This window comes from Nonlabens sp. SY33080 (genome assembly GCF_011784885.1).
GTDB lineage: Bacteria > Bacteroidota > Bacteroidia > Flavobacteriales > Flavobacteriaceae > Nonlabens > Nonlabens tegetincola.
The window spans coordinates 2595213-2710555 of the sequence record NZ_CP050461.1 but is presented as its reverse complement, the minus strand read 5'-3'; the positions used below and the strand labels follow the sequence as shown (position 1 = coordinate 2710555).

The window sequence follows — 115343 nt, the reverse complement described above, 5'->3', positions numbered from 1 at the left end:
CACTAGTATTCTCGGTGTACCAGTCTGCTAGCATTGTCATATACTCAATACCTGATTTAACTGTGCTTGCTTTTAATTCACCTTTCATAACATAACTAGCAAAAATGTTACCCATGGTGCTATCTTCCCATCCAGGTACCACGATAGGTAAATTAGCTTGTGCCGCAGCATACATCCAGCTATTTTTCAAATCGATTTCATAATACTCTTCTAGAACACCAGATAACAACATTTTGTACATGAATTCATGTGGGAAATAACGTTCGCCTGCATCCTCTGCTTCTTTCCACAATTTGTAGATATGCTTTTGTAACCGTCTGAATGCCTCTTCTTCAGGAATGCAGGTATCGGTAACGCGATTAAGGCCTTTTTCTAGTAAATCCCATTCATCTTGCGGTGTTAGGTCTCTATAATTAGGAACTCTTTTATAATGACTGTGCGCTACAAGATTCATGATATCTTCTTCTAGGTTTGCACCTGTACAAGAAATTATATGAACTTTATCTTGCCTGATCATTTCAGCAAAAATTTTACCTAATTCGGCAGTACTCATAGCTCCTGCTAGTGATACCAACATTTTGTTGCCTGCTGCCAGTTGATCTTCATAACCTTTTGCAGCATCAACTAGTGCAGCTGCGTTAAAATGCAAGTAATAGTTTTCTATGAATTGAGAAATAGCTCCTTTAGTATTCATCGTCGTCAATTTTTTCAGATTTTACATTGTTTTTTTCCGCTTTCGCGAAAGCGTAATCACCATCATGGTCTTGCTCATCGCTAGCAAATTTGTAGCTCAACATTTTGTAATAAAGTTTTGCCGCAGCAAATGCCGATGCTTTGTAATCGCCAGTTGCACACAGTTCTACTATATCAAATCCTACCACATTACGCTCCTCAAAAACACGTCGTAAAAACTCTAGAGTCTCGTACCACTGAAGTCCTCCAGGTTCTGGAGTTCCAGTCGCTGGTAAAATAGATGGATCAAATGCGTCTAAATCAAACGTGATATACACATCATCTGTAAGTGCATCTATAGCGCTATCCATCCAATAATCATCGGTAATCATTTCATGTGCAAAATATACTTGGTCTTTATTCATTACAGTAGTTTCTGCAACATCCATACTGCGTATTCCTACTTGAACCAAGTTCATATTTTCATTTGCTTCATACATAGCGCAAGCATGATTGTATGGCGACCCCATATATTCTTTTCTCAAATCGGCATGAGCGTCCAATTGTAATACACTTAAATCTTGATACTGCTCATTCATAGCACGCATGGCGCCTATAGAAATGCTGTGTTCACCACCAAATAAGGTAACAAATTTGTTACGGTTTACGTGACCTTTGACTGCATTGTAAACTGCATTTACCATAGCATCTGGACTTGAATTTTCATCAATAGTTGGTGCTAGATAAATACCTTGTTTGTAAACTTCAGTATTTGTTTCAATATCGTACAACTCCATATTTTCTGAGGCTTCTAGAAAAGCATCAGGACCTTTATCGGCTCCTTTTCCCCAGGTACTTGTACCATCGTAAGGAACTGGAATTAATACTGTTTTTGCGTTATTCAGGTTTCCAAATTCATCTGGAATTCCTGCATAAGTCGATGAAAGTTTCATTTTTATGAAAGGATTAAATAGAGTAATTGATTGTTTCAGGCAACTCGACATCCTCTTCACTTGTTACTGTAAGTGGTGACTCACTGTAACCTAAAAGAGACAAAAGCTGCTCTGATTTTTGTTGTTCAGAAAAAAGTGAAGTAGTTAAATTGCCTTCTTCATCTCTATCTATAAGAATATGTTTAGGTTGTGGTATCAAGCAGTGTTGTAAACCACCAAAACCACCAATGGTTTCTTGATAAGCACCTGTATTAAAAAATCCTAGGAACAACGGTCTATCCTTATTGTATTTAGGCAAATAAATAGCATTCATGTGTTGTTCACTGTTGTAATAGTCATCACTATCACAAGTAAGACCACCTAGTAATACGCGCTCATACTCATTATTCCACCCGTTAAGAGGTAACATAATGAATCGCTTATTTATGGCCCAAGTATCTGGTAATGTTGTGATAAACGAACTGTTGATCATGTTCCATTTTTCACGATCATTTTGTTGTTTTTGATACAGCACTTGGAAAATAGCACCACCACTTTCTCCCACGGTATAGCTTCCAAACTCAGTAAAAATATTAGGCTCATCTACTCCTGCCTGAACACAATACTGTTTTATTTGACCTACAATCTCATGAATCATATAGGCATAGTCGTATTCAAAGGCAAGTGAGTTTTTAATAGGAAATCCACCACCTATATTCAGACTGTCTAATTCTGGACATATTTTTTTGAGCTGTACATAAACATTCAAACATTTATTGAGCTCGTTCCAGTAGTAAGCAGTATCTCTAATTCCTGTATTAATGAAAAAGTGTAACATTTTGAGTGATACTTTTTCATCGTTTTGTATTTGTTTTTTGTAGAAAGGAACAATATCCTTATACCCAATCCCTAGTCTTGAAGTATAGAACTCAAACTTAGGTTCTTCTTCACTAGCAATGCGTATTCCTACATTAAACGGACGGTTAATTGCACCACGCAGTAACCCTAATTCTTCATAATTATCAATGACACTTATTGAGTTATCATGTCCTTGATTAACTAATTGTGCAATGTTGTCAATGTACTGGTCACGTTTAAAACCATTACTCACTATGTAAGTATCTGGTTTTATTTTTCCGCTTTTTTTAAGCTGTTGAACTATGTCCAAATCAAAAGCACTTGAAGTTTCAATATGAATATTATTCTTCAAAGCTTCATCTAGCACATGTTTAAAGTGCGAGCTTTTTGTACAATAACAATAATGGTATTCTCCTTTATAATCATGTGCTTTTATTGCATCCTGAAACCATCCTTGCGCCGCTTTTATATTTTGCGATATTTTAGGTAAGTAGGTAAATTTTAAAGGCGATCCATAATCAGCTACTAATTGTTTAAGGTCAATGCCGTGAAATTGTAGCCAATTGTTTTTTAATTCAAATTCCTCTTGAGGAAAATAGAAGGTTTGATCAATAAGATCAATATACTTGTTCTTCATTATATAAAGCTATATGTTGATTCTTAGTTAGCTTAAAGCTACTAATTATTAAAGTTTAAAAAATGAAGAGAAGGTTGATTAACAATTAAATAAGAGTTAATTCTACCTGTTAGATAAGATTGAATTTCAGAAGTCAGCCATAAAATTCGGTTCTCTATACCTAGAGCAGCTGTGAGGATAGACTTCTTTATGTCCTCCAGCCCGAATCTGAAAACAATTTTCATTTTAAAAGGCGATGCGCAGTTTAAAAAAAATGATTGCTGCTCATCATGGGGTCAAATGTATTCAAAAGTTTAAATAAAAAAACTTTTTTTTATTTTTTTTACATACTGAATATCAATACATTATGCTTAAAATAAAAAATCCGCAGAGATTATTTCTGCGGATTTTGATCTAAATTATGCTAGAATTATTCTTTATCCAACATTAAGTAATCTAATTTAATCTCGTTAAACTTATTATTGAACTGCTTAATATCTGATTGGAGTACCTTGTCAAACTCCTGAAGCTGTAATTCAATCGCACTAGTTAACTCATTTTTTACTTGAATCGCTTGATCAGTAGGTGCAAAATCACTCATTCCTGTTAGGCTATTTAAATGAGCCAACTTATTCGTCAAACGAATCGGAAAGTTTAATGGATCCTGACCACTGCGGTTTTGGGTTTGATACAGCGCTTTTTCTACCTCATTGAATTTCTTTTGCATTTGAGTGGCCATTTCCACCATTTCTTTCACTTCTTCTCTCTCATTCTCCTTATAAAGGTTTTTAAATGAAGTAAGTTTCTTATTAAACTCTCGTATATTTTTAATACTCTTATGCGCTTTGTCAACCGTTGCGTTTACCTCGGTTATGAAATCAAACTGTTTTTGCATGTCTGCCACAGTTGCCTCACTATTTGGTGGTGCTATAATGGTAATAGGTTGACTTAACTTCTCATCATTAATCTCTAATTCTACCTTATAATTACCAGGAACAGCTTTTGGCCCAGAAAGGTTTGCCCACCATAGAATCATACCTTTTAGCTGTTCAGCATCGTCGTATTGAGTATTCCAATTAAATAGATTTGCACCGGTTTTTGCCTTGAGCGGACTTTTTTTATCATAAGTAGCATACTTTTTAATCAATTTATTTTTATCGTCATAAAAACTAAGTGCCACACTGTCCTTCTCATTTAATTTCGGTAAATAAAAGTGAACTTGAACACCTGCTGGATGGTTTGTCCCTGCAGTTAAAGATCCTGGCCTACCATTTCCTGCCATCCTGTAGGCAGTTTTTGGTTTGAAAAGAATGTTTTCATTCTGCTTTCGCGAAAGCGTGTGCTGCACTCCTTGTCTAACTAAATCTAAATCATCGTGAATCCACAAACTTCTTCCCTGAGTTGCGATGATTAGGTTACTATTCTTCACAGCAAGATCTGTTACTGGAACTATAGGGAGATTAAGTTGAAAACTCTCCCAATTTTTACCATCGTTGAAGGAGATGTACAATCCAGTCTCGGTTCCTGCGTATAACATACCTTGAGTTTTGTCATCTTCACGGATAACACGGGTAAAATGCTCGTCTGGTATACCGGTGGTTATTTTTTTCCAGGTTTTCCCGTAATCGTCTGTTTTAAATAGGTACGGTTCAAAGTCTCCAAGTTTGTATCGTGTTGCTGCCACGTAGCATGTGGCTGCGTCGTAACGACTAGGTTCAATACTATTTATTTGAGCCCATTCTGGAAGTCCCTTAGGAGTTATATTTTGCCAGTTTTTCCCACCATCACGAGTAAGGTGTACTAGTCCATCATCACTTCCTACCCATAACTCACCAGCTTTCACAGGAGATTCGGCAGCGGCAAAAATGGTACAATAGTATTCTACACCTGTATTATCTTTTGTAATAGGTCCACCACTAGGACCTAATTTTGTAGGGTCATTACGTGTAAGATCTTTGCTTAGTAGTTCCCAACTTTGACCTTCGTCAGTAGTTACGTGAACGTGATTTGAGAACGCGTATAATTTATTAGGTTCATGTTTTGAAAACATAATAGGGAAGTTCCATTGAAAACGGTATTTCATTCCTTCTGCACCATGACCCATTGGATTATCTGGCCAAACGTTTACCGCACGTACCGATTTAGTTTGATGATTTACCCTAGTAAGATAACCACCATAGCTACCACCATAAACGATATCGTTATTTTTAGGATCCACTGCAATGTGAGCACTTTCTCCACCAGCAGTTCCTTCCCAGTCTTTATCTGTTATACTACGACCAGTAGTTCTATGAGGGATTCTAATAGTTCCATTATCTTGTTGTGCCACATAAATTCGATAAGGAAAGCTATCATCTGTGGTTACTCTATAATATTGAGCAGTAGGTTGATTGTGATAGGTACTCCAAGTTTGACCACCATCGTAGGTTACTTGTGCGCCACCGTCATCGGCCATGATCATTCTATTTGAATCCTCTGGTGCAATCCATAAATCGTGATGATCACCATGAGGCGCTCTGGCACTTTCAAAGGTTTTACCGCCATCAACGCTTTTATGGTAGCTTACATTAACTACATAAAGTTTATCCACGTCTTCAGTATCGGCATAAATACGCGTGTAATACCAAGCTCTTTGTCTTAAACTACGGTCACTATTGGTGCGTCGCCATGTAAGGCCAGCGTCATTACTACGGTAAACACCACCTTTGTCTTTATGTTCAACTATGGCATATAACCTGTCACTACTTACTGGTGATACGGTAATACCCATTATTCCTAAAGTACCTTGAGGGAAACCTTCATTGGAAGAGATTTCCTTCCATGTTTCACCGTAATCTGTACTTTTCCATAAAGCACTGCCATCACCACCACTGCTTAAACTATAAGGTGTGCGTTGAAGTCTCCAAGTACTGGCATACAAAACACGTGGATTGTTAGGGTCTATAATTAAATCAACAGCTCCTGCCATATCATTGGCATAAAGTTTTTTACTCCATGTTTTACCACCATCGGTAGATTTATAGACGCCGCGATCTGTTGTGGGTTTGTAAATATTACCTAGTACAGCTGCGTAAACAATATTGTGGTCATTGGGATCGATAGCGATACGAGGTACGTGTCTACTATTAGGTAATCCTGCAGACTTCCATGTTTTACCTGCATCTTCACTTTTATACACACCATATCCGCTAGATACATTTCCTCTCACTGTTTTTTCTCCACCACCAACATAGATTACATTATGATCACTTGGCGCAACGCTTACAGCACCAATAGATCCTCCAAAAAATCCATCAGAGATATTCTTCCAGGTTCTACCACCATCTTGTGTTTTCCACACTCCACCACCGGTGCTTCCGAAATAAAACAAATTAGGTTTACCTGGAACACCCGTAACAGCGGCACTACGGCCACCTCTAAACGGACCTAATAGTCTAAAGTTTTGAGATTCGTAAAGTTTTTGGGATTCTGGTGGTTCTGGTAGTTGTTGTGAATTTGTTTTGGCGCAAGCTAAAACAACCAATAAAATCAAGAGTAATTTTAAACATTTCATGCATTCAAATTTTCCTTAAATATAAGTCTAAGAGCACAAAATTTAAGTATCGGGAATTATTGATAACATATAAGGAAATAACCACATTTCTAAAGGTCTTTTCTCATCGGATATTTGTACCAACAAAACAAACAAGTACAATTAAATAGATACAATATGGCAACTTTTAATGTCCCAACAAGAGATCAAGTTAACAATACAAATCAAGGAATTTTTGACAACCTTGAGAAACAATTAGGGTTTGTACCTAATCTATACGCGACCTATGCGCTTTCCAATAATGCATTGAGTAATTATTTGAATTTCTCAAGCGCCAAAACTTCTTTAAATAATAAAGAAAAAGAAATCGTAAACCTTGCGGTAAGCCAGGTAAATGAATGTCAATATTGCTTGAGCGCTCATACTGCGATAGGAAAAATGAATGGATTTACTGACGAGGAGATCCTAGAGTTCCGATCAGGAAAATCTAGTAATAATGAGAGTTACAACGCTCTTGCAGCGCTGGCCAAAAATATTACTGAGAATAGAGGTCGCGCAGATAATGATAAAATAGAGGCTTTTTTTGACGCTGGATATTCGCAAGAAAATCTAGTAGATACTATCGTTTTAATAGGTGATAAAACCATTTCAAATTACCTACACAATACTACACAAGTGCCGGTAGATTTTCCAGAAGCACAAGCTTTGGAAGCTGCTACTGTATAAAGTGTATTTTTTTCATAGTTAGTTGGTTGATTGAAAACAGGCAGATTCATAAAGAACTGCCTGTTTTTGTTTTAAAGATTGTATTTTTAATAAACCAATATTTCAACATGAAAAACCTAGCCATATTTACACTTTTAATCTTGATAACGAGCTGCAATAGTACTAAAACTGCTCTTGAAAAAAGTAATTCAAAAACTGAAGATACAAGTGTAGAGAAAACCCAAATTCTTCAAAACTCTTATGCCTTTCTTATAACTGCCAAGGCAACTGATAAGGATTATGGATATTCACCTGACAAGCCTGCCATGGTAGGTGGCGTTAATTCTAACGAAGGTCCAACTAATGAACGACGCTTTCTAAATGCACTAGCTGGTCCTAATGGAGAAGAGCTTGAATATTACAGAGCTGGAAGCTGTTGCCCTATGAAATCAAAAAATGGTTTTAAAGGTGTCGCTTTATTAGATAAGTACCGCGTTTATTACAAAGGAAGTAAAGACACTCTAGATTTGTATATCAATATGTATGACAGTCGCCAGTTATATATTCCTAGTGGTTTAACAGCTAGAAAGTTCTAGTGACCCTTGCGATACTGCAAGGGTGATATTCCTACATGTTTTTTAAAAAACTTAGAGAAATGACTAGCCTCGTTGTATCCTAATTCAAAAGCTATTTCCTCGGCGCTATGTTGAGAATTTCTCAACAAGCGTTTTGCTTCTACAACAATGCGCTCGTTTATAATCTGTAAGGGCGATTTTAAATTGTTTTTTTTGAACAAATTGGATAAGGTTTTGGGTGATTTGTACAACATGGCTGCATAATCACTTACTTGATGGTTTTCCTTAAAATGTTGCTCTACTAAAATGTTATACTGTCTAAATAAATCAAGCTGTTTAATGGATAGTTCCTCAGACAAACCATTTTCTTTGAGTAATCGAGTGCTGGTAATCAACATTCTTTTAAGCAACGTTCTTAACATTTCACCTTGAATACGATCCTTAGTCTCAAACTCTTCTTGAAAAAGTAAAAGCATAGCCTCAAAACTACGAGATTGTTTATCTGACAATGAGATTACCGGCGCGGTAGATGAGCCATAAAACAACAGCCCATTACAACTTACTTCTTCATCATTATGTTGAATACAATAAAACTCACGATTAAACACAAAGGCAATTAAACCTTGATTGTTCTTTGGAACCTCAACTATATTATTTGGCGTACAAAACAGTACTTGATTTTGTTTGAGCAATAAGTCATACCCATCAACCATCATTTCTTGCTCTCCTTTATTACACCATATAATTTTATACATACCATCTTCCTTTAGCAAGTTTAAGGAAGGACCACATTGAAAGTTGGTAATGGTAAATTTACCTTCGGCCTTGATGTTATGATAATCCAATTTCATAGGGTAAAAATAGGAAAAATCTACTTTAATTCTTTTTGATATGTTTTTTAACGGAACCTATTCCACCAGCATCAATAACTTTAAATCCCTTAGACTTAAGTTTTGCAGTAGCCATAGTACTACGACCACCCATTTTACAATATGCGATTATGGGTTTTTCCTTATCCAATTTATCCAATTGACTCTCTAAAGAAGACAATGGTATGTTTAATGATCCAGGGATATTATTACCATTAAATTCTGATGATGTGCGCACATCAAGAAGCAATGCATCCTGATTAAGGTATTCCTGTATTCTTTGTTTCTTTTTATTTTTAAATAGTCCGAACATATTTATTTACTAATTTTTAAAGTCCTAAATGTAGCTTTTATACCTTAGTCGTATGGAATACATAAACTATATACTTATAGGTTTAGGTCTTGGAATACTTATTGTTCAATTCTTTAAGCAAGAAGAAAAAGCCGCCAAAAAAGCTACGATAAAAGCTAGAGCAGCACGTAGAACTCGCCTAAAAAAACAACACGACTTAATAAAATCCCTTGCTGCTAAACATACAGAACAACCTTCAGTTAAAAACGAAGCTATACATTCTATTACCGATTACTCCCTTAAAAGTATAGAATTTTCTCTCCATGATCTTACTAAGCTTATCACAAATCTACAGGACCATTACAAGAAAACTTCCAGTAAAACGACTTTTAAAACCAGTTTTCCTACTCAGTTAAATCAGCAGTTAGAACCTATACATTTCTGGAAATTATTAATACTAAAAAACGAAGCGCTGCACAACGCAGTTCAACACTCGGCAGCGACTTACATTACAAACATTGTTTCTATAGAAAACAAAGAACTTGTGATAATTACGCATGACACTGGTGTAGGCTTTACTAAAAAAGAACTCTTCTATTCCGATGGCCTAAAATTGCTCCATCAGTTAGTTGATGAATTGAACGGTATTACCACATTAACGAGCACACTTGGCAATGGAACTATTGTGCGTACTTCATTCCCACTTATAACTTTTTTAAGTAAGTAACTCATTAATCTCATCTATCAACAACCATTGATCAGGAAATTCTTTTTCCACTTGATTCAAGATACCTGTAAGCTCATTGATTTGACTATCGTCTAGGACAGTGTTATTTGTTTTTACGCTTTCGCGAAAGCGTCGTACCTTTTTATACCATCCATGAACAACAAGTTGTTTTTCAGTGTAAACAGGTTTCACAGTTTTTGTATCACTCTCGTGGTACACCAGGTCAAAACTGTGATAATCGGCCGGACCAGCATAGGCGCTAACTATTTCCTTTCCAACTGCTAAATGCAGCATACCATCTTGAGGTGTAAAAAGCACCTCATCCTTGTAAGTAACCCTGCAGTCCACGAATTGAATAAGCATAAGTTTACCATTCAAATTACGCATACCAGTTACATTTAAACCTTCTACATGAATACCACTTTCATAGGTAAACTCTATACGTTCATTGTCATAAAAATTATAAGCTTGTAAGTCACGAGGTCCCATATCCTCAATGGCTAGCGAAATGCCTTTTAGTTTTCCTAGCGGACTCAAAAAGCCTTTTTTATGCGTAGAAATTCCATGCCCGATAAGTTCCTTCTCCCTATATGCTAGTGCAGATTCACCTGTTGTCTCAAAAAATACAACCTCATTGTCCTCATTAGTAATCATACGAGTAAATACTCCTGATACTTGTAATCCGGTGCTCAATTCTATAGTTCCTAAACTCTTAGAATCTATTAATTTACGTAAGCCTCGATGACCACCTTTACGTACAGCCATAGTATTGGCAAACTCTTCAAGAACCTCGCTCAATCGGGCAAAATCTGGTGTAACATATAAATGTGGTTGTTTGCGAGTTATATCAAAGTCTTGATAAGCGGCATCAATAGAATAGGGTCTTTTTTCCACTTCTGGCTCCAGACAACTTTTACTCTCACCTATACTAGAAAGCAATCCTGCTCCATAAATCTTAGGATCGTCTAGAGTTCCTACTAATCCGTATTCTACAGTCCACCAGTGCAAGTTGCGAATGAGAGACATCTCGCTAGGTTCCACCTTTTTGTTTTGTAAACGTTCCACTTCTTCCTCGGCAATGGAGATTTGTTGATCTAGTTGTGCATCGTGAACAGCCGTGCGTGTTTCTTTAAGTATGGAAAGCTGCCTAACAGCCTCGTACATTTGATGATCGTGTGCACTTGAAATTGCTTTACTACCTATTTCTCCAAATCGTCTTAAATATTCCGCATAGTCTGGGCTGGCAATTATAGGAGCATGTCCTGCAGCCTCGTGGATAATATCTGGAGCAGGCGTGTATTCAATATTTTCCAGTTTTCTTATATCGGCAGCAATTACCAATATTTTATAGGCTTGAAATTCCATGAAGGCAGCTGGTGGAATAAATCCATCAACCGCAACTGCTGCCCAGCCTATTTCCTTTAAAATACGATTCATTCCATACATAGAAGGAATCTCTTCAATAGAAATACCTGTTTTTTCCAATCCTTTTAAGTACGATCCATGAGCGACTTTACTTAAAAACTCAACATTACGTTGCATGACATGACGCCACACCGCTTGATCTTGCGCTGTGTACAATTCATAGTTTTGTGGTTTTATGAATTGTTTTAAATGAGGTGGTAAACGGTCAATTAAAGGATTAGATTCTATGTTTTGTAGCATGTCTGCGTATTTACACGCAAATCTAAAGTCTAATTATCACATGGATGGTATAAACTTTTGTGAATAATTTGTTTTAGAGGTATACTTGCAATCCCATGACCCAGCGTAAATCTCAAATTCTAACTACTGCAGCACGACTTTTTAAAGAACGTGGATATTCTGCCGTTACCATGCGAGATCTAGCTGCGGCGCTAGATATGAAGGCTGCAAGCTTATATAATCATATATCTGGTAAACAAGAAATACTTACGATTTTAATTCTTGAGGTTGCTCACGAATTTACCAATGGAATGAAGCAAGTTGAAAGTCAGGATAGCACTGCCTTTGTAAAGGCTCAAAATCTTATCGCCTTACATATAAAAATTGCTTTATCACTTACTGATTCACTAGCTGTACTTAATAACGACTGGATGCATTTAGAAGGTGTTTCCTATGAAGAATATATACGATTGCGTAAGAATTATGAGGCCGATTTTAAACAAATCATACTAGAAGGAATCGATAAAGGCGAGTTCAAAAACATGAGTGTTGAAACTATCTTATTCAATCTTTTGAGCACACTAAGATCCATCTATTTATGGATTCCAAAGAAATCTCCCAGTGAGATTGAAACTCTTAAAGTAGAACTGCCAGATTTACTTTTACTTGGACTTAAAAAATAAGTCCTTTTAAACTTTCTACAATTTTAAGGGTCTCATGATCGTTAAACATTAAAACCATTTATTATGAGAAAATTATTGATTTTACCTTTCATGACAGTATTACTTTCAATAGGCACCTCATGTTCTAGTGATGAAGAAAACACAAACCAATCTGATACAGAACTAGCAAAGGAAAGCGCAGCTATTGAAGTAGCAGAATCGTTTGATTTTGACCTAGTTCTAGATGTTGAGGATCTTAATTTTTCAAGAGATTTTACAGAAGAGGATAGCATTTCTAAAAATGGTTGTGTGGTTGTTACCACTCAAACTACAAACGGTGGTTTTCCTAAAACGTATACACTAGATTTTGGGACTGGCTGCACATCTCCTAGAGGTATTACCCGAACCGGGATAATCGAAATTACTTTAACTGACATGTTACGTAATCCAGGAGCAGTAGCAACTGTAGAAAGACGCAATTACACTATAAATGGAAGAGGTTTATCTGGTCTAGTAACTTATACAAATACGTCAACATCTACCAGTATTCAATGGAATAGAAATGTTTCAAATGGAAGTTTTACTAGTCTAAACGGATCGGTATTTAACTTTAATAGCGACGTTGACACTCGACTCATTCAAGGAGCTGGAACATTAATAAGAACTGATGATGTAGTGGAATTATATATGGGTAATAGAACGGTAAGTAGACCAAATGGTTCTAGTCTAACAATTACCATCTCACAACCTTTACTAAAACCTTATACCTGTGCAAATATCACTGAAGGTGTTCTTGATTTTAATGGCACAGTTCTACAAGGAAGCTTGGATTATGGCTCTGGTGCTTGTGACAATCAAGCAGTGTATACAACAGTAAATGGTAATACTATCAATATTACTTTATAAGATTTTTAAACAAAAAAGAAGAAAAGCCTTTTCATTTTACGAAAAGGCTTTTTTTATTGAATCCATTGATACAATTCCTTTGGAGATAAATACTCAAAAGAACGTTTGATAACATTGAATTGTTCATCAAATAGTACAATTACAGGCGCTACAAAAGGTTTGTCTTTTCGACTTCCTAATAATTCGGCGAGCTCATGAGTCGGGTTTCTAGATTTTTTAAGGTTTTTATTGATAAATTGATCATTGCCTATTTGGATAGTATCAGCTGTTTCAGCGTTTAATTTAATGGTATAATAATCCTTTTTTAATTTCTCTATTACCTGCTGATCTTTAAATGCAGATTGCTCCATTTTTTTACAATACACACACCAATCCGTATAAAAATAAAGGATTGTTCTTTTACGCTTTCGCGAAAGCGAGTCCTCAACATTCTCAATTGTGGTCCATTCTATTGAATTGCCTTGTGCGTTTATTGGAAATACCACAAAGGCCACAATAACAAAAACGAGTGTAGTATACAGTTTCATAATCAATGTATTTTACCAATTTTGATTCCTAAAAATACAGTTCTAGGAGCCATAGGTCCATAAACATAATCTGAATCTCTGGTAGCGCCCGTATCAAAATCGTCTTGAAAACTATCAAACATATTGCGCACACCACCAGAAATGGTAATCATAAAATCATCACTGTAATCAAAATGAGTTTCAACTTTGAGATTCATGTCAAAAAAAGGAATAGATCGATTTATTTGAAGAAATCCGCTGTCACTTATTACTCTAGGAACATTCATGCGACCTGTATAGGTACTGGTAAGATCGACATTAAACTTTTCTGACGGTAACCAGGTAGCATTTAAAAACCCATACCAATTAGGATTACGTACAAACTCATCTATAAAGATATCAGACTCTCCTAAAGTACCATCGCTTTCAAATAGTAATTGTTCATCATCATACCTAGATTCTTGATAAGTAGCGCCAATTTGAAACCTCCAATCGGACGATGGCGAAACACCTATTTCAATATTACTACCAAAGACAGTTGCACCAGAACCATTGCGTACCTCTTCTAATATAGAACCATTATTCAAGGTAGCACCTGTGCTCACTTGAGTAAATGGATCCTGAATAGTTGTATAAAATCCTTCTACCAGAAAATCTAATTGAAGTAAGTTTTTTGAGAGAGAGTAATTTAAAGAACTGGTAAAAGCATTAGAGTATTCTGTTTTTAAATCTTCAGATAAGATAACAAAGAGCTGTTCTCCTCCTACACTAGATATATGTAAATCTTCATTAAACGCTTGTGGAGCTCTAAAACCGTGAGCATAACCTGCTCGTAATTTAATTTGTTTTGTCAGGTCATAACTCATAGTTAATCTGGGAGAAATAGCTGTTTGATCAATTGATACCTCTCGCAAAACTGTCCCTACTGAATATTTCCCATCCACGTTTACATGGTCTAATCTTGCTCCTAATAAAGCAGTAACTTTTTCGGTAGGTTTCCACTCGTATTGTGAATAAAACCCAATAGTATTTACCTGTTGATCAATAGAACGATTATAACCAGGAATTTCATCTTCTGTATTGGTTGTTACGTATTCCAATCCTGTAGTAATTACATCTCTTGTGAACGATTTAGTATGTTGAACTCCTGTTACCCAAGCCAAATCCTTAGTAGTACCAAATGCATTATTGGCAATTAAACTATCCTGCCTAGTTCTTGATCCTCCTAAACCACCGTAATAGCTGTCTCGATTTGTATAAGATGTACTTGTATAAGCTTGTAGCTTGTGAGAGTAATCGGTGCTTTCCCATTCATAATCGGCATCACCTATGAATGTATCGTGTTGAAGCTCTTCCGTGATATCGGTAAATTGAGGTGCAAGATCCAGTCGGTTACCACCACGTCTATATTCCTTTATTGCATTTAAATTCAATGAGATTCTACTGCGCTCATGAGGTTTTAAGAAAGCTTTTGCCCCAACCGTAGTGTTATCAATTTCTACTATTTCAGTAAAGCCATCATCATTAGCATCATAGGCATCGCGATTGCGGTATGAGCCGTATAAGGTAACTCCAGTCTGTAAATCATCAGCTACAATAGATGAATTGAAATTTAAATTTCTATCTAATGCGTCTCCTTTTATGCTTGATATGGTACTACCTATTTCCCAAGTATTTAAAACAGGATCTTTAGTGATTACGTTTACCGTACCTGCAATAGCATTTGACCCATATAGAGCACTACCACCACTGCGCACCACTTCAATACGCTCAATGGTATTAACGGGTATTTGCTCTAGACCATAAACGCCCAATAGAGAAGTGAATACTGGTCTACTATTCAAAAGAATCTGAGTATAGGCTCCTTGTAATCCATTTAATCTTACTTGAGTAAATCCACAATTTTGACAATTATTTTCTACTCTTACTCCAGGAGCGTAACCTAATCCGTCGGCCAGTGTAGTTGATTGGGTTGCATTGAGCAATCTTGTACGTATGGAAGATATTACCACCGGTGCTTTTTTACGTTCTACTCGATTACGAGTAGCACTAACTACAACTTGGTCTAATCCTAAAGCATCTTTTACCAATGTGAATTCAAACGAGTTTTCTTCTTGAGATACATCAATGGTTTGGGTTGAATTGCGGTATCCGGATGCCGAAATATAAAGAGTATACTCACCTTTCTCATCTAAGGTTATAGAAAATTCACCATCAATATTAGTGAATGCTCGTGTGTTTGTTTCTTTAACTACAACAGTAGCCAGAACTACAGGATCTTTATCACTTAAAACTTTACCTTTTATTGTTAAAGAAGGTGATTGAGCGAGTGAAATAATAGGGATTACAAAAGCCATTACTTTACACAATTCTAATTTACGAAGCATCAAAATTTATTTTTAGACAAAACTAAATAATTAATTAGCTGCAAAAAAATAATATTAAATAATTTAAAAAACCTCTAACTTTTTTTAAGAGTTAGAGGTTTTTTAAATACAGTAAGTATTTATGTTATACTATGTGTTTTTTAATGTGAGCTGTGACCAAATAATCAGACCAAATGACCGCTTGTTCAATTTTATCAAATGCTTGAAAAGGAACTTTTGAAAATTTTTTTTCAATCTTAATATTTTGAATAGTAATAGGTGAGTATGCAACTACACCAATACCCAAAAGATTGGGAATCTCGGGAAAATGGTGATAGACGAGTGGATTTACGCTATACGAGTTAATCCTATTACTCAAATAAACCATCGGATTTGATCCGTAGGTTTTTTCTATGAACATTTTCAAATAACGAAGATGACCTTCGCCAACTACAATCCCTTCCGCTATTTGGGTGATTAAAAAATTTTTAAAAACAAATACTTCTGCATAACCGAAATCTTTATACGTAATTCTATCCATAGCAGAAATTTTGACCAAAGTTAAATTTTATAACCATGCAAAATTCCAAACATTATGATAATAGTAGTTAATTTTCTGTTTATCAGTAATTTCGGTATTTAAAACAAATTAACCAGAATATTCACCATTAATGAGGAAGCCTAGCTCGTAAAAGGCCATAAACGTAAGTGCCTATTAATGCACCACTAATTACGATTAAAATAGAAGGAAAACCAGCACCTATCAAAACATACATAGGTCCAGGGCATGCACCTGCAAGCGCCCAACCTAATCCAAAAAGAATTCCGCCAACTAAATACCTAGGAAAGCTAGGTTTTTTTTGATTTAATTGCATATCTCGTCCACCTAAGGCTTTGATATTTTTACGCTTAATTAATTGTATTCCTACTACTCCTAGAATAAGAGCACTTCCAATAATTCCGTACATATGAAAACTATCGAAACGAAACATTTCATAAATCCTAAACCAAGAAGCGGCCTCAGACTTATACATTACTAAACCAAAAAATACTCCTATGGCTAAATAAGCTGTATACTTTTTCATATTAGAATATTAAGGGGAAGAAAACGTGAATCATTATTAATCCACCTATAAAAAAACCTATGACAGCTATGAGAGATGGTAACTGTAAGTTGCTCAATCCAGATATAGCATGTCCCGATGTACAGCCACCTGCGTATCGCGCTCCAAATCCAACAAGAAAACCACCAACTAGCAATATTGCGATTGTTGTGAAGTCGTTTAAGCTTTCACTTGCAAACAACTCTTCTGGCAAATAACTTTCACCAGCACTTAGAAAATGATACTCACTTTTAAGCTCTTCCACAGTATTTTTTGAGATAGAAACACTGTTATCACCATTATTTGTCATAAAGGTGGATCCTAGGAATCCTCCAATTATCGCACCTAGCACAATCATTAAGTTCCATCGCTCTTCTTTCCAATCAAAATCAAAAAAATCTGATGTCTTACCAGCTCCGAAAGCAGCACATTTCGTTCTTAAATTTGCCGAGATTCCAAATTGCTTACCTAAAAACAATAATAAAAACATTACAAGCGCAATCAATGGCCCTGCAACATACCACGGCCACGGTTCATAAATCCAATGCATCAATAATAAATTTTTATGCAAATATCACGCTTTAGCGAAAGCGTAACAGTAACAAAAGTTACAGTATTACATAAATCTCTATTTTTTATCTAGATCCTTTTGGTGTTTTGTTTCACGTCTTGCTCTTTCAGCCTTTAAAGCCTCCTTGATTTTTGGATCAAAGTGAACACCATCAGCATGCATATCGGCTGGAGTTCTGTTAACCATAGGAACTCTATTTTTTTCTTTATCTGCCATAATTTCAATTTTCAATAAAGATACTTATTTTGTTTAATCTTTATTTTAATTTATTAAACATTTAATAGTTAATAGTTTCGTTTTAAAAAGGCATTAGCACGAGTTTAGGAATGATTTTAGAATTGTCCAGCTACAAGATTCTATTTTTATTTTATGAAAAAACCTATTCCACAACAACAAGCTCCAGAACTATCATTTCCTTTACTAGGAGAGAAAGTATGGGATCTTAAAAAAGCAGATAGTGAAAATTTTACACTTGTAATATTTTATAGAGGACTGCATTGTCCATTATGTAAAAAATACTTGGAACAACTCAATGAACTCTTATCTGAGTTTAAGGATAAAGGTGTTCAGGCAGTGGCTGTAAGTATGGATGATGAAAAAAGAGCTAGACTTTCTAAACAAAAATGGGACATCGACAGAGTATCTCTAGGATATAATTTATCGGAAGAGTCGGCTAGAAATTGGGGACTTTATTTGAGCAAAGGAATTAAAGAAGGTGAACCTGATCTATTTAGTGAACCTGGATTGTTCCTTGTTGATAGTCATAACGATATCTACTACGCTGCGATTAATAGTAATCCATGGGGTAGACCTCATTTACCATCTATGTTAAAAGCTATAGACTTTATACTAGATAAAGAGTATCCTGCACGAGGCGAAATGATGTAAATTTGTGAAATGCAATATACAGAATCTACCTACTTCTTTGACTATGAAAATTCTGTAATACAGGACATTCTCAAAGAATTTAGTCATCTGGAATCTAAACAGGAATTAATAGAGAAATTATATATTAAAGTAAGAGATGGTTGGCGCTATCTTCCCTTTAATATAGGTTTGACTGCTGAACATTTTAAAGCTAGCAATATTGCTCAAAAAAAAGATGGTCATTGCATTGACAAAGCCATTTTATATATAGCATGTCTACGTGCCTTTAATATACCTGCAAGATTGCATCTTGCTAAAGTTTCTAATCACATAGCTACTGAACGTCTAGAAAAGGTAATTGGAACTAATGAGCTAGCTCCTCATGGTCTGGTAGATGTGTATTTTAATAATCAATGGGTAAAGTGCTCACCAGCCTTCAACAAGGAGTTGTGCGACATTTATCAAGTAAACGTTCTAGAATTTGATGGTACCCAAGATTCTGTTTTACAGGAATACAATAATGAAAATGCAAAATTCATGTCGTACCTTGAAGATTACGGCCACTTTGAAGACGTTCCTCTAGAATTTATTAAAAACACTTTTAAATCTAATTATCCTGATTTTTATGAAAAATATAAAGATCAAGATCATATAGTCATCTAAATTAAGTCATTGTTTTAAAGCGACCTTAGAACATAATATATGTTCTAAGGTCGTTTGCATTATCGATACTATTAATTAACTAAGATTTATCTCATCATAAACTAAGAAGAATAATTAGTTTGAACTTTTAAGATATGTTACTTAATACCTTTGTTATAGAGTAAACAAAAATGAAGTTCATATTAAAAATATTAAAAAAGGTGCTTTTAGGTCTAGGTATTGTTATCGGAGTGATTTTCCTCATAAGTGTAATATTCTTATACACTAGTCCACAATTTGGAGGCAAGGCTAGTGATGAAAAAAAACAGTCTTATACAAAATCCGACAACTATACTGACGGTAAGTTTAAGAATGCAGGAAACATCTCAACAGAAATGAGCTTTAAAGACATGATGAAGGCTACTGCTGGTATGTTTAAAAAAATCCCCAATGCCAGACCTAACCACTCACTTCATGTTCAAAAAATTGACTCTGTATCCATTGAAAATTATAAGGGTGAAGCAAGGATCATATGGTTCGGTCATTCTACTTTTTTAGTTCAGATCAATGAAAAAAACATTCTGATAGACCCTATGTTGAGTGATGTTCCTGCACCTCATCCATGGTTAGGTTCAAAACGTTTTAATGAGGAACCTCCGATTACCATAGAACAACTTCCAAAAATAGATGTGGTTCTATTATCCCATGATCATTATGACCATTTGGATTATGATTCCATTATAAAATTAAAAGACAAAGTAGAAGTCTTTTATACTCCTCTAGGATTAGGAAATCATTTATTAGCTTGGGGAATTGATGATGAAAAAATCACTGAATTAGATTGGTGGGAAAACACGCAATTTTATGGTTTAACCTTTACTAGCACACCTGCTCAACATTTCTCTGGTCGAGGTTTGAGCGACCGAGATCAAACATTATGGTGCTCGTGGATCATTAAATCTTCAACTGAACAGCTATTTTTTAGCGGTGATAGTGGTTATGGTGCTCATTTTAAAGAAATAGGTGAAAAATACGGCCCGTTTGATTTTGCGATGATTGAATGTGGTCAATACAATGAATTGTGGTCAGAAATACACATGTTTCCTGAGGAAACTGCCCAAGCGGCAATTGATCTCAAAACAAAATCTATGATGCCTATTCACTGGGGTGCATTCAAACTAGCGCAGCATTCTTGGACTGATCCAATTGAGCGTGTAGAGAAGAAAGCTACCGAACTTAGTGTTCCTATGGTAATCCCACAAATAGGAGAACCTGTGCTTATCTCAAAACCGATAGCTGCTAGTAATGATTGGTGGAAATAATAATAATTTGAAAACCGTGAGGACACTTAAAACGATAAAAGCAAATTTTCAATTTAGTGATGAACCAATCTTTTAATTCTTACAATTAGAAGATTCTAGTACTATATAAAAAGAAAAAACGCAGGTTTTGAACCTGCGTTTCTCTATTTATAATCATTGCTTTTAAGCATTACTTAGTGAGTAAATCCACTACACTACGAGCTACTAATCCTGCTGATGCTGGATTTTGTCCTGTAACAACACGTTGATCTACACTTACTTTTTCTTGCCACATATCGGCTTTATCAATTTTGGCTCCTTTTTCCTTTAATTCATCCTCTAGTAAAAATGGAACAACCTCAGTAAGTTCAACATTTGCTTCTTCTTCGTTTGTAAATACGCTTAATGTTTTACCATCTACTAAATAGCTACCATCTGATAATTTGATATTGATCAATCCCGAAGGACCGTGACATACAGCACTTACAATTCCATCATTCTCATAAATCTCACTAGCTATATTTGCTAACTCCTGATTATTAGGGAAATCCCACATCGTTCCATGACCACCAGCGTAGTAAATTACTTGGTATTGACTCGCTTCAACTTGAGATGGCTTTAAGGTTGATTTCAATTTTGCTTGAAAACCCTCATCTTCCCAATATTTCTTATTAATCTCATCATCAAGATCAAAACCATCAACTGGTGGCAAACCACCTTCTGGACTTACAAATGTGATGTCATAACCTGCTTCTTTAAACACTTCATAAGCATGAGTAACTTCACTTAAATAATATCCTGTAGTTTTCCCAGTGTCTCCTAGCTCTTTATGACTAGACAAAATCATTAAAATTTTTGGTGTATCCATTGTTTTTTCTTTTTTATTGATAACTGTTAAAAGTGAAAAAATCACTAAAGCAGTTACCGCTGTTATTGTTTTCATATTGTAACTTTTTTTTAAATCCTTAATGGGTTAAAGAGGTACAAAGTTCCAATAGTTTACCCAAGTTTGCGAGGACTGAACTCACCATTTTAAAGTGCTTTTCCTCACAGTTAATTTGTGACCTATGTCACATGCTAATTTTTATTATTGCATAAAGCTAGTTATACCAAAAGATTAATGATGTTAAGAAAGTCTTGTAATGATTGCGCTTTCGTGAAAGCGTCCTTAATAAAACCCTAATCAAACTAAAAGGAATATTAAGATTAATCGTTTTGTTCGAGGGATTTCCTAATGTGTTCACCATCCCAGTGCTTGTCGTAGGTTACTATACCACGTTTAAAATCACGTTCTAGAAGTTTTTCTTGCTGTTCCAGTTCTTGCCTAGCCTTAAAAATATAGTTTTCATCTCGCTTAGGTTCCTTGGCTAATCGTTTCAAACTTTCAACGTCGTAGGTAATAAAATTTTGCACTTGTCGATTTAAGGTATATTTCCTAAAACCTAATTTATGTAAGGCATCACTGGCAAGAGAAAGGGAAGTATCCAAGGTTTCTCTGTATATATTTTCAATACCCAGATTAAGTAATTCATAGGCCTCATAACGATTTTTGGCTCTTACGAGCAGTTCAACATGAGGATATTTTTCTTTAACTAATAATGCAACTTCCTTATTCACCGCAGGATTATCAATCGCGCAGATTAACATTTTTGCTTGAGCTATCCCAGCAGATTCTAGAAGATCTTGCCTAGTAGCGTCGCCATAGTATACCTCAAAGCCCATTTTCCTCAAAAAATCAACACGGTTAGAATCTATGTCTAGTATGGTAGCCTCAACTCCATGAGATCTCATAAATCGCCCAACGGTACTTCCAAAATGTCCAAAGCCTACCAAAATTACCTTTTGAGATTTAGCGATATGATCCATAGGTCGTTTAATGGATTCTTTGGTACCAACTTTAGGTAAAATCACTCGTTCATTAATTAAACTGAGTATAGGTGTGAGGGACATAGAAAGTGCTGTAATCACTAGCATAACATCCATTTGCTCTGGTGCAAGAATTTCTAATTGAAAAGCAAATGAAAGTAAAACGAATGCAAATTCACCTACTTGTGCAAGGCTCAAAGTTAAGAGTAGTTTTTGATCAAGTTTAAGTTTAAAAACTCGGCCCGTGATGTATAAAACAGCGGCTTTTAAAGTTATAATAAGTACTAGTAAACCACCTATTGTAAAAGGACTTTCTGCTATTACAATAAAATTTATGGAAGCACCTACTGCCATAAAAAACAAACCCAAAAGTAAATTTTTAAAAGGCTCTAGTGTACTTTCTAACTCATGTTTAAATTCACTTGTTGAGAGCACTACTCCACCTAAAAATGCTCCTAATGCAGGACTTAAACCTACAAACTCCATTAAATACGAAATAGAAAATACGATTAAGAAAGCTGCTGCGATAAGTAATTCACGCACACCGGTTTTTGAAACCTTTCGAAGTATTGGTACGATTAAATATCTTCCTACTAGCACAATTACCACTACAGAGGCAAGAATAACTAATGTTTGCAACCCTATAGGTAAATTTTCAATTAAGGTTGCTTCATGCCCATTTGAGCTTACATTTGATGGATCTTGAGAAGACAATAAGGGCAAGGCTCCTAACATCACTATCACGATGATATCCTGAAAAAGCAATATTGAAAAGGAACTTATCCCAAAGGTGGTTTCCATTAACCCCTTTTCCTTAATGGTTTGCAAGGCTATTGCAGTGGAAGACAAAGACACTGCCATGGCTATTACGAGTGCTACTTGCCATTCATATCCTAATATTGTAAAAAGTAAGTAAGTCAATACTAGCGTCGCCGTAACTTGTATTCCTCCCATACCTAGTATAGACTTACGCATGTTCCAAAAGCTCTTGGGTTCAATCTCTAGACCTATAAGAAACAGCATTACCACAACTCCAAATTCTGCAAAATGAAGAATATCATCTCCTTCTTCACCTATTAAACCTAAGACATAAGGTCCGATAATGACTCCTGCGATTAAATAACCTATCACAGAACTTAATCCTAGTCTTTTAGCGATAGAAACACAAATTAAGGCTCCTGCTAGAAATACAATTGCTTCAAAAAGTAATGTTCCCGTCATGAATTTGGGTTTTTAATCAATTCAAGATCGTTTAAAAAGAAGCAATTAGAGAATCCAGTAGCATCAAAATCACCTTTGAGTAAATCAATGAGATTTTCATATTGATTTGCATAATCTAGTAATTGCTCTTCGGATAATTTATGAGTTCCCATTACCGCAAATGGTGGTAAATAATGCATTCCGCACAAATTTGCAGTTTGTTCAAAGGGTCTTAAAAACTCATTGATAGTATAACTGTTATACCCTTGTGAACAATATACCTCTCGAGAGCCGCCAGTGGTTATAACATTAAATACAGTTTTACCTTGCAACATGTTACCTTCAGGACCGTAAGCCCAATTAAACTCTAACACCATGTCCATCCATTGTTTTAAAATTGCTGGACTACTGTACCAGTACAATGGATGGTGCCAGATTATGATATCGTGTTCTTCTAATAATTTCTGTTCCTTTCTTACATTGATATGAAAATCTGGATAGGTTTCATACAGGTCGTGCAATGTAATATGACTTTTAGAGAATAATCGATCGATTAAAGTAGCATTGGCTCTTGAATCTTCAAATCTAGGATGAGCAAATAAGACTAATGTTTTTTTCATTTTTAAATTTAATCAAACCACAGATGTAAATGGCGATGTGTAACTTATACCTTCAATCTGCTTAATGTTTCTCTACTTACACCTAGGTATGAAGCAAGAAGTTTTTTTGGAACTCGTTGAATCAAATGCGGCATTTCGTCAATTAATCGTTCATAACGCTGTTCAACCGTTTGGGTAAGATGAGAAAGTACTCTTTGTTGCAAATGAACAAAACCGTAATTTAATTTTACCCTGAAAAAGTTGGCCATAGCAGGTACTTCCTTACATATCAATTCTCGACTCTCAAAACTTAGACTTAAAAACTGTGTGTCCTCTAAACAATCTAAAAATAGAGTTGCAGGCATTTGATATTGATAAGCATGATAATCACTTATCCAGTAGTTTTCTGAAGCAAACTGTAGGATGTGTTCCTTACCGCTTTCATCTAGGGAATAAGTCCTTAAAAGCCCCTTTAAAATCCAAAATTCATGATCTACAACTTGACCTGTTTGTATCACGAATTGATGTTTTTTCAAACTTCTATACTCAAAATGAGATGCTACAAACTGCCATTCACTATCAGTTAAACTTACTATTTCTTCAATATGTTTTCGCAAAGGTGATAGATCGTGAGTCATACTACGAAAATAATTAAAAGGAGGACTCCAAGTAACCTTTTAATTTGTTAATGATTTAAGTACTCTTAGTAATAATAAGTTATTTAAATATATCTGGTCTATGATTCCACATTGCAATGTATTGTCCTGTGCTCATTTTTCTTGCGATAAATTTTGCTTGTGTAGCAATTTCTCCTTGAAAAAGTTCGTCTACCGACTCAATCCACAGTTGTAGCCAAATACCAAAATGTATGGGCTCGATTTTATAAGATTCCGCTTTATCAACTTTAATGTGATGGGATACTGGACTGCCCTTGTATTTTGCCTTTTTGAATAAATTCGATTCCCAAAAATCAGTCAACTTACTAATATGTAATTGTCATTCATGATCTTTAATATGTTTTGAAAAAATAGGTGCAAGGACCTCGTTTTTTCTCACCTTGGAATAAAACAAATGAACGAGATTTGCCACATCCTGCCTGTTCTCTATAGCATTAAGACCACTTATGAATCAATACATCGAGTTACTGAACAGGAACACCTCGAGTTGTAAATGACAATCCTTGAGACCCATAAGTAGATATCATCACAGCCTCAAACAGCGGTGGATTATCTGTATTTTTCATTGCCCATTCAAACAGAAAATTAGCACCAGATCCTCCTTCATAATCCTTTTCACGTATGATAATTTCTAGAGTTTCCATAGGATTTACCACTATAGGATCCTTAACATACGATCTTACTATTTCACCTGTGGTGTTATAATAATCTGCTTGCGTTATATATAGAGGTTCTGTAGGTGATATATTTCTTATACTCGCTGTTGCAGTAAGGTCAAAGGCACGTTCATCATGCACGTGATAGATGTGCGAGTATACTGGCAGGTATGTTTTTGCTTTCGCGAAAGCGGAAAAATCCTCAACATCTGCTTTCTTCGTTTCCCAACTAGGCTGCCTGCTTGGATACTTGGCTGTTTCTTTTTCAAAACAACCTAACATCATAAAAACACCGATAAGTAAGATGATCTTTTTCATAACAGTAAAGTTAAGTGTCCCATGGTTAAGAAGCATCATAATACTTCTTTTTCAACCAAAAAGAAACTCTTACTAATAAAATTAATGCTGGAACTTCTACCAGTGGACCAATTACTCCTGCAAATGCTTGTCCAGAGTTAAGTCCAAATACCGCTATAGCGACTGCGATTGCCAGTTCAAAATTATTTCCTGCTGCGGTAAATGCCACCGATGCCGTTTTATCATATTCTGCACCCATCGCACGGGTAAAGAAAAATCCAATGATGAACATTAAGGTAAAGTAAATCATTAAAGGGACTGCTATTATAATCACATCCATAGGGATTTCAACAATAAGCTCACCTTTTAATGAAAACATGATTATTATAGTAAACAACAGCGCTATCAAGGTTAATGGAGATATAGTTGGAATAAATGTTTGAGTATACCATTGTTCTCCTTTTATTCGAATTAAAATAAATCGACTTAGAATACCCATTAAAAAAGGTATTCCTAGATAAATAGCAACGCTTTCTGCAATAGTACTTATGGAAATATCTACTATCGCTCCTTCAAATCCAAAGTATGGTGGAAAAATGGTGATAAACAACCAAGCATAAAAACTATAACCGAAAACCTGAAAGATGCTATTGAGAGCAACTAAACCGGCACCGTATTCACTACTTCCTTCAGCAAGATCGTTCCATACAAGAACCATGGCTATACAGCGAGCTAGTCCTATCAAAATGAGTCCAACCATGTACTCTGGATAATCTTGCAGAAATAAAATTGCTAGTATGAACATAAGAACAGGACCTATCACCCAATTAAGAATCAATGAGGTGGATAGTATTTTTACGTTCTTAAAAACTTTGGGAAGTAATGAGTAATTCACCTTGGCTAGCGGTGGATACATCATCAATATCAAACCAATAGCAATAGGAATATTGGTACTTCCACTACTAAATGAATTTACAATATCCGGAAAAGAAGGTATAAAATAACCTAACCCTACTCCTATTGCCATGGCAATAAAAATCCAAAGCGTTAAATTCCTATCAAGAAAGTTTAATTTTTTTGAAGACATTTCTCTACTGTTTTATACAACACTTTTTTAGAGTGCTCATTCTTTGTAATTACAAAGACTATTTTTGGGCTTGTTGAAATACATAAAGCATTTCTGTTGCGATTTGATGGCTGCGTTCTAAATAAACATCTTGCTGTTGTGGTGTGCCATCAGATATTTTAGGATCTAGAAAGGTGATCGGAATTCTTTTAATCGCTCCTGCAATGAAAGGACAGGTTTCATTTGCAGAATCACAAGTCATCACCGCAGCAAATTCTCCTTGTGGATTAAAATTATTATTCAGCACCTTGGAAAATCCTATGATAGGATGTTCATTTTCACCATATTTTATGGAGTAAACTGGATTATCGGTTTCAGATAATTTTTCTATTTGAAATCCTTGTGATTCTAGGGTTTGAGCAACTACAGGAAAGAGTGCAGTAGCCTCAGTACCGGCAGAATAGGTTGTGACTTTATTGAAACCTAAGTACGATGCAGCAGCTTGAGCCCAAATTTGAGATAGGTGACTACGTCTAGAGTTATGAGTACAAATAAAGTTAATTCTTACATCCTTATCTGCTTGTAGTCGGTCTTTGATAAAATCAATTAAAGGTTGTAGTGTTTCTTTGCGTTGCTCATCTATAGAGTTTACTTGAATATTTTTCAAGTAATCAGAAATTTCTGTAAATACCATGACTAGTTTTTATTGTTTAACAACAACCGCTGCCTGGCGCACAGGTAGTGGTAGCAGTAAGTTGAGAGAGAGACTTCTTTTCTTTTTTGACTGGAATGCCACAATTATCCTTGGCAAGACAATCCGTCTGTTTAGAGGTAAGTAAAAAATGACTGCCGTTAAACTCCAAACCAAATTTCCCTATAGTATCTCCTTGATATTCTACCTCGATTTCTAGATCTTCTATTCCTAATATTTTTTCAGAAAGTGTAATTATATCTAGGAGCTTTTCTGGATGCAACCTGTGATCATAATCATTTGCACTCCAAAGCTGGAAGTTAACAACCTCTTCATTACGCACGGTACCGCCGCAGTCAATAAAGTTTTTGGTCACTTTACCTACTTCAGTTACATGAAAATGATTGGGTACAAGATCACCATTAGGTAATTCAAAGGCTATAACATCTAGTTCTTCAAGATGTTTTTTGATAGTGGATAGTTTCATAATTATAATATTGCGATATTACGATAAATAGACATAAATTTTTTTAACAACAAGATGAGTTTTCTGCTACATCTTGATTAAGGAATTGAAACATGATATTCTTCATGGATTGCCAGTTCTCAACATTTATACAATAGCAAACACTTGTACCTTCAACCGTACCTTGAATCAAACCCAATTGCTTAAGTTCCTTTAGATGTTGTGAAATGGTAGGCTGTGCTAGACCTATTTCATTCACTAAATCTCCACAAACACAAGTATTAGTTTTATACAAGTGTTGTAGGATAGCTACACGAGCTGGATGGGAGAACGCTTTCGCGAAAGCGGAAATCGCATTTTGCTCATCGGTAAATATTTCAGTTTTAGCTAAACCCATATCCTTATTGTTACATTGCAATATTACGATAATAGAATCTAAACCACCAAACCTTAAGAGATAATTTTCATTGCCTTAAGAAACTTTTAAACCTTACCAACTAATAATCAAAGGCATAAGTTAAAATTTAATGGTGCATTTTAAGACCATTTGTCGTCTTAAACAGGACAAAAATTTAACATCTTATAGGTTTAACATCCTGTTATAGCTGTATCTAACGAGTGCCTTAAATGTTAAAGATCATGTTACAAAAGCGATTTTGTGAGTTTTAAGATTAGGAGTTCTTTGTGAGCAGTAAGCTACTAATGCCTGTAATTTTAAAAGAAAACGAAAGAAAAAGTAAAGATTATGGCAATATTAGAAGGCGTTGACAAACAATATATAAACGGTCAATGGACAGAAGGAAGCAGCGAAACAATTATAGAGGACAAGAATCCTTTTAATCAAGAAAAACTACTATCCATTAAAGGAGCTTCTCAAGAAGATGTAGATAAAGCTTATAAAACGGCAGAGAAAGCGGCAGAGTCATGGGGAAAAGAGTTGCCCCAAAAACGTGCAGAAATAGTAAACAACTTTCATGATGCTATTGTTGACAATAAGGAAGAACTTATAGAGTGGTTAATTAAAGAGGCAGGTAGTTCAAGAGTTAAAGCAGAAGCAGAAATCCAGATAAGCTTAGGTATCATTAAGGAAGCTGCTTCATTTCCTAGCCGTATGCATGGATACATCACTAATTCTAGAGTACCTCACAAGGAAAACAGAGTTTACCGCAGACCATTGGGCGTGATGGGAATTATTAGTCCTTGGAACTTTCCACTCAATTTATCTATACGTTCAGTGGTGACTGCAATAGCTTTAGGAAATACAGTAGTATTGAAACCAGCATCACAAACTCCCATTACAGGAGCTCTTGCTATAGCCAAATTATTTGAAATTGCCGGTTTACCTAAAGGTGTTTGTAATGCCGTTGTAGGTAAAGGATCAGATATTGGCGATTACTTTGTAGAACACGAGATTCCAAAACTTATTTCCTTTACAGGTTCTACTCCAGTAGGTAGAAACATAGGAAAACTAGCCGGACAAAAATTAAAACGCATGGCGCTTGAATTAGGTGGTAACAATGTATTTGTTGCTATGGAGGACGCTGATGTAGATCAAGCAGTAAAAGCAGCTTTATATGGTAAATTCATGCACCAAGGACAAATTTGTATGTCCATCAACAGAATTGTTGTGCATGAAAGTATAGCCGATGAGTTTGTCGAGAAATTTGTCGAAGGAACTAAAAAATTAAAAGTTGGTAATCCTCAAGATAAGGAAGTTACCATAGGACCTTTGATTGATTCCAAACAAGTGGAACGTATAAATGAAGATCTTCAAAAGAGTATTGATGCAGGTGCCAAGGTTGTTCTAGAAGGTAAAAGCGATGGTGCTCTCATGCATCCAACTGTCCTAGACCACGTAACCGATGATATGCCTATTGCTGCCAATGAAATTTTTGGTCCAGTAGCTCCTATCATTAGATTTAAGTCTAACGATGAAGCACTAACTATTGCAAATAGTCAAGACTTTGGTTTAAGTGGAGCTGTACATACTAAGGATGTCGAAAAAGGACTTCAATTTGCGAGTAAAGTAATTACTGGTATGATTCATATTAATGATCAAACTGTAAATGATGAATCTAATGTCCCTTTTGGAGGTGAAAAAGGATCCGGGATTGGAAGGTTTAATGGAGATTTTATCATTGAAGAGTTCACCAGAGTTCAATGGATATCAGTACAGCACGAGCCTAGGGATTATACACCGTTTGCATAACTGATCAAAACATACATTTAAAATTTTAAATCAAAAACAAAAAACAAAATGGATTTACAAGGAAAAACAGCAATAATTACCGGAGCTTCTAGTGGTATAGGTGAAGCAACCGCAAAAAAACTAGCAGAACAAGGAGTTAATGTCGTACTATGTGCACGACGTACTGAAAAACTAGAGGAATTAAAAGATGAAATCACTCAATCAGGAGGAAATGCACTGGTAGTAACTGCCGATGTTACTAATAAGGAAGATTGGAATACTGTGATTGAGAATACTCAAGAGCATTTTAATTCGATAGATATTTTGTTCAATAATGCAGGATTAATGCCATTATCCTATGTAGAAAAATTAAAGACTGATGAATGGGAAAAAATGGTCGACGTAAACCTTAAGGGAGTTCTTAACGGAGTCGCAGCAACTTTACCTATCATGCAGGAACAGAAAAGCGGACACATTATTAATGTTTCATCCAGCGCAGGTCGTAAATACTTCCCAGGTGGTGCGGTTTATTGTGCTACCAAAGCGGCTGTTACCATGTTTTCAGAAGGATTACGACAAGAAATTGCTCCAGAATATGGGATTAATGTAACTCTCATTGAACCAGGTTTTGTAAGTACCGAATTACAAGATACGATTACTGATGAGGACATTAAGGACCAATTAGGCAATATGAGTGATATGACACCATTACAAGCTAATGATATTGCCCAGGCAGTTGCTTATGCCGCTGCTACACCAGATCACGTTAATGTGAACGATGTTTATATTTACCCTACTCAACAAAAACAGTAATGAAGTAGAATCTTAATAAACTCGTTATGAACCTTAACGGTTTGTAACGAGTTTTTTTTATCTTATTTTTTTTTGATAAGGAATTTTAAAATTTCGCTTTCGCGAAAGCGAAATACTTCAAGCTTACTTAACTCTTAGAACTCTAATTTCAGGAGATAACGAGATAAGATTATGAATCAGCTTTTTTGGGCAACAGCATAGTCACCCCAATCTGCAATTGATTGAACAAGAGGTATTAAAGTTTTACCAAATTCCGTTAAAGTATATTCTACTTTTAAAGGTGGTTTTGTGGTAAATACCTTACGACTTACAATTCCATCCTCTTCAAGTGCTTTAAGCTGAAGGCTTAATGTACGCTCAGTAACTTGTGGCATCATCTTACGCAACTCACTATACCTCAACGTATTATTCATTAAATGATAAAGAATGACCGTCTTCCACTTTCCTCCTATTACACCCATTGTTAAACTAGCACAACAAGGATATTCCTTACCATTGAATGTTAATTTTTTAGGCTGCTCATTTGTCATTTTGTTACTATCTAAATTGACCGTTATTGCAAAGGTATAAAACTATATTTAGTTTTGTGACTATAAAAAGTATAGTTAATTAAAAACACTATGAAAACCATTCTAATTACCGGTAGCACAGATGGAATAGGAAAATTAGCCGCCATTGATTTGGCTAAGGACGGACATACCATTTTTATTCATGGCCGTAATCGTGAAAAGGTTAGTAAAGTTGTAGAGGAAATTACAAAATTAACGACGAGCAAAACTATTTATGGTTTTACTTGCAATTTTTCTCAATTACAAAGTATTGACGACTTTGTTAATCAGATAGCTTCAAAAACAATCAAGTTAGATGTTTTGATTAATAATGCAGGTGTTTACAATTCACCTGTAGCAACTACTAATAATGGAATCGATATTAGAATCGCTGTTAATTATCTAGCTCCCTATTTATTAACTACTAAACTATTGCCCTTGCTTGAGAAATCCGATTCTGCTAGGGTTATAAATTTAAGTTCTGCTGCACAATCTAGTATTTCACCTGAATTTTTTCTAGGAAAGGAAACGGTTTCGGAAAGCGGTGCCTATGCACAAAGCAAATTAGCTCTTACGATGTGGAGTTTCCAGCTTGCCAAAGAACAACCTGAACTTAATGTAATCGCTGTAAATCTAGGTTCCTTATTAAATACTAAGATGGTTAAAGAAGCTTTTGGTAATCACTGGTCCGATGCCAGTAAAGGAGCTGACATATTAACTCAGCTTGCAACATCAAAACGTTTCAATGAATCATCAGGATCCTATTTTGATAACGATAAAGGTGATTTTTCCCATGCTCATGACGACGCTTATAACCACGAAAAATTAAACCAACTACACAATCTTACCCAAAAACTTTTAAAAAATAAATTATGATAAAAAGAACAATGATATTCGCAGCTTGTGCCCTGATTCTTATGGGATGCAATACCCAAAATAAAGAAGAAAAAGTAACGAGCACTACTAATAATCAAAATACTGAAGTTGTTTTGAGTTCGCAGGTAAACTGGAGTCCTTTAAATGCTGCTCGAGGTGATGCTAGTCCACAAGCTGGTGATTTATGGGGAAATCGCAAGGAAAATCAAGCCTCAGGATTCCTGGTTAAATTTAAAGAAGGGTTTTCATCACCACCTCACATTCATAATATAACCTATCGAGGAATTGTGATCAAAGGTTCCTTACATAATGATGACCCTAATGCCAAAAGCATGTGGATGCCACAAGGATCCTTTTGGACACAACCAGCTGGTGAAGGTCACATTACAGCAGCAAACGCTAGTGAAAACATGGCTTATGTAGAAATTGATAGTGGACCATACTTAGTTAAGCCAGAAGATCAAGCCTTTGAAAATGAAGAAAAACCAATAAACATTCATAAATCGAACCTAGTATGGATAGAAGCTTCTGATCTTCAATGGACCAATCTGAATACAAACGATAAATCAAGGAATAAACCAGAAATAGCCTTTCTATGGGGACAATCTAATAGTAACGATTCTAGCGGTGCTTTGATAAAGCTTCCTAGCGGTTTTTCTGGAACCTTTGAGGCTAGCGGCAAAGAGTTTAGAGCTATCGTGATAGGTGGAAAATTAACTTATAAAGCTAGTAAATCAAAAGAACTGGATCCTGGTAGTTACTTTGGTTCAACAGATAATGCCTCACATGTAATTATGAATGAATCTATTGAACCCGTCATTTTGTATATAAAATCAACAGGAGCCTATCAACTATTATCTGAATGATATTTTAATGTAAGCAAATAATTTAATCACAAAAAAGCAACAGGTTGAATTTAGCAATACAAAAAAAGCTACCTTGATCTCAAGGCAGCTTTAGAAAAATTGAAAAACGAATACTATCTAACAATCAGTTTTGCAGCAGTGATTTGTTCATTTATAACAGCTTTGACGATATACATCCCAGACGGTAAAGTAGAAACGTCAATTATATTATTTTCTACTTGCACATTTATTTGTTTACCACTGAAATCGTAAAGCTTTACATCATGCACGTCATCCGAACTAGAGAATGTTACATGATCATTAGCTGGATTAGGGTATAACTTCAATTCAAACACATTAGTTTCATCACTTAATCCTAATGTTGAGTTATATTCATAAGCCCCTAAATCTATGGTAGTACTAACTACGCGATCATTTCCTGACAAATCTGAATTACCAAATAAAGCGACATCGTAGTAAGCGTTATCTCCCTGATCAATAATAAAAGTAGAGGCAGATGTAGGTTTGTAATCCGTACTTAAATTTAGGTTGTCTGTTGCTGGATCTAAGGTTGTTACGTTTGTTGTATTAAAAGTTCCAGTGGTTCCAGCGTTTGATGATACTTTTGCAATAGAATTTCTAATAAATACATCGTATGTAGCAGTCGCTCCATTAGAGATATCTCTAGTTGCTACTGTACCATTTATGGTATTCTGCCAGAAAATAGAGTTATTGATATTAAGATTTACGTCTCTATTACCTGAGGCCGTAATAGAATTACCATAAGTATTGTTGTAGTCGTTATTAATAAACGTGCTGTTATTAATCACAACATCTAGAGTATTACCATTGTTAAAACCTTCACGGTTAATATTAAGTGCTGCAAGATTGACATCATTATCGGCTACTAGAACATTTGCCCAACGTGTGAAAATGTAACGATTGGTATTATCAGATTGAATAAATACTAACCCCATGTCAACTATGGTATTATTGATAAACTGAGTATTTTCAATAAGTAATCCTTGATTAAACTTTCTTATTTTTAGCAAATAACCATTTGAATAGTTGTTTCTAAATACCGCGTTTTTAATTTTTAAGTTATTAGAGTTCAGATTATTCGGTATAAATATTACGCCATTCTCTTCCACACCACCTGATTGTGAGGTGTCGTAAATGTTCTCAAATATAATTCCATCAAAAGTGACATTACTGGTTCTTAATTCAAACAATCGTTCTGCATTATCGCTTTTGTTTGATGAGAAATCACCTGCGATATCATCACCATTTATATCACCAGTAAAAATGGTTGCATTTGTAGTGTGAATGGCTGTTAAGTCTCTATCTGCTAAAGTTGTTTCAGTACCTGCAAAGCCACCAATGATATCCACCTCGTTTGTACTAATTGCAATTGGAGTATTTTTATCTGCTAGAGTATACGTTCCTCGTGCCACCCAAACCGCATCATTTAAACTGGTAAGAGCTAAAGCGTCTGTTACACTTGTAAAAGCATCTGCCCATGAGCTACCATCGTTAGCTCCAGTTGCATTAGCATTCACATAATAAACTACTGGTATACAGTTCTCACTATAACTTGTCTGACCATCCTTAGTCCAGCCTTGTGTAAATTGACCACTATTTGCAGGTGGTGAATATCCAGCATCTACCTGGATACACGTTAAACTTGGATTATTATATGCTTTCATAAATAGAAAATTGCTATTATTTCCATTTGAAATCAACAAAGTATCTAATGAACTGTTATCATAACAAAACAATTCATTGATACTTGTATTTAAACGAATATCTAAACTTGTTAAGTTATTGAAACCAACGTGCAAACGTGTTAAAGATAAATTGTTACTCACGTCAATAGTGGTTAAACTATTGTTAGGCACATCTAAACGTGTCAAATTAGTAAAAGCTTCAATTCCTGTTAAGTCTGCAATACCTATACCGTTCATAATTAACTCTGTAGTAGCTTGAGCTTCTGCCATCGTTATTTCAGTATCTCCATTTATATTGATATTGTTATCACTTACTAAAAAGTTTTTAAGATTAGCATCAGGAATATTTACTACTTGATTAAGAGCAACACAATCATCGCTATAAATTGCAGTGGCACCTTTTGTCCAACCTTGACTGAAATTTCCAACATCGTTAGGTGGTGTAAAATTAGGATCTATTTGAATACAGGATAAACTATTTCCATAGGCTTTCATATAAGTAAAGTTGCTGTTATTACCGTTAGCAATATTTAATTGATCCAACACACCATTATTATGACATTGAATATCATTAATCAATGTATTTACACTGATATTTAAAGTTGTAATTTGATTATTACTACAGTGTAAACGCGTTAATGCCAGGTTATTAGAAACATCTATAGTGGTTAAATTGTTATTATAACAATCTAATCTATTAATGTTTACAAAAGCCTCTATACCCGTTAAGTCTGAAATTGACAACCCATTTACTAATATGGCACCAGTAAAAGCTGTGGCCTCTGCCACAGATATTTCGGAATTACCATCAGTATTAATAGCTGCAGAGTTAACTAAGTAATTTTTAAAATTTGCGTCAGGAATATTGACATTTTGAGCGTTTAAATAGGTCGTTGTTAAAAACGCACCAATAAGTAGTACAAGTAATTGTTTTTTCATTTTGCAGGATTGATTTATTAATACTGCAAATGAACAAGGTAAAAACAGCTAGTTCATCTCTACTTTTCTGTAACCATTTAGTTTTTTTCTAAACGGTTCCTACAAAAAGGTTTCTTGTATCGCTGTTAAAAACTGGTCTCTTTTTGAACGAGAAATAGGTATTTGTTTTTTATCATCCATGACTATGTAATCCCCATCATGCTTGACAAGTTCACTGATGTGCTTTAAATTTATCATATAGGACCTATGACATTTAAAAAACAATTTATTGCCTTCTAATTGTTCAACAAAATGCTTTAATGGCTTACAAATAACATTACGTTTACCATTAATCATATACACATTAGTATACATGCCATCTGCCTCTAAATAGATGATATCGTTATGAGAGGTAAAAAGATACCCTCGTGGGATTTCCATTACAATTTTATCCATTGACAACTGTTGAACAGACTGTCTTAGACGTTCTATTTGCTCACTTATTTGTTGTGAGGATTGTTGTTGTTTCGCTTTCGCGAAAGCGGACTTCAATTCATCAACAGCTATAGGTTTTAATAAATAATCTATCGCATTCATACGAAAGGCATCAACGGCATACTGGTTATAAGCAGTAACAAAAATGATTTGAAAGACTATTTCATCATCTTTGAAATAATTCATGATTTCCAGACCAGTCTCGCCTGGCATTTCTATATCTAGAAAAACAATATCTGGCTTCAATTCTTTTATAGCTGTCACTCCATCTTTAAGATTTGAGGCCTCGGCAACGACATGGAGCTCATTGATATGATCTCGTATTAACGTAGTCAATAAATGCCTAGCACGTTTTTCGTCGTCAATTATTATAGCTTGCATATAATCTAATTTAAAGGTAAAGTAATGGTCACTCTAGTACCTGAAGCTTGTCCGTCATTTACTAAATCCTCAATTACAATATCTACCGGTTTATTAAATTGCTCCTTGTAAAGTAAGGCTCTTTCGTTATTTACAGCGGTAGAAAACGATGTATGTGATCTTCCCCTATTCCTATTAAGCAATGCAGACTGTTGCCTGCCTATACCATTGTCTTCAATTTTGATGCTTAAGATTTTCTCATTTTTAATAACGCCGCAGTCGATCATTAACTTACGATTACTAGGTTTATGCATAAGACCATGTTTCAAAGCGTTTTCTACATAAGGTTGAACCAGTAATGATGGAATCATTATATGCTCAATATTTAAAGTATCATCTATTTTAATAGAATAATCAAGCTCATCGTCAAATCGCATTTTCTCTAATTCTAAATAGAGTTTGAGCGCAGCTATCTCCTGTCCTAAAGTAATTTCATCTTGCTGACTATAATCTAGGTACTTTCTTATAAGCCTACTAAATTTAACAAGATAATCACTGGCTAGTTCCCGTTCATTAGAAACAATAAAATCTTGGATGGAATTGAGTGAGTTAAAAACAAAATGCGGATTCATTTGAGACCTAATGTTCTCAAGCTTGAGACTTGCCATTTTCTTCTCCAGCAACAATCGATCAATCTCTATTTTACGTTGTTTATTTTTTCTCTTTTGTAATTGTTTCAAGATAAAAAAGGTAGCTCCAGCGATCCCTACAGCAATTAAAAAATAAAACCACGGTGTTTGCCAGAAGGGTGGTTCAATGGAAAACGTCACCGGACCAGCATATTTATAAATATCTGATTTACAGTTTTTTCCCCTCAACTTAAAGGTGTAGGTTCCCGGTGAAAGGCTTGCAAAATCAACCTGAGTGTTTCCTACGGGAATGGATATCCATTGTTTGTTGCTTTCAACGAGTTGGTATTCATAGGCTACATACTCTCTAGATTGAAAACCGTTTGAATTGAAGGCAATGGAAATATTATTCCTATCGTGCTTTAGATTGTAGTTTTCCTTTAACACAAGCGATAAACTATTGATTTTTACATCTGTAATTTCGATAGGTGCAGTTTTGAGCGCTTGTGTAAACGCATACTTAGGAATGCGGTATAAAGCTTGAATAGAAGTAGAAATTATTAGATCATCATATAGTAGGTACTCGTTTATAAGTTCATTCATCCCCATCTGACCATTAAATTCTTGCACAGAATCATCGGTGAGATCATAGCGAGTTATGACTCCTTCATTGAGCATCCATAGATGTTGCTGATCTGATCTCAGCTTAGTTAATGAGGTTGAAGTTTGATTTTTATTTTTTGAAAGATTTAGATTTACGCTTTCGCGAAAGCGTAATCCATCATCTATTATCACACTTTTCAAAACTTTATTATCCTTAATGCCTACCCAGATCTCATCATCAATCTTGCTTAAGGAAGTAGCAAATACGGATTCATTACCATATTTAATTTCCCTCAATGTTGAAGAGGCTAGGTTATATAAATACAATCCATCTACAAATGATATCAAAAGCTTGTTCTCATCTATGACTAAAGCATCTTTCACACGATTTTTTCTGATGAGAATTGCATTTTCTTTAATTAAGCTGGAATCATAGAGTAAGGCCTCTTTGAAGTTTCCATAAAACAGAAACTGATCATTCAAACGCTCAATGCTTTTTGCAGAGTTGAACACAGATTTTAAAGGGGTAAGCTTAAAGGTGTCGAGATCCAGTTTGTAGGATAAATTACTTGAAATACTGATGAGCAGGGTATGCTCAGTAGTGTCGTGATACAAGAAGCTTATGTTGTTCTTATCATTGAGATCTAATTTATATTTTAATGAAAGGTCGGTATTATATAAATAAAGTGTACCAACATCAGTTCCCAAAGCGAAATGATCATCGCCTACTTTTGTAACCGCAGTAATTTTTTGTTTACCTTCAGGTAAGGATTTTCGTGTAACTTCTTTGTTCGGGATTACAAAAATTCCATTGTCTAAGGTGGTCGCCCATTGATTTTTGTTGAAATCTGTAATTACTTCTGAAATTGATTGGGACTCGAGCAATTGATCAAAAATTTCTAAAGTTTGTCCATTCTTTTTGCAGACCCAAATACCATCACTGGTACAAAGCCATAATTCATTGTGATGACCTGTTATGTTGTATATATTTAATTTCTGAATGGTTTCAGGAATTGATATTTCTTTTAAAGGCTGATCCTTATCTATAGTATAAAGTTTGTTGCCACCTTTCAATTTGTAGGTCAGGAAAATGCTGTTATTAGCTTCAAATAAAGATGGAGCAACGACATCTTCACGATTAAATTCATCGACCACCGTAGACTCATTATTTGACTCTATAATAATTTTATGTATTTGGTCGGTAGAATCATCTATGGGTATATCTAAATGCCATATTTCCTCTCCTCTTGAGGTCGTAGTAAGTACTCTGTCCTTGCGTTGCAGGGTTTTCTCTTTAGAGCTTTTAGAAATGTGATAAATCCCACCAGATCGATTATAGATTATTACATTGTCCTCATCTACGCTGAAGGGGACTAACTGACCGTTTACTATGTCATGTGCATCATGAAAAAGCGTCATTTGTTCATTTTCAACATAGAAAAATTGGCCGTATATATTGTTGAACCACAAACGTCCCTTGTGATCCAGGGTCAGATTAAACACTGCATCACCATGTTGGTCTGGATGTGTATATAGAATAAACTGCTTGCCGTTATATTTATACAAGCCACTGTCTGCAGCTAGCCATATATTAAAATGATCATCTTCAATAATATCGTAAAAAGTAGCATCGGGTAATTGATCATTTCTAGAGAAGTGATGATATACTTCCTGTTGTCCAAAGATTAGATTACTGGACAACGCTATAATAAAATAAAGTAAGTTGTATATCTTCAAAATATAGAATCGATAATTTACAAATCTAAAGAATACCTATATGTTGCGAAGCCTTTTTTGCTAAACAAAGCGACTTTATTTCTAAATAGAAAAAGCGTCTGTTTCCAGACGCTTTATCAACTTAACCAACCTAAATTATAAACTATTTCAAAGTAGATGGACATACATAATTAGTTGTCGATACTCCTGCTTCTTTAATAGCTTTATAGCCGCCTTGAATATCGATTAGATTATGAATTCCTCTACTCTTTAAAATGGATGCAGCTATCATGCTGCGGTATCCACCTGCACAATGGATATAAAATGTTTTATCATCAGGAAATTCTGATAAATAATTATTTAATTCACTTAGAGGTGTGTGTTGTGCATCAATTACATGTTCACTTTGATATTCACCTGGTTTCCTTACATCAAAAATTTCAGGTTTATCATTTTCAAGCTTAGCTTTAAATTGAGATGCAGGTATGGAACTTACTGTATCGTATTCTTTGCTAGCCTTTTTCCACGCAGCAAAACTTCCTTTTAAATATCCAATTGTGTTATCAAAACCTACTCGAGATAGTCTTGTTATTGCTTCTTCAATTCGTTCTTCATCGGCGATTAAAAGTATAGGTTGATGCACATCTTTTACAAGGTCTCCTACCCATGGAGCAAAACTACCATCAAGCCCTATGAATATTGATCCTGGAACGTGCCCAACAGCAAATTCACTTTGATGTCGAACATCGAGCATTAAAGCACCTGTTTCATTTGCAGCAGCTTCAAATTCATCTGGGGTGAGCGCAGTTTCACCTTGAGCTATTACTTCTTCTATATTTTTATAACCTTCTTTATTCATTTTTACATTAAGGGGAAAATAAGCTGGTGGTGGTAACAATCCATCAGTCACCTCTTTAATAAATTCCTCTTTGGTCATATCTGATCTCAAAGCATAATTAACTGCTTTTTGATTACCTAGTGAGTCTACAGTTTCCTTCATCATATTTTTACCACAAGCACTTCCTGCGCCATGAGCAGGATAAACTATGACATCATCGGCTAGTGGCATGATCTTGTTACGCAAACTTTCATATAAGGTTCCAGCAAGTTCCTCTTGTGTCATATTTGCTGCCTTTTGTGCTAGATCTGGTCTTCCGACATCTCCTAGAAACAAGGTATCACCAGTAAAAATCGCATGATCTTTTCCATTTTTATCTCTTAGAAGAAAGGTCGTGCTTTCCATAGTGTGTCCTGGAGTATGCAACACGACAAAAGTTATTTCTCCTAAAGAAAACTCCTGATTGTCTTGGGCGATAATCGCCTCAAAATCTGGATTGGCATTTGGGCCATAAACGATAGGAGCACCTGTTTTTTGAGAAAGTGTAACATGACCACTCACAAAATCGGCATGGAAATGAGTTTCAAAAATATATTTTATTGTTGCTCCATCCTTTTTTGCACGATCTATATAGGGTTGAACCTCTCGTAATGGATCAATAATAGCTACCTCACCATTACTTTCAATATAATAGGCTCCTTGCGCTAGACATCCGGTATAAATCTGTTCTATTTTCATAATCCTTTTTTTGCTTAAATTATAATACACTAATTCCAGTTTGTTGAAAGAGCACGCTTTCGCGAAAGCGGAATTATTTCTTATTTGATTTAAAATTAAATAAGCATCTCATCATTTACGGTAACATTTATTACATAGACACCTCTTTATAAATAATATATATTCCCATGATTAGAACAAACCACCCAAAAGCTGTTTTTAATCGTTTACCATCAATGAATTTATTGAGCCAGATCCCAATAAATATTCCAACTACGGAAACTGAAGTAAAGCTGAGTAAGAATAACCAATCGATGTCTAGGTTTTGAACATCTCCTATAAAACCAATCAGAGACTTTATAGCAATAATTAATAATGAGGTAGCTACCGCTTTTTTCATAGGCAATCTGGCCAGTAATACCAAAGCTGGAATAATTAGAAATCCACCACCAGCGCCTACAACTCCTGTAAGTACTCCAACAATAGATCCTTCTAACACAATTAAAGGATAGTTATAAGAAACCTCTTTATCGTCGTGATGTTCATTGCGCTTGTTACGTATCATTGAAATTGAAGCGACCAGCATTATTATGGCAAAAAACAGCATTATCGCAAGATTTTTAGAAACGATAAATGTTCCCACACTAAATAACTGTACGGGAATAGCTGGTATTAAATAAGCTCGTGTAAGGTAGACCGCAATAAATGCAGGTATAGCAAATATTATCGCTGTTTTAAAATCTACCATTCCTTTAAAAATGTTTCTTACAGCACCTACTAGGGCAGTGGTACCTACGACAAATAATGAATAGGCCGTTGCAACAACAGGATTAAGAGATAATGCATATACTAAAATGGGAACGGTAAGAATGGAGCCACCACCACCAATAAGTCCTAAAACCAGACCAATTAATAATGCGCCTACATAGCCTAAAACATCCATTAACTCCATAATGTATTGATTTTGAAATCAAAAGTAAAATGGGTAATCAGGTATTTATGTAACCCTTGTTACAGGAGTAAGAATTAATTAAAATTTAGTTTTCTTTTTTACAGCATTTCAATAAAGCTGCGATGAAGTTTTATCTGTGAATTATTCTCCATTTTTTTAAGTAATCTAGAGATAACAACACGACTGGTGTGTAAATCGGCCGCGATTTCTTTATGAGTAATATGGATATGTTTACTATTGAGTATTTTAACCTTGTCTAATAAATAGTTTTCTAATCGCTCATCCATATTGTTAAAGGCAATGTTATCGATACTTTCTAGCATCTCCATTAACCTTTCATGGTAACTATTCATAACAAAGTTGCGCCAGGTTCTATAGTTGCGAGACCATTCTTCCATTTTACCTACTGGAATCATAAGTAGTTTTACAGAAGTCTCGGTAACTGCATGTATTTCACTTTTGGTGGTTCCTAAACAACAAGTCATTGTCATTGCACAAGTGTCACCACGTTCAAGGTGATAAAGCAATAATTCATCACCTTCTTCATCTGGTCTTAATATTTTTATGCTACCATCTAGTAATAATGGCATGGACTTGATGTATTGCCCAGGTTTAATGAGGTCTTCACCTGCATCAACCTCCATAAAGGTAGCTACTTGATTAATCTCTTCAATTAAAGCAAGTTCAAACTGAGAACCATAATGTTTATTAAGTTCTTGAATCATTTTTTACCTGTTTGGCAATCTGTCGATCATACTTAAAGAAAAAATGAGCCCAGATAGATTTTGAAACAGCTCCTATATATGGGAATAAAAGAACTAACCCTACAAGTATCGCAATAAAGGCAATTAATGGACTAGATCCATAACCAGCTAACCACAATAAAACGTAAATAGCCACTGCTATCGCAACCCCAACTGCATAGGAAACATACATGGAACCGTAATAAAAACTAGGCTCGATGGAATATTTAAGATTACATTTTGGACAATGTTCTCGTACCTTATTATAATTTGAAATTTTATAGGGATTTGACTCTAAAAATTCACCTTGCCTACAACGTGGACATTTTAAGAATAACAGACTGTATATGGCAGATTTTTTCAATTGGATCAGATTTTAAACAAATATAAGATGTGGTCACTTTTGCTTATGTAACTCTTGTTACAATTTTAATAATTATACTTCATTTAAGTGAGTTTAAACAAGAAAGCTATTCTTACAAATTGAGGAATTAGTAATAAATAATAATCCTTGTTAGGATCTTGTTATAGTCTTCTTTAGCCTGACTACGATAGGATTACTAACATCAAAACAGCACTATACTGTAAATAAGTCACTTATAATGATTACCGCATTATCTTTTATTTAAACCTTGAATTACTCGAGGTTACTCCATAAAAAACACGCCTATTAGACGCGGTTATTGGAGTATTGTGAACTTGACAGGAGAAAATCCAGACTTTTAAATCAAGACGTAGTACCTATAAATACCTTTTGAATAGGATTGCTGCTCATCCTAATAAAACTCCGGGTTGAAAATAGAAAAAGATGAAAAGAAATTTTGAGTAAACTCGACTTCTTTTCACCTTTTTTGGTTTATTCGTGACCACGGTAGGATTATCGCGAAGCCACGCTATATGCGGATTTTGTTAGGCATTACTCAATATTCAGTTTTCTCAACTGACCGAATACCTACCATTTTGAAAGAACTTGTTTAATTGAAATTAGCATTTCAAGACTATATAAAGATAACTCTTTTCTGATTTCAAACCTACTCAAATGGCTATAAATACTATGAAACTTGAAGTAAATATTCTTTGATGGTTTCCTCTTTAATTCCGCTGTACTCAGCGAATTCTTCTACGGTTACGAACTGGTAGGACTGCTTGCCGAAGTGCTTTCTAATGTCCTGCAAAAGCTTACGGCCATAGCGTTCACTTCTGCCGGTAAGGCAGTGAACGTCTTTGGGGAATATGGTGGCTCTTACAATCTTCATTTTAATACACTATCCATACTTAATCCATACGGCATCAATACTTGAACGATACACTTAAAACGGCAAAAATCGTGCTAGGTGGCAGATGCGGTTCTAGGAATTCTGACAGTTCTACAAATCTAGTTTGATTTGCTGAGTAATCATAAAATTTTCTAAAAATGGCTAGACAAACTGGTATTATCAAGCTAAAAGGAACTCTTGGCGACATTTCCTTTTACAAAAGCTCTGATGGACATCTTGCGCGCACCAAAGGTGGCGTGGATGCCAATCGTATCGCTAATGACCCAGCGTTTCAAAGAACGCGAGAAAACGGCTCTGAATTTGGACGTGCTGGAAAGGGCGGAAAGGTTATTCGCAACGCTATTCGTGTGCTTCTGCAGAATGCAAAAGACAAGCGTGTGGTAAGTCGATTAACAAAGGCTCTGGTGGCGGTTACCAAAACCGACACGGTCAATGAGCGTGGTCTTAGAACCATTGAAGATGGTGATATGAACACGTTGCAAGGCTTTGAGTTCAACCTCAACGGTAAATTGGCGACGACTCTGTTTGCGCCGTACTCAACTTCTCTGGACCGTGCGACTGGTGATGTAGGTGTTTCACTTCAACCTTTTGCACCAAGCGTCCGCGTAGCGGCGCCAACTGGTACGACCCACTTTAAAGTGGTCGCAGGTGCATCAGAGTTGGATTTTGCAAATGAGAGCTCTTCTTTCGAGAGTACTGAAACTGCAATCCTACCATACAATGGTACAAACACGGCTCAGATTGATTTGGATGTGGCACTTCCTGCAAACTCTGTTTTACCGATTATGCAAGTGATTGGTATTGAGTTTTACCAAGAGGTCAACGGACAGATGTACCCACTCAAAAACGGTGCTTACAATGCCCTTTCCGTAGCAAAAGTTGACACTGTGTAAGATGGAACTACTCCTGAAGCGAAGCTACTTTGAAAAGGGTACCAATGGTGCCCTTTTCGTTAATGGTTACCTCATCTGTTTTATAATTGAATTACCCTGGCGTGAAAACAAATGCAATGTTTCTTGCATTCCCGAAGGGCGCTACAAAGTAGTGCCACGCTTTTCGCCTCGATTCAAAAATCATTTACACGTGTTGGATGTTCCTGGTCGCAGTTTGATTTTGATTCATCCTGCCAATGATGCTCTGCGAGATTTGGAAGGCTGTTTAGCTCCGGTTTCCCAACTCAGCGACATCGGCAAAGGTTGGTCGTCAAAAGTTGCTTTAAACAAGCTGTTGTCACTTTCCTATCAGGCGTATGACCGAAAAGAAACTATTTTTTTAACTATTAAATCCCAGAATTATGACACTTATAGAACGCTATAAAAAACCAACTCCTAAATTCTTTAGAATCCTCAGAAACATCGGTATTGCTTTGGCAACAGCTGGTGGTGCAATTATCGCTTCGCCAATTGCTTTGCCAGCTACTTTGGTAACCGTTGCTACATATATGACCGTTGCTGGTACTGTAGCTACGGCTGTGAGTCAAGCAGTTACTTCCGATAGTGATTCCGCTTCCGCGAAAGCGAAAAAAGAACAGTCTGCAGAGGCTTAAAGTTAATCAGATGCCACACAGATAAATGTCCACGAAAGTTGGAACAATTGGCGGTACTATTGCCACAGCTCTGCATTCAACCTCAGCTGATGACCTCATCGGTTCGGCTTTGGTTGCTGTATTCGGTGCGTGTGTCAGTTTTATTGTATCGCTTTTGCTGAAGATATATCTGAAAGATTGGTTGAAATCCAAACTTCGGCGCAAGAGGAAGAAATGACAGTTTGGAACGAGAGAGCCTTGGTTTACCGCCAGGGCTTTTTCAATCCAACTAAAGAAAATGAACACATTTTTTTTACAAAGAAAAACGAAAAAAAGAAAGCAATCTTTTTGGTGGCGTGGCCAAGTTGTCAAGTTTTTTTGGAAAAAATCGTGCGCTTTCGAAATCCTATAACGAACCTTTCCAAGAGTACAAAGGATAGAGCATAGACAGCGACTTGGCACGCCAGCAGTAACCCGTAATACAGACCGATTGAAAAAGTGGTTTTCTAAAATGGTGCGCGCTTTTGGCGCACTATTTTTTTCAAAACCCGCAGGGCCTGAACTTTACTGCAGGTGTGCGGTGGCCTTTGGAAGCCACCTATCTTTGTGACCTTTTTTATCTTTATCTGATATTATTTAAAACCAAATACTATGGGAAAATTTGAAATGTACAAAGATGTTGGTGGTCAGCACAGATTTAGATTGAAGGCAAGTAATGGACAAAACATACTGGCAAGTGAGGCTTACACTTCAAAAGCAGGATGTTCAAACGGAATTGAATCGGTTCGAGAAAATTCTCAAATTGACAGTCGATATGATAGACAGAGGTCCAATAATGGGAAGAATTATTTCAATCTCAAGGCTAGTAATGGACAGGTCATTGGAACGAGTGAAATGTATGAAAGTAGTTCTGGAATGGAAACTGGAATCAAATCGGTAATGAACAATGCCCCTAAAGCTCCTGTTGTCGAAGTCTAAGTTTTCTTGAGCAGGTAATCCAAAGGCGCGAGCCGACTGCGAGATGAGCGAGGGTGCCGTGAGTGGGCGCCTGTAGGCACGAAAGGCGCTCACGGCTATGTTGTAAACACTAGGTGGCGCAGGTTTTTGATTCCGCTAATGGTAGCAAAATGTATATTGAAGAGGGTAAGTGCTGTTTGTGAGTGAAGTGTCTGACGATAGGAAGTCGCGAAAGGAACAAATAGCTCTTACTTGCCAGGACGGAAGCGGTACTAGCTTATCCGACGGGTAAGATGGTACGGCTGTAGGACGTTATGGTTGTGCACAATGTTTATTGAAATGACATCAAAAACTGTGACACCGTATAGGCCCGAAGCGACACGCAGGCTCGCAAAACAATAAGTGGCGGTTACCCCTTAATAATTAAGCCGGCGATAGCCGACCGCTTTGGATTTTAAGGGTTAAGAGTAGCCACGAGTGCAAAAGGCGTGAAATGTGTGGAATAAAACAAGCCACCGCTTTGGATGGCGCGTTGGCTGTGGTGGCGGTCCCGACAAGGGCGACCTTAACTAAGGTTCAAATTATTTACCAATCTTGATGGTCGTTTATATACCCTTTTCGGGATGTTTTATGGAACAAAACGGAACAACTGGCGCACACCTTATTACCTGCCTTCCCGAATTTTAATGGTATCACTGCTGTTTATTACAACGACGAAAATATTTGTACTAGGTGTGCGCAAAGGCAAAAGGTACGAGCAGGTATTGTGCTTGACTGATTTCCTTTAGAATTTATAAGTATCAATCTATATCAAAACTCAATTTGAAACGCTTTGCACAATACCTGCTGGTACCGCGCGGAACCGAAGGCTCTTGTTGCTGAAGAGTGAACGGACGAATGTAGCCCAGCGGAATGAGGTAGTGAGTGATGAAGTGGCAAGTGCCGTAGGTGGGGAATTGTCTGCACTATAAATTATTATTTACCCAAAGCTGTAAGTAAATTGGTATAAGTTATAGCTGGCTCTGGTAAATATTTCGTAAAACAGTCTAGATTTAGAAATTGTCATTAATCTCCTTTTCGATTAAATTAAATTTATCCTTAACGTCATCTGCATAATAAAACTTCAATAAACTTTCTTTTGAAATATTTCCAGTTTTGAGAAACTCGCTCAAGTATTCTTGATTAAACTCCATTAGTTGCATCGATTTTTCAAGTTGTTTGAGAATGTTCTTGTTATTATCAATATTTGATTGCACCAATGACTTAATCGTTTTAACCTCATTGATGTCCTTTATAATCCTACTAACTATCATTCCCAAGATATCCTTGTTTAGAGAGGTTTTTTCAGAATTGATAGCTATGTCTCGACATAGCATATAAGCAATTGACAAATTGGTGTAATCACCTCGCTGTGAATCAATAATCGCAACAAAGCCTATACTTGGAATGTATCCAACGTTTTCAATCTCATTCAAAATAGAATTACTTACTAAAGCGCGATCAAGAACAATTATTCCTACTTCAGAGTTTCTATTAGCTTGCGACTCAATTAGCTGACTCCATACAGTATCATTTCTGCGAGAAAATACATCTTTAGATCTGATATCCCCCATAGCGATACTCTTGTCGAACTTACATTCAATGACTATTCTTAAACCTTTGTCTCCCTCTAATTCGCAGACAATATCTCCTGTTTTATTTCTTGGCAAGTTTCCTACGGTATTACCAGTCAAAAATGCTTGGTCGCCTAATTTTTTAGACGCGAAGTAATCATTTAGAAATTGAGCAATTTCCTCTTCCGCAAGGTTGCCCTTAACAGATGATTTATAAAACAATTCCTTATTCATATCAAAAATCATCTTCAAACTTTCTAATTCTGTTCCTAACTCATTACTGGTTTTGGAAAGAAATGCCGAGAGCCTGTCTTCCATCAATGCCAACACACCGATGTACAACGCTTTAAAAAGTTTGTCCTCCCTATCCTTTGATGGTATTGAATCAAAATAGTTGAATATAATTTCATTCTCTATCTCAAAACTTTTGAGCTCAACTCTTTTTAATTTCTGATTGAGATTTACCATACTAAAGTTTGGAATAACGATAAACTCCCTTAATATTTTGGGCTAGGTATTGACCGTGTGAATTGGCTTCCATAATACCGGTATGATGATGCTCTGGAACATCGAAATATTGATATACCGCGTTGTTTAAAAATTCAATTTCTAATGTTTGGGAATCTACATCGTATCCAATCGATGCGATATTTGATGATGATACAGGTTGTCTTTCCATAATTCTTTTTATTTGATTCTTTTAATTTTTGGGTTTTGTGATCTCCACGTTTCTATAAATTCTACATAATTTGGGTTTTCTTCCATTTGATTTCCCCAACCACCTGGAACTAAAGAATCTGCTGTATCAATCTCATCAAATACAACAGGGTCTTGACTGTCCGGCCTTCTGCTTTTTATAGGGGGCTTGATATTGGTACGCATAGGTAATTTCACAGATTCGCCTAAGATTATTGCTTCCCCAGTTTTTAATATAGGTAACATACTTGTTAATCCTTCGAGGTTGTCAGATACAGCACTAGTAACGTGAGAACGATCAGATGAATTAGTCAGTCTAAGTGCGAAAAATGTTCCACATTGTGATAATATTGTCGAATTAATTTCCGATGGCCTTTGACTTACTATCATAGAACCAATACCATATTTCCTGCCCTCTTTAACAATTTTCTGAACAACGTTTAATGCGCTTCCGTCCTGATTTAAATAGTTGTGAGCTTCTTCCATTAATAACAGCAAGGGTCTTTCGCGTCCACCTTGAGATAGGTTTCGTGCCCAAAACAATCCGTCATATGTGATCCTTAGTAATACCCCAATTATTGTATTTAGAATTGTACTCGGAACTCCTGACAAATCAAGTATGGTTATCGGCTTCTCGCTCCCTATCCAGCTACGAATAAGGTCATCTAAGTCTTTTTCTGTTTTCCCATCTTGACCTGGCAGATACGGTCCTGGTTTAAAAAGAAAATCAAATCTAGGGATTCGTAGTTTAGCTCCTAAATTATGTAGTTGTTGAGATTGATTAAGTGTGGGTGAGGGAAGGTGGCCTACCAAATCTCCATTATCCTTATTTGTGTTAATCTTCTTGAATAAAGGTGGTGATGCGGTAAGTGGGTCACCCATCAATTCCAAACCATCAGGATCAGTTTCATACGCTAAATTTTCTATGGCTGTACCTTCTCTACTGCGATAATACTTCCCTGCCGTTTCCTTATAAAGCTCATACCATAGATGATTTAGACTAAATGGCACAGGCGTATCAACACTGATATTATTTACAGCAACTCCATTTTTAGGATGGTTACTTATGCTCTTAGTTTTCTCTTTTAAGATTCTTTCTAACACGGTATTTTTGTCCTTGTCGTTACCAAACCCTCCAAAACTTACAGCGCATAACTCATCGAAATTTAATGCCCAAAACGGTATTTGAAGTTCTTTCTCACCAATGCTGGTGTCTGCATTTATCTTAAAAATATTTGCCCGATCTTTTAGCGCCGAACCATATTCCCCGTGAATGTCAAACACTAAAATTCTAGAAGAAGGGTATTTAGACGATTCACTAAGTTTATTTAAAATACTTGCTACGGTAGTGGATTTACCTGAACCGGTAGTGCCTAAAATAGCTGAGTGCCTTGTAACTAGTTTATTCACATCGATTAATGCAGGTATAGAGACAGCACCTGAGATATGACCGACATTAACAAAGTAAGGTTTATCTGGTTGCCCGTAAATACTTTTTAAATCAGCCTCTGATACTAAATGGGCTTCATCGTTAATCGTTGGGTATTGTGTTAATCCCCTCTCAAACTTTCCATTTTTCTGAGCTTCTCCTACCAGTTGTATTGTCATCCATCTATTGCCATAAGGCTGGTTATCACTTTGATTTTCGGGAACGGCACTCGCACCAACCTGTGTTATAAGACCATATAAAAAATTGTAGCCAATAGGAATTTTAACGAAACTGCCTATTTGTCCAATTTTATATCCTTCGCCATTCACGTATGTTAATCCCTCTGGCGACTCATTCGATAATACCACTCTAACTGTAGTTCCCGAAACATCTTGGATTGTACCTATTAAAGTGGAATTAATTTTCATCAAAATTTGTTTGATTATATCCGATTAGTGCTTGAAGGAATTCTCCTAATTTGGAAAAGTCACCTAAATTTAGGCTATAAATTTTCTCATCAGTCTCTTTCCCATCTTCTCCTTTTTTTTGTGCAATGGTGATACTGTTTGCTAGGTTCATAGAGTTATCGAAATCGTCATCCGTAATATGCCAATGACCTCTTACCGTACCTATAATAGCCTCATCCTTTCCCCATATTGCGAGATTGCTCCTGTTTCTAGCTAATTTAACAGCATTGGGATAATTTTCTATGACGTCACCGTTGTCGTCCTTATAAGTTAAATCTCCAAATAACATCGCAATAACCATTGTGTTGGGATTGGACTTAAGTGCATTGAGAATGGTATCATTTAAATGCTCATCATTGAAAGAATACCCAGTCATTATCATAAGCGAATTAGGTTTCCTTATAAACTTGGATAGCTTGTCTATTAGAGCCAGATATGGCATTTTACGACTTTGGTCATATTTCAAATGTGAGGGATATATAAGATGCGAACTATTGATCTCATCGGTTCTGGTAGTCCTAAACACATCTTTGTTTTCCTTTTGAAACCAATTTATGGAACCGTGTATTTTCCATAGTCGAGTCCAATGGTCAGGCATTAAATCGTCCTCTACAGCTCTCAAATCAAAAAAAGATTGTCGAGAGCCAATAAAACCGTCAAAATAGGGTATTGAAATGTCTTCAAAAGCCTGTTCCATAAGAAGGTCATAGTTCGTTGTAAATATTTCTACAGGTACACTTCTATCTATTGAAATCCAATGTGCAAGTTTGTGGTAAGGTGAGTTTTCAGATGGTAAGTCTACATCCAATTTTTCTACGATTTTCTCACAAATATTCTTCTCAATTTCACTTAACGCGTCTATGTTGAAACCGCGCACATCGTTACCCACAGCAACTACTTTTAAACTTCTAATAAAACTTAGTATATCTTCAATGTTTTCAGGGTCTTTTTCTGATTTTACTACCTCATTCAAAAGCCTATCAAAATCATTGTCAGGCTCCCCATCCTTACTTCCTAATTCTTGAGTCGCATATTTAGTCAAACCGGCCACATCAGGTATTAGTGGCCATTCTCCCTTCGGCATTTCAACGGATAATGGACAACCAGCGGAAACAAAAAAACCGATAGGTTTTTTATCGAGAGACAAGGTCTGCCTTAAAAAGTTCAAATGCTTGATCGGATCGTGGTAGTTGGTCATAGAGCTAAAATTAACTTTTGTAATATAGTCAAATTAGAAATTAGTTTTGACGCTTTTTAATGGTAATTGTAATGATTTATCCTCTTTTGTCTTTAGCTTGATTATTAAAAGAAATTAGATTAAACATCTCACGCATCCGTGAGCGGACTCGTTCGCCGTATTTAGATTCTAGTTCCTCTGCGTTGAGGTTTGAAGTGATATGTGTTTTGACTTGCTTTTGTCTGAACACTTCGTAACGTGATATGAGAATTTCGCCCATCACATTACAGTCCTTTCCGTAGTGGCGACCGATGGCCTCTACGCCGAGGTCGTCGAAGCAATAGGATTTTCTGTCTGAGTAGGCCTCAATAGTTTTGTAGCCCAGGTTGTTGAATCCAAATACGATATTCCTGCAAGGAATAAGGTTGAACTGGTGGTAGCGCTTGTGTGGTACCAAATGAGGTAATAACCTCATCAATGTGGTCTTGCCACAACCAACAGGACCGGATAGCAACAAACCTTTGTTGAGGTCTATTTGAAATTTATTGCATTCGCTTTGGTCGCCTATGAAATAGGTGACTAGCCTATAAAGTAAGGCTTTATCTTCTTCATAGATTTTGAATTGTTTACCAAACAACAGTTTGCCCTTTGCATCCAGAAACCTCAGCGCCGATTTGAAATCGTATTGCAGTAACTTATCCTTGAGCTCTGCTACCTGAAATTGAGAACTGCCAAGGATTAAGATGCCTGGATTCTTTAGGTCGAACGAGGTCTCTGGATGTTTCATAGCGGTTGATTGTAATTTTTATTCCTTACCGTGTGAAGGTTCTCGCTTTCGCGGGAAGTGAACTTGTCCTGATTTTGGGACACTCGTTTTTCGTTTTGTAGTTCTTCAGATTTTAGCATCCAGTTTTTCGCGGAAGCGTGCCAATTCTCAATTTTTACTTTTCCACCTATTTTCCAACCTATGGCTTGGTAGTGATTGAAGAATTTTTTGGCTTCAACTTCTGGCCATTTTTCTTTTTTGAAAAAATCTAAAACCTCATCTTCATTTTTAGGCTTAGGTAGTTTATAACTGTTTTGTAATGTTTGTATATGTTTATTAGAACGTACCACTGCTTGTCCTTGATTTGGGACACCTTGGTACACAGCTTGTCCCACAACTTGTCCAGAGCTTGTACCAAAAATGAGCATCTTGATTTTTGAGCCCTTAAAGGGGTTGTGCGAAGGCACATACACCAAATAATTGTAGTAATTCAATTCCTTTACACATCTGTGGTAAGTGGATTTTGACCCAATCTTAGCCAGTTTCATTACGTCTTCACGGTTCACGTGGAAGCTTTCGCGAAAGCGGTGATAGTTCCATAACTGAAAAAGTGCCAAATACAGGCTAATATGCGTAGGATTCAGGCGGTCATCCTTTCGGAATTGCTCGAACACAGCATTGAGATGCTGAACATAGTTGACTTCTGGCATTCCGTTTTAATAAGAGTTATCAATGCGGTTTTCTTGGATGATGCGATGGATTTCATCTGCGTCATAGAAAATGATACCACCTATTTTGGAATAGGGAAGTGTACCATTGATACGTAGGTTTTGAAGCGTTCCTGGACTGACCTGCAGAAGTTCCATTACCTCAGCAGATTTGAGGTATTTTTTCTTTTTGGATTGTGCAGGTTGCTTTATGAGTTCCTTTAAATCCTCGAGCAGTTCCAATTTGAATTCTCTAAGGTCGTCTGTTGTGATAATGGATGTAGGCATCTGTAAAACGGTTTAATGAAAACAACCGCCGAACTGCTTGCAGTTCAAAGCGGTTGTTTTGCTTTGATTTGACATTCGTTTTACAAATGTGTGGCTGTTTGATGGGTTTTATTCGGAAGTTACGAATGGGTTACGAGTAAATTTAACATTTAAATTGATGAATAGGTAATAGCATTTTAGCGCTCATCGTCCTGTATCATACGCTTTTCCAGTTGCTTTTTAAGGGTATTGATGAAATGTGTTCTATCCATTTTTCTGGCGCGTATTTCTATGTAGGTTTTATAGTATTGTCCAAGTTCAATATTGAACATCTGCTCACAGGCGGTGACCATATCCTTTATACCAGCGCGTCCATCTTTGATTGCATTAGATGCTTGTAATGCGTAGATGAGCTCTACAAGGTCAGTTTTATTTGCCGTCCATTTTAAATCTAACTCCGTGCACACATTAACTCGGTTACTTTGAGGAACGGCCTGACCTAATTCTGCCAGTAATTTATTGAAATGCGCCACCAGTAGGTCATAGGCCATAATTTTTGCCATTGCATTATCGTGAGATGTTGAGAACTCTGAATCTGTGTAAAAATGTGAGGTATCAGAAGCTAGGCTCAAATCATCATTACCGCGCACAAAATAATAATGGTCAAACGTGGTGTCATTCTCACGATAATACTTCACAAAATCAATATTTCGCTTATAGTTTGCCTGTAGTTTTTCAATTTCGGCGTCTATGAAATTTCTTTGCTTTTTAATGCTACCGGCAGGCTTTTGCAGAAGATAGTTGTACAGCTTTGCAAAGAATTTGAGCCTTGAATAGACAAAGGGTTTTTGAACTTTGAAAAAATGAATTTCTTGCTCCTCCTGGTCAAAGTTGATTGTTCTAAGTGCTACCCTTAAATCTTGAAGACACTTTCGCGAAAGCTTAATACCATTCTCAATATTTTGAAATTCACTCAGGTCTGATTTTTCAATGAGTTTTACCTCATCTCTGAAGCGCTTTATTATGTTATCAATTATTGGATTGTTCAATTATAGGCCGTGAATATGTCTTTTTACTTAATTTCGGATTGTTGTCTTAGATACTCATTTTTTAGATAGTCGTCGTCCTTAGTTTTCTGATAAACTCCATATTCTTTGCCTGATACATCTTTGAATAAAACGCATTGGCCATCTGGAATTCCAAACGGTTCTGAACTCAATTCAACGCCATTTTTTTTCAACTTCTCAATGCTTTCTGTCAAATTATCGGTACGATAAATATGGATTTGTTTGTAGGATTCTAGATGGTTTGCTATTAGAATAGAGTGGTTTGCATTTCCAAGTTTAATCGCGCATACTTTGGTTCCAAACCGTTCGAATTCCCATATCAATTCCGCTTCCAAATCATTCTGAAAGAAAGATTTTTCAGAGTTATAATCTGATGTTCCCTTGTAAATATATTTGAGCTCTTCAAAAATCATTTATCAATAAAACATATCACGTTATTTATCTTGTTTTGAGAATCATACTCTCCTACGAAAATCCCTGTTGACAAGACTTGTCCCTCGTGTTCCATTTTCCACTTCATTCTGAAAGCGTAGTTGTGAAACTCTGGTTCATCGACCATTTTCAGGTGGTGCGGTAGTCGAGAACGGAATGTTATAATAATCTCTTTCATCTCTTCCAGACTAGCTACTGGCGCTGGAATATGAGGGTCAATGTAGCGACCGTTTGCCGAGAAAGAAGAATCCAACAATTCCTGTCTTTCGCCATCTGACGACACATTCCACGCTTCAATGTATTTATTTAAGATTTCTAACTTGTTCGTGTTGTCCATAATACTGGTTTCGTTTTCTGTTTGGGCTAATCCTAGTCCTGTCAGAATTAGGGCACCCAACGTTAAAATTTTGTAATACATCTTTATTAATACTGAATTTCTATTTGACTGCGCTCTTGATGCAACTGCCAGAACTTTTCTGCCAATATCGCTGGTGAATGCGTTTCGCTTTCGTGCTGTATGTAACCATCAATAGTGACAGTTCCAACAAAAATCCCATCTTCCTTCAGGCTATCGTTAAGTTGAAAAGCCAAATTTCTGAGAGCAGATTTTCCTAAGGAAAGAGAACCGAATTGCGCACTAGGCTGTAATGCGAACGCACCGCCAGTAAATAGAACCACTCCTTTTTCGGTTTTTAAATCGGGATGTAATTTTTTTACGGTGTGAAAGGCATTTGCTGTAGAAATTTTAAAGTCCTCAACGATTTCCTCGGTTGTCTCTTCCATCAAATTTTTCATTTTGAGCGCGGCGGCGTTGTAAATGAGGGTATGGACACTACCCATTTGACTTTTGAGGTCATCGATTGCTTTATCTAACTGAGCTGAGCGGTAGGCATCAGCTGTCGCATAAAATGCCTTTATCCCTTGTTTTGATAAATCAGAAACTTGACTCTCAAGTTTCTGAGGATTTCTGCTTATCAATCCTATCTGGAAATCCTCATTTCCAAATTTTTGAGCGAGCCCAGTACTTAGTCCAGGTCCTGCGCCTATAATTATTGCATTTTTCATTATGATTTTATGTTTAGATTAAAATTGAAATACGGTGTTTGCACTTTTGCAAATACTCGAAGCCATAGCGGAAGTAACATCTCGGTACCGCGTGCGGTCGTAATGTCGCCCAGGTCAAAAATTTGATTCTCATTCCAACCAAAACTTTTTAAAACCTCTGCTACATCCACTTTTGCGTCTTCGTCATTACCGCTCATAAATACAGTATGCTCACTACCGAGTTCTGAGGGACTTACCATAACAGGGTTGCTCATTGTATTGAGGGTTTTTACAACTTTGAGCTTTGGATATTTTGCTTGAATCTGTTCTCCAAGGCTATCTGTATTTGAAACAGACAATGTCGGTGGAAACCCATTACTGAAGTCCAAAGGATTTGAGATGTCAATCATAACTCTGTTATTGAGTAGAGAGTCGCCAACCGTCTCGAGACAGTCTAAAGCGTGCTTACCGCTCATTGCGAAAACGATTAAATTAGAACCCTTTTCCACTGCGGTTTTAAAATCTACAAGAGATACTTCTGGCGTTGCTTTGAGCCACGCCGATATTGGTGGATTACCAAAAGCATCTGACTCAGTATTTTCCATTGTGTTGGAAGGGTTTCTCGTTCCGATAAAAATCTCGTGGTCTAAGCTGAGTATTTTCTTTGCTAATGCCTGCCCAACACTTCCTGTTCCTAAAATTGCTACTTTCATAGTGTTTGTTTTTATTTTATACTATACATTTGTTAGTATCAAAAGTATAGATAGTTTTAGACGTAAACAATAACTAACAATTGTGTTAGTATAAATTTGAATAGAGATGATTTTAAATGGCAAAGAAATACGAGTTATCATAGATGGCGGAAATTTTCACTGCGCAATGGATGTTGCATCCAAATACCTTGGTGGTAAATGGAAGACTATTGTTCTATGGTATTTGAAAGATGAAGAACAGCGCTTTGCAGACTTAAAGAGAGTAATACCTCAAATCTCCGATAGAATGCTCTCCATTACTCTAAAGCAACTAGAAGATGATGGGCTTATCGATAAAGAAGTTTATACAACTAAACCACCACATAAAGTAGGTTATCTTCTTTCTGATTTTGGAAAGTCCAGTGTCCCAATGCTTGAAGCAATAGCCCATTGGGGTCGTGCCGTTAGTAAAACTAGAGGGAAAATTGTTGAGGTTTGAATTGCAACCAAAAAGCAAATTGATTCACGAAGGAATATCAGTTTTAAAAAACGCGGAAAAATTATCTAGCGTAATCGCTAGTTAGTGACAAGGTTTTACAACTTATTTCGATGTTTTGGAACGCCTACAATACAAGAAGCAATCTTATATTCTAATTTTTCATAAGAAGGTACTTTTTCAAGTAGATCTTCGATGTACTCGTAATCAAGGTCGATTTTATTGATTTCATAATCTGTTTTTAGTGCGTTGAGGTTGAACACTTCCCTCGTACTTTTGTTTCGACCGCGTTTATTTTCCAAGAATGGTTGTAAAATTTTGATCCAGGCTCTGGCGAACAACTCTATATCTAGCAAGTTGCGTTTTCCAAAATAACTTTTGAGGATTTTGCTCGATAATTTTTTTTCTTCGTGTGATATCGTTCGTTTCGCGTTTTTCTTTTTTAGAATGTGCTCTGCAACTTGAATAGCCCTTTTCTTTTTCGGGCTTAACAACTCCAGTTCGTTCGCTTCTAAGATAGATAGGTATTTCACTAAATAGCCATTATTCCATTCACATCGTATGGGCTTTTGGGTTAAGTGATGGCGTAAATTATCACAAATAGAACTGTAATCTGTTATAATAGCTTCCGAACCTTCTTGTTTGATGTAAAACCACTTAGAGCTTTTTGTTTTAGTAGCCCTTAACGCAATAAAACACCATTCCACATCACTTTCTAAAAAACAGACACCAGTCTTAACGCTACTTGTAACATCAATAAATTGCTGATAATCGAGTTCGGAAATGAGCCCTTTGCTTTCATCTTTGAGGTCTAAAATGGGTTTGAAGCTATTCTTTATGTCCTCCCAAGAGTTGTCCTTTTCCTGGTACTCTATAAACTCTTGAATTACATCTTTAATATTTTCTGTCTTTACAAAATGCTTAAATCTCAAATCATCTGGAACATCAAAATTTGAACCTATAGTATCATTGACGAGATCATTCAATTCCATCAAGCGTTTGTCGCCTTGAAGTGAAAACTCCTGACTATCATCTGGCCAGTACATTTCTATAAAATCGTGCATTGTATCCATTCTGTCTATGCGACCAAATCGTTGTTCCACGATGCGAATAACACTTGGCAAATCTAATAGCGTTACCGCAGATGCTTTTTGCAAGTCAACACCTTCAGACATCATATCGGAACATAGTGCGATAATCTTTTCATCATTCTGAGACGTAAGTATGAATTTCTCGATAACCTCTTTACTGCCTTTGTTTTTGGTGTCGCCAGAAGCTACCAAGACCTTCTGCTCAGGACTAAGTTTAGTGATGAGATGTTTTAGATAGTGAAGTGTGATTAGGCAACTGTCAAAAGCTAAAACCTTTTTATGTGATTTGGTTTGATTTAATAGTGTGTTTGCTTTACCTAATTCTCTTTTGTTGGATAATTTTATTATTAAGTCAGCAATCTGTAAATAGATTTGCTTTTCTTCTTGGCACGCCTCAAGGTATTTTGCATTGTCTGTCATCCAGTCCGGCCAATCACAATCTTTGAAATCGGAATGGATATGTGGAAGCGTACCGCTTTCGATTAGTTTATCCAGCTCCTTAACCTTTATTTTATTCTTACTTGTAAATTTGAAGTTCAGTCTCGTATTCTCAAACATTTTCTCAACCCCTATTATGTGCTCCAAAATAGCTGGTCGCGAAGAACGCAAAGTATATCTGATGTAATAAATAGATAAGTATTTTGAAGCATTCAATCGACGATTAACATAGTTTTGTTTTTCGTCATCGTTGAGGTATCGATAAGGTTTATTTGTCCTTCTTAAGTATGTGATACCTTTAATTGACTCACAAAGTTTGTTGATTCTCTTAACCAACTCTTTGTCCCTTTCTGTTTCCTCAGTCTTATACGTCTTCGGTACTTGTTTGGGGAACTTACACACCTCATCAAGTGCATTTTTGTAGCGGTGTGGTGCTTTCTCTATCTCGGCATTAAGTTCTTTTTTTGTACGCCTTACAGTAAACTTGCTTATAAAGCGCTTTAGGTTTTTTATGTCATTCGAAGTATTGGATAGATCGGTAGACTTTTTCAGTTTCTTAAATGACTCAAAGCTCTCATCGTCTAAATTGTCAATATCCAAAAGTTCAATCATTTTAAGTAAATCATCCAATTTCTTATTGATTGGTGTTGCGGTAATCAGCAATTTATAATCCGCGTTATTCTGCCTGACCGCTTTACTTCGCTTGGTATTAATATTGAGATAGTTGTGTGCCTCGTCAATAGCAAGAATATGTGCATTTTTCAATTCTAACTGTGCTTTCTTCAATTTGTTCTTACCAGATTGACTGAGGGTCCCGCTTGAAATCTGATTATTTAAGATGGTTTCCAGCTCAATAAATTCTTTGCTCCACTTTTCTTGAACTAATGGTGGACAAACTATAAGCGAATTTGCCTTATCCCGATTACCATTTTCATATAGCCAGCTTTCTAATGCAAGAATGATAGTGGAACAAAGTTTTGTCTTTCCGGCACCCGTTGGGTCTGCGATGAGAACATTTGAGTTTTCCTGAAGAATGGACATAGCCTGTGTTAATCCCTGCCATTGTGTTGGCCATAAATTAGAACGCTTAAGTTTTTGTACTAAACTTTCATATTCTTCAAGCCATTTGCCTTCTAGAACTTCGCTCATCGCTCTGGCCAAAGCATCACGCCAATCCACCTGAGCAATTAAGTCTTTTAGGAGATCTTTTAGCTTATCATATTCACTAGCTTGATTAAAATAGTTGTCAGCAATTTGTTTGATTGACTCATACTGTTCAAAATCATCATCCTGTGTTATTCGGAAATTCGCCTCAGTTTGATGAATTAATCCATTATTGCTGAAATTGGATGAACCGATCATAGCCGTCTTATCGCCTACGTATATTTTGGCGTGTAGTTTATTGAAAAATCGAATTGAGATGTTGCCCGAATCGAGTTTGGTAATGAGACTTATGACGCTTCCGCCTTGAAGAATAGAAAGCCCTTTTGACAACCAATATTCCTTAATTTCCTGATCGAGAGGTTTAGGCTTGTATCTTTTACGACCTCTGAAGTTTGGATCGAAACCCAAAACAATTCTAATCTTTTTACCTTGTGTATATTGGTCAATTTCCCCGAAAGTATCAATCAAGTGGGAAAGTGAAGTATAACCAGTAAGTATTGTAAAAGAATTAGCCCTTTCAATGTCATTCATTAGAACACTAGCAACTCGCTTACTGTGTTCCTTGATATTGAGTGGAAATAAATGCTGTTGGGGCCACGTGTAGAGCGGTTCCGGTACAGTGTCGAAGTTAAAACTAAGTTGCTCAGAAGTTGCATTTTTATCCATTTACCTATATCATATAGCGAAGGCTATGTTTTTAGGTAAATTTAACAATTTACTTGATTAGCTGAATTTCAAGTTATTTCCTCGCCAGTACGCGACCAAGAATTGACTGCGGTATCTTCAGAATTGTGTGGATTTTTGGTTTTTGATTTCAAATTATCCCTAAGCTTTTCTATATCCAAGCTAACTTTATGCTAAAGGACTCAGGCGTAAATTTACACGGTTGCCATTTTTGTGTGTCCCAGAAATTTGGAAACCAATTCTATAGGTACGCCATTGTAAAATCGCTTGGTTGAGAATCAAACCACGAATTTTAATTAGGAACATTTTCGATAAAATCTTCAAATGGGATACTATACTTATCTTTTTTGAGTAAATCCGAGTCATTGTCGACCGTAATTCGTTCATACGTTATTTCTGGAATTACCTCAATCGATAGTTTGCCCCCTGCCTTAAAACTTTTTGAAAGTAACTTCCAAGTCAAGTTATGAGTTTTATGTTCTACCGGAAACCTCAAGTAAAAGGTATCAGAAGGAAAATTATCATCACTAACGAGAACTTTATTTTTTGGCTCTATTTCTATAGAATGTATTTCTTCATTCCAATGAGTATCAAAACTAAAATTCATTCCTGATATAATAATTGATGAAATATCTTTATGATTTTTGTAGGTAAATCCGTTACACTCTTGTGGAAATGTAATATTAAGTTTCCAATGTTCAAGAGGTTCTGAGCCTGTATTTGATAGAATTATCTTGAAAGGAATTAAGCTACGATTGAAGTCTTTGCCTGTTTTACGATGAAACCCTGCTGTTGCATCGAAAATATTTGGTGTTATCCAATGGCTTTTCACTATATCATCAATCCAATCCGGTTTAATCTTCTCAAACTCTTTTTCCAACTCACTCATTTTAGTTTTAGAAATATACCTGTTTTGTTGAAATTTGGGTTTTTCTGTTTTGTGTGTTAGACCATTTTGGAAAACTACCTCAACAGACTGGTTAGTTTTAAAAGCGTTGCTGTTTACGTAAAATGAGTAGGTTTCTTTGTTTTCAAAAATCAAATCGACTATATCTTCCCAAGAGAAAAGATGGACTTCAAATAGCCCTGCATCAATGTTAGAAACATTTATTTCTCTAACAAAAGTTTCAATCTTAGAATCCTTGTTTGCTGTGGTAGCAAAATACATCTTGGCCAGAGCTGGTTTAAAGTTCTTGGCTTTTTCAATTTCGTTTAGTATTTCTTTTTCTGTAAGCTGAGCGTGCACATATTCGTCTTTGCCTTTACATTGAATACCGTAATACACTTTGGAATTTATAGGTATCCCATATACATCAATACCGTTTTGTTCCTGTCCTGTACGACCGTTTTTCTTTATTTCAGGACATTGCCAAATTTCGCCCCAGAGCCTTTTGCATAAGGATTCAAAATCTTGCCAGTTGGTTGGTTTGGGTAATGATTGTGGTGCTTTCATAGGCTATTTGCTCAGTTGCATTGATTTTAGTTCAGAAACAGGAATAATTGTCGTCGTAGCCTTTTTCTGTGAATAAAAGAAAAGATAGTTCTGAGTTTTTCCAATGTAATAGAAATGATTTTCAGATTTCAATTTTGTACCATCTTTAAGAGCAAATTTTGAGTCTGAATAGTAGTTTGTCATTTTTACTTTATAGGCTTCACTTAGACCTGAAATAGCAGAGAACACACAAAGGTTGACAGCTGAAAGTAATAAAAGAGCTGTCAATTTTTTCACTTTTAATTTCTTTTTTCTGAAGACAGATCTGCCTTCAAAATAAATGAAAGGGTTTATGTAAATCGCTACGAATAGTAAAATTATCCACATTGCATATTCGTGTTGATAAATTCTCTCCACATTTATGAATACAACGTACAAGCTTACTGCCGAAATAACCAGAAGAACTAACTTATTCCAATGAAAAAAACCGTTATTCTTTACCTTTTCAAAAGGCCCTTATTGTCACTTGACTTATTATAAAATAGTAATATGACGAACATATTAAGCAAAAGAAAAATGAGAAAATATAAAACATTGTCTTGCACTAAAAGAGTGACTTCTTCAAGCTTTATAAACGGAATAATAGAAATGCCAAAAGACTTGAAATAAATATATAGTCTCATTAAGCCTGCAAGTAGAATCGACGTGGCAATAAAACTATAGGCTTCTATTTTGTTTTCAATCATTTAATATTGAATTATACGCTTCTAAAGATACTAATAATTCAAATCGATCGGAATTGATTTGTCATCTTCAATTTTCATTACTCGATTTGTATACGTTTTTTTTTACATTGGATTTTTTACTTAAAACTATTCTTAATGCATCAACATCAGAGCTTACTTTGTGCTCAAGCACTCGAGCATAGATTTGCGTTGTGGCGATTTTGGTGTGTCCTAAGAGTTTTGAAACTGTTTCAATAGGCACACCGTTGGAAAGTGTTATCGTGGTTGCAAACGTGTGGCGTGCCATATGAAAGGTGAGGTTCTTTTTAATACCGACGTGGTTGGCTACTTCCTTGAGATATGCGTTCAACTTCTCGTTAGTAATTATAGGCAGTAACGATGAGGTTACAGCTGTCATTGGATGGTCGCGGTACTTCCCTATGATTTCATTTGCTTTCCCTAATAGTGGCACTTTTACTGCGGACTTAGTTTTTTGACGTTTTGTCACTATCCAGTTACCGCCGTCGATGCCTTTCATTATATTGTCCGCAGTTAGCGCCATAATATCCACATAGCTAATTCCTGTGTAACAACTGAATACAAACAGGTCACGAACTCTGTCCAACCGGTCGCTATTAAAGTCGTGGTTCTCGAGTTTCTCTAGCTCAGTTTCTGAAAGAAACTCGCGATTTGTTTTCTCGTACTTCGGTTTCCATCTTGCAAATGGGTCACGTTCTAACCATTCCAAGTGGTAAGCAAGCGTGACCATCTTACGTAGGCGCTGGATATGCTTCATAATGGTATTTTGGCTTAATGCCTTTGGGTGGCCAACTGGCCAAATATTGGCCAGATAATTTTCAAAGTCAATCAAAAATTTGTAATCTAACTGTTTGAGATAGATATCTGTTGTTTTCTTTTCTTTCTGAAGAAACTTGTTGAGGTAGTTTTCCGTAACGCCAAAATTTCGAATAGAACCGATTGCAAGTGTGTTTTCTATTTTCTTACTGTGATACTCGATGAGGTCAAGTAGGGATTTTGATTTCTCATCGTCGCCAATGAACTTAGCTTTGATGTTTTTTGCTGTAACGAGCTCTTCTTTGTAGATTAGGTCCTGATAGATTTGGAAGAGTTTGTTGTAAGACTGCTCAATGTAATTGTTAAGCTGTCGCGCACCTGCTCCCGAGCCTTTACATCGACTCTTTTTTGCATCCCATTGATTAACAGGAACGCGTCTTTTTAAACTGATGTTTGAGCGCTTTTGATTGACCGTTACTCTAACATAGAGTAACGCCTCGCCATTTGTCGCGTTTTTTTGATCAGTCCAGAAACTGACACTAAAGGTTTGTTTACTTCGCATAGTTGTCGTCTTTTAGATTTTATAAATCGTCTTGACGAATGTCAAATCAACTATAGCAAGGCTTTCAAAGATATTTCAGTTTCTGTCAGTTCAACTGACAGATTGAAATTAACTGACCGATTACCTACCATATTAGGTCATATCATATCATTTTATATGGTAGTCCAAAAACCACAAAACCACGCAAAACATAATGTTTGCGTGGCTTTGATAAGAATTGTTATTCTTTAAAGTGACCTCGGCAGGATTATGTCCTTTCGAGTTGTGACCACGGCAGGATTCAAACCTACGACCGCTGGAGCCGAAATCCAGTGCTCTATTCAGCTGAGCTACGTGGCCAGTTTTTAAGTCTAGCTAAACGCTTTAACTTAGTTTGCTTTTTACTATTGTGCTTATCGTACGGCCATCGGCTTTACCGGCTAGTAATTGGTTAGATCTGCCCATTACTTTACCCATGTCTTTCATTCCTTGTGCTCCAGTTTCATCAATTACTTGCTGTACAATTTTTGCAATTTCATCTTCACTTAGTTGTTCTGGTAAAAATTGCTCAAGCACTTTGGCTTGCGCTAGTTCTGGTTCTGATAAATCTGTACGATCTTGTTCTTCAAATATTCTTGCGCTGTCTTTACGTTGTTTAACGAGTTTTTGAACGATCTTAATTTCTTCTTCTTCAGAAAGAGTATCAGATCCGCCAGAAGTTTTTGCTAGTAACAATTCGCTTTTAACGGCTCTTAAGGCTGCAAGGGCTGTTTGATCTTTTGATTTCATGGCATCTTTCATTGCCGTCATTACAGATTTCTCTAAACTCATAACTTTACATTTAGGCATCAAAAATAATAAAATTGATAAGGGAACTACCTTTAATAAATACCAAAAAAAAGCGCTCAATACTTGGGGATGTATCAAACGCTGTAAAAAACACTTTTTAAACTAAATCTTAATCTGGCGCGTCGTGTAAAAACGAGTTGTTACTTGATCTAAACTGTAACTCATCATTTTCATCAATATTCAAGGTTGTTCTTGATCGTCCATCGTCAGTTTTTGGAGCTTCTAACTCTACACCTTGACGTTTAAAAGCTGGTTGCTTTTCCAGTTCTTCCAATCTGTGCGAACTCTTGAATTTAAAATTTAAGTGATGCATGGTGCGTTTGCGTTTTTCGGCATTACGCAACAACATTTCATTTATTGGTAATTCAGTAGGATCAATTTCTTCGTCAATTTCCATACTTGACTCCACATCTTCAGCTGGTGCTTGCACTGTTTTGGCAACTATTTCTAGCTCCGGTTCTATCACCGTATTTGTTTCCTCAACTTTTTTAACAGGTTGTGCATTGACTAGCTCATCTTCTTTTTCCATGTAGTCGTCTAGTGAATACTTAGTAACACCCGTTTCATTTACTTCAGTCACTGGAATAACGTGCACTGGATCATTAACCTCTAGGGCATTAATTTCTTCCGTATTTTCCTCGTCCATACCCAATTGTTGAGACAATGGTAAGTCAAAGTCTAGAAAGAATTGATCGCGTTCTTCTTCTATTGATTCAACTTCTGGTTGTTGTACAACAGGAGTTTCCTCTATAACAAAATCTAATTGTGATTGAGGTTTTACATCTAGTACTTCCTCGTACACCACCTCTATATTCTTAAGAACTTCAGTTGTTGGGATAATAGGATTAGGTTCATCTTCAAACAACTTTGGCATAACTGGTATAGTGTCTTCTGGATCCTCATCGCCTAATTCATGTTTAATGATTAAAGGTTCTTGAGGTTGTGATGGCTGTACTGTTTTTTTTGGTTCCGCTTTCGCGAAAGCGTTATTATCAACTGCCTGTATATCATCTTCATGATCTTCTTCTAAATCAAGAATCAGTTTTCCTGGCACCACTTTATCAGTAGCTTCATCTAAAACACGTGAAGCGCGCTGCTCTTCCTCTAAGGTGTGAATGATGCGTTTTGCTTCTGTATTAGATATTTCGTTTTGCTGTTCAGCATTAAAGCCAGTTGCGATAACCGTTACAGCAATTGAATCTCCTAATTCTTCATCCTCACCTACACCCATGATGATGTTTGCGCTTCCACCAGCTTCAGACTGTATGTGCTCGTTAATCTCACTTATTTCATCAAGGGTAATCTCTTCTGATCCAGACACGATAAGTAGCAACACGTGTTTTGCACCAGTAATTTTATTATCATTAAGCAATGGTGAGTCCAATGCTTTAATTATTCCTTCTTGGGCACGATTTGATCCGGTAGCATGAGCACTACCCATTATTGCTGTACCAGAGTTTACTAGAACCGTTTTTGCATCGCGTAGGTCAATGTTCTGGATGTAGTGCTTTGTAATTACCTCGGCAATACCTCTTGAAGCAGTAGCGAGTACTTCATCTGCCTTAGAAAAACCGGCTTTAAATCCTAAATTACCATAAACGTCTCGTAGCTTGTTATTGTTTATAATAATCAGGGAATCAACTGACTTTCTAAGTTTATCTATTCCTTTTTGGGCTTGTTCGTTTCTTATTCTTCCCTCAAACTGAAAAGGTGTTGTTACGATACCTACAGTAAGAATATCCATCTCCTTTGCTACCTGAGCTATCACAGGTGCTGCACCAGTTCCTGTTCCTCCACCCATTCCTGCTGTAATGAATACCATTTTAGTATTGGTATCTAACAATCTTTGAATTTCTGAAATAGATTCTTGCGCTGCTCTTTCTCCAATTTCTGGATTTGCACCAGCACCCAATCCTTCTGTCAAGGATACTCCTAATTGTATTTTATTAGGGATAGGACTGTTCTCGAGCGCTTGAGCATCTGTATTACAAATGACAAAATCTACACCTTTAATTCCTTGTTGAAACATGTGTTTAATGGCGTTGCTTCCACCGCCGCCTACTCCTATTACCTTAATCACATTTGATTTGTTCTTAGGTAAGTCAAAGGATAAATCGCTTCCTACTTCCATACTCATTTATGCTACTTTAAATTTTGTTCTTTCTCTTTTATTCTGCGTTATCTATAAACTCTTTTACTGATTTTACCCAGTTTGAAAAGAAGTTGTTAGATGGTTTTTTCTGTGGTTTTTCTTTAGGTTGTGGAACTTCTTCTTCCTCAACCTCTGTATTAGATTCAGGTTGTACCTGTTGTACTACTGGTGCTACTTCTTCTATTATCTCTTCCTCTTCTTCAATAACCTCAAGCTCTTGAAGGCCTTTCATTACCAGACCAACAGCTGTGGCAAAAATCGGACTAGTGTTTTCCTTATCGCTATCACCTGCCAGATGTTCATTAGGGTAGCCTATACGAGTAGGCATTCCTGTAACATACTCGGTAAGTTGTTTTATATGCTTTAATTGACTACCACCACCTGTAAGTACTATTCCTGCGATAAGTTGTTTTTTAGGTTGGTCAAAACCGTAGTTTTTGATTTCCATAAAAACGGATTCTAATATCTCAACCACTCGCGAGTGAATTATTTTACTTAGGTTTTTAAGCGTAATCTCTTTGGGTTCTCTACCTCTTAATCCAGGAATAGAAACAATCTCATTGTCTTTATTTTCTCCTGGCCAGGCGCTACCGAATTTTGTTTTAAGTAATTCTGCCTGCTTTTCTATAATTGAGCAACCAGCTTTTATGTCTTCAGTAATGATATTTCCTCCTTGTGGTATTACTGCTGTATGGCGAATGATTCCATCTTTAAAGATGGCCAGATCAGTAGTTCCACCACCTATATCAATTAAGGCTACTCCAGCTTCCTTTTCATCGCTTCCCAGAACAGCATCAGCACTAGCGAGTGGTTCTAGAGTTAGATTTTTAAGTTCCAGTCCAGCGCTTTTTATACATCTACCAATATTTCTTATTGAGGCTATTTGCCCTACTACTACATGAAAATTGGCTTCTAATCTACCACCGTACATACCGCATGGTTCTTGTACATCGCTTTGACCATCTATTTTATATTCTTGTGGTAGAACATGTATAATTTCTTCTCCAGGCAGCATCACTAGTTTGTGTACTTGATTGCAAAGGTTTGCAATATCAGTTTCATTTATTACGGATTCACTATCCTGTCGAGTAATATAATCGCTGTGTTGTAAACTGCGTATATGTTGACCTGCTATTCCTACTGTTACATTTTCAATTTTAATACCGCTTACGGTTTCAGCTTGTTGAACTGCTTGCTGTATAGATGTAATTGTTTGAGTAATGTTGTTTACAACACCTCGATGTACACCTAAACTTTTTGATTTTCCTACACCTAGAATCTCGAGCTTACCATATTCATTTTTACGACCAATCATTGCCACAATTTTTGTGGTACCGATGTCTAGTCCTACTGCATATTCTTGTGCTTCCATTTCTTCCCCTTTTTTATTTTATAACAACCACCTGATTATTAAATCTTAGGTCAACAGTATTTATACTTTCTAGCGTTTTATCTTTTTCAGCCTTGGCTATAAAGGCTTTATAATTAATGAACTTATGCTCTAGTTTATCAATTTTACCCAGGTTTATTTTATGCTTCATTGCCCTAGGTTTCAACTTTACATTTCCCTTATCTAGTTCAATTGCTGCAATAACCTTTTGTAACCACTTATCTTTTCTTATAAAGGAAACTAATTCAAAAACATCATTTTGAAAGTCACTTTCATATCCAAAAATTACAGGCACACGTACTGCATATTCATCAGACAATGGCATCCATTTATTATCCTCGTCTAGATATCCAGACTTTTTTCCAATGATGCGCGCTATAGGCACTCGTTGTTCAATTACTGCGTTTATTTCACCATCGATTGACATGGAAACCTCAGCCTTTCTAATCATTGAGTTTTTATCAAGACGCTTTTCACTCTCTTGTAAAGCTAGCTTTTCTATCGTGAGATAATCTATACTGTCATGATTTTGTATCAACAATTTATTAACGTTTTCTTCAGAAATTAAAGGACTGCTATAATCTGTAAATGTGATGGTTACATCCTTTATCTCCCTATTTTTATGCCTAACAGCCCCAAAAGCATATAAACTGAAAACCAGCACAATAGCCACAACCAATAAGATCGCATTTATGTAAGGTTTTATTTTACCCATTTTGCTGCTATTTTTTTGATTTCAACTCCTATATCTCCTGCTCCTAGCATACAGATTATTCGTTTATTACTTCTATGCAACTCGTTTTCTAACTGATCCTTTGTTACCATACTTGTTATCCCAGAGGTTATTTTCTCAATCCTATTTTGAAGAGATTGAGATGTTATACCGGGAATAGGAAGTTCTCGTGCCGGATAAATATCCAACAAGTATACCTGATCAAACTGTGCCAAACTGCGGGCAAAATCATCCATAAAGTCTTTGGTACGAGAATACAAATGCGGTTGAAAAACCACTAGTTTTTCCTCATCCGGATATAATTCACTTACCGCTTGAAAAACAGCATTTATCTCTGTAGGATGATGGGCATAATCATCTATCAACACGAGCTCATCACTATTCAATCTGTATGTAAAGCGCCTGTCAACTCCAGGGAAAGTGCCAAGCGCTTTTATTAATTTTTCTGGTTGCACTCCATACTCTAACGCCATTGACATAGCAAGAGCAGCATTTGATAGGTTGTGCTTACCAGGTAAATTCCATTTTATATTCTTGAAAAGTTGATTAGGTGTTTTGAAATCAAAATAATAAGATTCATCTTGAATTCTATAATTCAAGATTCGATAATCTCCATTGTTGAATCCCACTTTTTTACCTGGTAACGAAACCACTTCAGTAGTCAATAAATTTCCCTTTGGAACTAATGCGGCAAAGTCTTCAAAGGTTTTTTCAAACTCCTCAACATCTCCATATATGTCAAGATGATCTGCATCCATAGCTGTTACACCAGCAATTTCAGGCTGCAAGTTCATAAAGCTTCGGTCAAATTCATCAGCCTCTACGACCATTACCTCATTTCCAGTGTGGATATAATTAGTATTATACTTTTCAATTATGCCACCACAAAAAGCAGTCATAGGAACTCCACTTTCATAAAGCAGGTGTGTAAGAATTGCACTTGTTGTAGTTTTTCCATGAGTCCCTGCTACTGCTAGGCATGTCATGGTTTTAGATATTTGCCCGAGTAGTTGCGCTCGTTTAAGTATGGTTATTCCGCTTTCGCGAAAGCGAACTAATTCTCCAAAATCTACTGGTATCGCAGGTGTATAAATCACTTGCGCATTATTGATATCCTTATACTGTGCTGGGATGCTATCATAGTCATCTTGATAATGGATATTAATCCCTTCACTGACTAATTGCTCTGTAAGCGCTGATGGCGTTTTATCGTAACCAGCAACATTTTTACCTGCTTGTTTAAGGTAGCGCGCTAGTGCACTCATCCCTATACCACCAATACCGATGAAATAACAATGTGATATGTGATCTAGATTACTCATTCAACAACTGTTCGATTTCATTTACAATATGACTAGTAGCTTGAGGCAAGGCTAGCTTCTTAATATTTTTACTTAATGTTTCTTGTTTTTTAGAATCCTGTATAAGCCCTTTCCAAAGGGTCATGAAATTTTGCTCCAGATCAGATTCTTTAATCATCACAGCAGCATTTTCTTGAACAATGGCTTGTGCATTTTTCGTTTGATGATCCTCAGCAACGTGCGGAGAAGGAATAAAAATGACCGGTTTACCTACTATACAAAGTTCTGATATGGTGCCTGCTCCAGATCGTGAAATAATAAAATCTGCCGCAGCATATGCAAGATCCATTCTTTCCAAGAATGCTTTTACTTGCAGTTGTTTTTGATCTTTAGCCTTGTAGGTTTCATAATAAAACTTACCACATTGCCATATGATTTGAACATCCTTGAGCAATTGTGCGCTGTTTTCATCTATAAGTTGATTTATACGCCTAGCACCAAGACTACCACCTAAAACTAATAAAGTCTTTTTGTCTTCATCTAAATCAAAAAACTCTATGGCTTGTTGTTTTTTACTGGTAATATCCAATAAATCTTGTCTAACTGGGTTGCCAGTCATAACCATTTTATCTTTAGGAAAAAAACGCTCTAGACCTTTACTCGCTACACAAATGCGTTTAACTTTTTTTGATAGTAGTTTATTGGTTATTCCTGGAAAAGAATTTTGTTCTTGAATTAGCGTAGGAATTCCTTTTTGATTTGCCTTAAACAACAAGGGACCACTAGCATAACCACCTGTACCTATTGCGATATCTGGTTTAAAATTATTTATGATGCGACCAGCATCTATTAAGCTTTTTACAACCTTAAATGGGAATGCAATGTTTTTAAGTCTTAGACTGCGCTGCAATCCACTTATCCACAATCCTTTTATAGGAAACCCGGCTGCTGGAACTTTTTCCATTTCCATGCGATCACGTGCTCCTACAAAAAGTATTTCACAATCTGACCATCTTCTCTTGCATTCATTTGCAATAGATATAGCTGGATAAATATGACCACCGGTACCACCGCCTGATATGATAATTCTATATGGTTTCACTTAATACATCTAAAGGGTTCATATCTTCCTCTTTGGTTTCTTCAAGAGGTTCTTTTACGTCCTTACTTGCACTCACACTTAATACTATTCCCATAGCTAGGCAACTCATTAATATTGACGTTCCACCACTACTTATAAACGGAAGAGTTTGACCTGTTACAGGCATCAAATTAACGGCAACGGCCATATTAATGCAGGCTTGAAAAATTATTGGAAAGCCAACACCTATCACCACCAATCGACCAAAAATATCCTTTGCTTTTTTAGTGATTACAACCAGCCTAAATAGAATTAATAAATACATAATCACAATACCAAAAGCACCAATAAAACCGAATTCCTCGATAATAATTGCATAGATAAAATCACTACTTGACTGAGGTAAAAAAGGTCTCAACATACTTTTCCCTGGACCAACTCCTGGTATGCCTCCTTCAGAAATGGCTGCAAGTGCACGTTCTGTTTGGTAATTAGTATCAGCTGTTCCAGAACCACTAAAATTCTCGATACGCGAGATCCAAGTGTCTACACGGTTTGGAAAAAGATCTGGAAAAGCTTTGGCGGTTAGAATAAAAAGAGAAAGCGCCACAATTCCCACACCTATAATACCTAGTAAGTATTTCCATGGAAATCCTCCAATGAAACACAGTGCCAGCACCATAATGAATATAAGTGCGGTAGTAGAGAAATTAGATGGTAACACAAACAACAAAGTGAGTCCAACAGGTAACCACAATGGCAGTAAACTTTGTTTAAATGTAATAGTCTTGTGAGCTATGTTTGAAAGGTACTTTGCCACATAAACCATAAGAATAACAAATACCAAGGTGCTAGTTTGCAACTGCATTCCAATACCTGGAATTGTAATCCACCTAGAGGCATTTGCACCACCCATAGTTGTTCCTTGTAATGCAGTTATTACTAATAAAACTATAGCAGGATATATAAGTAACACACTCAACCCATTAAACAATCTGTATGGAGTTTTATGAACTGCCCACATGGCTATTAATCCCATTATAATATGTCCAAGATGGCGTATAAGGAAACGACTGGTATCACCAGTTCCCTTTCCTAGATAGGCCAAATTTGCGCTAGCGCTATAGACCGGAATAATAGAAAACACCAGTAATGCCACTATGAGCGACCAAAGAAACAGATCTCCTGATATGTATCTACTTAATTTCAATATTATAAGTTTCTAACTGCTGCTTTAAATTGTCTACCTCTGTCCTCGTAGTTTTCAAATAAATCAAAGCTGGCACAAGCTGGACTTAACAATACATTGTCACCTGCTTTGGCCAGTCTATAAGCTACTCGAACAGCATCTTCCATGGATGATGTTTCAACTACTGTATCAACACATTTTGCAAAGTTTTCTATGATTTTGCCATTGTCAATTCCTAAGCAAACAATTGCTTTTACTTTACGATTTACTAACTCATACAAATCGCTGTAATTATTTCCTTTATCAACTCCACCTACAATCCAAACTGTAGGATGCTCCATACTGTCTAACGCAAAATAAGTTGCATTTACATTGGTAGCTTTACTATCATTGATATATTGAACTTTATTGATTTTAAGAACATTTTCTAATCGATGCTCTACACCTTTAAATGACTGTAGGCTTTGACGTATAGTCTCCTTTCTTATTTTCAAAAGTGTTGCCGCGGTGGCAGCTGCCATAGTATTGGCAGTGTTGTGTTTTCCTTTTAATGCTAGTTCCTGTATAGGCATGGTGAAAAGGGTGTTGTTAAGGGTTATAATTATTTGATTATCTTTTATAAAAGCTCCATGCTTCAGTTCCTGAGTCATAGAGAACGGCACTAACTGTGCTTTTATATCTTTATTTTTTAAAGCCTGGGTTATTGCTTGGTCATCGGCGTTGTAGATGAAGTAATCGCTAGCTTTTTGTGATTGAGCAATTCTCATCTTACTATCTATATAGTTTTCAAACTGGTAATCGTAACGATCTAAATGATCAGGTGTAATATTAAGTAGTATGGCGATGTGTGGTGCAAACTCGTAACAACCATCTAATTGGAAACTGCTTACCTCTAACAAGCGATGATTAGCTGGTTTTTGAGCAACTTGCAAGGCGTAGCTCTCACCGATATTGCCACCGGTTGTTGCATTTACCTGCGCAGTTTCTAGCAAATAGCTCATTAAGGAAGTTGTCGTAGTTTTTCCATTACTACCTGTAATAGCAATTACAGGAACTTCTCGTTCTTCTCTAAAAGCAAATTCAATTTCAGAAATGATTTCTATACCTGCTTGTTTTAATTTTTTAATCAAGTCAATGTGATCAGGTATTCCTGGACTTTTAATTATCACATCTGCCTCGATTAATTTTTCTAGTGTATGAGCACCTGATTCATAAGATATGCCGTGTTCATTTAACGCTTTCGCGAAAGCGTCATTCACAACAGCTCTATCGCTTAAAAACACATCATAGCCACGACTAGCAGCAAGAATAGCAGCTCCTAAACCACTGATTCCACCACCAAGCACTACCACTTTCTTTGATATGTTAGTTTCACTATTCATTAACGAACCTTAAGTGTTACAATACTGATGATGGCTAGTAAAATTCCTACTACCCAAAACCTAACTACTATTTTACTCTCATGAATTCCTCTTTTTTGATAATGATGGTGCAATGGTGACATAAGAAATATTCTACGACCTTCTCCGTATTTTTTCTTGGTGTATTTGAACCAACTTACCTGCATCATTACAGATAAATTTTCCATGAGAAAAACACCACATAGAATTGGAATGAGCAATTCTTTACGGGTTGCAATAGCCAGAACAGCTATGATTCCACCTATAGTTAAGCTACCTGTGTCTCCCATAAAAACTTGGGCCGGATAGGTGTTGTACCATAAAAATCCTACAAGCGCACCTGCAAAAGCAGTTATAAATACCACCATCTCACCAGAGTTGGGTATATACATGACATTTAAGTAATCTGAAAATATAATATTCCCAGATATCCATGCAAATAAAGCTAGGGTAATTACGGCGATAGCACTTGTACCTGCGGCTAATCCATCAATACCGTCAGTAAGGTTTGCACCATTAGACACAGCGGTTACAATTACAACGACTATAGGGATAAAAATGAGCCACGCCCATGAGGCTAGGTCATCATCAATCCACGTGATCAATTCACTATAATCTAGTTCATTGTTTTTAGTAAAAGGTATCGTTGTTTTAGTGGATTTTTTTGCTGCTTCAAATTGAATAGGAATATTACCTTCCACTCTTTGCTGGGTATACTTTTCAGTCTTTAATTCTTCTTTTATGGTTATCCCTGGATGAAAATACATGATGGCACCTACAATAATTCCTAACCCTACTTGACCGACTACTTTAAATTTACCTTTTAAACCACCTTTGTCTTTCTTGAAAACCTTGATATAATCATCTGCAAATCCAATCATTCCCATCCAAAGCGTGGTAATGATTAAAAGAACTACATAGATGTTATCAAGTTGGCACAATAACAGAACCGGGATCAGAGTCGCTAATATTATGATTATTCCACCCATGGTAGGTGTACCTGCCTTTTGCGCTTGACCTTGTAAGCCTAGATCGCGAACTGTTTCACCTACTTGTTGATTACGTAAATAGTTGATTATACGCTTTCCATATATAGTTGAGAAACCTAGAGACATCATGAATGCTATCGCCGCCCTAAATGTGATAAACTCAAACAGCGATGCTCCAGGCAATTGAAATTGTTCTTCCAGGTATTTGAATAAATAGTAAAGCATATTATTTATTGAGTTTATTTAATAATGATGCAATAATTTCTCTATCATCAAAATCATTACGTACTCCGTTAATTTCTTGATATGTTTCATGACCTTTACCTGCAATCAAAATAATGTCATTAGGTTGAGCCATGACCGCAGCTGTTTTTATAGCCTGTTTACGATCTACAACTGTTACGGTTTTTTTAAAATCTTGAGGTTCAACACCAGCTTCAATATCATCTAGAATAGCTTGTGGATCTTCTGTTCTAGGATTATCACTAGTAAAAATCACTTTATCACTTAATGATGCTGCAATCATTCCCATCTTAGGTCTCTTAGTAGGGTCTCTATCTCCACCGCACCCAACTACTGTTATAAGCGTTTCATTTTTAGTACGGATTGCATTAATGGTTTCAATGACATTTTTAAGTGCATCTGGTGTGTGTGCGTAATCTACAATCGCAGTGATTTTATCTTCAGCTGTTGTGAAATACTGAAATCTTCCAGAAACTCCTTCTAATTGTGAAATTTTTTCCAGAACCTCAATAGGTTCTAGACCTAGCTCAATAGCACAACCATATATTGCTGCAATATTATAGGCATTAAATTGACCTATCATTTTACACCAAACTTCTTGGTCGTTAATTTTAAGCAACAAGCCACCAAATTGATTTTCTATAATGTGCGCTCGATAGTCTGTAAAAGATTTTAAAGCGTATCCTCTTTTTACAGCCTTAGTATTTTGAAGCATTACATCACCATTCTTGTCATCTTTATTTGTAAGAGCAAATGCAGATGCTGGCAATCCATCAAAGAATCTTTTTTTAACATCTCGATATTCAGCAAATGTTTTATGGTAATCTAAATGATCATGTGATAGATTTGTGAAAATACCACCTGCAAAATGCAATCCAGTAGTGCGCTCTTGATGTATACCGTGACTACTCACCTCCATAAAACAATAATCCACTCCTGCATCTCTCATTTCTGCTAAATAATGATTGATAGTCAAAGGATCAGGAGTTGTATGAGTGGCCTTATATTCTGTGGTATCTACGAGTATATGTACAGTTGATATCAATCCAGATTTAAAACCGCAAGACTTAAACAAGCGATATAATAAACTAGTACATGTTGTCTTACCATTAGTTCCAGTAACACCTACAAGTTTGAGATCTTTTGAAGGATTATCGTAAAAGTTTGCTGCCATAAAAGCCAACGCTTTTTTGGTACTAGACACTTGAATGTAAGTAACATTTTCGATTTGATCTTCTGGTAGTTTTTCAACTACCACAGCAGTAGCACCTAGTTCAATGGCATTTTTAATAAATTTATGTCCATCAATTGCAACACCTGTAACAGCCACAAATACAGAATTCAATTCCACTTTCCTAGAATCGAAAACAATAGACTGCACTTTTTTATCGGTAGAACCAACGACAGATTCAATATTTACTTTGTACAATATTTCTTTAAGTAACATCATAACGTTAGTACTACTTTTTCTCCATTTTTAATAATTTGCCCTGGCGCCTTACTTTGATTAGATACAATTCCAGCTTCTCCCTTCACTTCAACATAGGCTCCCATATTTTCCAAAATCACTACAGCGTCCATTACTTCCATACCTTTGAGGTTAGGCACCTTTTTTTGAACAGATTGTAACTTGGAATAAAACACCTCATCAGACTTTTCTACTTCTTCTGATGCAATTTGTGGTAATTGAATCTCGTCTTTAATAGGACTGTTTGCGTAAATTTTATGAGCGATTTTTTTAAAAACCGGACCAGCAACTATATTTCCATAATAACCTTTCTTAACGTTGGGTTTATGAATCACAACTATGCAGCTATATTTAGGCTCGTCAGCCGGGAAATATCCAGCAAACGATGCAATATAATTACCTGGCTTTATCCAATATTCTGCTTGACAGGTTCCTGTTTTACCTGCCATGGAAAAATTAGGTGAATACAGATTATCTGCAGTTCCACGTCTAACTACATTTTCCATCATCACCTTTACCTTATCAATGGTTTCTTGAGAACAAATCGACGGGTTAATTATCTCCTTATCAAATTTTTCAACAAGTCGATCTTTGGAACGAACTTCTCTAATCAATCTAGGCTTAACCATTACACCATCATTTGCAACGGCATTGTAAAAAGTTAATGTTTGTAATGGAGTCAATTCCACACCATAACCGAATCCCATCCATGGTAAAGAAAGACCGTTCCATCCTTGATCATCTGGATGAGGAATTAATGGCGACCCTTCACCTACTATAGGTAAACCAATCTTATTACCTAAATTCATTTCATAAAGTCTATCTACATAATCACTAGGATTAGATTTATAGTTATCGTGAATCATTTGAACTAGTGCTGTATTGGAAGAAACCTCAAATGCTTTAGCTACATTTATTTTTCCATATCCACCATACTTAGAATCTCTTACATTTCTACCGTAGTAAGAAATCTTACCACCTTTAGTGTCAAAAACGGTACTTGTATCAACCACTTTATCTTCCAGAGCGGCAATAACACTCATTAATTTGAATGTAGAACCAGGCTCATGTGCTTCCCAAACGGCATAATTTCTTTTCTCATAATATTTACCGCTTTTTGCCCTTCCTAAATTTGTGAGCGCTTTAATTTCACCAGTTGCGACTTCCATTACTACTGCAGTACCATGATCTGCTTCATAGTATTCTAATTGCTCGAGTAAAGCGTGATGTGCAACATCCTGCATATTGACATCAATAGTAGTATAGACATCGTATCCATCAACTGGCTCTACCTCGTTAGCTCCATTTACAGGCTTCCATTGACTTTTTGCAATTTTTTGCTTTAATCTTACACCATCGCTACCTCTTAAATAAGGAGCAAAAGCACCTTCCAATCCTACAGGAGCTCGACCTGGTTTGTCATAACCCACAATACGTTCAGCCATTTTACCTAGAGGATGATCACGCACTACGCGCTGCTCAACAATCACCCCACCTTTATACGGCCCTTTTTCAAATAAAGGAAAATTGATCACTTCTTTATAATCTCCGTAGTCTAGATTCTTGGCTATAAGAATGTATCTATTTTTATTTGCCCTAGCTTTTCTAAGCTTGTTAAGGAAATAACTTTTTGGCTTATTTAGCTTTCGCGAAAGCGAATCACTCAACTTACCGACATTCTCATTAAAATCTTTTTCACTAGGAGTAACGGCATCAAATCTTATATCAAACTTACTGATAGAAGTTGCTAGTAATTGCCCATTTGAATCATACAGATTACCTCTATTTGCTGGTATCGTATCATTTTTAAAGATGCGCTTTTCAGTAAGCGCACGGTATTTTTTCCCTTCAGCTACTTGAACGTGAAGAATTTTAGCCAGAATCCCTATTCCTACCAGTAATAAAATACCAGCAGCGATATAAGCTCTATTAAGAATACCCTTATCCGTTGTTGCCATCTACTGGTAGTTTTATTTTAATTTTTTGTGGCGGCTCTTGAGCAGGAGCAATACCCGATTCTTTCAACCTTTTTGCCACTTCGCTTTCCATTTGCATAAACATGAGTTTATTCTCTAAATCATAAAACTCACTGCGCAATTCATTCACCTCGTCATTTAACTTACTTAATCGATGCACTTTTTTCTCAAATGAATGACCCGTGTATATCATAATTAAAGCCAGTAATGCCATAAACAATATGAAGCGCCAATTTTTTGCCGCTCCTTCTTGTGTAAGAAAATCACCTTTTAATATTTTATGAAATCTAGACGCCATAACTACACGTTTGCGATTTTTTCTGCAATACGCAATTTTGCACTACGTGCACGATTATTTTCTTCTATTTGAGCAGCAGTAGGCACTATTAGTTTTCCAACTTTTTTAAATGGTACCTCGGCACGACCAAAAACATCTTTTTCTGGCTCTCCTTCAAACAAGCCATTACGCATAAATCTTTTAACCGGTCTATCTTCTAATGAATGGTAAGAGATCACACTTAATCGTCCTCCAATTTTCAACACCTCTTTTGCCTGGATCAAAAAATCATACAACACTTCCATCTCACGATTAACCTCTATCCTAATAGCCTGAAAAACCTGAGCCAGCAACTTGTTTTCCATGCGCGCTGGTACTAGCGGCTTACAAATACGTTTTAAATCTCCTACTGTTTCTATAGGTTGCAAGGCACGCTCTTGCACTATTCGACGTACTAATTTTGGAGCTATTCGCAATTCACCGTACTCTTTAAAAATGCGTAACAAATCAGACTCATCATATTGATTCACTACATGAACAGCATCCACTTCACTCTCCTGATTCATTCGCATATCCAAACGAGCATCAAATCGAATAGAAAAACCACGATCAGCCTCGTCGAACTGGTGAGAGCTAACTCCTAAATCTGCCAAAACACCATCTACCTGCGACACACCATGAAGCTTTAAAAAACGCTTCATAAAACTAAAGTTGGACTGAATCAAAGTAAATCTTGGGTCATCTATTTCATTTTGAATAGTATCGGGATCCTGATCAAATGCATACAAGCGTCCGTCATCACCCAATCGTTTCAAGATCTCGCGTGAGTGACCACCACCACCAAACGTGACATCAACATAAATACCATCTGGTTTAATATTGAGCCCATCTATTGATTCTTCTAATAGAACTGATTTATGATATTGATTCTCCTGCATCACTTCCCATTACTTCTTCTGCGAGATCTGCAAAATCATCAGTAGCATCATCTATTGCTTCCTCATACTTTTGCTTATCCCATATTTCTATAATATTAATCGCACTAGACACGGTTACATCTTTTGTAATCCCAGCTACTGAAATCAAATCACGCGGTATTAACAAACGACCGTTAGAATCAACCTCAACCGTTTTAACTCCTGCCGTAAAACGACGTATAAAGTCATTGTTTTTTTTATTAAAACGATTAAGCTTATTCATGCGACCCATCAATTCATTCCATTCTTTCATAGGGTAAAGCTCTAAACAAGATTGAAAAACAGCTCGCTTTATCACAAAGCCTTCTTGCATGATAGGCGCAAGCTGCTTTTTGATAGCTGCTGGCATCATGAAACGGCCTTTAGAGTCGGCTTTACAATCGTATGTCCCTATAAAATTTATCAATGGTTCATCCTCATTTTGAGGTATTCTAATCAAATATATAAATCTTTTTACCACTTTTTACCACTTTTTACCACATTGTTGATAACTAAGCTCTTTTTTGAATAACTTGAGGACTTATGAACAATTTGAAATTCTACTTAGTGCTAATGATAGAGTGTTATGAAGTGCGCTTTCGCGAAAGCGAATTCCTCATAAAAAAAGTGGTATATCCCATTCATTTTTCACTTCAAATCGCTGTGCTGTTTAATTGTCTTTTTACTATAAGATTATAAGTTATATTTGCGACAGACAGTTTTTTATGACGAGGAAGACAATCAAGGACGGAAAATTCGAATATTACAGCGCAGGAGAAGGAACACCTATCATCATCCTTCACGGTCTGATGGGTGGTTTAAGTAATTTTGAAGGTGTTATCGATCATTTTCCAAAGGAAGGCTATCAAGTTGTAGTTCCTTCTTTACCACTATATACAATGCCGCTAATTAAAACTAGCGTAGGAACTTTTGCCAAGTTCATCAAGAAATTCATAGACCACATGGGATGGAAGGAAGTTATTCTTCTAGGAAATTCTCTAGGTGGTCACATAGGTCTTGTTACCACAAAATTATATCCAGAAGTAGTTAAAGCACTTATAATAACTGGTAGTTCCGGATTATATGAAAGCGCCATGGGCGAAAGCTACCCTAAACGTGGTGATTACGAATACATTAAGAAGAAAAGTGAAGATGTATTCTATGATCCTGCAGTAGCTACAAAGGAAATTGTGGACGAAGTTTTTGCTACTGTAAATGATCGTAATAAGTTGATTAAAACATTGGCCATTGCCAAAAGTGCAATCAGACATAACATGGCCAAGGATTTACCTAAAATGAACACTCCTACTTGTATCATTTGGGGTAGACAAGATAATGTTACACCACCTGAAGTGGCAGATGAATTTCATGAAAAATTGCCAGATAGTGACTTATTTTGGATTGATAAATGTGGCCACGCTGCCATGATGGAACACCCAGAGGAATTTAATACCATACTGGATAAATGGTTAAAAGATAGAGGTTACTAACCTTTATTTGAACTTATCATCCTAGTACTAATACCTAGCTTTACATTATGAAAATTAACAGTGCCAAGTTTGTTGTTTCCAATCAAGATGTGAAGAAATGCCCGTCTAATCATTTTCCAGAATACGCTTTTATTGGAAGGTCTAATGTAGGTAAGTCATCATTAATTAACATGTTGACCAACCATAAGAACCTTGCCAAAACATCTGGTAAACCAGGGAAAACACAGCTTATAAATCACTTTTTAATTAATAATGAATGGTACCTTGTAGATTTACCAGGTTACGGATATGCTCGTGTTTCTAAAACTCAAAAAGCTAAATTTCAAAAATTCATTACCCGGTATTTTGAACAGCGCAAGCAACTTATTTGCGGCTTTGTTCTGGTAGATATTCGACATGATCCACAACCTATAGATACTGAATTCATGGAATGGCTAGGTAGCAATGGTGTGCCATTTGCCATTATATTTACCAAAGCAGACAAACTCAAACCCAAGGCAATTGAAAAACAGGTCAATGATTACAAAGAAGCCTTATTGCAAACTACTTGGGAAGAAATGCCTCCTTATTTTATAACTAGTGCCTCAAAAGGTATTGGTAAGGAAGAACTTTTGGGATATATTGACGAAATAAATAAGTCTCTATAAAAATACTTACTCCTAATTGTGTGGCCTACTCTTACTTGCTACGTAACTGTTTTAGGATGATTTCTAGGCCGTTTATTTTAAGCTCATAAACTGATTGCATGTAAACACCTAGCTTACCTTGTGGCCAACCATTTCGTTTGAACCAAACAAAGTAAGCCTCTGGCAAATCACTCAAAAAGCTGCCTTTGAATTTACCAAATGGCATTTTATAATGCGCTAGCTCTAGAAGCTGTTTTTTGTCAGGATTCAAGAATAATTCTTTATTGAAAAATTAAAGGCTTTTATTTTTTAAGATTTAATTTTTCGGCAAAATAATCGCAAAAGTCTAGCATGGTATCGCGCATTTTTTCATCATTTGTAGCACGATGATAAGTATCGGCCATACTTACTAGTGTTTGATGAAAAAACACACGCATTTCATCTACAGGCATATCTTTAGTCCACAAATCGATTCTAAAACTCTCCTGCTGTGCACTATCCCACATGCTTACCATCATGGCTTTAGCATCGGCAGCATCAACACCACCATCTGGTGCGCTCCATCTTATTTTTTCTGGAACTCTATTTTCATCCAATTCAATTCCTATTCTTATTTGTGATCTGTGATTCTTTGACATAATTATTGTTGTACAGGTTTATACTGTGAATTATTAAATATGGTTTCGGCTGGCAATGATACAAGTGTACTAGGATCAATCTCATTATTCTCCATGTAACTTGCTACTATTTTATATCCTATATATCTAGCGATTCCACCAGGTGTACTCGAGTCTATATCTAAATAAAATTTTGAAAATGGTGCTGGTTGTATGAATCTAGATTGAAGTTCAGGATTAGTACTATATAACAAATTTTGATCTATAAAGTAACGCCATACTTCTAATTCATTTTCCTTAGTAAATTCATATTCCTCCTTAGAGTATTTAAGAATCAGGTGATCCGGTTGGTCTGGGGCAAATAAACTTTGAAGGTAATGCAACTTACCATGATAGATTATGGATTCTAAAAAACGACGATCGTTACCAGGTTCAACAAACAACTTTGCTATTGCGTGGGCTACATCGGCCTTTATATTTTCTTTATTAAAGTGTTGGCTTTGGTAGCTGTTCATCCCTGCATACAACTCGTTATCCTTGCCTAGATAAGTGTCGATTGAAATAAGTAAATCTTCTTGAAATGGAACTACTTGCATGCGGTAGTCTACTTCAGAAATTATAGTGGTAATAGGCGTAGCTTGATATTCTGGAAAATAATATTTCACATGTTTCATTACATCAACAACCTCTTCCTTCAGTTCCTTATAATCAAAACTTGCTTTTTCCACTTCTGCCTCAAGTATTGAGTAAATAGTATCGCGACCTTGCATTTTTTCATACCAAATGGAGTCTGGCAAATGTGATGGAAATAGATAAGGATATTTTGCTTTTAATTGAGATAGATCCGTAGTATCGGCATTCTTAAACTCTTTATGAAAAGTCCTCAACTCTACATTTATCGGGATTTGTGAAATTTCCTTCTCAATTTTCGACTCAGAATTACATGAGGATAACGCTTTCGCGAAAGCGAGAACTACCAATATTTTAAATAGATATTTCATACCCTTATAACTGAGAAACAATTTGATTATTTTTAGACTCGCAAAAATACGATTATGAATGTAGAAAAAGTGACTGATCACATAGTAAAATGGTTAAAGGATTATGCTACTAATGCAGGAATTAAAGGGTATGTTGTAGGAGTGAGTGGCGGCATTGATAGCGCAGTCACATCAACCTTGTGCGCCATGACAGGTCTAGAAGTTCTTTGTGTAGAAATGCCTATTCATCAACATATGGATCACGTTACTAGAGCGCAGGAACATATTGAGCAATTAAAGAATCGGTTTTCTAATGTAAGTGATGTGCGTAGTGATCTTACACCCGTCTTTGATACATTCATTAATCAAATGCCAGATATAGAGGATAGTGCACTTGTAGATTTAACGAGAGGAAATACCAGAGCCCGATTACGCATGACCACTTTGTATTATCATGGTGGCGTTAATGGACTATTGGTCGCAGGAACGGGTAACAAGGTTGAAGACTTTGGTGTAGGATTTTACACCAAGTATGGTGATGGTGGAGTTGACGTGAGTCCAATTGCCGATTTACTTAAAAGCGAAGTTTATGCCGTAGGAAAACATGTAAATGTTCCAGAAAGCATCATGAAAGCCGCACCTAGTGATGGCCTTTATGGAGCAGAGCGTACTGATGAGGATCAAATAGGAGCTAGTTATGATGAACTGGAATGGGCAATGAAGCAAATTAAGGAAGGAAAAACTACCGCTGATTTTACAGGAAGAGAGCAAGAAGTCTTACAAATTTATCTGGATTTTAATCGTAGGAATCAACACAAGATGAATCCAATCCCAGTGTGTGTCATTCCCGACGAACTACTTGAATAACAGATTACAAGAAATTTACGTAAGGGCATACTCACAAATAAATCACAGTTTATACTGAGTAAACATTTTATCTTTGTAAAACCTCTGAAAACTTACAAAGAATGAACGTATTTTTAGCTGATCACCATCCTGTATTTAGACGTGGACTAAAGTCTTTAATGAAAGACGTTAAAGAATACACCGTTAAAGGAAAGGCGGAAAGCGGAAAAGATTTATTAGAAAACGTAAAAGCTGCCAAAGCTGATATTGTACTGTTAGAAATTGATTTGCCAGAAAGTAAAGGTATAGGAGAGGTTCGAGATTTAAGAGCACAATTTCCAAACATTAAAGTACTTGTGGTAAGTTGTCATCCCGAGGAAATGTACGCTGCAAGTGCTATTAAAGCAGGAGCCAATGGTTATATCTCTAAGGTAAAATCAAGTAAGGAAATAAAAAAAGCAATCGCCAAGGTTGCTAGAGGCGAGCAATACTTATCTGAAGAGATTCTTACTTCATTAAACAGTGGAAGAAAAAATGGAGTAATGAAATTCAAAAAACTTTCTAAAAGAGAAATTGAAGTTTTAAATTTACTTTCAAAAGGACTTAGAAATAAGGATGTTGCCAAGGAGCTTAACATAAATGAGAAAACAGTGAGTACCTACAAAAATCGTTTGCTTAAAAAGCTTAAAGCAACCAGCATTGCCGATCTTATTCATCAAGCTAGAATCATGCAACTAGCTAATTAAATCACACGATTTAAACGATTTCCTATATACTTGTGAAGCTTGTTATATTCCATAACCTCTTCAAGCGCTGAAGCGTTATCGGAAGTAGGGTCTGGCGAGATGGAGTTGTACAACGCCTTGATTTTTTCTTCTATCATCAACCTTCTTAAATTAAGTATGGTATCAAGAACGTGTGGCGCGATCGTATCCTCTTTTGTTTTTACAAAAATTTGATGTTCATCCCATTTATGTAATTGGTACTTATCATCATCCATTACAAGATCTGCTACCATTTGAGCTTCTTCATCAGACAATTCGGTCATAATGGTATTAACGTCAATACGACCTTCTAAAAGTAGAATATCAATTAGTTTTGGATAAAGATGTTTAAACGCTGGATTTGAAAATTCCATTTCATCACTCTGCAGCTCCATATATACCTTTTCATACACCACATTTTCAACAGAGATTTTTTCAGTTTCTAGTTCACCGTCTTCACTTTCTTGAAAATATTCATCGTTAAAAACCACCGTACGATCACCATATAGTAGTAAAGCTTTTATAAGAGCTTGTTCTAATATCTCTCTTCTATTGACTGAAAGACTAGGACTTTGTTTATCAGAGACTTTTTGAAGTGTTTGTTGCTGTTGTTCTCTTATTTGTTTTTTACGTTCTTCTTTAACACTTGCATTTCGATTTTGTGCTAAAGAAGAGAATAACACATCTTCACCAATTTCTAAAATTGCAGCACTTTCTCTTACATAAATTTCTCTAGATATCGCATCGGGAATTTTGCTTATGCTGGAAACAATATCACGAATCATTTCTGCCTTCTTTATAGGATCACCTGCAGCTTCCTTTTTTAATAAGTTAGATTTAAATCTTATAAAGTCAACGGCATTTGAATCTAAAAACTCTTGAATTTCCTGAGTAGTATGTTTTTTTGCGAAGCTGTCCGGATCTTCTCCTTCTGGAAAAGTGCATACTCGCACATTCATACCAGCTTCAAGAATGAGATCTGTTCCTCTTATTGCGGCCCTTAATCCAGCTGCATCGCCATCATATAAGACCGTAATATTTTTGGTTAATCGCTGTATTAATCTAATTTGCTCCTTAGTAAGTGCAGTTCCTGAACTAGAAACTACATTCTTAATACCAGCTTGATACAATTGAATTACATCGGTATACCCTTCAACCAGGTAACAAACATCTTCTTTGGCAATGATTTGTTTAGCCTCGTAGATTCCATAAAGCACTTTGGATTTATCGTAGATAGGGCTTTGAGGAGAATTTAAATACTTGGCAGCTTTTTTATCATTCACTAGAATTCTACCACCAAATCCCAATACGCGACCAGACATGCTGCGTATAGGAAACATGACTCTACCTTTAAAGCGATCAAATTTCTTTTGCTCACCGCCGTTAATCGACTCCTTAACTATGGTCAAACCGGTTTTTTCTAAAAATTCAAGTTTATAACCTGCTTTAATAGCTGCATCGGTAAAGGCACTCCAAACATCTGGATTGTAGCCTAATTTAAAATAATTTATAGTATCATCGGTAAAACCTCGTTCTTTGAAATAACTGTATGCTATCGCACGCCCATCTTCCGTTTTAAGTTGCTTTTCAAACCATTCACTCGCAAATTTTGAAACAAGAAACATGGATTCTTTTTCATCCTGAACTTGTTTTTCTTCATCAGTTTGTTGAGTTTCTTCTATTTCAATTCCATATTTTTTGGCCAGCCATTTAATAGCTTCAGGAAAAGTAAAGTGTTCATGCTCCATGAGAAAGGTAACCACGTTACCACCTTTACCGCTACTAAAATCTTTCCATATTTGTTTAACTGGCGACACCATAAAGCTAGGTGTGCGCTCCTCTGAAAATGGACTTAGTCCTTTAAAGTTGGAGCCTGATTTTTTAAGTTGTACAAAATCTCCAATCACCTCTTCTACTCTAGCGGTGTCAAATACGGCATCTACTGTGGTTCTTGCAATCAACTTCGAATAAATTTAAAGCATAAAAATAACGAATTGCAAAGTTACGTTTCTATACACCTATCCTATGGGATATGACTAAAAAGTTTGTATTTGTTCAGTTGATCAATGCATAACCTTCTGTTCAAGTTGCTTTCAATTTTGTCCTAAAAAAAAAACCGTCTATTTCTAGACGAGTTTTCTAATAATTCTTCATTTACCTAAATCTAAACCCGAAACTAAAATATTGTTGTTGAATCGGTGAGTCTTTTAAGATGTCATTTAGACCATATCTAGCAAAAATTTGAAAATCGTACCAACCTGCATACATACTAAGTCCATAGTTAAAGTTATTTATTTCAAAGTCATTGGTGACCGTTGTAGTCACATCCCTACCTTCTCTTTCAAACTTGAGCTCTTGAGTAGAGGTAGTTGTATAGCCTAAATAACCACCTAGCCCTACGACAAAGGCATCATCATCGTGGTACCTTTTAATTCCATTTTTATAGGTTTTTAAATCCCGACGTCCTATTTCAATATGTAAAGGAGCTACTACACTGAATTGATAAAATCTAGAACGATCTGTATCGATTCCTACAGGAACTAAATCCGTAATATTGTTGTTTGTTGCAAACTGACGATTATCAGTGATTCTTAAAGATTGAAATCTTAAATCCAAACCATAATTAAACCTAAATAAGTCATCTTTTGGTTGCAACCTAGTACTAAATTCAAGTCCTATGTCAAAAACACCACTACCCCAAAATCGATAGTCATCACCTATTCCGTTACCATCACCTAGTGCTTGATTCCAACCTATAGCCCAAACTAAATTAGTATTAGTGCGCACATTTTCTTTCTCTCTTCTCTCTGAATCAAACAAATCTAAAAAATCTAAAGGCGCTTTTTTTACATCTTGATCATCTTGAGCTCGAACTGCCGTAAACAGAAGTAGTAATAGAGAACTTAATAATAGTTTTTTCATAATATATGGTTTTTATAAAGTTACATACCTAAACACTGTATAATCTTTATTTTAACTCTAATTTAATTGATAAGCATCCTTATAATCGATTTATAAGGATGCTTATACTTTAAGTTATTTATGGCTAAATAAATCTAATTCCAAAGGATACATATTGCCCGTCCACTGATCCGCTTTTAAAAACATCATTTAAATTCATTCTTCCAAAGAAAGAAATATTACCTTTTCCTATATAAGCATCTAGTCCATAGAAGAACACATTATTTTCAAAAGCATTTATGGTTGTTTGTTTTATATCTCTACCATTTTCTTCATACTTCAATTTTAAACGAGAACTTAAATTTAAACCTGCAAAACCTCCTATTCCTACTTTCCAGTTATTATCACTTGTAAACCTCACACGACCATCCTCGTATTCTCTTTTTTCTGTTCCTCCAAACTCAAAATGAACAGGAACCATTAATTGGTCTTGTCTGAACTTAGCTTTCTCAACACTAAATCCTATAGGAGCCACCATTGTATCGTCTGTATTTGGTGTAAAAATTCTATTACCATTCAATTCTAGTCCATGAGATTGATATTCTATACCATATCTAATTCTTATATGATTTTTTTCATCTAATTGAGTTAACCAACTAGGCCCAAATGCTATGTAGTTATTATTTGGATAACTAAAATCATTGATTCCTAGAATATCACCATTCAAAAAGTTATATCCTAGTGACAGGCTAAAACCTCTTTGAGTTTTGATAAATTTTTTCTTTTCTCTTTGTAGATTTTCTCCATTAAGAGAAATCTCGACTCCTTTTGTAGATATAGATAACGAGCCACCTTTTTCTGCTTCGGTTACTACAAAATCTTTTTCTGCTTCAATACGCTTTTTATGAGAAGTGATAAGTGCTGCTACTTGAGCTGCTCGCTCCCTTTTCAACTCCTGAGCTTTATCAGCACTTATTTTACCTTTTTCCAGATCTTTATTTACTTTTTCTACATACTCCTTAAGTTCTGTTCTCAATTCTGATTCATATAATTGATGTAAACTATTTAAATCATCAATTTTTTTCTGGTAGTATTTAGGATATTGTTTGTCATTTGACAAACTATCTTGATATTTCCAATTATCGACGGTATTAGTTTTTTCCTGAGCAAATCCTGCTGCTGTGCATAGTAAGTAAGTGATAAAACTTATCCATAGTAATCCTGTTCTCATAGCATGAAAATTTTAAATTAATTATATGTTGATGAAAATTATTTCTTTGAAACTAAGGCAACTGCCTCTTTCTTAACTTGATTAAAACCTTTATCAATCCAGTTTTGAATTTTATTTTCCTGTTCAATTTGAATGTCCCATTCTGCTTCTCTCAGTAAGCTTTCTGGATTAACAGTATAAACAGCTTCTTCTTTATTTATATCAGACTCATTAAGCAATTCACTTAGTAGTTCATCTACTTCTTGATCGGCCGTTTTAATTGATAACTCTTTTTTAATATTTGAATTTTCGACTTGTGCAATCAACACTTGTTCTTCATTAATTTTTGGTTCTTTCAAAACAGTATTCACATCGACCTCTTTCTTATGCTGGTTATCAATGGTAGCACTTACTACAACCTCATCTCGCTGTGAAAATTTAGGATCAAGCATTTTAACTTTTGATACCGTTGCCTTAATTCCAGCTGGTTCATCTTTATGATTAGCTTTAACCAATTCCTCATTCATAGTAGATGAACTCTTTTCACTCTCAATCTCTTCTTCAATAAAGAGATCCTTATTTATCAATGGCTGCTCATTAGACTGATCCTCTGTTACAGACCACTCTGTATTTTCAACTGGATTACTTTGAACAGGTGAAAACTTTACAATGGTTGCAGCGAGTAACAGTGCTGCTGCAACTCCTGCGATCCAGTACCAAAGCGGAATCGCCTTTTTGTCACTTGCATCCAATCGCTCCTCTAACTTAGACCAAGCTTGAGTAGATGGATTGATCTCGCGATCGTTAAACTTATTTTTATATGAATCAAGCTTCATATTGTTGTCTTTTTAAACTATTAATTTCTTGCTGAAGCTGTAATTTGGCTTTGCGTAATTGGGTCTTACTAGTATTTACACTTATATCCAGTATTTCTGCTATCTCATGATGTTTGTACCCATCGACTACATGCATTAAGAACACGCTTTTATAACCTATAGGTAATGCATCGATGATCGATTGCAATACATGCATTTCTAGATTACAATCATCTATTCCATCATCATCTGTTTCATCTTTTACTTCATCAATCGGTGTAGCAAATTTGAAAGGATTCTTCTTGCGCAAGTGATCCAGACAAGAGTTTACCATAATGCGACGTAACCATCCTTCAAAACTCCCATTGTGATTGTACTTTTTAATGTTCTTAAAAGCTTTAAAAAAACCATTTAACATAATTTCTTCTGCTGTTTCTACTGGCGAAATATATTGTCTACAAACACTTAACATTCTAGGCGCATGTTTATCAAAAATCTGCTTTTGCGCCTTGCGGTCGTTTTTAGCAGCTTTTTGAATAAGCTTTTTCTCGTTTGTATATAAGGAAATCACCTTCACAATTTACAGACTTTCTATTAACATAGACGAGACTTTTTTCAAAGGGTTGTCTGAATGCTCATTTTTTTTGAAAAATTATTTTCTCGTAAGTACGCTTTCGCGAAAGCGTAATAAAAAAACCTCCTTACCAGCAATAACTGATAAAGAGGTCATTAACCAACTTGAAAAAAATTACTCTGGCAAAACCACAGTATCTATTACGTGCACAACACCATTGCTTGCTTCAATATCTGTAGCTGTAATGGTTGAGGTACGACCTTGTGCATCTTCAAGAACGACCTTACCATCTACAATACTTGCATAGATAGGATCTCCTTGCACAGTTTTAGTCATGAATCCACCACCATTTCTCTTGATAGATTCAATTATGTCGCTAGCAGTTACTTTTCCTGCAAGTACATGGTAGGTGAGCACGGCTTGTAGTTTTGCCTTGTTTTCAGGTTTTAGCAAATTTGCTACTGTTCCTTCTGGCAACTTATCAAATGCTGCATTTGTAGGTGCAAAAACAGTAAAAGGACCATCACCTTGTAGGGTTTTTACCAAATCGGCTGCCTTTACCGCAGCTACTAGTGTAGCAAAATTTTTGTCGGACATGGCTACACCTACGATATCTGGAGTTTGATTATAGTGCCAGTTTTGAACATACACTACATTTGACGTAGCGTGATCATTATTGCTGGTTGAAGCTTGATGGTTATTACATTGAGCTGTTGCAAATATTGCTGTAAACATCATTGCAGCAGTAAGTAAAATACTTGAATTTTTCATTTTATTAGATTTTTAAGTTTAAAAAGTATAATTTGATGCATCTTTAGGTTTTACGTTTGTAAATTCCTTTTGGATTTCACAGGATTGATAAAAAAACGTTAAAGTGAAAAACGACCTTTTTCTAGAAAATCAAATAATAGAATTAATACGCGACAGAAATGATCGTGGTATGTCGTTATTATACGACCATTACAACGGTGCTCTATTTGGCTTATGTTTGAAATTCACTAAAGATCCTGATGACGCCAAAGAGGTTTTACAAGCTAGCCTAATTAAAGCATGGCAAAATATTGATTCCTATGATGCTGATAAAGCGAGACTTTTCACCTGGCTATATCAAATAACTAGGAATCAAGCTCTTGATTTTTTAAGAAAATCTCAAAGAAAACAGCAAAAGGAAATCCAAAACGATTATTCAAGCGTATCAATAGAAGAGGATAGTAGTTTACTATACAAAGAATTTAAAGAGCAATTAAATTTAAAAGTGACTTCTCTTGAATCTCAATATCAAGATGTCATTAATTGTGTGTTCTATAAAGGCATGACTCATATGGAAGCTAGTGAATACTTGAACATACCATTGGGAACATTTAAAACTAGAATACGTAATGCTCTCAAAAAATTACGAACTACTTATAGTATAATTGCTTTATTATTGTGGTCTTATATATAAATGGTCGAAAATAAAAACATACAAGAATTTTTAGAGTCTGGTGTACTGGACCGCTATGTTATGGGTAAAGCCACAGAAATTGAAATTCAACAGGCTGAACACTACATTGCAACCTTTGATGAGATAAAATTTGCGTATGACATGATGCAAATTGAATTACAGGCTCAAGCTTTTAAAACGCAAGAGAATCCACCCGAAGACTTAAAAAAAGAACTGTTTTCAACTATTCACACTAGCAATAAAGAAATAAAGAAACAAGATTCTATATCTTGGTTTCAAATAGCAGTGGCATGTATTGCTGCTGTTGGATTTGTGGGTATGCTGTATTACATGAATATTGCAAATGAAAAAACACAAAGATTGGAGCAACTAGAAGGTGAATTTTCTTCTCTAGAAAATCGAATAAAAAATTTAGAGTCAGATAATTTAATCTTTGATGAAGAGATTCAATTTTTACGTAGCCCAAAAACTCAAAAGTATATTCTTAAAAAGGACACCTCGCTAGGTAATTTAAATGTTATCACCTATCATAATAACAAACGTAGTGTTGTTGACGTTACTTCTTTACCAAAATTGGATAAAGAACACGACTATCAATTATGGGCCGATGTAAATGGTGAAATGATTTCCTTGGCAGTACTCAATCAGGATTTCCTAGAGGTAGATACTAAAATTATTGATGAGGCTTCTAGCCTTAATATCACCATTGAAAAAGCCGGTGGCAGTGATCACGCCACTGTAGAAAATCTGGTAGTAGGTCTGTCGATTTAGATTTAATTTTTGTTCTGGTAACCAAATCTGCGCAGTTGCCTGTCATCGCTACGCCAATTCTTATTGACTTTTACAAATAGTTCAATGTGAACTTGCTTGCCAAAGAACTTTTCAAGATCCTTTCTGGCTTCCATTCCCACGCGTTTTATGGCACTACCTTTATGACCTATGATGATACCCTTTTGAGTCTCGCGTTCCACCATAATAACAGCTCTAATTCTTATAATATCGTCATCTTCAAGAAACTCTTCTGTTTCTATTTCTACAGAATAAGGAATTTCTTTTTTGTAATGTAATAAGATTTTCTCTCTAATGCTTTCGTTTACAAAAAAGCGCTCTGGCTTATCAGTTAAAGCATCTTTCGGATAAAAGGCTGGAGATTCTGGTAAAGTTTCTATTACCCTATTCATTAATTGAGGAATACCAAAATTTTCTAATGCACTTATGGCAAATACCTCAGCATTGGGTAATCTATTTTTCCAATGCGCTACAGCTTCTTCTAGTTGTTCAGGAGTTCCTTTATCTATTTTATTGATAAGAACAAATACTGGAACTTCTGCAAATGTCAATCTTTTTTCAAAAGCTTCGTTTTTTAACTCTTTTTCGCCTAGCTCTACCATGTAAAGAATACAATCGGCATCTTCAAAAGCATTTTTAACAAACTCCATCATGCTTTCTTGAAGTTTGTAAGCAGGTTTAATGATACCAGGTGTGTCACTAAGAACCATTTGAAAATCCTCACCGTTTACTATTCCTAAAATTCTGTGACGAGTCGTCTGTGCTTTAGAAGTAATAATGGACAATCGCTCACCTACTAGAGCATTCATTAAGGTACTTTTTCCTACATTAGGATTACCTACAATATTTACAAAACCTGCTTTATGTGTCATAATGCAAAGGTAGGACTAGAACTTAGGTTTTTTCATAAGCGCTTCATAATATTCTCGCTCAATTTGCAATGCTGTTTCTTGAAGTTGTGAGATTTTTACTTTTGCTACAATTGATGGAAAGTCTTTAAAATGATAATCTACCCATTCCTTTTTTTCTCCTTCAACGTCAATAACAGGTTCAAGATTAAAGGAAGACTGCACCTTTTTTTCAATATCGGCAAAAAAATAAACTTGATCTTCAACACTGGTGTAATAATCACTAATAATTTGTTTAAGATAAATACCCGTTGAGTTCAGGCTGTCGTTTGAAAAGAAAACGGGATTAACCAATTTATCCATCATCTCGTAATTATCTACTTCTCCAATAAAATTATCAATTTCATTCTTAACATGCTCTAACTGTTCTACTAATTGGGTAGTTTTATAATGAAACTCTTCTGCATTTATTTGGGCCACTGCGTATGTTTCTGGATGAGCTATGGCGCTGTCCTTAAACATGACTAAGAAATCTCGGTCATATTTTGAGTTTTCAAATTCAGTCTCTTTATTAATGTTGTCAAAAACATCTAATACTTCTTGCTTTTCTTTTTTACAAGAAGTCATCATCATTAGACCTATCAGTGAATACAAATAATACTTCATATTAAATTGAATCTTGATTTTCATTAAAGCAATACTTAGCACATTCAAACTGCTTTAAATTGATTATTTAAAAATACATTAAACTTTGTACAGTCTAAATTTAGACTTTTTAACATTAAAATGATTAAGAAATGTTAAATGCAAAAGGATCACGTTGACAGCCCACTATTTTCGTACCATGATTCAAGAACAAACAACCCAAAAAGTACAAGAAACAACTAAACAAATTGAAGATGTAAACTCAACTGAGCTTATATGGGATCAATTAACATCTTGGTATGAAGCTATATTACGCAACTTACCAAATCTTGCCGTTGCAGTTGTTGTCTTACTTATAGCTTACATCATTTCAAAATTTGTAAATCGTGGTGTACAACGCCTACTCAAATCAAAAGTTGAACAACAGTCTGTATTGAGATTAATAGGTAGAACTGCAGCTATAATAGTTGTTATAGGCGGTATGTTTATCGCATTAAACGTACTTGATCTTAATGAAACTGTACAAGCTATCATTGCTGGTGCTGGTGTTTCGGGTTTAGTAATTGGACTAGCTTTACAAGGAACTTTATCCAATACGATGAGCGGTATTCATTTGAGTTTCAGAAAAAATGTTCGTATAGGAGATTGGGTGCAGACCAACGGTTATGAAGGAGAAATAGTTGCTATTGATTTAAATAAATTTATACTAAGAGAAGCCGACAACAACACCGTAATCATACCTAACAAAATGATTCTGGAGAATCCTTTGAAAAATTTTGGATTAACTGATACTATGCGAGTTATTATTCATTGTGGTGTAGGATATGAAAGTGATTTACCAACAGTAGAAAAGATTGCAAAACAAGCTATCTTGGACAACTTTGATCAGGTAAATTCGATTGACGAAGTGGAGTTTTTCTATCGCGAATTTGCAGACAGTAGCATAAACTTTATGCTTAGATTTTACTACGACATCACAAACGGAAAGAAAAAACTGGAAGTTACCAGTAAGGCGATTATGGTGATTAAAAAAGCATTTGATGATAATGATATCAATATACCATTCCCTATTAGAACGCTAGAATTCAATAACCAATTGAATTTACAGCAATCTTCAAACAAAGAAGCCTAATCGGTAATTCTATTAAAAGTAAAAAAAGCATTAACTCTAGGAGTTGATGCTTTTTTTACTTTGAGACAAATTCCTAAGCACAAGGATAATTTGACCCAAATCAAATATTAACATTAATACAATAGCTATAGGAGCAAGCAGAACTGTAATCATAAAACCACCAGCTATTAAACCTACAAACCCTAGATATTTTGCTAATCCTTTTTCATTTTTACGTTGAGAAAGGTAGCCAGATCCCAACATCAAATATGTTATACCGCTAGCAACAATAACAAAGATGCCAAACATAATATCTCTAGGACTTATGAGTTTACTATCATAATCAATAACTGTAATGAGTAGTATACTACTTATAACATTAATTATCATAGCAAGAATTGAAGAAAACTTCAATAAGGAGTTATTTTTAATTTGAGCTATATGATATATTCCTGTATAGAAAAGTACTACTGTTATTATGCTTACCACACCTAAAGCCGTATATGAGGATTCAGGTAAAATACTATCTTGGGTAAACGAATGAAAAACATCATTAATCGTCATCAAATAATAACAGATAAAAAGAATAACACCACCAATACCTGAAAACAACAAAAGAGAATTATTAAATGAATATTTCATAGCAGAAGATTCAACCTCTTTGGAGGTTTGACTTTCTTTAGTGCCGGAGTAAACTTCATCAAAAGATTTTCCTAATACTTCCAGAATATTCTTAATAGTATAACTACGTGGAGAAACTTCGCCTGCCTCTATGCGTTGAATGGTGCGCACATTAATATTACATCGTTCTACCAATTCCTCTTGGGTAAGACCTTTTTCCTTTCTTAATTGTGCAATGTAAATTCCTAATTCCGGTTGTTTCATTATTACTGATTTTTGTATTCGATTACAAGATTACCAAACACACCTATTCTCCACCAAAATTAAGCTCGGTAAAATACCCGACATTTACCCGACAATCCCTTACAGATACTGTAAAACTTAAAATATTACTCTCTAGGTAATCTAGTAGAATGCATGAGTTCTAATTTCCAAACACTGTCGCTTTTAACTGCCACAACACTTTCTAACCAAGTTCTTTTAAATTCTAATGTATCCTTAACAAATGTCCCGTGATTCCAATAAGCTAGATAAACTCGATTCCCTTCTTGATGCGCCTTTATTCTATCAAATTTATTTGTCCTAGTAATTCCTTGATCTCTTTTGCTTGCTCTTTTACACCAATTTGCAATGGTATCATTAGTCCATAATTCACCATGCTCCAATAAAATAAAATCGTTTGTCTGATATTTTTTTATAGCATCTACTTTCTTATCAGACCACACACTGTCAAAAACTTGTTGAACTACCGCTTCAACTGCTTCAATTGCTTGTTCTGAGTTATATTCCACCTTGGACTCTGGTTTGTTGCAACTTATGATCAGGATAGTTATAAAAATTACAATTAAATTTTTCATAGTAATAGTTTTTAATTACCCCATATTCGATTCCATAACTTGTCCATGACAATGGTAACATCCATGGGTTCCTTAGGATTCTCTTTTGCTATTAGGGTTTTATTTTCTTCTTTAAGTTTATAACTAAAAACAAATTGTTCTTCGTCTTTATTAATGGGCATGGTACCAAATCTTAAGTCATTAAAATACCAACTTCCGTTCTTTTTCTCCATCAAATACCAACCTTTAGAAATATCTATAAGTCGCCTCAAATTCTCCTCAGATTGTTCGTGTTTCCAAGTAGGCTCTAGGTTTCGGTTTTTGGGATAAGATTTGAATGAAATTGGTTTAGAATCAAAGAATGAGTAATCAGCCAATAAATACGCATCGCCTGCATCTACGTTGCAGTTCCATAGCAATGTTGTCAATGGCGCAGGACGTGTTGAAATTTGTGAGTAATTAAACTTATTTACATCTAGGGCCTTTTTAAATTCTTGGGTTGCATTCCACTTAAACAATACTGTCATTAATAGATAACTTGTAGAAATGAAGATTCCGGTGAGGTTTGTTCGCTTTCGCGAAAGCGAACCCTTTTTTAAAAATAAAACCACAAGTGTGCACATTAAAAAAGGAAGTGTATAAAGCGGATCTATTACAAAAATTGTATTCCATGCGATAGCCTTATCAAACGGCCAAAAAAACTGCGTGCCCCATGTCGTGAACATGTCCAATATGGGATGAGTTATCAATCCCCAAAAAAACAGCCAAGACCATGATTTCCATCCTATCCGTCTGCTGGATTCTATCCTATCTACTACAAAACCGAAAACAGGCGCAAAGAGCACACAAAACAGGATACTATGACTGAATCCTCGATGGATCTCGGTAGCTGTTATCGTATCGGTAAATGACCTTGCTAGTACATCAAGATCGGGAATGGTACCAGCGATTGCACCATATAACAATGCCTTATTCCCGACCTTGTTGCCTAGAACAGTTTCTCCTACAGCAGCACCTAGTACGATCTGCGTTAGACTATCCATCTATTCAACGTCTTTAAGCAACTCTTCGATAGCGCGCTCTAGTTGTTGATCACGACCATTATCGATTACTCCTGGCATATTTTTTACCATTATGGACGGCTCGGTTTGATTGTTTTCCATCCAATTGCCATTAATATCTTTGGCACTAATAGGAACTACACCCCAAACTGTTCCATCAGGAAGTCGTTCCCATCCTGCAAAACTACATGTCCCAGGAACTGGCATTCCTACTGTTTTACCAATTTTAAGATCGGTATAGCCACAAGCAAAACAGTGTCCGTCACTATACTGCGCCTCATTAATCATAGCAAGTGTAGGTTTAGTCCATCTAGAAGTAGGTTCTCCACCTACAACTTTGGCTTCTGTCTCATAAGTAATAAATGGTGTACCAGTAAAGAACATAGCTAGATCGGCTACTAGATCACCACCGCCATTAAATCTAGTGTCTACAATCACACCTTTACGACTGTGGTATTTACCCATCATTTTTTCAAAAATGTTTCTATATGGCCCATCACTCATTCCAGGAATATGAACATATCCTAATTGTCCGTTACTCTTTTGATCTACTTCTTTCTCATTTTGTTTCACCCATCTTTTATAAAGTAAGCCTCGTTCTGCTCCTGTAGAAATAGGTTTAATTGTAATAACTATGTTCTCCTTTTTATCAGGACTTGACAGCTCTAGCAATGTAAATTTATTGGCTTTCCTGTTCAGGTAATAAGCATAATCTCTATCACTTGAAATTGTTTGACCATCTATTTTTTCAATAATCATTCCTGGCTTTATATCAAATTGAGCCTTATCCAGTGGTCCACCTTTTATAACCTCGGTAATTTTTAGACCATCGCCTTGGTAAGAGTAATCGATAAATGCACCTAATGATGCTGTTGCATCTGGATTACTCATGTCATATCCTGCAGCTCTTGCACCAGCGTGGGATACATTCAATTCACCTATCATTTCTGAAAGCAGCTCTGCCAGCTCATTGGTATTTGAAACATAAGGCAAATGTTTTTCATACTCTTTTCTCATAAGCGGCCAGTCAACACCGTGAAAATTACTGTGATAAAAAACAGCATTTGTTCTTAACCATACGTGGTCAAACATTGCTTGTCTAGCAGCTACCTCATCATACTGCATTTCTGCAGTAATCTTAACTGCTGTTTTTTTCTTTTTACTTACATCAAGTTTAGATATTCTACCACCACTTAGTAGGTATAAATTTTCTCTTTTAGGATCCCATTCTAGACTACCACTGCGAGCACCTAAGTTGATAGCCATTTTGGTTTCTTTGGTTCGTAAGTCTGTTGACCAAAGATTAAGTTTATCTTCAAACCTAGCTAGATAATACAATTTATCGCCATCCTTGGATAAAACAGCGTCAGAAAGATTAGAAGAATGTATAGTCAGACGTTTTGTTCTTTCCTTCATATCATCCCAGTCAAAAGTAAGCGGCTTAACCTCTTTATCTTCATCCTTTTCCTTATCCTTGTCCTTACCTTTCTTTTTCTTGTCTGATTTATCCTCGTCACCGTCTTTCTTCTTTGTTTTCTTTAATTCTTTAAGTAAAGCGTAATCTTCTTTACTCAAATTAAATTCATCCCAAGCTTCTTGTGTAAAGAACATGCTGTAAACATCACTTTGAGATCGACCACTAGTAGCATATGATTTTAACCCATCTCTATTTGAAAACCACAACATTTGTTTACCATCATTAGTCCATTTAGGAGAAGAGTCATAGTAACCGCTTTCATTAAGGTTGATTCGCTTTGAACCGTCGGCGGCCATTAAAAGTATATCGCTGTTGTTAAGACTTAGAGACCAATCTACCAATAACCACTTACTATCAGGACTCCATGTGTAATACTTATCACCGTCACGCATATGAAATAGTTCTTCTTCACTTAACAACGTTGTTTTCTTTCCTGATTTAACGTCCTTCACCACTATATTCCTGCGGTTTTCCACATAGGCTAGCTTTGTGCCATCTGGAGAATATTCTGCTAGATAATTATCATTTTCATTTTCAAGAATAGCTGATTCTTTTAACAAGGTTGAGGCAAAAAAGAAGGGCTCTTCATCACGTACCTTTTCGGTTTTATAAACGCTCCACTTCCCATTTCTTTCACTACTATATATAACAGCTTTTCCGTCATGCGACCAACTCACAAAACTTTCTGTTTGTGCTGTATTAGTTATACGCTTTGTAAAACTATCTTCTACAGATGTTACGAATACTTCACCTTTAGAAATAAATGCTATTTCCTTACCACTAGGTGATACTGCTATCTCTTCTACTCCACCGTTTACACTTACGAATTTATCTGTATTCTCAATATCTTGTGTCACTACCTGCACAGTTAGCATTTTAGGCTGTTGACCTTCTCTCATGGTGTAGAGCATTCCATCGTAACCAAAGCTTATTACACCATTACCTATACTTAAAAAGCGTACTGGATGCAATTTAAAATCCGTAATCTGTACAGATTCACCAGTTTCAAGATTCCATTTATGCACATTAAAACTGCCACTCTTTTCACTTAGGTAATACATGCTTTTACCGTCGCTAGAAAGCACTGGCATGCGGTCCTCTGCATTATGTGTAGTCAATTGCTTGTGTTGATTACTTGCTACATCATATACCCATATGTCACGAGTAATACTCGATGTATGATGTTTACGCCAGTAATTTTCTCCACCTTTTTTATCCTGGTAATACAATTTACTTCCATCCTTATTTGTTTCAACAAGTTCGGCAGGAATGGTAAATAATTGATCAATACGGCCACCTTTTACTGGAACGGTATAAACCTCATGTTGAGAGCCAGTTGGGAATTGTCTGTGTTCTGCAGTGTCCTGTCTAAGTCCACCAAAAATTATTTGTTGGTCGTCATGACTAAAACTATAGGGTGTCTCGCTACTTGAATGATAGGTCAATCTAGTGGCTGTTCCACCTGTCGCGTTCATAACAAATACATCAAAATTGCCATAACGATTTGATGAAAATGCTATTTTGCTACCATCCTTGCTCCATATAGCCTGATAATCATGTGCTTTATGAAAGGTCAATTGCTGGGCTGTTCCTCCATCACTAGATACTTTATAAAGATCACCTTTGTAAGTAAAAACTATTTGTGAACCATCTGGAGATATTTTACTGTGACGCATCCAACTTGCGTTTTCTTGGGCTTGAGTTAAAAGTGAAACTAAAACCACAAGAGGTAAAAGAATATTTTTCATTTTAATTTTTTATTGGTGCCTAAAAATAGTGTAGAATTACTAATGATAACCACCTATTCATGGATTTAATAGATGTAAAATGGAATAGGATGTTACATACAAGTATAGGTCGGATAAAAATCTCATTAAGAAATGTGTTTAGGTTATACGCTTTCGCGAAAGCGTAATCATCAACAAATCATAACTTAACATATAATTAAAAGTTAAACTATCATAATTTAATAGTCTTGCTATTAGATTTGCGAGGAGTATGAAAAATTTATCTATCAATATTCAAATACATCCAAATTTGTATTTGAAAAATCCCGAAGGTACCGATCTAGGTAGACGCATTGTTTCAAAAAGCATTGAAATGATTGAAAACCTAGGTTTTGAAAGTTTTACTTTTAGAAAGTTAGGAAAAGAAATAGGATCTAATGAAAGTAGTATTTATAGATATTTTGACAGTAAACATGCACTACTTGTATACCTGTTTAACTGGTACTGGTCGTGGATTGAATACCGCATGTACATTGCTACACTAAATTTAAATCCCGAGGAAAAATTAAGACGTGCTATTGAAATGCTCACGCAGGTAATTGAAGAGGATTCTGCCTTTTCATTTGTTAATGAAGTATTACTGCATCGAATCATTATTGCTGAATCATCAAAGGCTTATTTGCATAAAGATATTGATGAGGAAAACGAGAAAGGCTTTTATAAAACCTATAAAAGAGTTGTAAAACGCGTGAGTGAAATGGTTACAGAAGTTAATCCAGAATATAAGTACCCTAATATGCTAGTCTCATCGGTTATTGAAGGTGCTCACAACCAACGCTATTTTGCAGAACATTTACCATCGGTCACAGATTCAATTGATGGTGAAGATTCCATTTTAAATTTTTATCTAGATATGGTGTTCAACTTAATTTCAAAAAAGAATTAAAGAATCATGGCAAAAAACACTGATTTAAAAACTCCTTGGAAACGATTTATAAGCATGTTGCAGTTGGATCGTAGAGATATAAAACAAATTTTGTTTTATGCGATTTTTGCTGGACTCGTTTCTTTGAGTTTACCGCTAGGAATTCAAGCAATTATAAATTTGATACAAGGAGCGCAAATTTCTACCTCGTGGATAGTCCTAGTTGTTCTGGTGACTCTAGGTGTTGCTTTTCAAGGAGCGTTACAACTCATGCAAATAAGAATTCTTGAAAATGTGCAGCAAAAAATCTTTGCCCGTGCATCCTTTGAATTTGCATATCGCTTTCCTAAGATAAAGATGAAAGAATTACGCAATTATTATCCGCCAGAATTGGCAAACAGATTTTTTGACGTATTGACCGTACAAAAGGGATTAAGTAAAATATTACTGGATTTCCCTGCAGCCATCCTGCAAATTGTTTTTGGTATCATTCTCTTATCTTTTTACCATCCGTTTTTTATAATCTACGGTTTATTGCTATTAATTTTAGTATTAATCGTTTTCAGATTTACTGCTCGTAAAGGTCTAGAGACTAGTTTAAAAGAAAGCAAACTTAAGTATAAGGTAGCTCACTGGATTCAAGAAATTGCTCGTTCTATTGTTAGTTTCAAAATTTCTGGCAACACTACACTTGCAATGAATCGCAATGATGATTTAACAGCCTTGTACTTAAAAGCGCGTGAAGGTCACTTTAGAGTTCTAATAATCCAATTTTTACAAATGATCGGTTTCAAAGTACTTGTGACGGCTGGTCTACTGGTTATTGGTGGTTTACTAGTTCTTAATCAACAAATGAATATAGGTCAATTCGTAGCAGCAGAAATTATCATATTACTGGTAATAAGTTCAGTGGAGAAGTTGATCCTAGGATTAGAAACCTTTTATGATGTACTTACCTCACTAGAAAAGATAGGACAAGTTGTAGATAAAGAAATTGAAAATCAAGAAGGTGTAGATCCTTTTGAAAAGGAAAAACCACTTCATATAGAATTAGAAAAATTAGGTATAACAACTCCTGAAGGTCAAGTAATTCTTAAAGACATTAATTTAATTATTAATGAAAAAGAGCGCATGATCATTGATGGACCATCAGGATCGGGTAAGACAACATTGCTTAAGTTAATCTCTACCATTGAAAGTCCAACTGAAGGAAGCATATATGTAAATGGTAATTGCACAAACGGAATATTTTTAAATAAATACCGCAAGCGAGTAGGCCAAGTATTACCAGAAAACCAAACCTTTGAAGGCACCATATTAGAGAATATTACTCTAAATGATTCCTCAATAAGTATTGATAAGGTTAATGAAGTTATTGAACAATTAGGCTTGTTGCCGTTTGTCAAGAAAAACTCAGCAAGTTTAAATACTTTGATTTATTCACAAGGTAAACAAATACCACATACCATTGCTCGCAAGATTGTAATTGCGCGTGCCATTGTACACGAGCCCAAACTACTATTACTCAAAGATCCACTAGATCAATTTGATCCTGTTGAAGCAAAAGAAATTATAACCTACTTGTCATCACCAGATCGTCCATGGGCGCTAGTAGTAAGTTCAAAAAATCCTTTATGGAACACAGTGTGTAGTCATACTGTACATATTGAAAATGGAACCATTAAAAACAACAAACGCGATGCTTAATATTTCTAAAGACAGCCTATCAGATAAAGTGAGTCTTGAACAGTATAAGTCACACGACATCGCTTTTCATAAAAGACATTTTAGAGCTTTTAATAAATTCCTATATGGATTTGCTATCCTAGCCGTTATTATACTTTTTCTGCCTTGGACGCAAAATGTAACCGGTAATGGTTTTGTTACCACACTTACCCCAGATCAACGACCACAAACCGTACAATCTCAAATCCCAGGTCGAATTGAAAAATGGTACGTAAGAGAAGGTGATTTTGTTAACGCTGGCGATACGATCTTGCGTATATCTGAGATAAAAACTGAATACCAAGATCCGTTATTAGTAGAACGTACGCAGCAACAAGCAGATGCCAAACAAGGTAGCGCAGGTAGTTATAGAACTAAAATTCAGGCACTAACTAATCAAATAAGCGCCCTACAACAAGAACTTCAACTCAAACTAGAGCAAGGACGCAACAAGGTTGAACAAAGCAAGTACAAAGTAAGAGCAGATAGCACTGATCTTATTGCCATACGCAACAATTTTGAAATTGCACAACGTCAATATGATCGTGTAGTAGAACTTATACAGGATGGTCTTAAATCACGTGTAGACGTGGAAGATAAAAGAACCAAACAACAAGAAATGCAGGCTAAAGTCATCGCTCAAGAGAATAAACTACTTGCGAGTAGAAACGACCTGATTAACGCACAAGTTGAACTTAATAGACTGCGAGCAAGCTATGCAGACAAAATAGCTAAAGCACAAAGTGATCGGGCAACAGCTGAAGGTTCCTTATTTCAAGCACAGGCCGATGTGGCAAAACTTGAAAATCAAACCAGTAGTTATCGTATTAGAAATAGTTTGTACTACGTACTAGCGCCACAAAATGGTTATATCAATAAAGCGATAAAAGGTGGTATAGGAGAAACTTTTAAAGAAGGTGAAAAACTTGTAGGGATTATGCCTGCAGATTATGATCTAGCTGTAGAAACCTTTGTAGAGCCCTTGGACTTGCCTCTTATTCATCTAGGTGAAGAGGTTCGTGTACAATTCGATGGATGGCCAGCAATATTTTTTAGCGGTTGGCCCAATGCTTCTTTTGGAACGTATGGTGGTAAAGTAGTGGCTGTAGAAACTTTTATCACTCCAGAAAATGGGAAATTTAGAGTTCTAATTGCTCCAGATCCTCAAGATCACGAGTGGCCAGAAAATCTAAGAGTTGGTTCTGGTGCTTATACTATCGCATTGTTAGAAGATGTACCTATTTGGTATGAAATCTGGAGGCAGCTCAACGGCTTTCCTCCTAATTACTACCAGCCCGACGATAAATCAGACTCCAAAGACAAGAAATAATTTATGAAACGTCATATAACACTATTGTTTTTTGTTATTCTCGCTTTCGCGAAAGCGTACTCTCAAAACTTTCTAGATCAAGCCGGTAATTATACTCCTGTATGGCAAGTACAACCAGCCGATTCACTTGATTTAATGAGTTTTCAAGAGTACCTAGCTTTTGTAAAACAACATCATCCAGTTATGAAGCAAGCAAACTTGCAGCTAAATATGGGTGAAGCTAACTTATTGAAAGCACGAGGAGCATTTGATCCCAAAATTGAAGCGATAAAGGACCGCAAGAAGTTTAAGAACACGGAATACTACGACGAGTTCTATGCAGCATTTAAAATACCAACCTGGTATGGAATTGAATTAAAAGGAACTTTTGAACAAAATACAGGTACATTTTTAGACCCTAGTCTTACCGTTCCAGATGATGGACTCTATGGAGCAGGCGTTTCTTTTTCACTAGCGCAAGGTCTTTTAATCAATGAGCGCATGGCCGATTTAAGAAGAGCAAAATTCTTTATTAATCAAACCAAAGCAGAAAGAGATCTAATTTTAAACGATCTCATATTTGAAGCTAGTAAAGCTTATTTCAGGTGGTTACAAGCAAGTAATGAACGTTTAATTTATGAGAACTTTCTGGAAAATGCCGAAATTCGATTCCAAGGAATTAAAAGACAAGTTGAGGTAGGTGACAAAGCCGCTATCGATAGTGTTGAGGCTAAAATAGCCTTTCAAAATCGCGTTCTTTTACTAGAGGCCGCAAAATTAAAACAGCAAAAAGCGAGACTAGAAGCAAGTAACTTTCTATGGATTGATAATGTACCAGTAGAACTTAGAGAAGATTTAAGACCTGTTGTACCGCAACGAGAAATGATAGCTGCAAGTTTACAATTAGAAGGTATTACTGTATCGACCGATAGTTTAGACCAACATCCTAAAATACGCAGTATTGATGCTAAATTAAATGGTTTACAAGTTGATCGCAGGCTTAAACAAAACAAACTATTACCCAAGATAAATCTTGAGTATAATTTTCTCACACCTGACGGAGGCGAATTAAACAGTTTTAATACCAGTAATTACAAGTTCGGTCTTAACGCTAGCTTCCCTCTTTTTTTAAGAAAAGAACGTGGAGACCTTAGATTGGCTTCTATCAAAATCCAAGATACTGAATTAGAAAGAGCTGCTACCCAGTTAGAACTTAGAAATAAAATAGAAGCTGTAAGCGTAGAAATCACTTCTCTGGACGAACAGAATAGGCTTATCAACGAGATTGTATCCAATTACCAAGTAATGCTCAATGGTGAGCTACGTATGTTTCAAATAGGAGAAAGTAGCGTGTTCCTAATCAATACAAGAGAACAAAAGCTAATTGAAGCAACCTTAAAAGCCAATGAACTTTTGATCAAATCCTACAACGCCACAGTAAGTTTATATAACGCTCTAGGTATAGTCGAATAAGGTACGAGTCTATTAGACTGTAACAAAATCATTTTTTTACTACATATAAATAAAAAAAGAATCATGAATCAACCTTATCAAACTACATCAGAATATCACTCTCATTCCTATAAGCCGTGGGGAATGGAACAAAATCAATTTTGCTTACTAATGCACTTGTCTCAATTTGCAGGATGGCTTGTTCCTTTTGGTGGGATTATTTTTCCAATAATTATGTGGTCCACAAATAAGGATTACAGTCAAAAGGTGGACTTACACGGTAAAGAAATACTTAATTTTATGATATCTTATTTTCTGTATAGCATCATAAGTATATTCCTTATGTTCTTTATCATAGGATTTATTACCATCTTCTTGGTAATGATATGCAGTTTTATTTTTACTATTATAGGAGCAATAAAAGCCAGCAATGGTGAATTATATAGATATCCATTGACGATTCGTTTTATTTCCTAATGAATCAAAGCAAGCAGATAACTATTCACTAAAAAATAAAACTTAAATAAATAAAAAAGGTCTTCATTTCTGAAGACCTTTTTTCTCTGTGGGCGCGAAGGGATTCGAACCCCTGACCCCTTGGGTGTAAACCAAGTGCTCTGAACCAACTGAGCTACGCGCCCTAAAGCGGTTGCAAATATACAACCCTTTTTTGTTTCTCCAACTATTTTTTAATGAAAAAAATTAAAAAATTTCTGCCACCACAAAAGTGCTTCCTGTAACTATCACAGCATCACTCTCCTGCGCTTTTTCAATAGCTACTTTTTTTGCTGTTTTCACATCATTTATTACTTCAAAACTTCTATTAAGTTCCTCAAAGTATTTAGAAAGAACCTCAACCGGCATTGCTCTACTTACTGTTGCTTGTGTAAGAATATAATAGGCAGTAGGTGGTAATAACTTTATAACCTTTAAAGCATCTTTATCGCTTACCATACCTATTACGATATATAGCTTATCGAATTGCTCTTTGTTGATTTGTTTCATCAACGCCTTAACTCCTGCTACATTATGGGCAGTATCGGCAATTACTAAAGGATGTGAGCTTAATTTAGTGTATCTACCATAAAAACTAGTGTTTATAGAGACCTTATTACAACCCTTCTTTATATGATTCTCATCAATGTTAAATGCGTAAAGAGTATCTAGTAATTTAAGCGTAGTTAAAGCTGTACGCAAATTATCCTTTTGATACCAGGCAGAAAGATCACTTACAGGGGCTTTTAATTTATGGTTTACTTGATGATAAGGAGCGTTTATGTTTTGTGCGCTTTCGCGAAAGCGAGATCTTAAAAGACTTCTACGTTCACCTACAACAACAGGAACAATAGGCTTGATAATCCCTGCTTTTTCCATAGCAATTTTAGGCAAAGTATTACCCAATATTGCGGTGTGGTCCTTGTCTATACTAGTAATGACAGAAATCAATGGAGTAATGATGTTAGTTGAATCTAATCTACCACCCAATCCAACTTCAATTATCGCAATATCAACTTGTCTCTCCTTAAAATATTGAAAGGCCATACCTACTGTCATCTCAAAAAAAGACAACTGATTGGACTCAAAAAAATCTTTATTTAATGAAATAAAGTCAACAACAAATTGCTTATCACAAGGTTTACCATTGATTTTAATACGTTCTCTAAAATCGCGTAAATGAGGTGAGGTATAGAGACCAACTTTGTAACCAGCTTCTTGCAACACACTAGCTAGAATGTGGCAGGTACTTCCTTTACCATTAGTTCCTGCTACGTGAATACTAGGAAATGAGTGATGAGGATGTTTTAAATGTGTATCTAGTTTCTGGATATTAGATAAGTCGGCCTTGTAAGCGACCTTACCTACCTTTTGATACATCGGTAATTGGTTGAACAACCAATTTAACGTCTTTTGATATTTACTACTCACCTAATTTAAAGATGACTTCTATGAAACCTATTTGAATTTCTTTAGTAGCGTCTGGAGCGGCAGTAAACTTCCAGGTTTTAGCTGTTTTAGTTGCAGCGTCTAACAAACACTGTGCTCTGTTTGAAGTTCCTTTTTTTCCTGCTGTTGCCTTTACAACTTCGCCAGATCTATTTACTTCAATTTCGACAATTACCTTTCCGCTCTCATTACAATCTGGCGGTACTCCTTGACCACGTATTTTACCTCTTCCTTTAAGACCGTACCCCTTACCACCTTGACCTAATCCAGGATCTCCATAATAGGTATTTGCGTATGGATCTCCATTCAACTGACCTTTGTTCCCAGGACCATCACCTGGTCCTTCGCCATTATTATTTTCACCATCAATTTCATCGGCTCCAGTTACAGAACCTATAGCATTAAGAACATCAGAACTAGGTTTAGGGTCTTCCTTTACTGGTTCAGTTTGTGGTTTAGGATCTGTTTTCACAGGTTTGGTTGATGTTTCTACATCAGGACTGCTATTAATAACAGGCGCATCTTCAATTTCTTGAGTAGCGATATTTTCCTCACTAGACTGCGCAGGTTGCGGTTGTGAGGTTTGAGTAACTGGGGTAACCTTAGTAGATTTTGCAGGTTCTACTGGTCCAGATCCTACTGCTGTGTTTCCAAAGTTTACAGCGATTCCACTTTCTGGAGGTGGATCAAGTTCTTTTAAAACCGTCACAAAAGTAAACACCAATAACAGCACACTCATCAAAATACTTGTAATGATGAAAGACTTACGTTTTTCTTTGGTGTCTAAAAATCCCATCTTTTAAGGTTTTACGGCTAAAATTATTTTGTACTTATTACGATTTGCGATATCCATAACCGTGACAGCTTTTTGTAAAGCTACTTCATTATCTGCTCTTAATATAATGGTAGGATCTTCTTGATTTTCCATTACAGAAAGTAGCTCTTGCTCGATCGCATTTTCCTCTACTTGTTTACTGTTTACAAAAAACAGACCATCTTTTGAAATACTCACCGAGGCGTTTTGAACATTGGAGGATTTACCTTTTGCCTTTGGTAAAATTAAATCCAGAGCTTCTGGTGTGATGGATGGCGAAGTAAGTAGAAAAAATACTAGCAATAGAAATACGATATCAGTCATCGATGACATCGAGAATTCAGGACTTACTTTATTTCTTCCTCTTAAATTCATAATTAAGCTGGTTCATTTAGTAAATCAAGGAAATCAACTGCGTTTGCTTCCATTTGATGAACTACTTTATCCGTTTTAACAACTAAATGATTATACCCTATGTAAGCGATGATACCAACAATTAAACCAGCTACAGTTGTGGTCATTGCAGTATAAATACCTTCTGCTAGGGTTCCCATTTCAGCTTGTCCACCACTATTTGCAAGAGTATGAAAAGCAAGTACCATACCTATTACAGTTCCCAAAAATCCAATCATTGGAGCAGCTCCTGCAATAGTAGCCAAAATACTTACATTCTTTTCTAATTTGTAAACTTCTAATTTACCAGCATTTTCTATGGCGCTATTGATATCCTCGAGCGGTGACCCTATGCGGCTTATACCTTTCTCCGTCAACCTCGCTACAGGAGAATCTTCTTTGGCACATAGCATTTTTGCAGCATCTAAGTTTCCATTAGTAACTTGATCTTTAATTTGAAGCATAAAGTTTTTATCAATCTTACTAGAAGCCTTGATCTTAAATAAACGCTCAAAGTATATATAAAGTGCTACAAAAAGTAACACTATCAATATAGCAATTACGATAGTTCCTGCCACTCCACCGCTTACAATAAGGTCATAAAGAGATAGGGTTTTCTCTTCTATTACTGGTTCTACAGCGTCAGTAATTCCTGCTGATTCTTGTATCATACTCATTAAAATATTGTTTGATTGATAACGTAGGATAAACATAAACATTATACACCTACTTAAAACAAAGTCTAAAATTAGTTATTTACAAGGTTTTAAAGAGTAAGAATAACACAGGTTAAACCTACTATCGTTAAAACTATAGTGTAAGGTAGTGCCATTTTTACCATTTTACCATATGATAAGTTAATTACTGGAGCTAATGCCGATGTCAATAAAAATAAAAACGCTGCCTGACCATTAGGTGTAGCCACACTTGGTAAATTAGTTCCTGTATTAATTGCAATGGCAAGATGTTCATATGTTTCTCTATCAATAACACCGTTTTGATGAGCAGCTGCCACTTCATTAATGTAAACAGTGGCCACAAATACGTTATCTGATATCATACTTAAGAATCCATTAGCTAGATAGAAGATCGCAGGTTGACTGCTAGGATCTTGGTGTAAGGCCCAATCAATTATTGGAGCAAACAAATGTTGATCGTGTATCATTGCTACAATCACAAAAAACACAACTAATAAACCTGTAAAAGGTAACGCCTCTTCAAAAGCTTTTCCTAGGCTGTGCTCATCTGTAATTCCCATAAATGCAGTTTGAATTACGATTAAACCTAAACCTATAAATCCTACTGGCGCAATATGCAAAGCTAGCCCTGTTATCAATAGTACCGCAGACACTGCTTGAACGATCAAAGCGTACTTTTCTTTTTCGGTACGTTCAGAATCACGTTTTTCCATCCAGCCTTCAATAATTTGTCTTACCACTGGTGGCATTTTTTCACCAAATCCAAATGTTTTGGTAGTTTCTAATAATACGGTTGTTAATATACCAGCGATAAATACTGGAATAGTAATCGGTGACATTTTTAGGAAGAATTCAATAAAGTTCCAATCCATCTTGGCACCTATAAGTAGGTTTTGAGGTTCTCCAACTATGGTACACACACCACCAAGAGCGGTACCTACCACACCATGCATTACAAGACTACGTAAAAAGGACCTAAACTTCTCAAGAGTTTCACCACTTAATTGTTTCCTATCCAAAGTATCATCAGCATCAAGATCTAGGTCGCTAGAATGAATCTTGTGGTAAACATTATAAAACCCTAACCCTACACTAATAAGAACAGCCGTCACGGTCAATGCATCAAGAAATGCACTAAGTACTGCACTCAAAAACACAAAGAATAGGGATAATAAAAGCTTAGACTTAATTTTAGTAAAAACCTTAACGAAAATGTACATAAGCAGCGGTTTCATAAAGTAAATACCAGCTACCATAAAGACCAATAGCAGGATTACTTCTAAGTTTTGAGAAACTTCTGCATACACACCGTGATCAGATCCTGGATGACCAGGACTGGTAAGTCCTAATGCCAGTACTTGAATAGCCAGTAGTCCGCCAGATTGTAGTGGATAACATTTTAAGGCCATTGCCAGACAGAAAATAAACTCTGCAATAAACACCCAACCCATTACAGTTCCAGGTAAAATAAAGTAACCAATGGTATTGAAAACTAAAAAAGCTATCATAGTCCACTTAAACCAATGTGGACTGTTTCCTAAAAAGTTTTTAAACATAATTATACTAATTGTTTTAAAGCTAGCTCAAATGCGGTTGAGCTGATTTGTTGTTTTGAACTATTATGATCGTAAATGTTTTGAATTGCATTACGTATTGTCATACTAGTATCGTTAAAAATTGCATCGTCAGTCATTTGCACACGACGCTCCATAAAATAGGCAAACACTCTTGCCATACCACAGTTGGAAATAAAATCTGGAATAAGACTCACTTTCTCATCTGTATGCTCCATGATAGGACCAAAGAAAATTTCTTTATCAGCAAATGGTACATTTGCTCCACAAGAAATCACTTCAAGACCACTATCTATCATTTGATCAATTTGATTTTGACTTATTAATCTAGAGGCTGCACATGGTGCAAAAATTTGTGTATTAAGTTCCCAAATTTTTTCATTGACCTCTTCAAACGGTATAAGTGAAGATGCTCTTAAGGTATTCCCGTCTTTATTTAAGAATAATTCTCTTATCTCTTCAAAACTAAAGCCATCTTCATTAATTAAACCACCTACTCTATCTATAATCCCTACGACTTTGGCACCCATTTGAGCCAAATAATAAGCCGCAGCGCTACCTACGTTACCAAAGCCTTGTACAACAGCACGCTTACCTTTAACATCACCACCAAAAATATTGTAGTAATGCTTAACAGCCTCTGCTACTCCGTAACCCGTTATCATATCGGCAACAGTATACTTACGAGAAACATCAGGTGAAAACTCTGGATTTTCAATTACTTTGATTACACCATGTCGTAATTGTCCAATTCTATTGATTTTATCAGCTTCTGATGGAGAAAAATGTCCATTAAAAACACCTTCTTGTGGATGCCATACACCGCTGTCTTCAGTAATAGGAATTACTTCATGTATTTCATCAACATTTAAGTCACCACCAGTTCCATAATAGCTTTTAAGAAGTGGGGAAACTGCTTTGTACCAACGTTCCAAAACCCCTTTTTTACGTGGATCTTGTGGATCAAAGTTGATCCCAGATTTTGCACCACCAATCGCTGGTCCAGAAACAGTAAATTTGATTTCCATCGTTTTTGCTAGGGAAAGCACCTCATTCTTGTCAAGACCTTGTCTCATACGAGTACCACCACCAGCTGCGCCTCCTCTTAGACTATTAATCACTGTCCAACCTTCAGCCTCGGTTTCTGGGTCGTTCCAGTGAAAAACTATTTCTGGCTGCGCTTCCTCGTAGCGTTTAAGCAATTCCTTCATATAGTTAGTAGAATTTGTACAAATATAATCTAGCTAGATGAAGAAAAAGCAGGTTTTACAATTTCTTAAGGAAGGTAAATTTGACCACTTGAATGATCATGTCGCGAACCTGTCACACTACTTAAACAATTTACTTGATTACGCAATCGAAGTACTCCTAACAGCCCAAAGATTAATGCTTCTTTATACTCTACTATCTTTGATTCTGGAATAACGAGATCACCGTCGTAATGATACCTAATTCTATCCATTAAATATGTATTAAATGCACCACCACCTGTACAAATAATTCTTTTTTTAGACGTGATAACTTTTGTTATTTGTATCGCTACATGTTCTACAAAAGTGGCAAGAACATCCTTTATATCGTAATTCTGTAATAAAGGAAATACATATTGATTAACCCATTCTATACCTAGTGACTTCGGTGGATTCATCCCATAATAAGGTATATCATTCAATTTATCGAGTAAAGGTGTTTGTACTTTTCCCGCTTTCGCGAAAGCGCCATCCTCATCATACTCCTTACCCAACAGCAACGAAAAATGATTAAGTACCGTATTAACTGGACAAATATCATAAGCGATGCGACCATCACAAGAATCATGACTAATATTTGCAAATCCACCTAAATTTAAACAGTAATCATAATCATTGAATAGAAGCTGATCTCCTATAGGAACTAATGGTGCTCCTTGCCCACCAAGCAAAATATCCTGGACTCTAAAATCGCAAACAACTCGATGACCGATAATAGACGCTATCTCTAGAAGATTTCCTATTTGAAGGGTATATCCTTGTTCTGGCTTGTGAAATATAGTATGACCGTGAGAACAAACGGCAATTAAGTCTTCAATAGGATTTTGATCGAGGTATTTTTTAACAAGTTGACCTAAGTATAAGGTATATTCCTTATTAAGATTTTCAATTTCTACAGAAGAACTATGTACAGCCTGACTCAATCTACGTTTCCATTGAGCGGAATACGGAATACAAACAGCATTACAAATTGTAAAGGTCCACTGTTTTTCACGTACTAATTGAACGTGTGCAATATCTACACCATCTAATGATGTACCTGACATGACTCCTAAAACGTTATAGTACTGATGATTCATAGGTATTTTATGAGGTAAAAAGGTGTAAACAAGTTAAATTTGCAAACTTAAAAATAACTCAAACAATATAGAACTATCATGGATTTTGGCCTTACTGAAGAGCATTTAATGATTAGAGATGCGGCAAGAGATTTTGCACGTACAGAATTACTTCCTGGTGTTATAGAAAGGGATACTCACCAAAGATTCCCTGCAGAACAGGTAAAAAAAATGGGTGAACTAGGATTTCTAGGTATGATGGCCGACCCTAAGTATGGTGGTGGTGGAATGGACACAATTTCTTATGTCCTTGTGATGGAAGAGCTTTCAAAAATTGACGCAAGTGCATCTGTAATCGTATCGGTTAACAACTCACTAGTTTGTTGGGGACTGGATACTTACGGTAACGAAGCTCAAAAAGAAAAATACTTAACTAAACTTACAACAGGTGAATCTATAGGTGCATTTTGTTTAAGTGAGCCTGAAGCTGGTAGTGATGCA

At 35.9% G+C, this 115343-nt stretch carries 113 protein-coding genes and 2 tRNA genes (2 of these 115 cut by a window edge); 30 read left to right on the top strand and 85 right to left on the bottom strand.

The window, feature by feature from the left end; translation table 11 throughout:
- The 4 genes from HCN53_RS12295 to HCN53_RS12280 form a co-directional block, all read right to left on the bottom strand.
- A protein-coding gene (locus tag HCN53_RS12295) for a deoxyhypusine synthase family protein (protein ID WP_042279825.1) crosses the window boundary here: on the bottom strand, window positions 1-694 show its 5' portion. 284 nt of this gene lie to the left of the window's left edge; only the first 694 of its 978 coding nucleotides appear in the window; it begins with the start codon at window positions 692-694; its stop codon lies off the left edge, out of view.
- Entirely contained in the window at window positions 684-1625 is a 942-nt protein-coding gene (gene speB, locus HCN53_RS12290) for an agmatinase (RefSeq protein ID WP_105018389.1), read from the bottom strand. The genes HCN53_RS12295 and speB overlap by 11 nt, the downstream gene beginning before the upstream one ends.
- A gap of 13 nt (window positions 1626-1638) precedes the next feature.
- Window positions 1639-3099: an arginine decarboxylase gene (locus HCN53_RS12285; RefSeq protein ID WP_060523099.1), complete on the bottom strand. Its 1461-nt coding sequence runs from the start codon at window positions 3097-3099 to the stop codon at window positions 1639-1641.
- A gap of 409 nt (window positions 3100-3508) precedes the next feature.
- Window positions 3509-6631, bottom strand: coding sequence for a VPS10 domain-containing protein (locus tag HCN53_RS12280; protein WP_167343141.1), 3123 nt, complete (start codon window positions 6629-6631; stop codon window positions 3509-3511).
- A gap of 156 nt (window positions 6632-6787) precedes the next feature.
- Between HCN53_RS12280 and HCN53_RS12275 the strand changes: the two genes are divergently transcribed.
- The gene (locus tag HCN53_RS12275) at window positions 6788-7336 is read left to right on the top strand and encodes a carboxymuconolactone decarboxylase family protein (RefSeq protein ID WP_085774190.1); all 549 of its coding nucleotides are present in this window, start codon (window positions 6788-6790) and stop codon (window positions 7334-7336) included.
- 107 nt (window positions 7337-7443) lie between these two features.
- Window positions 7444-7911: a 2-dehydro-3-deoxyphosphooctonate aldolase gene (locus tag HCN53_RS12270; RefSeq protein WP_167343140.1), complete on the top strand. Its 468-nt coding sequence runs from the start codon at window positions 7444-7446 to the stop codon at window positions 7909-7911.
- Here the strand turns inward: HCN53_RS12270 and HCN53_RS12265 are convergent.
- Both HCN53_RS12265 and HCN53_RS12260 read right to left on the bottom strand, forming a co-directional pair.
- Window positions 7908-8741: a helix-turn-helix domain-containing protein gene (locus HCN53_RS12265; protein ID WP_167343139.1), complete on the bottom strand. Its 834-nt coding sequence runs from the start codon at window positions 8739-8741 to the stop codon at window positions 7908-7910. The two genes, HCN53_RS12270 and HCN53_RS12265, sit on opposite strands and share 4 nt — an antisense overlap.
- A gap of 25 nt (window positions 8742-8766) precedes the next feature.
- Window positions 8767-9072, bottom strand: coding sequence for a rhodanese-like domain-containing protein (locus HCN53_RS12260; protein ID WP_105018384.1), 306 nt, complete (start codon window positions 9070-9072; stop codon window positions 8767-8769).
- Between the two features lie 52 nt (window positions 9073-9124).
- Here HCN53_RS12260 and HCN53_RS12255 point away from each other — a divergent pair, with 52 nt between their 5' ends.
- Window positions 9125-9778: a hypothetical protein gene (locus tag HCN53_RS12255; protein ID WP_167343138.1), complete on the top strand. Its 654-nt coding sequence runs from the start codon at window positions 9125-9127 to the stop codon at window positions 9776-9778.
- On the opposite strand, the gene HCN53_RS12250 is transcribed toward HCN53_RS12255, so the two are convergent.
- Window positions 9767-11443, bottom strand: coding sequence for an aromatic amino acid hydroxylase (locus HCN53_RS12250; protein ID WP_167343137.1), 1677 nt, complete (start codon window positions 11441-11443; stop codon window positions 9767-9769). The two genes, HCN53_RS12255 and HCN53_RS12250, sit on opposite strands and share 12 nt — an antisense overlap.
- Before the next feature lie 95 nt (window positions 11444-11538).
- Here HCN53_RS12250 and HCN53_RS12245 point away from each other — a divergent pair, with 95 nt between their 5' ends.
- Entirely contained in the window at window positions 11539-12105 is a 567-nt protein-coding gene (locus HCN53_RS12245) for a TetR/AcrR family transcriptional regulator (protein WP_167343136.1), read from the top strand.
- 63 nt (window positions 12106-12168) lie between these two features.
- Window positions 12169-12990: a hypothetical protein gene (locus HCN53_RS12240; protein WP_167343135.1), complete on the top strand. Its 822-nt coding sequence runs from the start codon at window positions 12169-12171 to the stop codon at window positions 12988-12990.
- A gap of 53 nt (window positions 12991-13043) precedes the next feature.
- Here HCN53_RS12240 and HCN53_RS12235 read toward each other — a convergent pair whose 3' ends face one another.
- The 6 genes from HCN53_RS12235 to HCN53_RS12210 form a co-directional block, all read right to left on the bottom strand.
- Complete coding sequence (locus tag HCN53_RS12235; protein WP_167343134.1) at window positions 13044-13517, bottom strand: thioredoxin family protein; 474 nt, start codon at window positions 13515-13517, stop codon at window positions 13044-13046.
- Between the two features lie 2 nt (window positions 13518-13519).
- Window positions 13520-15883: a TonB-dependent receptor gene (locus HCN53_RS12230; RefSeq protein ID WP_240919361.1), complete on the bottom strand. Its 2364-nt coding sequence runs from the start codon at window positions 15881-15883 to the stop codon at window positions 13520-13522.
- Window positions 15884-16007: 124 nt separating this feature from the next.
- On the bottom strand, window positions 16008-16403 hold the full coding sequence (locus HCN53_RS12225) for a hypothetical protein (protein WP_167343133.1): 396 nt from the start codon (window positions 16401-16403) through the stop codon (window positions 16008-16010).
- A gap of 127 nt (window positions 16404-16530) precedes the next feature.
- The gene (locus HCN53_RS12220) at window positions 16531-16947 is read right to left on the bottom strand and encodes a DUF6691 family protein (protein WP_167343132.1); all 417 of its coding nucleotides are present in this window, start codon (window positions 16945-16947) and stop codon (window positions 16531-16533) included.
- Between the two features lies 1 nt (window position 16948).
- Complete coding sequence (locus tag HCN53_RS12215) at window positions 16949-17515, bottom strand: YeeE/YedE family protein (protein ID WP_167343131.1); 567 nt, start codon at window positions 17513-17515, stop codon at window positions 16949-16951.
- 78 nt (window positions 17516-17593) lie between these two features.
- Window positions 17594-17752 (bottom strand): hypothetical protein, encoded by a 159-nt coding sequence (locus tag HCN53_RS12210; protein WP_167343130.1) that lies wholly within the window; start codon window positions 17750-17752, stop codon window positions 17594-17596.
- Window positions 17753-17905: 153 nt separating this feature from the next.
- Between HCN53_RS12210 and HCN53_RS12205 the strand changes: the two genes are divergently transcribed.
- The 3 genes from HCN53_RS12205 (at window position 17906) to HCN53_RS12195 (ending at window position 20367) form a co-directional block, all read left to right on the top strand.
- Window positions 17906-18424, top strand: coding sequence for a redoxin domain-containing protein (locus tag HCN53_RS12205; protein WP_167343129.1), 519 nt, complete (start codon window positions 17906-17908; stop codon window positions 18422-18424).
- A gap of 9 nt (window positions 18425-18433) precedes the next feature.
- A complete protein-coding gene (locus HCN53_RS12200) occupies window positions 18434-19066 on the top strand; it encodes a transglutaminase-like domain-containing protein (protein WP_167343128.1) in 633 nt (210 codons plus the stop codon).
- A 170-nt stretch (window positions 19067-19236) separates the two neighbouring features.
- On the top strand, window positions 19237-20367 hold the full coding sequence (locus tag HCN53_RS12195; RefSeq protein WP_167343127.1) for an MBL fold metallo-hydrolase: 1131 nt from the start codon (window positions 19237-19239) through the stop codon (window positions 20365-20367).
- Window positions 20368-20536: 169 nt separating this feature from the next.
- Here the strand turns inward: HCN53_RS12195 and HCN53_RS12190 are convergent, their stop codons facing one another.
- The 10 genes from HCN53_RS12190 to HCN53_RS12145 form a co-directional block, all read right to left on the bottom strand.
- Window positions 20537-21289 carry a type 1 glutamine amidotransferase domain-containing protein gene (locus HCN53_RS12190; protein WP_167343126.1) on the bottom strand — a complete coding sequence of 251 codons (753 nt, stop codon included), beginning with the start codon at window positions 21287-21289 and terminating at the stop codon, window positions 20537-20539.
- Between the two features lie 263 nt (window positions 21290-21552).
- On the bottom strand, window positions 21553-23433 hold the full coding sequence (locus HCN53_RS12185; RefSeq protein WP_167343125.1) for a monovalent cation:proton antiporter-2 (CPA2) family protein: 1881 nt from the start codon (window positions 23431-23433) through the stop codon (window positions 21553-21555).
- Window positions 23430-24032, bottom strand: a complete 603-nt coding sequence (locus HCN53_RS12180; protein ID WP_167343124.1) for an NAD(P)H-dependent oxidoreductase — start codon at window positions 24030-24032, stop codon at window positions 23430-23432. Before HCN53_RS12180 ends, HCN53_RS12185 begins: the two co-directional genes overlap by 4 nt.
- A 44-nt stretch (window positions 24033-24076) precedes the next feature.
- The gene (locus tag HCN53_RS12175) at window positions 24077-24649 is read right to left on the bottom strand and encodes a Crp/Fnr family transcriptional regulator (protein ID WP_167343123.1); all 573 of its coding nucleotides are present in this window, start codon (window positions 24647-24649) and stop codon (window positions 24077-24079) included.
- A gap of 79 nt (window positions 24650-24728) precedes the next feature.
- Entirely contained in the window at window positions 24729-24989 is a 261-nt protein-coding gene (locus tag HCN53_RS13100) for a group III truncated hemoglobin (RefSeq protein WP_240919360.1), read from the bottom strand.
- 163 nt (window positions 24990-25152) lie between these two features.
- Window positions 25153-25662, bottom strand: a complete 510-nt coding sequence (locus HCN53_RS12165) for a DUF3124 domain-containing protein (protein ID WP_167343122.1) — start codon at window positions 25660-25662, stop codon at window positions 25153-25155.
- A gap of 25 nt (window positions 25663-25687) precedes the next feature.
- Window positions 25688-26728, bottom strand: a complete 1041-nt coding sequence (gene arsB / locus HCN53_RS12160) for an ACR3 family arsenite efflux transporter (protein ID WP_167343121.1) — start codon at window positions 26726-26728, stop codon at window positions 25688-25690.
- Window positions 26729-26786: 58 nt separating this feature from the next.
- Window positions 26787-27401, bottom strand: coding sequence for a protein-tyrosine-phosphatase (locus tag HCN53_RS12155; protein WP_167343120.1), 615 nt, complete (start codon window positions 27399-27401; stop codon window positions 26787-26789).
- Window positions 27402-27417: 16 nt separating this feature from the next.
- Window positions 27418-27885 carry a DUF6428 family protein gene (locus tag HCN53_RS12150; protein ID WP_167343119.1) on the bottom strand — a complete coding sequence of 156 codons (468 nt, stop codon included), beginning with the start codon at window positions 27883-27885 and terminating at the stop codon, window positions 27418-27420.
- Window positions 27886-27928: 43 nt separating this feature from the next.
- The gene (locus HCN53_RS12145) at window positions 27929-28261 is read right to left on the bottom strand and encodes an ArsR/SmtB family transcription factor (protein WP_060523121.1); all 333 of its coding nucleotides are present in this window, start codon (window positions 28259-28261) and stop codon (window positions 27929-27931) included.
- 348 nt (window positions 28262-28609) lie between these two features.
- Here HCN53_RS12145 and HCN53_RS12140 point away from each other — a divergent pair, with 348 nt between their 5' ends.
- Entirely contained in the window at window positions 28610-30073 is a 1464-nt protein-coding gene (locus HCN53_RS12140) for an aldehyde dehydrogenase family protein (protein WP_105018365.1), read from the top strand.
- A 48-nt stretch (window positions 30074-30121) separates the two neighbouring features.
- Window positions 30122-30865 (top strand): SDR family oxidoreductase, encoded by a 744-nt coding sequence (locus tag HCN53_RS12135; RefSeq protein ID WP_167343118.1) that lies wholly within the window; start codon window positions 30122-30124, stop codon window positions 30863-30865.
- 176 nt (window positions 30866-31041) lie between these two features.
- Here HCN53_RS12135 and HCN53_RS12130 read toward each other — a convergent pair whose 3' ends face one another.
- On the bottom strand, window positions 31042-31395 hold the full coding sequence (locus HCN53_RS12130) for a winged helix-turn-helix transcriptional regulator (protein WP_085774168.1): 354 nt from the start codon (window positions 31393-31395) through the stop codon (window positions 31042-31044).
- A 90-nt stretch (window positions 31396-31485) separates the two neighbouring features.
- On the opposite strand from HCN53_RS12130, the gene HCN53_RS12125 reads away from it, so the two are divergent.
- Window positions 31486-32289 (top strand): SDR family NAD(P)-dependent oxidoreductase, encoded by an 804-nt coding sequence (locus tag HCN53_RS12125; RefSeq protein WP_167343117.1) that lies wholly within the window; start codon window positions 31486-31488, stop codon window positions 32287-32289.
- A complete protein-coding gene (locus HCN53_RS12120; RefSeq protein ID WP_240919359.1) occupies window positions 32286-33155 on the top strand; it encodes a DUF4437 domain-containing protein in 870 nt (289 codons plus the stop codon). The genes HCN53_RS12125 and HCN53_RS12120 overlap by 4 nt, the downstream gene beginning before the upstream one ends.
- Before the next feature lie 113 nt (window positions 33156-33268).
- Here the strand turns inward: HCN53_RS12120 and HCN53_RS12115 are convergent, their stop codons facing one another.
- From HCN53_RS12115 to HCN53_RS12085, 7 genes are all read right to left on the bottom strand, one after another.
- Window positions 33269-35800, bottom strand: a complete 2532-nt coding sequence (locus tag HCN53_RS12115; protein WP_167343116.1) for a T9SS type A sorting domain-containing protein — start codon at window positions 35798-35800, stop codon at window positions 33269-33271.
- Between the two features lie 99 nt (window positions 35801-35899).
- Window positions 35900-36655: a LytR/AlgR family response regulator transcription factor gene (locus HCN53_RS12110; protein ID WP_167343115.1), complete on the bottom strand. Its 756-nt coding sequence runs from the start codon at window positions 36653-36655 to the stop codon at window positions 35900-35902.
- A 5-nt stretch (window positions 36656-36660) separates the two neighbouring features.
- The gene (locus HCN53_RS12105; RefSeq protein WP_167343114.1) at window positions 36661-39603 is read right to left on the bottom strand and encodes a histidine kinase; all 2943 of its coding nucleotides are present in this window, start codon (window positions 39601-39603) and stop codon (window positions 36661-36663) included.
- A 142-nt stretch (window positions 39604-39745) separates the two neighbouring features.
- Entirely contained in the window at window positions 39746-41158 is a 1413-nt protein-coding gene (locus tag HCN53_RS12100; RefSeq protein WP_105018573.1) for an MBL fold metallo-hydrolase, read from the bottom strand.
- Between the two features lie 130 nt (window positions 41159-41288).
- Window positions 41289-42089, bottom strand: coding sequence for a sulfite exporter TauE/SafE family protein (locus HCN53_RS12095; RefSeq protein ID WP_167343113.1), 801 nt, complete (start codon window positions 42087-42089; stop codon window positions 41289-41291).
- A 98-nt stretch (window positions 42090-42187) separates the two neighbouring features.
- Window positions 42188-42814 carry a Crp/Fnr family transcriptional regulator gene (locus HCN53_RS12090; protein WP_167343112.1) on the bottom strand — a complete coding sequence of 209 codons (627 nt, stop codon included), beginning with the start codon at window positions 42812-42814 and terminating at the stop codon, window positions 42188-42190.
- The gene (locus HCN53_RS12085; RefSeq protein WP_235784008.1) at window positions 42798-43196 is read right to left on the bottom strand and encodes a DUF983 domain-containing protein; all 399 of its coding nucleotides are present in this window, start codon (window positions 43194-43196) and stop codon (window positions 42798-42800) included. Before HCN53_RS12085 ends, HCN53_RS12090 begins: the two co-directional genes overlap by 17 nt.
- A gap of 1050 nt (window positions 43197-44246) precedes the next feature.
- Here HCN53_RS12085 and HCN53_RS12080 point away from each other — a divergent pair.
- The 4 genes from HCN53_RS12080 (at window position 44247) to HCN53_RS12065 (ending at window position 46612) form a co-directional block, all read left to right on the top strand.
- Window positions 44247-45002: a hypothetical protein gene (locus HCN53_RS12080; protein ID WP_167343111.1), complete on the top strand. Its 756-nt coding sequence runs from the start codon at window positions 44247-44249 to the stop codon at window positions 45000-45002.
- Between the two features lies 1 nt (window position 45003).
- On the top strand, window positions 45004-45426 hold the full coding sequence (locus HCN53_RS12075) for a DUF5675 family protein (protein WP_167343110.1): 423 nt from the start codon (window positions 45004-45006) through the stop codon (window positions 45424-45426).
- Entirely contained in the window at window positions 45404-45655 is a 252-nt protein-coding gene (locus HCN53_RS12070; RefSeq protein ID WP_167343109.1) for a hypothetical protein, read from the top strand. The genes HCN53_RS12075 and HCN53_RS12070 overlap by 23 nt, the downstream gene beginning before the upstream one ends.
- A gap of 630 nt (window positions 45656-46285) precedes the next feature.
- Complete coding sequence (locus HCN53_RS12065) at window positions 46286-46612, top strand: YegP family protein (protein WP_167343108.1); 327 nt, start codon at window positions 46286-46288, stop codon at window positions 46610-46612.
- Between the two features lie 1031 nt (window positions 46613-47643).
- Here HCN53_RS12065 and HCN53_RS12060 read toward each other — a convergent pair.
- The 12 genes from HCN53_RS12060 to HCN53_RS12005 form a co-directional block, all read right to left on the bottom strand.
- A complete protein-coding gene (locus tag HCN53_RS12060; protein WP_167343107.1) occupies window positions 47644-48672 on the bottom strand; it encodes a hypothetical protein in 1029 nt (342 codons plus the stop codon).
- Window position 48673: 1 nt separating this feature from the next.
- Window positions 48674-48883, bottom strand: a complete 210-nt coding sequence (locus HCN53_RS12055; protein ID WP_167343106.1) for a KTSC domain-containing protein — start codon at window positions 48881-48883, stop codon at window positions 48674-48676.
- Window positions 48884-48891: 8 nt separating this feature from the next.
- Window positions 48892-50757: an ATP-binding protein gene (locus HCN53_RS12050; protein WP_167343105.1), complete on the bottom strand. Its 1866-nt coding sequence runs from the start codon at window positions 50755-50757 to the stop codon at window positions 48892-48894.
- Window positions 50747-51994, bottom strand: a complete 1248-nt coding sequence (locus HCN53_RS12045) for an SIR2 family protein (protein WP_167343104.1) — start codon at window positions 51992-51994, stop codon at window positions 50747-50749. The genes HCN53_RS12050 and HCN53_RS12045 overlap by 11 nt, the downstream gene beginning before the upstream one ends.
- A gap of 76 nt (window positions 51995-52070) precedes the next feature.
- Window positions 52071-52760: an ATPase gene (locus tag HCN53_RS12040; RefSeq protein WP_167343103.1), complete on the bottom strand. Its 690-nt coding sequence runs from the start codon at window positions 52758-52760 to the stop codon at window positions 52071-52073.
- A complete protein-coding gene (locus tag HCN53_RS12035; protein WP_167343102.1) occupies window positions 52757-53449 on the bottom strand; it encodes a hypothetical protein in 693 nt (230 codons plus the stop codon). Before HCN53_RS12035 ends, HCN53_RS12040 begins: the two co-directional genes overlap by 4 nt.
- Window positions 53450-53455: 6 nt before the next feature.
- Window positions 53456-53734, bottom strand: coding sequence for a helix-turn-helix domain-containing protein (locus tag HCN53_RS12030; protein WP_167343101.1), 279 nt, complete (start codon window positions 53732-53734; stop codon window positions 53456-53458).
- Between the two features lie 176 nt (window positions 53735-53910).
- The gene (locus tag HCN53_RS12025) at window positions 53911-54762 is read right to left on the bottom strand and encodes an RteC domain-containing protein (protein WP_167343100.1); all 852 of its coding nucleotides are present in this window, start codon (window positions 54760-54762) and stop codon (window positions 53911-53913) included.
- A gap of 23 nt (window positions 54763-54785) precedes the next feature.
- Window positions 54786-55193 (bottom strand): VOC family protein, encoded by a 408-nt coding sequence (locus HCN53_RS12020; RefSeq protein WP_167343099.1) that lies wholly within the window; start codon window positions 55191-55193, stop codon window positions 54786-54788.
- Window positions 55190-55549, bottom strand: a complete 360-nt coding sequence (locus HCN53_RS12015) for a hypothetical protein (protein WP_167343098.1) — start codon at window positions 55547-55549, stop codon at window positions 55190-55192. The genes HCN53_RS12020 and HCN53_RS12015 overlap by 4 nt, the downstream gene beginning before the upstream one ends.
- Window positions 55550-55635: 86 nt before the next feature.
- Window positions 55636-56277: an SDR family NAD(P)-dependent oxidoreductase gene (locus HCN53_RS12010; protein ID WP_167343097.1), complete on the bottom strand. Its 642-nt coding sequence runs from the start codon at window positions 56275-56277 to the stop codon at window positions 55636-55638.
- On the bottom strand, window positions 56277-56969 hold the full coding sequence (locus tag HCN53_RS12005) for an NADPH-dependent F420 reductase (protein ID WP_167343096.1): 693 nt from the start codon (window positions 56967-56969) through the stop codon (window positions 56277-56279). The genes HCN53_RS12010 and HCN53_RS12005 overlap by 1 nt, the downstream gene beginning before the upstream one ends.
- 166 nt (window positions 56970-57135) lie before the next feature.
- Between HCN53_RS12005 and HCN53_RS12000 the strand changes: the two genes are divergently transcribed.
- Window positions 57136-57447, top strand: a complete 312-nt coding sequence (locus tag HCN53_RS12000; RefSeq protein ID WP_206063925.1) for a winged helix-turn-helix transcriptional regulator — start codon at window positions 57136-57138, stop codon at window positions 57445-57447.
- A gap of 95 nt (window positions 57448-57542) precedes the next feature.
- Here the strand turns inward: HCN53_RS12000 and HCN53_RS11995 are convergent, their stop codons facing one another.
- The 19 genes from HCN53_RS11995 to mraZ all read right to left on the bottom strand — a co-directional run bounded on the left by HCN53_RS11995 (window position 57543) and on the right by mraZ (window position 80745).
- Window positions 57543-60803: an SNF2-related protein gene (locus tag HCN53_RS11995; protein WP_167343094.1), complete on the bottom strand. Its 3261-nt coding sequence runs from the start codon at window positions 60801-60803 to the stop codon at window positions 57543-57545.
- A gap of 310 nt (window positions 60804-61113) precedes the next feature.
- A complete protein-coding gene (locus HCN53_RS11990; protein WP_167343093.1) occupies window positions 61114-62274 on the bottom strand; it encodes a hypothetical protein in 1161 nt (386 codons plus the stop codon).
- A gap of 3 nt (window positions 62275-62277) precedes the next feature.
- Window positions 62278-62550, bottom strand: a complete 273-nt coding sequence (locus HCN53_RS11985; protein ID WP_167343092.1) for a hypothetical protein — start codon at window positions 62548-62550, stop codon at window positions 62278-62280.
- A 516-nt stretch (window positions 62551-63066) separates the two neighbouring features.
- Window positions 63067-64335, bottom strand: a complete 1269-nt coding sequence (locus tag HCN53_RS11980) for a site-specific integrase (RefSeq protein ID WP_167343091.1) — start codon at window positions 64333-64335, stop codon at window positions 63067-63069.
- A gap of 265 nt (window positions 64336-64600) precedes the next feature.
- A tRNA-Arg gene (locus HCN53_RS11975) sits at window positions 64601-64674 on the bottom strand.
- A 24-nt stretch (window positions 64675-64698) separates the two neighbouring features.
- Window positions 64699-65145 carry a GatB/YqeY domain-containing protein gene (locus HCN53_RS11970; protein ID WP_060523132.1) on the bottom strand — a complete coding sequence of 149 codons (447 nt, stop codon included), beginning with the start codon at window positions 65143-65145 and terminating at the stop codon, window positions 64699-64701.
- 127 nt (window positions 65146-65272) lie between these two features.
- On the bottom strand, window positions 65273-67300 hold the full coding sequence (gene ftsZ, locus HCN53_RS11965; protein ID WP_167343090.1) for a cell division protein FtsZ: 2028 nt from the start codon (window positions 67298-67300) through the stop codon (window positions 65273-65275).
- 31 nt (window positions 67301-67331) lie between these two features.
- Entirely contained in the window at window positions 67332-68687 is a 1356-nt protein-coding gene (gene ftsA, locus HCN53_RS11960; RefSeq protein WP_167343089.1) for a cell division protein FtsA, read from the bottom strand.
- A gap of 13 nt (window positions 68688-68700) precedes the next feature.
- A complete protein-coding gene (locus tag HCN53_RS11955; RefSeq protein ID WP_167343088.1) occupies window positions 68701-69420 on the bottom strand; it encodes a cell division protein FtsQ/DivIB in 720 nt (239 codons plus the stop codon).
- Window positions 69408-70760, bottom strand: coding sequence for a UDP-N-acetylmuramate--L-alanine ligase (gene murC / locus HCN53_RS11950; protein ID WP_167343087.1), 1353 nt, complete (start codon window positions 70758-70760; stop codon window positions 69408-69410). Before murC ends, HCN53_RS11955 begins: the two co-directional genes overlap by 13 nt.
- Window positions 70753-71841 carry an undecaprenyldiphospho-muramoylpentapeptide beta-N-acetylglucosaminyltransferase gene (gene murG / locus HCN53_RS11945; RefSeq protein WP_167343086.1) on the bottom strand — a complete coding sequence of 363 codons (1089 nt, stop codon included), beginning with the start codon at window positions 71839-71841 and terminating at the stop codon, window positions 70753-70755. The genes murC and murG overlap by 8 nt, the downstream gene beginning before the upstream one ends.
- The gene (locus tag HCN53_RS11940) at window positions 71828-73030 is read right to left on the bottom strand and encodes an FtsW/RodA/SpoVE family cell cycle protein (RefSeq protein WP_410505430.1); all 1203 of its coding nucleotides are present in this window, start codon (window positions 73028-73030) and stop codon (window positions 71828-71830) included. The genes murG and HCN53_RS11940 overlap by 14 nt, the downstream gene beginning before the upstream one ends.
- A gap of 2 nt (window positions 73031-73032) precedes the next feature.
- Entirely contained in the window at window positions 73033-74391 is a 1359-nt protein-coding gene (murD, locus tag HCN53_RS11935) for a UDP-N-acetylmuramoyl-L-alanine--D-glutamate ligase (protein WP_167343085.1), read from the bottom strand.
- Complete coding sequence (gene mraY / locus HCN53_RS11930) at window positions 74391-75623, bottom strand: phospho-N-acetylmuramoyl-pentapeptide-transferase (RefSeq protein ID WP_042279912.1); 1233 nt, start codon at window positions 75621-75623, stop codon at window positions 74391-74393. Before mraY ends, murD begins: the two co-directional genes overlap by 1 nt.
- Window position 75624: 1 nt before the next feature.
- Complete coding sequence (locus HCN53_RS11925; protein WP_167343084.1) at window positions 75625-77091, bottom strand: UDP-N-acetylmuramoyl-L-alanyl-D-glutamate--2,6-diaminopimelate ligase; 1467 nt, start codon at window positions 77089-77091, stop codon at window positions 75625-75627.
- On the bottom strand, window positions 77088-79067 hold the full coding sequence (locus tag HCN53_RS11920) for a penicillin-binding protein (protein ID WP_167343083.1): 1980 nt from the start codon (window positions 79065-79067) through the stop codon (window positions 77088-77090). The genes HCN53_RS11925 and HCN53_RS11920 overlap by 4 nt, the downstream gene beginning before the upstream one ends.
- Window positions 79051-79383 (bottom strand): FtsL-like putative cell division protein, encoded by a 333-nt coding sequence (locus HCN53_RS11915; protein WP_042279917.1) that lies wholly within the window; start codon window positions 79381-79383, stop codon window positions 79051-79053. The genes HCN53_RS11920 and HCN53_RS11915 overlap by 17 nt, the downstream gene beginning before the upstream one ends.
- Window positions 79384-79385: 2 nt before the next feature.
- A complete protein-coding gene (gene rsmH / locus HCN53_RS11910; RefSeq protein WP_167343082.1) occupies window positions 79386-80300 on the bottom strand; it encodes a 16S rRNA (cytosine(1402)-N(4))-methyltransferase RsmH in 915 nt (304 codons plus the stop codon).
- Window positions 80278-80745, bottom strand: a complete 468-nt coding sequence (gene mraZ, locus HCN53_RS11905) for a division/cell wall cluster transcriptional repressor MraZ (protein ID WP_167343302.1) — start codon at window positions 80743-80745, stop codon at window positions 80278-80280. Before mraZ ends, rsmH begins: the two co-directional genes overlap by 23 nt.
- Before the next feature lie 298 nt (window positions 80746-81043).
- Between mraZ and HCN53_RS11900 the strand changes: the two genes are divergently transcribed.
- Both HCN53_RS11900 and yihA read left to right on the top strand, forming a co-directional pair.
- A complete protein-coding gene (locus HCN53_RS11900) occupies window positions 81044-81808 on the top strand; it encodes an alpha/beta fold hydrolase (RefSeq protein WP_042279921.1) in 765 nt (254 codons plus the stop codon).
- A 47-nt stretch (window positions 81809-81855) separates the two neighbouring features.
- Window positions 81856-82455 carry a ribosome biogenesis GTP-binding protein YihA/YsxC gene (gene yihA / locus HCN53_RS11895; protein ID WP_167343081.1) on the top strand — a complete coding sequence of 200 codons (600 nt, stop codon included), beginning with the start codon at window positions 81856-81858 and terminating at the stop codon, window positions 82453-82455.
- Between the two features lie 31 nt (window positions 82456-82486).
- Here the strand turns inward: yihA and HCN53_RS11890 are convergent, their stop codons facing one another.
- The 3 genes from HCN53_RS11890 to HCN53_RS11880 are packed head-to-tail and all read right to left on the bottom strand — an operon-like array spanning window position 82487 to window position 84052.
- Window positions 82487-82705: a DUF3820 family protein gene (locus tag HCN53_RS11890; protein WP_105018346.1), complete on the bottom strand. Its 219-nt coding sequence runs from the start codon at window positions 82703-82705 to the stop codon at window positions 82487-82489.
- Window positions 82706-82736: 31 nt separating this feature from the next.
- The gene (gldC, locus tag HCN53_RS11885; protein ID WP_042279927.1) at window positions 82737-83072 is read right to left on the bottom strand and encodes a gliding motility protein GldC; all 336 of its coding nucleotides are present in this window, start codon (window positions 83070-83072) and stop codon (window positions 82737-82739) included.
- A gap of 2 nt (window positions 83073-83074) precedes the next feature.
- Window positions 83075-84052 carry a gliding motility lipoprotein GldB gene (locus HCN53_RS11880; RefSeq protein ID WP_105018572.1) on the bottom strand — a complete coding sequence of 326 codons (978 nt, stop codon included), beginning with the start codon at window positions 84050-84052 and terminating at the stop codon, window positions 83075-83077.
- Window positions 84053-84106: 54 nt separating this feature from the next.
- On the opposite strand from HCN53_RS11880, the gene nadE reads away from it, so the two are divergent.
- Window positions 84107-84898, top strand: a complete 792-nt coding sequence (nadE, locus tag HCN53_RS11875) for an NAD(+) synthase (protein WP_105018345.1) — start codon at window positions 84107-84109, stop codon at window positions 84896-84898.
- A 101-nt stretch (window positions 84899-84999) separates the two neighbouring features.
- Window positions 85000-85623 carry a response regulator transcription factor gene (locus tag HCN53_RS11870; RefSeq protein WP_105018344.1) on the top strand — a complete coding sequence of 208 codons (624 nt, stop codon included), beginning with the start codon at window positions 85000-85002 and terminating at the stop codon, window positions 85621-85623.
- Here HCN53_RS11870 and dnaG read toward each other — a convergent pair.
- The 6 genes from dnaG to HCN53_RS11840 form a co-directional block, all read right to left on the bottom strand.
- The gene (dnaG, locus tag HCN53_RS11865) at window positions 85620-87602 is read right to left on the bottom strand and encodes a DNA primase (RefSeq protein ID WP_167343080.1); all 1983 of its coding nucleotides are present in this window, start codon (window positions 87600-87602) and stop codon (window positions 85620-85622) included. The genes HCN53_RS11870 and dnaG overlap by 4 nt on opposite strands.
- Window positions 87603-87795: 193 nt before the next feature.
- Window positions 87796-88563: a hypothetical protein gene (locus HCN53_RS11860; protein ID WP_167343079.1), complete on the bottom strand. Its 768-nt coding sequence runs from the start codon at window positions 88561-88563 to the stop codon at window positions 87796-87798.
- Window positions 88564-88687: 124 nt separating this feature from the next.
- On the bottom strand, window positions 88688-89773 hold the full coding sequence (locus HCN53_RS11855; RefSeq protein ID WP_105018341.1) for a hypothetical protein: 1086 nt from the start codon (window positions 89771-89773) through the stop codon (window positions 88688-88690).
- 38 nt (window positions 89774-89811) lie between these two features.
- The gene (locus tag HCN53_RS11850) at window positions 89812-90588 is read right to left on the bottom strand and encodes a hypothetical protein (protein WP_167343078.1); all 777 of its coding nucleotides are present in this window, start codon (window positions 90586-90588) and stop codon (window positions 89812-89814) included.
- Complete coding sequence (locus HCN53_RS11845) at window positions 90578-91138, bottom strand: RNA polymerase sigma factor (protein WP_317168771.1); 561 nt, start codon at window positions 91136-91138, stop codon at window positions 90578-90580. The genes HCN53_RS11850 and HCN53_RS11845 overlap by 11 nt, the downstream gene beginning before the upstream one ends.
- A 177-nt stretch (window positions 91139-91315) precedes the next feature.
- Window positions 91316-91912 (bottom strand): fasciclin domain-containing protein, encoded by a 597-nt coding sequence (locus HCN53_RS11840; protein WP_060523150.1) that lies wholly within the window; start codon window positions 91910-91912, stop codon window positions 91316-91318.
- Between the two features lie 103 nt (window positions 91913-92015).
- On the opposite strand from HCN53_RS11840, the gene HCN53_RS11835 reads away from it, so the two are divergent.
- Together HCN53_RS11835 and HCN53_RS11830 are read left to right on the top strand one after the other, a co-directional pair.
- Entirely contained in the window at window positions 92016-92585 is a 570-nt protein-coding gene (locus tag HCN53_RS11835; RefSeq protein ID WP_240919358.1) for an RNA polymerase sigma factor, read from the top strand.
- Entirely contained in the window at window positions 92586-93356 is a 771-nt protein-coding gene (locus tag HCN53_RS11830; protein ID WP_167343076.1) for an anti-sigma factor, read from the top strand.
- A gap of 2 nt (window positions 93357-93358) precedes the next feature.
- Here HCN53_RS11830 and era read toward each other — a convergent pair whose 3' ends face one another.
- Both era and HCN53_RS11820 read right to left on the bottom strand, forming a co-directional pair.
- Window positions 93359-94246, bottom strand: coding sequence for a GTPase Era (era, locus tag HCN53_RS11825; RefSeq protein ID WP_167343075.1), 888 nt, complete (start codon window positions 94244-94246; stop codon window positions 93359-93361).
- A 15-nt stretch (window positions 94247-94261) separates the two neighbouring features.
- Window positions 94262-94912, bottom strand: coding sequence for a hypothetical protein (locus HCN53_RS11820; RefSeq protein WP_167343074.1), 651 nt, complete (start codon window positions 94910-94912; stop codon window positions 94262-94264).
- Between the two features lie 154 nt (window positions 94913-95066).
- Between HCN53_RS11820 and HCN53_RS11815 the strand changes: the two genes are divergently transcribed.
- Window positions 95067-95999 carry a mechanosensitive ion channel family protein gene (locus HCN53_RS11815; protein ID WP_167343073.1) on the top strand — a complete coding sequence of 311 codons (933 nt, stop codon included), beginning with the start codon at window positions 95067-95069 and terminating at the stop codon, window positions 95997-95999.
- 36 nt (window positions 96000-96035) lie between these two features.
- Here HCN53_RS11815 and HCN53_RS11810 read toward each other — a convergent pair whose 3' ends face one another.
- The 4 genes from HCN53_RS11810 to HCN53_RS11795 form a co-directional block, all read right to left on the bottom strand.
- On the bottom strand, window positions 96036-96863 hold the full coding sequence (locus HCN53_RS11810) for a helix-turn-helix domain-containing protein (protein ID WP_240919357.1): 828 nt from the start codon (window positions 96861-96863) through the stop codon (window positions 96036-96038).
- A 125-nt stretch (window positions 96864-96988) separates the two neighbouring features.
- The gene (locus tag HCN53_RS11805) at window positions 96989-97456 is read right to left on the bottom strand and encodes a nuclear transport factor 2 family protein (protein ID WP_240919356.1); all 468 of its coding nucleotides are present in this window, start codon (window positions 97454-97456) and stop codon (window positions 96989-96991) included.
- An 11-nt stretch (window positions 97457-97467) separates the two neighbouring features.
- Window positions 97468-98478 carry a metal-dependent hydrolase gene (locus HCN53_RS11800; RefSeq protein WP_167343072.1) on the bottom strand — a complete coding sequence of 337 codons (1011 nt, stop codon included), beginning with the start codon at window positions 98476-98478 and terminating at the stop codon, window positions 97468-97470.
- On the bottom strand, window positions 98479-101721 hold the full coding sequence (locus HCN53_RS11795; protein WP_167343071.1) for a S41 family peptidase: 3243 nt from the start codon (window positions 101719-101721) through the stop codon (window positions 98479-98481).
- Between the two features lie 250 nt (window positions 101722-101971).
- On the opposite strand from HCN53_RS11795, the gene HCN53_RS11790 reads away from it, so the two are divergent.
- The 5 genes from HCN53_RS11790 to HCN53_RS11770 all read left to right on the top strand — a co-directional run bounded on the left by HCN53_RS11790 (window position 101972) and on the right by HCN53_RS11770 (window position 107588).
- Complete coding sequence (locus HCN53_RS11790; protein ID WP_167343070.1) at window positions 101972-102646, top strand: TetR/AcrR family transcriptional regulator; 675 nt, start codon at window positions 101972-101974, stop codon at window positions 102644-102646.
- 6 nt (window positions 102647-102652) lie between these two features.
- The gene (locus HCN53_RS11785) at window positions 102653-104332 is read left to right on the top strand and encodes a peptidase domain-containing ABC transporter (protein ID WP_167343069.1); all 1680 of its coding nucleotides are present in this window, start codon (window positions 102653-102655) and stop codon (window positions 104330-104332) included.
- On the top strand, window positions 104325-105680 hold the full coding sequence (locus HCN53_RS11780) for an HlyD family secretion protein (RefSeq protein ID WP_042280063.1): 1356 nt from the start codon (window positions 104325-104327) through the stop codon (window positions 105678-105680). The genes HCN53_RS11785 and HCN53_RS11780 overlap by 8 nt, the downstream gene beginning before the upstream one ends.
- Before the next feature lie 3 nt (window positions 105681-105683).
- On the top strand, window positions 105684-107132 hold the full coding sequence (locus HCN53_RS11775) for a TolC family protein (protein ID WP_167343068.1): 1449 nt from the start codon (window positions 105684-105686) through the stop codon (window positions 107130-107132).
- A 63-nt stretch (window positions 107133-107195) separates the two neighbouring features.
- Window positions 107196-107588 (top strand): DUF4870 domain-containing protein, encoded by a 393-nt coding sequence (locus HCN53_RS11770; protein ID WP_167343067.1) that lies wholly within the window; start codon window positions 107196-107198, stop codon window positions 107586-107588.
- A gap of 89 nt (window positions 107589-107677) precedes the next feature.
- On the opposite strand, the gene HCN53_RS11765 is transcribed toward HCN53_RS11770, so the two are convergent.
- The 8 genes from HCN53_RS11765 to HCN53_RS11730 form a co-directional block, all read right to left on the bottom strand.
- Window positions 107678-107752, bottom strand: a tRNA-Val gene (locus HCN53_RS11765).
- 61 nt (window positions 107753-107813) lie between these two features.
- Window positions 107814-108986, bottom strand: a complete 1173-nt coding sequence (locus HCN53_RS11760) for a bifunctional folylpolyglutamate synthase/dihydrofolate synthase (RefSeq protein WP_167343066.1) — start codon at window positions 108984-108986, stop codon at window positions 107814-107816.
- Between the two features lie 43 nt (window positions 108987-109029).
- Window positions 109030-109851 carry a hypothetical protein gene (locus tag HCN53_RS11755; RefSeq protein ID WP_167343065.1) on the bottom strand — a complete coding sequence of 274 codons (822 nt, stop codon included), beginning with the start codon at window positions 109849-109851 and terminating at the stop codon, window positions 109030-109032.
- A gap of 3 nt (window positions 109852-109854) precedes the next feature.
- On the bottom strand, window positions 109855-110244 hold the full coding sequence (locus HCN53_RS11750; protein ID WP_167343064.1) for an ExbD/TolR family protein: 390 nt from the start codon (window positions 110242-110244) through the stop codon (window positions 109855-109857).
- Window positions 110245-110246: 2 nt separating this feature from the next.
- Window positions 110247-110939, bottom strand: coding sequence for a MotA/TolQ/ExbB proton channel family protein (locus tag HCN53_RS11745; RefSeq protein WP_105018570.1), 693 nt, complete (start codon window positions 110937-110939; stop codon window positions 110247-110249).
- 89 nt (window positions 110940-111028) lie between these two features.
- Window positions 111029-112516, bottom strand: a complete 1488-nt coding sequence (gene nhaB, locus HCN53_RS11740; RefSeq protein WP_105018325.1) for a sodium/proton antiporter NhaB — start codon at window positions 112514-112516, stop codon at window positions 111029-111031.
- 2 nt (window positions 112517-112518) lie between these two features.
- Entirely contained in the window at window positions 112519-113745 is a 1227-nt protein-coding gene (locus HCN53_RS11735; protein ID WP_167343063.1) for a Glu/Leu/Phe/Val dehydrogenase dimerization domain-containing protein, read from the bottom strand.
- Between the two features lie 65 nt (window positions 113746-113810).
- Window positions 113811-114863 (bottom strand): anhydro-N-acetylmuramic acid kinase, encoded by a 1053-nt coding sequence (locus HCN53_RS11730; RefSeq protein ID WP_167343062.1) that lies wholly within the window; start codon window positions 114861-114863, stop codon window positions 113811-113813.
- Window positions 114864-114941: 78 nt separating this feature from the next.
- Here HCN53_RS11730 and HCN53_RS11725 point away from each other — a divergent pair, with 78 nt between their 5' ends.
- Window positions 114942-115343 carry the 5' end (the start) of an acyl-CoA dehydrogenase gene (locus HCN53_RS11725; protein ID WP_060523164.1) on the top strand. 741 nt of this gene lie beyond the right edge of the window, so 402 of the gene's 1143 nt are visible here — the first part of the coding sequence; the start codon lies at window positions 114942-114944; the stop codon falls past the right edge of the window.

Excerpts from the sequence above, each read along its gene's own strand:
- speB (WP_105018389.1), bottom strand. The coding sequence starts at position 1,625 with ATGAAACTTTCATCGACTTATGCAGGAATTCCAGATGAATTTGGAAAC.
- HCN53_RS12285 (WP_060523099.1), bottom strand. The coding sequence starts at position 3,099 with ATGAAGAACAAGTATATTGATCTTATTGATCAAACCTTCTATTTTCCT.
- HCN53_RS12280 (WP_167343141.1), bottom strand. The coding sequence starts at position 6,631 with ATGAAATGTTTAAAATTACTCTTGATTTTATTGGTTGTTTTAGCTTGC.
- HCN53_RS12275 (WP_085774190.1), top strand. The coding sequence starts at position 6,788 with ATGGCAACTTTTAATGTCCCAACAAGAGATCAAGTTAACAATACAAAT.
- HCN53_RS12270 (WP_167343140.1), top strand. The coding sequence starts at position 7,444 with ATGAAAAACCTAGCCATATTTACACTTTTAATCTTGATAACGAGCTGC.
- HCN53_RS12265 (WP_167343139.1), bottom strand. The coding sequence starts at position 8,741 with ATGAAATTGGATTATCATAACATCAAGGCCGAAGGTAAATTTACCATT.
- HCN53_RS12260 (WP_105018384.1), bottom strand. The coding sequence starts at position 9,072 with ATGTTCGGACTATTTAAAAATAAAAAGAAACAAAGAATACAGGAATAC.
- HCN53_RS12255 (WP_167343138.1), top strand. The coding sequence starts at position 9,125 with ATGGAATACATAAACTATATACTTATAGGTTTAGGTCTTGGAATACTT.
- HCN53_RS12250 (WP_167343137.1), bottom strand. The coding sequence starts at position 11,443 with ATGCTACAAAACATAGAATCTAATCCTTTAATTGACCGTTTACCACCT.
- HCN53_RS12245 (WP_167343136.1), top strand. The coding sequence starts at position 11,539 with ATGACCCAGCGTAAATCTCAAATTCTAACTACTGCAGCACGACTTTTT.
- HCN53_RS12240 (WP_167343135.1), top strand. The coding sequence starts at position 12,169 with ATGAGAAAATTATTGATTTTACCTTTCATGACAGTATTACTTTCAATA.
- HCN53_RS12235 (WP_167343134.1), bottom strand. The coding sequence starts at position 13,517 with ATGAAACTGTATACTACACTCGTTTTTGTTATTGTGGCCTTTGTGGTA.
- HCN53_RS12230 (WP_240919361.1), bottom strand. The coding sequence starts at position 15,883 with ATGCTTCGTAAATTAGAATTGTGTAAAGTAATGGCTTTTGTAATCCCT.
- HCN53_RS12225 (WP_167343133.1), bottom strand. The coding sequence starts at position 16,403 with ATGGATAGAATTACGTATAAAGATTTCGGTTATGCAGAAGTATTTGTT.
- HCN53_RS12220 (WP_167343132.1), bottom strand. The coding sequence starts at position 16,947 with ATGAAAAAGTATACAGCTTATTTAGCCATAGGAGTATTTTTTGGTTTA.
- HCN53_RS12215 (WP_167343131.1), bottom strand. The coding sequence starts at position 17,515 with ATGCATTGGATTTATGAACCGTGGCCGTGGTATGTTGCAGGGCCATTG.
- HCN53_RS12210 (WP_167343130.1), bottom strand. The coding sequence starts at position 17,752 with ATGGCAGATAAAGAAAAAAATAGAGTTCCTATGGTTAACAGAACTCCA.
- HCN53_RS12205 (WP_167343129.1), top strand. The coding sequence starts at position 17,906 with ATGAAAAAACCTATTCCACAACAACAAGCTCCAGAACTATCATTTCCT.
- HCN53_RS12200 (WP_167343128.1), top strand. The coding sequence starts at position 18,434 with ATGCAATATACAGAATCTACCTACTTCTTTGACTATGAAAATTCTGTA.
- HCN53_RS12195 (WP_167343127.1), top strand. The coding sequence starts at position 19,237 with ATGAAGTTCATATTAAAAATATTAAAAAAGGTGCTTTTAGGTCTAGGT.
- HCN53_RS12190 (WP_167343126.1), bottom strand. The coding sequence starts at position 21,289 with ATGAAAACAATAACAGCGGTAACTGCTTTAGTGATTTTTTCACTTTTA.
- HCN53_RS12185 (WP_167343125.1), bottom strand. The coding sequence starts at position 23,433 with ATGACGGGAACATTACTTTTTGAAGCAATTGTATTTCTAGCAGGAGCC.
- HCN53_RS12180 (WP_167343124.1), bottom strand. The coding sequence starts at position 24,032 with ATGAAAAAAACATTAGTCTTATTTGCTCATCCTAGATTTGAAGATTCA.
- HCN53_RS12175 (WP_167343123.1), bottom strand. The coding sequence starts at position 24,649 with ATGACTCACGATCTATCACCTTTGCGAAAACATATTGAAGAAATAGTA.
- HCN53_RS12165 (WP_167343122.1), bottom strand. The coding sequence starts at position 25,662 with ATGAAAAAGATCATCTTACTTATCGGTGTTTTTATGATGTTAGGTTGT.
- arsB (WP_167343121.1), bottom strand. The coding sequence starts at position 26,728 with ATGTCTTCAAAAAAATTAAACTTTCTTGATAGGAATTTAACGCTTTGG.
- HCN53_RS12155 (WP_167343120.1), bottom strand. The coding sequence starts at position 27,401 with ATGGTATTTACAGAAATTTCTGATTACTTGAAAAATATTCAAGTAAAC.
- HCN53_RS12150 (WP_167343119.1), bottom strand. The coding sequence starts at position 27,885 with ATGAAACTATCCACTATCAAAAAACATCTTGAAGAACTAGATGTTATA.
- HCN53_RS12145 (WP_060523121.1), bottom strand. The coding sequence starts at position 28,261 with ATGGGTTTAGCTAAAACTGAAATATTTACCGATGAGCAAAATGCGATT.
- HCN53_RS12140 (WP_105018365.1), top strand. The coding sequence starts at position 28,610 with ATGGCAATATTAGAAGGCGTTGACAAACAATATATAAACGGTCAATGG.
- HCN53_RS12135 (WP_167343118.1), top strand. The coding sequence starts at position 30,122 with ATGGATTTACAAGGAAAAACAGCAATAATTACCGGAGCTTCTAGTGGT.
- HCN53_RS12130 (WP_085774168.1), bottom strand. The coding sequence starts at position 31,395 with ATGACAAATGAGCAGCCTAAAAAATTAACATTCAATGGTAAGGAATAT.
- HCN53_RS12125 (WP_167343117.1), top strand. The coding sequence starts at position 31,486 with ATGAAAACCATTCTAATTACCGGTAGCACAGATGGAATAGGAAAATTA.
- HCN53_RS12120 (WP_240919359.1), top strand. The coding sequence starts at position 32,286 with ATGATAAAAAGAACAATGATATTCGCAGCTTGTGCCCTGATTCTTATG.
- HCN53_RS12115 (WP_167343116.1), bottom strand. The coding sequence starts at position 35,800 with ATGAAAAAACAATTACTTGTACTACTTATTGGTGCGTTTTTAACAACG.
- HCN53_RS12110 (WP_167343115.1), bottom strand. The coding sequence starts at position 36,655 with ATGCAAGCTATAATAATTGACGACGAAAAACGTGCTAGGCATTTATTG.
- HCN53_RS12100 (WP_105018573.1), bottom strand. The coding sequence starts at position 41,158 with ATGAAAATAGAACAGATTTATACCGGATGTCTAGCGCAAGGAGCCTAT.
- HCN53_RS12095 (WP_167343113.1), bottom strand. The coding sequence starts at position 42,089 with ATGGAGTTAATGGATGTTTTAGGCTATGTAGGCGCATTATTAATTGGT.
- HCN53_RS12090 (WP_167343112.1), bottom strand. The coding sequence starts at position 42,814 with ATGATTCAAGAACTTAATAAACATTATGGTTCTCAGTTTGAACTTGCT.
- HCN53_RS12080 (WP_167343111.1), top strand. The coding sequence starts at position 44,247 with ATGGCTAGACAAACTGGTATTATCAAGCTAAAAGGAACTCTTGGCGAC.
- HCN53_RS12075 (WP_167343110.1), top strand. The coding sequence starts at position 45,004 with ATGGAACTACTCCTGAAGCGAAGCTACTTTGAAAAGGGTACCAATGGT.
- HCN53_RS12070 (WP_167343109.1), top strand. The coding sequence starts at position 45,404 with ATGACACTTATAGAACGCTATAAAAAACCAACTCCTAAATTCTTTAGA.
- HCN53_RS12065 (WP_167343108.1), top strand. The coding sequence starts at position 46,286 with ATGGGAAAATTTGAAATGTACAAAGATGTTGGTGGTCAGCACAGATTT.
- HCN53_RS12060 (WP_167343107.1), bottom strand. The coding sequence starts at position 48,672 with ATGGTAAATCTCAATCAGAAATTAAAAAGAGTTGAGCTCAAAAGTTTT.
- HCN53_RS12055 (WP_167343106.1), bottom strand. The coding sequence starts at position 48,883 with ATGGAAAGACAACCTGTATCATCATCAAATATCGCATCGATTGGATAC.
- HCN53_RS12050 (WP_167343105.1), bottom strand. The coding sequence starts at position 50,757 with ATGAAAATTAATTCCACTTTAATAGGTACAATCCAAGATGTTTCGGGA.
- HCN53_RS12045 (WP_167343104.1), bottom strand. The coding sequence starts at position 51,994 with ATGACCAACTACCACGATCCGATCAAGCATTTGAACTTTTTAAGGCAG.
- HCN53_RS12040 (WP_167343103.1), bottom strand. The coding sequence starts at position 52,760 with ATGAAACATCCAGAGACCTCGTTCGACCTAAAGAATCCAGGCATCTTA.
- HCN53_RS12035 (WP_167343102.1), bottom strand. The coding sequence starts at position 53,449 with ATGCCAGAAGTCAACTATGTTCAGCATCTCAATGCTGTGTTCGAGCAA.
- HCN53_RS12030 (WP_167343101.1), bottom strand. The coding sequence starts at position 53,734 with ATGCCTACATCCATTATCACAACAGACGACCTTAGAGAATTCAAATTG.
- HCN53_RS12020 (WP_167343099.1), bottom strand. The coding sequence starts at position 55,193 with ATGATTTTTGAAGAGCTCAAATATATTTACAAGGGAACATCAGATTAT.
- HCN53_RS12015 (WP_167343098.1), bottom strand. The coding sequence starts at position 55,549 with ATGGACAACACGAACAAGTTAGAAATCTTAAATAAATACATTGAAGCG.
- HCN53_RS12010 (WP_167343097.1), bottom strand. The coding sequence starts at position 56,277 with ATGAAAAATGCAATAATTATAGGCGCAGGACCTGGACTAAGTACTGGG.
- HCN53_RS12005 (WP_167343096.1), bottom strand. The coding sequence starts at position 56,969 with ATGAAAGTAGCAATTTTAGGAACAGGAAGTGTTGGGCAGGCATTAGCA.
- HCN53_RS12000 (WP_206063925.1), top strand. The coding sequence starts at position 57,136 with ATGGATGTTGCATCCAAATACCTTGGTGGTAAATGGAAGACTATTGTT.
- HCN53_RS11995 (WP_167343094.1), bottom strand. The coding sequence starts at position 60,803 with ATGGATAAAAATGCAACTTCTGAGCAACTTAGTTTTAACTTCGACACT.
- HCN53_RS11990 (WP_167343093.1), bottom strand. The coding sequence starts at position 62,274 with ATGAAAGCACCACAATCATTACCCAAACCAACCAACTGGCAAGATTTT.
- HCN53_RS11980 (WP_167343091.1), bottom strand. The coding sequence starts at position 64,335 with ATGCGAAGTAAACAAACCTTTAGTGTCAGTTTCTGGACTGATCAAAAA.
- HCN53_RS11970 (WP_060523132.1), bottom strand. The coding sequence starts at position 65,145 with ATGAGTTTAGAGAAATCTGTAATGACGGCAATGAAAGATGCCATGAAA.
- ftsZ (WP_167343090.1), bottom strand. The coding sequence starts at position 67,300 with ATGAGTATGGAAGTAGGAAGCGATTTATCCTTTGACTTACCTAAGAAC.
- ftsA (WP_167343089.1), bottom strand. The coding sequence starts at position 68,687 with ATGGAAGCACAAGAATATGCAGTAGGACTAGACATCGGTACCACAAAA.
- HCN53_RS11955 (WP_167343088.1), bottom strand. The coding sequence starts at position 69,420 with ATGGGTAAAATAAAACCTTACATAAATGCGATCTTATTGGTTGTGGCT.
- murC (WP_167343087.1), bottom strand. The coding sequence starts at position 70,760 with ATGAGTAATCTAGATCACATATCACATTGTTATTTCATCGGTATTGGT.
- murD (WP_167343085.1), bottom strand. The coding sequence starts at position 74,391 with ATGAATAGTGAAACTAACATATCAAAGAAAGTGGTAGTGCTTGGTGGT.
- mraY (WP_042279912.1), bottom strand. The coding sequence starts at position 75,623 with ATGCTTTACTATTTATTCAAATACCTGGAAGAACAATTTCAATTGCCT.
- HCN53_RS11925 (WP_167343084.1), bottom strand. The coding sequence starts at position 77,091 with ATGATGTTACTTAAAGAAATATTGTACAAAGTAAATATTGAATCTGTC.
- HCN53_RS11920 (WP_167343083.1), bottom strand. The coding sequence starts at position 79,067 with ATGGCAACAACGGATAAGGGTATTCTTAATAGAGCTTATATCGCTGCT.
- HCN53_RS11915 (WP_042279917.1), bottom strand. The coding sequence starts at position 79,383 with ATGGCGTCTAGATTTCATAAAATATTAAAAGGTGATTTTCTTACACAA.
- rsmH (WP_167343082.1), bottom strand. The coding sequence starts at position 80,300 with ATGCAGGAGAATCAATATCATAAATCAGTTCTATTAGAAGAATCAATA.
- HCN53_RS11900 (WP_042279921.1), top strand. The coding sequence starts at position 81,044 with ATGACGAGGAAGACAATCAAGGACGGAAAATTCGAATATTACAGCGCA.
- yihA (WP_167343081.1), top strand. The coding sequence starts at position 81,856 with ATGAAAATTAACAGTGCCAAGTTTGTTGTTTCCAATCAAGATGTGAAG.
- gldC (WP_042279927.1), bottom strand. The coding sequence starts at position 83,072 with ATGTCAAAGAATCACAGATCACAAATAAGAATAGGAATTGAATTGGAT.
- HCN53_RS11880 (WP_105018572.1), bottom strand. The coding sequence starts at position 84,052 with ATGAAATATCTATTTAAAATATTGGTAGTTCTCGCTTTCGCGAAAGCG.
- nadE (WP_105018345.1), top strand. The coding sequence starts at position 84,107 with ATGAATGTAGAAAAAGTGACTGATCACATAGTAAAATGGTTAAAGGAT.
- HCN53_RS11870 (WP_105018344.1), top strand. The coding sequence starts at position 85,000 with ATGAACGTATTTTTAGCTGATCACCATCCTGTATTTAGACGTGGACTA.
- HCN53_RS11860 (WP_167343079.1), bottom strand. The coding sequence starts at position 88,563 with ATGAAAAAACTATTATTAAGTTCTCTATTACTACTTCTGTTTACGGCA.
- HCN53_RS11855 (WP_105018341.1), bottom strand. The coding sequence starts at position 89,773 with ATGAGAACAGGATTACTATGGATAAGTTTTATCACTTACTTACTATGC.
- HCN53_RS11850 (WP_167343078.1), bottom strand. The coding sequence starts at position 90,588 with ATGAAGCTTGATTCATATAAAAATAAGTTTAACGATCGCGAGATCAAT.
- HCN53_RS11840 (WP_060523150.1), bottom strand. The coding sequence starts at position 91,912 with ATGAAAAATTCAAGTATTTTACTTACTGCTGCAATGATGTTTACAGCA.
- HCN53_RS11830 (WP_167343076.1), top strand. The coding sequence starts at position 92,586 with ATGGTCGAAAATAAAAACATACAAGAATTTTTAGAGTCTGGTGTACTG.
- era (WP_167343075.1), bottom strand. The coding sequence starts at position 94,246 with ATGACACATAAAGCAGGTTTTGTAAATATTGTAGGTAATCCTAATGTA.
- HCN53_RS11820 (WP_167343074.1), bottom strand. The coding sequence starts at position 94,912 with ATGAAAATCAAGATTCAATTTAATATGAAGTATTATTTGTATTCACTG.
- HCN53_RS11815 (WP_167343073.1), top strand. The coding sequence starts at position 95,067 with ATGATTCAAGAACAAACAACCCAAAAAGTACAAGAAACAACTAAACAA.
- HCN53_RS11810 (WP_240919357.1), bottom strand. The coding sequence starts at position 96,863 with ATGAAACAACCGGAATTAGGAATTTACATTGCACAATTAAGAAAGGAA.
- HCN53_RS11805 (WP_240919356.1), bottom strand. The coding sequence starts at position 97,456 with ATGAAAAATTTAATTGTAATTTTTATAACTATCCTGATCATAAGTTGC.
- HCN53_RS11800 (WP_167343072.1), bottom strand. The coding sequence starts at position 98,478 with ATGGATAGTCTAACGCAGATCGTACTAGGTGCTGCTGTAGGAGAAACT.
- HCN53_RS11795 (WP_167343071.1), bottom strand. The coding sequence starts at position 101,721 with ATGAAAAATATTCTTTTACCTCTTGTGGTTTTAGTTTCACTTTTAACT.
- HCN53_RS11790 (WP_167343070.1), top strand. The coding sequence starts at position 101,972 with ATGAAAAATTTATCTATCAATATTCAAATACATCCAAATTTGTATTTG.
- HCN53_RS11785 (WP_167343069.1), top strand. The coding sequence starts at position 102,653 with ATGGCAAAAAACACTGATTTAAAAACTCCTTGGAAACGATTTATAAGC.
- HCN53_RS11780 (WP_042280063.1), top strand. The coding sequence starts at position 104,325 with ATGCTTAATATTTCTAAAGACAGCCTATCAGATAAAGTGAGTCTTGAA.
- HCN53_RS11775 (WP_167343068.1), top strand. The coding sequence starts at position 105,684 with ATGAAACGTCATATAACACTATTGTTTTTTGTTATTCTCGCTTTCGCG.
- HCN53_RS11770 (WP_167343067.1), top strand. The coding sequence starts at position 107,196 with ATGAATCAACCTTATCAAACTACATCAGAATATCACTCTCATTCCTAT.
- HCN53_RS11760 (WP_167343066.1), bottom strand. The coding sequence starts at position 108,986 with ATGTATCAAAAGGTAGGTAAGGTCGCTTACAAGGCCGACTTATCTAAT.
- HCN53_RS11755 (WP_167343065.1), bottom strand. The coding sequence starts at position 109,851 with ATGGGATTTTTAGACACCAAAGAAAAACGTAAGTCTTTCATCATTACA.
- HCN53_RS11750 (WP_167343064.1), bottom strand. The coding sequence starts at position 110,244 with ATGAATTTAAGAGGAAGAAATAAAGTAAGTCCTGAATTCTCGATGTCA.
- HCN53_RS11745 (WP_105018570.1), bottom strand. The coding sequence starts at position 110,939 with ATGAGTATGATACAAGAATCAGCAGGAATTACTGACGCTGTAGAACCA.
- nhaB (WP_105018325.1), bottom strand. The coding sequence starts at position 112,516 with ATGTTTAAAAACTTTTTAGGAAACAGTCCACATTGGTTTAAGTGGACT.
- HCN53_RS11735 (WP_167343063.1), bottom strand. The coding sequence starts at position 113,745 with ATGAAGGAATTGCTTAAACGCTACGAGGAAGCGCAGCCAGAAATAGTT.
- HCN53_RS11730 (WP_167343062.1), bottom strand. The coding sequence starts at position 114,863 with ATGAATCATCAGTACTATAACGTTTTAGGAGTCATGTCAGGTACATCA.